The sequence below is a fragment of the Gemmata palustris genome (genome assembly GCF_017939745.1).
Lineage (GTDB): Bacteria > Planctomycetota > Planctomycetia > Gemmatales > Gemmataceae > Gemmata > Gemmata palustris.
This window is the reverse complement of sequence record NZ_JAGKQQ010000001.1, coordinates 2,297,554-2,412,896: the sequence shown is the minus strand read 5'-3', so window position 1 is coordinate 2,412,896 and position 115,343 is coordinate 2,297,554. Positions and strand designations below refer to the sequence as shown.

Genomic DNA, 115,343 nt, shown 5'->3' with positions numbered 1-115,343 from the left:
TTGTAACCGTGGATCGCAACACGGAGGCGCCCGGCTGGGTTCATCACGTGGATATTGGCCGCGTGGAGCCGCGCTTGAAGCGCCGCCGCGTTCGGGTGCTTGAACGCGAGGATTCCGGCGACAGACTCCGGTTCGTTCGGGGTGAGCAGTTCCACGGGAAGTTTCTTCAGTTCTGCAAGGCAGTGCTCGATGAGCGGCCGGGCGTGTGCATCGATCTGCGCAACGCCGACCCCGCGAATGTACTCCAGCGCGGCTCGAATCGCGTACAGGGCCGGGTAGTTCGGCATCCCGACCATGAAGCTCGCCGCGCCGGGCTTGCTCTTAACCGTCTCGAAACTCCCAGGGCCGAACGCATCTTCCAGATTGAACCAGCCGCCCGCGGGGGCGGTCCACTCCGCGGCCCGCTCTTTCGGCACGCCGACCAACCCGCCGCCGTGTGAGGCGAGTATCCACTTGTGCGTGCTACTGACGATCAGGTCCGCGCCCGCAAGTTCGAGTGGCACGCGCCCGAGCGCTTGGGTCACGTCCACCGCGAGCAGGGCCGGTGAGTGCTTGCGTACCGCTTCCACGATCGGCGGGAGTGCGACCTGGAAGCCGCTGTAAAAACTCACGAGCGAGACGGTGACCAACCGCGTTTTCGTGTTGAGTAGCGGAACGAGGTCTTCGATACGAAGGGCACCATTTCGGTGACGCCACACGCGGGTGGTCGCCGGACACGACGGCTGGAGCCACGGTGTCGAACTGGCGGGGAAGTCGAGGTCGGTCACAACCACTTCGTCGCCCGGCTTCAACTGAAGAGCAAGTGCGGCGAGGTTGTACGCTTCCGACGAACACGAGCAGATCCCGATTTCCGCAGGGCTGAGCCCGAAAAACTTCGCTGTGAGCGCTTTCGCCGCTTCCCACTGTGCTGCGTGTGGGATTCGGCCGTCCATGCCGAGTTGCTTGTCGCGGAAATACTGTTGAAGGGCCTCTCCCACCGCGAGCGGCGGAATTCCCTCCGCGGCTGTATTCAGGTACGTCTTGCCTTCGAGCGTGGGGAAATCGCGTCGGCGTGATTCCGCGGTGAGCATGGCCGTGGGCTCCAGAGAGTTCGATTCGTCTGTTGTAGTGGGTCGCGAAACTCGTTGACGCCCCGCGCGATTCGAGTGACACTGGCTGTGTTCATATTTCATTCGGAGGTCATTTCATGCGTTCCGTGTACGTGTTGTTTGCACTCGCGCTTGGTGCCGCGCCGGTTACCGCTGACGATTGGGGGCAGTGGCTCGGCCCGAAGCGCGACGCCGTGTGGAACGAGAAGGGGCTCGTCACCAAGTTCCCGAAGGACGGCCCGACCGTCGTGTGGCGGAAGCCGATCGCGGCCGGGTACGCGGGGCCGGCAGTTGTTGGCGACAAGCTCTACATCATGGACCGTGAGAAGGCGGAAGCCGATCCGAAGAAGCCGCTGCCCAAGGGCACGCTGCCGGGCAACGAGCGCGTGCTGTGCATGAACGTGGCCGACGGTAAGACCATCTGGACGCACACTTACGACTGCCCCTACACGAACGTGTCGTACCCCAGTGGTCCGCGCACGACGCCCGTTGTGGACGGCGACCGGCTGTACACGCTCGGCACAATGGGCGACCTCCTCTGCCTGAACGCGGCGGACGGGAAGCCGATCTGGTCGAAGAATTTCGCGAAGGATTACAAGGCGCCCGTGCCCGCGTGGGGCTGGTCCGCGCACCTGTTGCTCGACGGCGACACGCTCGTCGCGCTCGTCGGCGGTGACGGGCAGGCGGTGGTCGCGTTTGACAAGAAGACTGGTAAGGAGAAGTGGAAGGCACTTTCCACGAAGGAGATTTGCTATTCACCGCCGATCGTGACAGAAGCCGGCGGGAAGCGCCAGCTCATCGTGTGGCTGTCCGAAGCACTGTACTCCCTGGACCTGACTACAGGCGCGGAATACTGGAAGCACAAGCACCCGGACGCGGGCGAGGTAGCGCGCCCGGCCGTGTCGATCATCACCCCGAAGCGGGCGGGGGACAAGCTGCTCGTCTCGTCGTTCTACCACGGCACGCTCTGCCTCACGCTCGACAAGGACAAGCCGGCGGCAACGGTCGCGTGGCGCTCGAAGTCCTCGTACCCCAAGCCGATTGACGGGCTCAACGCGGTGATGACGAGCCTGCTCGTGAAGGACGGGCACGTGTACGGCGTAGCGGGGATGGGCGAACTCATTTGCCAGAAGCTAGACACCGGCGCGGTGGTGCGCACGGGCGATGAAATTTTCGGCGACAAGGCCGCGTTCTGCGGGTCGGTGTTCTGGGTGGACGCGGGCGGAGTCGTCTACGGGCTGACCGATCAGGGCGATTTGGTCATTCTGAAACTGTCCCCCGAAAAATGTGACGTACTCGCTTCGGCGCACGTCCTCGAACCGACGCACGCCGCGAAGGGCCGCAAAGCAGTTTGGGCACACCCCGCGTTCGCGGACCGGCGCGTGTACTTCAAGAACGATAAGGAAATCGTCTGTGTTTCGCTCGCGGTGGGGTGAGTGCGTCGTTCGGCGCTGGCGGATCAACTCGTGGTGAACCGCCAGCGCCCGAACGGGTTGAAGAAGAAATCGTCCTCGTCATACCCGGTATACAGCCGCGCCACGGCGTCAGGTGGTGTGGCGCGACGAAGCCGATATCGAGATACCTTTCCGTTACTTCAGAATGTCCTTCACCACGTTGCCGTGGACGTCGGTGAGGCGGAAGTCGCGGCCCGCGTGCCGGTACGTCAACTTCTCGTGGTCGAGCCCGAGCAGGTGCAGCAGGGTGGCGTGGAAGTCGTGGACGTGGACCTTCTTCTCGGCCACGGCCGCGGCGATATCGTCGGTGGCGCCGTAAGCGATGCCGGGCTTGATCCCGCCTCCCGCGATCCACGACGAGAAGCACGCCGGGTGATGCCCGCGGCCCTTCGTTCCGTCCTGGCCGGGCGTGCGCCCGAACTCCGTCGTCCACACCACGAGCGTGTCATCGAGCATCCCGAGGCGCTTGAGGTCGGCGAGCAAGCCGGCGATAGGTTTGTCGATCTTCTTGGCGAGTGGCTCGTGTTCGCCCATGTCGCTGTGCGAGTCCCAGTTCTTCGCCGAGCTTCCGTCGATGAGTTCGATGAAGCGCACCCCGCGCTCCGCGAGCCGGCGGGCGATGAGGCACTGCCAGCCGAAGCTCTCGGTGTCGGCGCGTTTCACCCCGTACAGGTCGAGTGTGGCGTCCGTTTCTTTTGACAGATCGAACGCTTCGGGCGCCTCGAACTGCATCTTGAACGCGGTCTCGAACGATCGGATGCGCGCGGCCATGTCGCCGTCGTGCCCGTGGGTCTTCAGGTGGGTTTTGTTGAGCTCGTCCGCGAACCCGAGTTCGAGTTCCTGAAGGGCATCGGTACCGGGTTGCCGCTTCACGTTCGGTACCGGCTCCTTCCCGGGTAGCACGCGCGTGCCCTGGTGGTAGGCCGGGAGGAAGTCGTTCGCGAACACCTGCGTGCCGGCGTAGGGCAGTTGCGGCGCGATGACGACGAACGACGGGAGGTTCTGGTTCACGGTACCCAGACCGTAGCTGACCCAACTCCCGATGCTCGGCCGCGCCGCGAAGAACGACCCGGTGTGGATCGCGAGCGTGGCCTGGAAGTGCTCGTTGTTGTCGGTGCTCATCGAGCGGATGAGGCAAACGTCGTCCATGCGCTCGCGGATGTGGGGGAACAGGTCGCTCACCTGTGTGCCGCACGTGCCGCCCGGCTTGAACGCCCACCGGGGCTTGAGGAGCGGGCGCTTTTCGAGCGACAGCCCGCCGCCCACGCCGAGCGTCTTGCCGTCGGCCGCGAACAGCTTGGGCTTGGGGTCGAACGTGTCCATTTGCGACACGCCGCCGGTGGAGAACAGGAAGATGACGCGCTTGGCCTTCGGCGCGAAGTGCGGCCTCTTTGGCGCGAGCGGGTCGGCGTCCGGCGCGCGGCGCTCTTCGGCCGCGAGCAGTTGCGACACGATCCCGGGGAACAGCAACGACCCACCGACCATCGACCGGATCGCGGCGCGCCGGGTGGGGTGAGATGTGGTGAGGTCCATCAAGTGCTCCAAATCGCAAGCGCCGATTGTGGGAGAAGGGCCAAGATCAGAAGGGTTTTTGACAGGATTAACAGGATAAAGCAAAAGCCACGTCTTCAATCCTGTTTATCCTGTCAAAAACCCTTCTTAACTCAATCCAGGTACACGAACTCGTTGCTCAGGAACAGTGCGCGGGCGAGGCTCTCCCACGCCTTGGCCGGGAGTTGCTCCATCGGCGTGCCGCCCGCTCTGAGCTTGTCGCTCACCTTCGCAAGGTAGTCCGTTGCGGTAGTAACTTCGTCGGCTGTGGGGGTGCGGCCGAACAGCAGCACGTAGGCGCGATTGATGCGCGCCGCGTCGTCTTTGCCTTCGCCGCACACGCGCTCGGCGAACTTCTTGGCCTGGGCGTGAACGAACGGGTCGTTCATCAGGTAGAGCGCTTGTAGCGGGGTGGTGCTCGTGAGCCGGCGATCGGTGCTCGCGTTGGTGTCCGCGCCGTCGAACAGCGCGAAGAACGGGTGCCGCTGGAACCGCTGCGCCATCACGTACACGCTCCGCTTGTTCGTCTCGTATACCGCCTTGAACGGGTGGTGCTGTGTGAAGTTCCAGGTGCTCATCGCGGGGAACGGGTGCGCGCCGCCCGGGGACCGGTCGAGGTTCCCTGCTGCTGCGAGCAGTGAGTCACGGATGGATTCCGCATCGAGTCGGTGCTTGTCGAACCGCCACAGGTACTCGTTCGCGACATCGATTTTGGTACCCGCTTCGTCGTCGCGACTCGACTGCTGGTAAGTGCGCGAGAGCATAATGAGCCGGTGCATCGACTTCATCGACCACTTGTCTTCGACGAAACGCGCTGCGAGGTAGTCGAGCAATTCCGGGTGCGTGGGCGGTTGACCCAGAATGCCGAAGTTGCTCGCGGTGCGAACGATCCCCTTTCCGAAGTGGTACTGCCAGACGCGATTCACCATCACACGGGCCGTGAGCGGGTTCTTCGCGTCCACGATCCAGTTCGCGAGTTCGAGCCGACCACTGCCCATTGTCGCGGCAGGAAGTGTTTGTCCGCCGAGGATTGAGGGGAAGCGCCGCGGGACTTCTGGCCCGAGCCGTTCTGGGTCGCCCTTGATCTGCACGCAAGCGTTGCCGACCTTCTTCTTGCCCTCGGTTTTGCCTTCGGCGACGGCGTAAGCGGTCTCGAAGGGGAGCGGCTGCTTGGCGAATTCATCGCGCTCTTTTTTCACGACCTTGAGCTTCGCGACGGCCTGTTCAAGTTCTTTGGTGGCCTCCGCGATCATCTCCTTTTCGCCAAGACGTTTCGCCGTTTCGAGTTGCTTTTCGGCTATCGATTTCAGACGCTCTTGGATCTCGACGTCCTTCTGGAGTCTCGTGGTGTTGGCCTGACGTGTCAGTTCAATGATTTCGACATCTTCCGGCTCCACAAGCGGAACAAAGTCACGTTGGACCTTGTCGAGTTCGATCCCGGGACGCGGGTAGCGCGTGCTGGAGAAGAACCCGTAGAGCGCGTAGTAGTCGTGCTGGCTGATCGGGTCGAACTTGTGGTCGTGGCACCGCGCACAGTTGATCGTGAGCCCGAGGAACGTGCGCCCCAAGTTGTCGATCTGGTCCTCGTAGGTGAGGTACCACGGGTAGCGCTCGTCCTCGTAGGAACCGAACCGCTTGGTGTTCGCGAGGTAGCCCGTTGCGATCAACTTCGCCTGGCGGTCGGCTTCGTTTTGGGAGGGGAGCAGGTCGCCCGCGAGTTGCTGGCGCACGAACTCGTCGTAGGGCAGGTCGCGGTTGAACGCCTCGATCACCCAGTTCCGGTAGCGGAAGATTTGCGGGATGGGGTAGTCGGAGTTATCGCCCGCGGTGTCCGCGTAGCGCACGAGGTCGAGCCAGTGGCGCCCCCAGCGCTCGCCGTAAGCCGGTGATGCAAGTAGCCGGTCTACCACCTTCGCGAACGCTTCGGGTGAGTTGTCCTTCAGGAACGCTTCGATCTCTTCTGGCGTTGGAGGAAGGCCCGTCAGGTCGAACGTCGCCCGGCGAATGAGTGCGCGTTTGTCCGCGGGCGGGGCGGGTTTCAGTCCCTTCGCATCCAGTTTCGCCCGGATGAAGTTATCGATGGGGTTGGCGGCACCAGCCTTTAGTACTTCGGGCCGTGCAACCGGGCGGAACGACCAGAACTCTTTCGCCTTCGCGAAGTCGATCTTTTTCGCCCCGCTCGCGCCGTCGCGCGGGTCCGGGGCACCCATTTTTACCCAGGCTTCGAGGTCCGCGATCTCCTCTGATTTCAGCTTCACATCCGGCGGCATTTTCAGAGACGGGTCCGCGTGCCGCACGGCCTGGATTAGCAAGCTTTTTGCGGGATCGCCGGGGACGAGCAATGGCCCCGACGAACCGCCCTTCAGCACCGCCTCGCGCGTGTCGAGGCGCAGTTCGCCCTTAACTTTTTTCGCTTCCGCGCTGTGGCACGAGTAACAGTGCTTGACCAGTACCGGGCGGATCTTCTTCTCGAAGAACTCGACGTGTTCGGGCGACGGTTTCGCCGGTGGCGGCTTGTCTTCTCCCTGTATGGGAGAAGCGAACGCCAGAAATGAAAACGCGAACCAGTGAAATTGGGTGCGCATAGAGGCGGGAGAGTAGTGGACCGAGCGCGTGGCGACGCTCAATACTATCGTACCCGTCGCGGGATCAGCAAGCACCGAACGCGAATCCTGGTCCTTGACCGGTACCTCTCGGTCGGTTCTGATGTGGATCGGAGGTTCGACATGAAGTGCGTGCTGTGCGTGGTGTTGGGGCTGTTCGCCGTTACGAGCGGGTTCGCGGAGGAACCGAAATCGGTTCGCGTGCTGATTCAGACCGATAAGGGCGATATCGAGGTCGAACTGGATGCTGCGAAAGCCCCCAACACGGTCGCGAACTTCCTGAAGTACGTGGACGGCAAGTTCTACGACGGCGGGCGGTTCCACCGGACCGTGACGCCGGACAACCAGCCCGACAACAAGGTGAAGATCGAAGTGGTGCAGGCCGGGATCAACCCGGAGAAGACGAAGGACGAGTTCAAGCCGATCAAACTGGAGCGCACGAAGGACACGAAACTCGCGCACAAGGACGGAACGATCTCGATGGCGCGCGACGGTCCCGACACCGCGACTTCCGATTTCTTCATCTGCATTGGCGACCAACCGGAACTCGACCACGGGGGCAAGCGCAACCCCGACGGCGAGGGGTTCGCGGCGTTCGGCCGCGTGACGAAGGGCATGGATGTCGTAAAGAAGATTCAGTCCGCGCCCGCCAAAGTTCAGGCACTCGAACCTCCGATTACGATCAAGAAGATCACCCGCCTGCCTTGATTGCTCCCGCCGAAGTTGCTGTTCTGTCCGGTACGAAGAACACTCCCGCCTCAACTGCCGCTCTCAGGGCATTCGCAATGATTCGTGCTGCGCTTCTATCATTGGTCGCGATGTGTTGGTGCGCGGGCGCGCGCGCTGCGGACCCGGCGGCACCGCTGGAGTTTTTCGAGAAACAAGTGCGGCCGGTGCTGGTCGAGAAGTGCCTGTCGTGTCACGGCGCGGAGAAGCCGAAGGGCGGGCTCCGGCTCGATTCGCGCGAGGGCTTCATTAAGGGTGGGCACAGCGGCGCGGCCATCGTTCCCGGCAAACCCAAAGACGGGCTGTTTCTCACCGCGATCCTGCACACCGACAACGACCTGAAGATGCCGCCCGGAGGAAAGCTCCCAGCGAACGAGATCGCGGCGCTCACGAAGTGGGTGGAACTCGGCGCCCCGTGGCCGGAGAAGGTCACGCTGGCCGCCCCGGATGCGATCGCAAAGGCTGCGGCGAAGCACTGGGCCTTTCGACCCGTTCAGCGGCCCACAGTGCCGGAGATCCGCAACCCCAAAGCCGAGATCCGCAACGAGATCGACAAGTTCGTGCTCGCGAAACTCGCTGAGAAGGGGCTGGCACTCTCCCCGCGCGCCGACAAGCGCACGCTGATCCGGCGCGCGACGTTTGATCTTCACGGGCTTCCGCCTTCGCCGGAAGAGGTCGAAGCCTTCCTGAAGGACGATTCACCGAACGCCTACGAAAAGCTGATCGATCGATTGTTGGCCAGTCCGCGGTACGGTGAGCGCTGGGGGCGGCACTGGCTCGACGTGGCCCGGTACGCGGACAACAAGGGCTACGTCTTCTTCGAGGGGAAGGAGTACCCGTGGGCGTGGACGTACCGCGATTACGTCATCCGCGCTTTGAACGAGGACAAGCCGTTCGACCAGTTCGTGACGGAACAGCTCGCGGCCGATCTCCTCGTGCCGCAAGACGCCTCTGCCCAGGCCGCACTCGGGTTCCTGACGGTCGGCGGGCACTTCATGAACAACACGCACGACATCATTGATGACCGCATGGACGTCATCACGCGCGGGTTGATGGCAATCACCGTGACGTGTGCGCGGTGCCACGACCATAAGTTCGATCCCGTCCCCGCGGCTGATTATTACTCACTTTACGGCGTGTTGCGAAGTTCCATCGAACCCACCGTTCCGCCGCTCGTGGGACCGGCGCCGAAGGAGCCGGATAAGGCGTACAACACCGAACTTGCCGCACGCGAGAAACGCCTCGTCGATTTCGTGACAGCGAAGCACGCCACGCTCGTTTCAGGTGCCCGAAGTCGCGCGGGCGAATACCTCTTGGCGGCACACGAAGCCCGGAATCAGCCACCGGCCGATGATTTCATGCTGATCGCCGATCCCGGCGACCTGAACCCCAGCATGATTACGCGCTGGAAACAGTTCCTCACGGACACCAAGAAGCGCAAACACCCCGCGTTCCTGCACTGGCACGCGGTCAGTGAGTTGCAGGACGCCGAGTTCGCGGAGAAAGCCCCGGGCTTGCTCAAGGCCGTTTCAGGGGGCAATAAACTCGTGGCCGCGGTGTTTAGCGAGCCGCCGAAATCGATGAAGGACGTGGCCACGCGGTACGGCAAACTGTTGACGGATGTGGACAAGCAGTGGAAGGACACGGCGAAGGGCACGATCCGGTTCGATGACCCCGACCGAGAGGAACTGCGTCGCGTGTTGTACGGCGCGGATTCACCAGCAGACGCACCGCTCGCGCTCGATTGGGGGTTCCTCTCGCTGTTCCCCGATCGCGCGACGCAGGGCGAATATCAGAAGCACCTCAACGCGCTCGAAGAGTGGCTCGGGAAGGGGCCGCCGCGTGCGATGGTGCTGAACGATACCCCGCGCCCCTACGACCCGCGAATCTTCGAGCGCGGCAATCCCGGGCGCCCGAGTGACCCGGTTCCCAGGCAGTTCATTAGGGTCGCGAACCCGGCGCGCAAACCGTTCGCTTCGGCCGGGAGCGGGCGGCTCGATTTGGCGCGCGAGATCGTGTCGAAGGACAACCCGCTGACGGCGCGCGTGTTTGTGAACCGCGTGTGGATGCAGCATTTCGGGAAGGCGATCGTTGGCACGCCGGGCGACTTCGGACTCCGTGGCGACGCCCCCACGCACCCGGAACTCCTCGACTGGCTCGCGAGCGAGTGGGTGAACCCTTCCGCAAATTCTTCAGAGGCTCGCGCAGAGCAGAACGCCCCTCGTACCTCCTGGAGCATCAAGCGCCTCCACAAACTCATCATGACATCCGCGACCTACACGCAGGACAGCCTCGACCGCGCGGACGCGGTTACCGCTGATCCCGACAACCGGCTGATGTGGAAGCAGAACCGGCGCCGATTGGAGTTCGAGCCGCTACACGATGCGGTCCTGGCCGCGTCCGGGCAACTCGACCTGAAATTGGGTGGCCCGAGCGCGCGGCTCTTTGGCGGTAACAAACGGCGCGCGGTGTACGGCTACATCGATCGGCTGGAGTTCCCTTCGCTGCTCACCACGTTCGATGTACCGAACCCGGCGGGCTTCGCTCCCGAGCGCACGAACACGACCGTATCTCCGCAGGCACTCTTCCTGATGAATGGCCCGTTCGCACGCGACGCGGCGAAGAAACTCGTAGCCCTTCCCGCGTTCCAGAAACTTGCGGATTCGGGCGAACGACTCGATTGGATCTACCTGACGCTCTATGATCGCCGACCGGACGCAGACGAGCGCAAACTGGCCCTCGCGTTCGTCGCAAAGGGCGCGGACCGCTGGATCGATCTCGCCCACGGGCTGCTGATGACCAACGAGTTCGCGTTCGTGGATTAAAGGAGGTTGCGTCGTGACTGAGGATCTATGGCGCGCCTGTTTCGTCCCGGAACAGATGCTCGATTATCTTGACTCAATCGACGCGCTCACGGATCGGAAACAGCGCCTGCTCGATTGTGCATGTGTCCGGCGTCTCTGGCACCTCCTTACCGACGAAGATGGTCGTAGGGCGATAGAGACCGCAGAAGACTATGCTGACGACTTGGCCGATATAGTGGAGTTGCGCGAGATCCAGGGAATTGTGCTGGCGGCAGCGGACGTACAGGTGAGCCACTACGTTCTGGCTCTCAATATGGGTGATCCACGGCCATTTCCTCCGGGTACGCCAAATTCCGCTTGTGTGTTGCGCGCGGCGGCTGGGGCGGCGTGGGAGTATCGCAGTGGCGCGAACCCTTTGAGAGATGCGGCCACGGCACTCTCTGCAGAGGGAGTGACAGAAGACGGGCCGACCGGGCGCGAACGCATGAAAGCGCGGTTGGTTGAGGAGCAAAAACATCAAGCGATGCTTGTTCGTGAGGTCTTTGGTAACCCGCTTCACTCAGTTGTATTTTCACCGGATTTATGCACGAACACCGTGTTGACACTCGCGCAGCAGATGTACGAGGGCCGCGAGTTCAGCGCGATGCCGATTCTGGCCGATGCGCTTCAAGATGCCGGATGTGACGACACGGACGTCCTCGATCACTGCCGCGGTTCGGGACCGCACGTGCGCGGGTGTTGGGTCGTGGATCTGATTCTGGGGAAGGAATGACCATGCTTCCGCTTTCCCGCCGTGAGATGCTCGCCCGGTGTGGCACCGGTATCGGCACCATTGCCCTCGCTGGTGTCCTTCGGGACGCACAGGCGGCCGATGCCCCGCGCGCAACCGATCCGCTCGCGCCGAAGGCTCCGCACTTCGCGGCGAAGGCCAAACACGTCGTTCACCTGTTCATGAACGGGGGAGCGTCGCAGGTCGACACGTTCGACCCCAAACCGGCGCTCGACAAGTACCACGGCAAACCCATCCCGACGGGCAACCTCCGCACCGAGCGCAAGACCGGCGCCGCGATGAAGTCGCCGTACAGCTTCAAGAAGTACGGTCAGTCCGGGATCGAGGTGAGTGAACTGTTCGCCAAGACCGCAGCGCACATTGATGACATGTGCGTGATCCGCTCGATGTACGCGGACGTGCCGAACCACGAGCCGTCGCTCTTGCTCATGAATTGTGGCGACGGTCGGCAACCGCGCCCGAGCCTCGGGAGCTGGGTGACGTATGGCCTCGGCAGCGAGAACCGTAACCTGCCCGGGTTCGTGGTCATGTGCCCCGGCGGGTACCCGATTGTCACCACGCAGAACTGGCGCTCCGCGTTCCTGCCGGGTGTGTACCAGGGCACGTACATCGACAGCCAGCACACACAGGTCGATAAACTCATTGCCCACATCCGCAACACGGAACTTCCACTCGATAAGCAGCGCGAGCAACTCGACCTCGTCGCCGCGCTGAACGCCAAGCACCTCGCCGACCGCGCGAACGATGCGCAGCTCGAAACCCGCATCCGCACGTTCGAGCTGGCCTTCCGGATGCAGTCCGAGGCGGCCGACGTGTTCGACCTGAGTCGAGAAACGAAGAAGATCCGCGACCTTTACGGCGACACGACCATCGGCCGGCAGTTGCTCCTCACGCGCCGGCTGATCGAGCGCGGGGTGCGGGTCGTGCAGCTCTGGAGCGGCGCCGGCCAGCCGTGGGACAATCACGACAACCTCGCCACCACACACAAGGCCCTCGCGGGCCAGTGGGACCAGCCCATCGCCGCGTTCCTCAGCGACCTGAAGCAGCGCGGGCTGTTCGATAGCACGCTGGTGCAGTGGGGCGGCGAATTCGGTCGCACCCCGGTCGCAGAACTGCCTGCTCTCAACGGCCGCGACCACAACCATTACGGCTTCACGAGCTGGCTCGCGGGCGGTGGCGTGAAAGGCGGACAGGTCATCGGGGCGACGGACGATTTCGGCTTCGCGGCGATCGAAAACAAGGTGCACGTCCACGATCTTCATGCCACAATGCTGCACTTGCTCGGCTTCGATCACGAGAAACTGACCTACCGCTACGCCGGGCGCGACTTCCGCCTCACAGACGTTCACGGCACCGTGGTCAAAGAAGTGATTCGTTGAAAATCAGCCACGGATAAACACGGATCAAGACACGATTAAGAATCGCATTGAATCGGCTTCTGTTCTGATCCGTGTTATCTGTGTTCATCCGTGGCGCTTTTTGCTTCTCCTCAAGGAGTTCGCGTGTCCGTTTCTCCCATTCGCTCCACGGTCGATTTCGACAAGCCGGGCAAGCAGTACGGTCACTTGTACGTGCCGTACTCGTACAACCTGGGCGGATGGGCGAACCTGATGCTTCCCGTGACGGTCATCGGCCGCGGGACCGGACCGACCGCACTCGTGCTCGCGGGGAACCACGGCGACGAGTACCCGGGGCAGATCGCGGTCATGCGGCTGCTGCGCGAACTTTCGCCGGAACACGTTACTGGCCGGTTGATCCTGGTTCCCACGCTCACCATGCCCGGCGCTAAGGCCGCGACCCGGCTCTCCCCGCTCGACGGCAAGAACTTCAACCGCTGTTTCCCCGGGAACCCGACCGGCACCCCGAGCGAAGTTGTTGCGCACTACCTCACTACGGAATTGTTCCCGCGTGCGGACATCGTGATCGACATCCACACCGGCGGCCGGAGCCTGGATTTCGAGCCGTGTGCCCACATGCACCTTGTGCCCAAAGGCCCGCAGCGCGACCAGATGCTCGCCGCGACCGAGGCGTGGAACACGGACTTCTGCTTCCTGTACGCGGACGTGGCGGGTACCGGGTTGCTCCCGGTGGAAGCGGAGAACCAGGGGAAGGTCGTCGTCACCACCGAAATGGGCGGCAGCGAGAACGTCACGGCCCTTGTTCACGCAGAAACGCAGATGGGGTTGCGGAACGTGCTCATGCACTTCGGCCTGCTGCCGGGGAAGGCCGTCACGCGCGAGTCGCTTGGCCTCGCCCCCACGCGCTGGGTGCAGGCGCTGAACTGGGACGATTACCGCTTCGCGCCGGAGTCGGGTGTGTACGAGAACCTCGTTCCGTTGGGCGAGGACGTGAGCGCGGGGCAGCCGGTCGGCGCGATCCACTTCCTCGAACGCCCCGACCGCGACCCGGTCTACGTGCTCGCGAATACCGACGGCGTGCTACTCGCCACGCGCGCCCCGTCGATCGTCGCTCAGGGCGACTGCGTCGCGTGCATCGCTCACGACGTGGACCCGCGCAAGCTATAGGCGAACGGCCGGTGTCAGCCGGCCGGTGAGATTTCGTACCACACGCGAGCTCGTTCTTACCGGCCGGCTGACACCGGCCGTTCGCCAAGAGAATGTCATGAAGATCACGCAAGTTGTTTGTCAGATCCTCCGCATCCCGAACATCACCGCGAAGACCGCGAGCAGCCAGGACTCGGTGCTGGTGCGCGTGCGCACCGACGACGGACTGGAAGGCGTCGGCGAAGCGGACTCGTCGCCGGAAGTGGTGAAGGCGATCATTGATGCGCCGTTCAGTCACAACGTCGCGTGCGGGTTGCGGAAGATCCTGGTCGGAGAGAACCCGCTCGATCACGAGCGCTTGTGGCAGAAGATGTACCGCAAAACGATGTACTTCGGGCGCACCGCGGTCGGCATCACCGCGATGGCCGCGGTCGATATGGCGCTGTGGGATTTGAAGGGGAAGGCGTTCGGCCAACCGATTCACCGGTTGCTCGGCGGCAAGCAGCACGACAAGGTTCGCGGGTACGCTTCCATCCTGTTCGGGCGCGACGGAAAGGAAACCGCCGACATCGCCCGGAGGTGGGTCGAAGCGGGGTATTCTGCGGTGAAGTTCGGCTGGGAACCGATGGGCACTTCCGAAGCGGTGGACATCGACCTCGTCCGAGGGGCGCGGGAGGGGCTGGGAAAGGCCACGCTGCTGATCGATGCGGGGTGCGTGTACGACGCGCGGACCGCGCTGCGCCGGGCGCACGCCTTCGCCGAATACAGCCCCGAGTGGTTCGAGGAACCGCTGCGCGAGGACGATGTCGAGGGGTACGTCTGGCTCCGCGACCGGTCGCCGATCCCGATCGCCGCGGGGGAGGGGGAGTGCGGGCGCGAGTCGTTCCGGCAACTCATCGACCGCCGCGCGCTCGACGTGTACCAGGTGGACATCTCCCGCTGCGGGTTCACGGACGCCGCGTACATTCGGGCGCGCGTCGAAGAGATCGGCGCTCGCCTCTGTAATCACTGTTACACCAGCCCGCTCACCGTGGCCGCGAGCATTCACTGGCTCTCGACGTGTCGCGATGCGTTCGTGTTTGAGGACTGCGTCGAGGACTCACCGCTGCGCCACGAGCTGACGCACGAGAAGGTCCAGTCTGTGAACGGGTGGATGGAAGTGCCCGATCGCCCCGGCCTCGGTGTGACGCTTGACGAGAAGTTTGTGCAGAAATACCTGGTTGCTGAGTCGAGCTGAAAGTGCGGAGAATAAAGAACCGCAGATAACGCAGATGAAAACAGGATTAAGACGGAATTGAAATGAAATCGTGTCTTGATCTGCGCTTATCCGCGTTATCTGCGGCGCGTTCTGTTTTTATTCTGGAGCCCACAATGAGTCGCGCGCAGACAGAATACCGCTACGAGAAACTCACGTGGCCCGAGATCAACGACGCGGTTGATTTGGGCAAGGTGTGTATTGTGCCGTGCGGAGCGGTGGAGCAGCACGGCCCGCACTTGCCACTCGATGTGGACCTTGTGTGCCCGTGCGGGATCGCGAGCGGGACCGGACGCGAGATCCCGGACAAGTTGCTCGTGCTGCCGGTCGTGGCCTACGGCTACACCGGGCACGTGATGGACTTCCCCGGCACGATCAACACGGACTTCGAGCACTTCGTGCACCAGGTGCTCGATATCACCAAATCGCTCGCGTACCACGGGTTCAAGAAGATCATCCTCTTGAATGGTCACGGCTCGAACATGCCGAACCTCGACCTCGTCGCGCGCCGCACCAACGTGGAGACGGATGCGGAGTGCTGCGTGGTCGCGTGGTGGAACCTGCTCACTGTGGACAAGACGTTTCTCCCGAACTGGCGTGAGAGCAAATTCCCGGGTGGGTGCTCACACGCCTGCGAACTCGAAACGAGCCTGTACCTCTACCTCGACGGCGACAACGTCCGCAAAGACCTCATCAAGAGCGGCACGATCAGCTTCAACAACGACGACAGCCCGTTCAACTGGGTCGATCTGTTCGGCGCGGGTCCGGCGACAACTGTTTCGTGGACGAGCAGTTATTCGGACACCGGCGTTCTGGGCGACGCGGAACTGGCGACCCCGGAGAAGGGCCGACAGGCCTACGAAGAGGCCGTGAAGCAACTCGGCCGGTACGTAACGTGGTGGAAGGACCGGCCGAAGGACGTCCGCAAGGACCGCCACCGCAAGCCGCCGACCATGCCGATTCCGTGGGGCCAGCGCCCGTTGGAGTGACAGAAGAGTATTCACCGCAGAGGGCGCGAGAGGGCGCAGAGAAGAGTAAAGCAATATTCACCGCAGAGGGCACGAGAGGGCGCAGAGAAGAACGAAGAATGAGGTCACTCGATTCTCTGTTCTTCTCTGTTCTTCTCTGTTCTTCTCTGTTCTTCTCTGCGCCCTCTCGTGCCCTCTGCGGTGAATACTCTTCTGTTTTTTTGCCGTTTCTGACGCTTGGAGCATTTTGAGATGAAGATCGCGGACGTTCGGCTCACCGGTCTCACCGGCGGCACGGTCGAAGGCGGGTGGGCCGAGGAACTCGCGCCCGAAGACAACGTTCACACCATCGTGGAGGTTCTGACGGACGAGGGGCTGGTCGGCGTCGGGAGCACGTTCACGAGTAGTCACCTCGTAAGCGCCGCGGTGAAGTTGCTCCGTCCGTTCCTCATCGGCGAACGGGCCGATGAGCCGGCGCGCGTGAGCGAGAAGCTGCGCCAGAACACGTTCTGGCAGGGGCGCGGCGGGAGCGTCGAACACGCGATCAGCGGCATCGATATCGCACTGTGGGATCTCTTCGGCAAGATCACGAAGCAACCCGTCTCGCGGTTGCTCGGCGGCAACTACCGCAACAAGATTAAGCCGTATGGGTCACTGCTGTTCGCCGAAGTGGAGCCACTGCGTGAGAAGCTCAAGGCCGCCGTCGCGCGTGGGTTCAAGGCGATCAAACTCGGCTGGAAACCGTTCGGTCGGCGCGACGCGAAGACGGACGAACTACTCGTTCGCACCGCGCGGGAAACAGTCGGACCGGGTGTGGAACTGATGGTCGACGCGGGCGGAAGCGATGCGTTCTGGCCGCACGGTTACAAGTGGGCACTGCGCACGGCACAAATGCTCGCGAACTACGACATCGTGTGGTTTGAAGAAGCGCTTCCGCCGGACGACGTCGCGGGCTTCGCCGAATTACGGCGCCACTCGCCGGTACCCATCGCAACGGGCGAAGTGTTCACGCGCCGGCAGAGTTTTCGCCCGCTGTTCGAGCAACAGGGCGCGGACATCGTCCAGCCGGACTGCACCAAGTGCGGCGGACTCACCGAGGCGTGGCGCATCGCGTGGGCGGCCTACGAGCACAACGTGCAGTGGGTGCCGCACGGGTGGAACACCGCGATCGGTCTCGCGGCCGATTTGCAACTCTCCGCGGCGATGCCGGTCGCGAAGTACGTCGAGTTCCTGTCGCCGTCGCCGTACATGGACGAGTTGATTACCGTGCCGTTCAAACCCGATGTGGACGGACTGCTGACGATACCGGATGCTCCGGGGTTGGGTATCGAACTGAACCGGGATGCGTTGAAGCGATATGGGGTGGAGTCATGAACGACGAAACACTGAAACGGCTTGCTGAATTAATCTACAGTGCCGCTCAATCTCGCTTGACGGGTTCGGAGTGGCACGAGGTCATTTTCGAGGTGAGGTATAATAAACAAGGAGAATCGTGGATCACCAAGCTCAGGGTAAATCTGTCGAGCGGCGAAATCACATCGCTCAACACGCCCAGCGAGATTACCTTGTTGTTGATTGACATCAATGAGTCACGAACCGTACTGGGGCATCAGTGGTATGGGGCTGCCGTCAAGGTTGGGGCAGCGGGGCAGTGCGAAATCCAGTTGAACTACGATCCAGATTGTGCAGAAGACGCATCGTTTTTTCGGGACTGATCTCGGAATGGTCGTTCACCCACGCTGCACCAAGTGCGGCGGACTCACCGAGGCGCGTCGCGTTGATAACCTACGAAATTTCCTCAAATGACATCAAAATGAGACTTCGCAGCGCCGCACTGATGAACGCCTAAGAAGGAAATGGACTGAGCCGTTTGTGGAGGAGTTCCCATGTCGGACGCCATTGCTGAGAAGCTGCACCAGTGGCTCGAATGGACCGTGCAGGCGGGCGCCTCCGACTTACACGTGGTCGCCGGGCACGCACCCGTCATGCGGTTACACGGCGATCTTACCGAACTGCCGGAAGCGCCGATTGCTTCGGACGAGATCGAAACACTTCTGCTTTCGGCGTGCCCGGAAGACGCTCTCAAGCGATTGCAGGTGAACAAGAACGCGGACTTCTCCTTCGAGTGCCCGGTCGCGGGGCAGATGACGCGGTTTCGTGCGACACTCTTTCTTGCAGGGGGCGACACGTGCGGGTGCTTTCGGGTCATTCCCGACACGATTCCTGATCTCGCGTGGGCGGGGTTCCCTTCCGATCTCGCGGCCAAACTCGTTGCTCTTCGCGACGGGCTGGTGATCGTCACCGGGGCGACCGGCTCCGGCAAATCGACCACGCTCGCGATGGTCGTGAACCGGCTGAACAAAACCGGCGGGTACCGCATCATCACGGTGGAAGAACCGGTCGAGTACCAGTTCCCGCGCGAACCGAACTCGGTGGTCACGCAGCGCGAAGTGGGGGCCGACGTGCTCTCGTTCGCGGACGGGCTGAAGTACGGTCTTCGACAAGACCCGGACGTGATTCTGGTCGGCGAGATCCGCGACCGCGAAACCGCGCAAATGGCCCTGAGCGCTGCTGAGACGGGGCACCTCGTGTTCAGCACGCTCCACACGCGCGACGCGAAGGGCGCGATCACGCGGTTCCCGGACCTGTTCCCGTCGGACGCACAGCCGGCGGTGCGGTCGCAGCTCGCGATGAGTCTGCGCGCGATCGTGAGTCAGCGGTTGCTTCCGAGCATCAACAAGACGGAGAAGCGGCACCTGGCGCTCGAAGTGATGTGGAACACGCACCCGATTGCGAGCGCGATCCGCACGGGCAAGATCGAGAGCATCGACAACTACATCCTCACCGGGCGCGAGGAGGGGATGTACACGTGCGACGAGTCGGTGCGGTTGCTGTTGCGTGCCGGGAAGATCACGCGGACCGTCGCGGAGCAGAACGTCCGCGACGTGAAGTTCTTGAATCATTAGGCGAACCCCGCTGTTGCGGGGCTTCAAATCGTTCCTTTGTCTGATCCGCGTAATCTACGTGATCCGCGGCTCTTCCTTGTCTCACCGGGCAGTCTCCGACCCCGCTCCCTCGCGGTCGCGGCTCGTCAGCCCGTGGCGGTGGGCGGGATTTGCTTAATCCACTACGCTTTCAACCGTTCGCACGCTTCCTTGTGTGCGGGGGCTGCGTAGCCGTAGGCGCTGGCGGTCACGCGGGCCAGTGCGATCAGTTGGCGCCACTTGAACGCGGCCCTGGCCCGCGCGAACTCGTCGCTCGCGGTCGCGTAGTATTTTTCCGCGTGCAGCGCGCCGTCCTCGCTGATCGCGTAGGTGCGGAACAGGTTGAACACGTCCTTTGCGCTGTTGGACGTCTCGCTGAGACGCGCGGTGAGGGCCGCGGCGCGGGCCTGATCCTTGTCGCGGATCGCGCCGTCGAGTTCCTTCAGGAGCGAGTCCGCCGGCAATCCCTTAACCTTGTCGGAGTGTTCCGTCCGTGGGTACGCATCCCACTTCAGGAACTCGGCCCGGTTCGCGCGGTCGCGACCGATCTGGTACCCGGCGAGAATCAGGCTCGTGACCTGCGTGCGGCGGTCGCCGATGCTCGCCAGGTTCCGCCAGGCGTGAATCGTGTCGCAGGCGTGGACGCCGATCGAGTCGCCGTGGATGCTCCCCTCCGGCTTGCCCGGGGACACCCACGCCTTCGGGCGCCCCTCGTCGCGGAGCACGAGCTGGTTCGCAGCCAGGGAGAGCGCTTCACCGATCGCGTCCGCACTGAAGCCTTCGGACAGAGCGGATGCGACCGCGTCGGCGGCCTGGGCCGCGTCGGACTTAAAGACCGTGTCCGCGAACTGAACCACCCAGGCGTCGTCGGCCGCCTTCGTGCCCGGCTTCGATCCGACGAGTTTGTACTGGTCCAGGAGCTTCGGGAGCTGCTCGCGGATCGGGCCGTTGTACTTGATCTGGCTCGCGTTTTTTTCAATGTTCACGCAGTAGTGAACCGATTGCCGGAGCATCGTGCTCGCGCGCTCGGTGCCGACGAACCGCGTCAAGTCCCACGCCCGCGACACCAGCACCACGCGGTGAACTTCGGTCGCGTCGTCCACTTCGACCATAAGTTCGTTGAGCGCGTCTTCCGGCTTCCCATTCGCGCAGATGGCTGCAAAGGTAGCCTCGGCTGCGGCCAAGTCGCCCTTGCGGGTCACCTCGCGGAGCTGCTCACCGCCGCGGGTCGTTGCCAGTTTCCCGGGTGCTACGGTCTTCAGCGTTTCCTTCGTCGGGCCGAAATCCTTCAGGCGCGAGGCGTTTCGGTGCAACACCTTCAGTACCGCGAGCGGCTTGAGTTCGGCCTTCGTCTCTTCCTGCGACATTTGGAACGCCGGGGCGAGGGCCATCAGCGTGTGGAACCCGATGTAGTCCTCGCCGCCGAACGCGCGGGCGTTCGTGAGGGCCGCTGCCGCGACGAGTTGCTTGAGTTCGGTGCCGCCTTTCAGCTTGGTGATGACGGCCGACACGAGCTTGTCGGGCGGCGTTTCCTGGAGGAAGTTCACGAGCGGGTCGAGGTCACCGAACGTGAGGCGGGCGGGTTGTTCGTCGGCGGCGAAGGCGGTAGCGAATCCCAGATCGTGGGCGAACGCGGTGCCGACACTGGCGGCGATCATGCCCCGACCGATGTCCGCGAACAGTTCGCGGCGCGTGCGATTCAGCATGTGAGGCTCCCGGGGAGGGTGGGCGCGGCTGCGAGGGCCGCGTCCGGGAGAACAAAGAATGGGAACAGTGTTTGAGGATACCGCGCGGGTGCGCGTGCTGAAAGGAGAAAACTACCTTAACGCGGACCCGGGCGCGGCTCGGGGGTGGGCGGTTCCGAACCCGTAATCTTCTGTTGATCCTGGAGCACTTCGTTGCGCGTGGAGGGTACGAGGCACCCCTGGAACCACAGGATCGTGGCCCAACCGATCAGCCAGATGGCAATGAGCCGGAGCGCGACCGATTGCCAGAATTGAGTCGCGGACCGGTCCTCCCGCATCGGTTCACTTCCCCGTTCGACCCTTGCCGCTGATGGTGCGCGATTCGGTCAGCACCTGGTCCATGAAGACGTCGTGCGCGGCGACCGGGATCTCCTCAAAGATCTGGCAGTCGAAACTGAGCGCGACGAGCGGCGCGTCCGGCCGGGCGTGCGACAGCAGACGGTCGTAGTACCCCTTGCCCTGGCCCATGCGCCCGCCGCGCAAGTCAAATGCGGTGCCCGGCACCATCACGAGGTCGAGTTCTTCGGGTTGAACTTTCTTCGCGGGGAGGTCGCGCAGTTCCGCCTTCGGCTCCAGGATCTTGTACGCGCCCTCGACCAGCTCGCTCATGTCTTCGAGCCAGAACAGTTCGAGCTCGTTCGTCTCGACGATGCACCACGGGACGATGACGCGCTTGCCGTGGGTGAGCGCCTCCGGGAGTGTGTGCCGCGTGCGCACCTCGCTGCCGGCGTCGACGTACCACATCACCGTTTTCGCGGCGGCGTAGGCCGGCAGCGCCGTGAACTTGTGGCAAATCTCCAGGCTGATCGCGTCCTTGTTCTTCTGGGCCACGCGGTTCTTGCGCGCCAGTTCGCGGATGAACGATTTCATCGTCTGCGCGTCGGTCGGTTGGGTGTCGTCGATCATGCACGGCGCTCCGTTCGGGGTACTTGCAATCTACCACCGTACCGGGCTACCGACATCGGGAGTGGACACCCGTGCGGGTATAATTCAACACACCCAACACACCACCGAATGAGGTGAACTGTGGTCAAAGAAAATAAACCGCGCGGGTCGTTCGCCATCGTTACCGTCGTGCTGCCCGGCCCCGATAAGAAGCGCACGCCCGCCCCGTACATGTTCCGCGTGACGTACCGCAACCCGGACCCGCACGAGGCCGGGTGCGTGATGACCTGGAACGTGACCGGCGGGCGCGAAGAGTACCAAATTGCCGCCGAGCGCGCGGGCGACGGTCATCTAAACTGGCACTGCACCTGCCCGGACGCGGTTTACAACGGCGAGAACCGCCGCGCGTACTGCTGCAAGCACATTCACGGCTTGCAAGCGCTGATGGAAACGATCGGGAGCCCGGTGCGGCGCGAGCGGGCCGCTGCGTAACGCGGCCCGCTCGCGCTGAGGGTCACTTCTTCGGGAACCGGTCCTGGAGTGCCGTAACGGTCAGTCGTTGTTGCTTGAGCGCCCGGCACGCTTCGACGGCGGCTTGTGCGGCGGAAATTGTGGTGATCGCGGTCACGCGACTGGCCACCGCTTCGGCCCGGATCTTCGACTCGTCGGTGGAACTGCCCCGCCCGGTCGGTGTGTTGATGACCAACTGCACCTTCCCGTTCTTCATGTGGTCGAGCAGGTTCGGCCGGCCCTCCGCGATCTTCGGAACGTCCTCCACCGGAACGCCGCGTTCGCGCAAGAACTGCGCTGTCCCGCGCGTCGCGATCACCTTGAAGCCCATCTCGGCGAACCCGCGTGCGATCGGGAGTACCGCGTCCTTGTCGCGGTTCGCGACGGAGATGAACACCGTTCCGCCTTCGGGCAACCGCGAACTGGCCGCGAGCTGCGCCTTCGCGAACGCCATCGGCATCGAGTCATCGATCCCCATGACTTCGCCGGTGGACTTCATCTCCGGCCCGAGGATGATGTCCACGCCCGGGAACTTGTTGAACGGGAACACGCTCTCCTTGATCGAGTAGTGCGTCGGGATGACCTCGTCCTTCACGCCCAGTTCGTCGAGCGTCTTGCCCACCATTACAAGGGCCGCGAGTCGAGCGAGCGGCACCCCGGTCGCCTTCGACACAAAGGGAATGGTGCGGCTGGCGCGGGGGTTCGCTTCGAGAATATAAACCTTAGGCGTGTCCGTGACCGTGCCGCCCGCGCGAATCCCGGCGACCGCGAACTGGATGTTCATCAGCCCCTTCACGTTGAGCGCTGCGGCCAGCTTCCGCGATTGGACCTTGATCTCCGTGATGACGTCCGCGGGCAAACTGTACGGCGGGATCACGCACGCGGAGTCGCCGGAGTGGATGCCGGCCTCCTCGATGTGCTGCATCACGCCGCCGATCACCGTGCGGGTGCCGTCGCTCAGACAGTCCACATCGACTTCGGTCGCGTTCTCCAGGAACTGGTCGATCAGCACTGGGCGGTCGCGCGACAAATCGGGCTCGACGCGGCGAATGTACGCGGTGAGTTCGTCCTCGTTGTACACGATCTTCATGTCGCGCCCGCCGAGCACGAAGCTCGGGCGCACGAGAATCGGGAACCCGATCCGGCGCGCGACGCGGAGGGCCTGGGATTCGTCCACCGCGGTGCCGTTCGCGGGCTGGAGCAGCCCGATTTCGGTGACGAGCTTGGCGAACCGCTCGCGGTTCTCGGCCACATCAATGCTGTCCACGCTCGTGCCGATGATGGGCACGCCCGCGTCTTGAAGGGACGTGGCGAGGTTCAGCGGCGTTTGCCCGCCGAACTGCACGATCACGCCCTCGGGCTTCATCTTGTCGTTGATGTTGAGCACGTCCTCGGGCGTGAGCGGCTCGAAGAACAGGTGGTCGGACGTGTCGTAGTCGGTGCTCACGGTCTCGGGGTTCGAGTTCACCATGATGACTTCGTAGCCGTTGTCGCGCAGCGCGAACGCGGCCTGCACGCAGCAGTAGTCGAACTCGATGCCCTGGCCGATGCGGTTCGGCCCGCCGCCGAGGATCATGATCCGCGACTTCCCGCTGGACGGGCGGACCTCGTCTTCGCCGGGGGAAAAGTACACGGGCTGGCCCGGCCGCTGGACCCGCGCACCAGGCTCGTAGGTCGAGTAGTAGTACGGCGTGTACGCCTCGAACTCGGCGGCGCAGGTGTCCACGCTCTTGAACACCGCTTCAATTCCGAAGCTCTTGCGGAGCTTCCGAACTTCGGCTTCCGCGACGTTCCAGACGTGCGCCAGTTGCCGGTCGATGAACCCGCTCTGCTTGGCCTTCAGCATCAGCTCGGGCGTCACGTTATCAAGAGACCCGGCCGCGCGCAACTCGTTCTCGATGGCGACCAGTTCTTCGACCCCGCGCAGGAACCACGGGTCGATCTTCGTCCGCTGGTGGATCTCGTCGAGCGACATCCCGGCGAGGAAGGCGTACCGCAGGTACCAGATCCGGTCCGCGTTCGGGCTGGAGAGCTTGAAGGTGATCTCCTCGCGCGCGGGCGGGTTCGCGGTGCCCCAACGGTCGCGCTTGTCGCACCCGATGCCGAACCGGTTCACTTCCAGCCCGCGGAGCGCCTTTTGGAGCGACTCCTTGAACGTGCGCCCGATTGCCATCGTCTCGCCGACGCTCTTCATCTGCGTGGTGAGCGTGGGGTTCGCTTCCGGGAACTTCTCGAACGCGAACCGGGGAACCTTCGTTACCACGTAGTCGATGGTCGGCTCGAAGCAGGCCGGCGTTTCGCGCGTGATGTCGTTGCGGAGCTCGTCGAGCGTGTACCCGACCGCGAGTTTGGCCGCGATCTTCGCGATCGGGAACCCGGTGGCTTTGGACGCGAGGGCGCTGCTGCGGGACACGCGCGGGTTCATTTCGATCGCGATCATGCGCCCGTCGGCCGGGTTGATCGCGAACTGGATGTTGCTCCCGCCGGTCTCGACGCCGATCTCGCGGATGATGTCCTTCGCCTTGTCGCGCATCCGCTGGTACTCCTTGTCGGAGAGCGTTTGCGAGGGCGCGACCGTGATGCTGTCGCCGGTATGGACCCCCATCGGGTCCAAATTCTCGATCGAGCAGATGATGACGACGTTGTCGGCCCGGTCGCGCATCACCTCCAGCTCGTACTCTTTCCAGCCGATCACGGACTCTTCAACGAGAACTTCCGTGGTGGGCGACAGTTGCAGCCCGTGGGTGATGAGGTCGCGGTACTCGTCGCGGTTGTACGCGATCCCGCCGCCGCTCCCGCCCATCGTGAAGCTCGGGCGCAGGACGCACGGCAGCCCCACTTCCTCAACCGCGCGCATCGCCTCTTCGAGCGAGTGAACGACGACCGATTTCGGCACCGCGACGCCGATCTTCAGCATCGCGTCCTTGAACCGCTGCCGGTCCTCGGCCTTGTCGATCACGTCCGCGTTCGCGCCGATCATCTCGACGCCGTACTTCTCCAGCACGCCCTTCTTGAACAGGTCCATCGCGGTGTTGAGCGCGGTCTGCCCGCCGAGCGTGGGGAGGAGCGCGTCGGGGCGCTCCGCGGCGATAATCTTCTCAACAACTTCCCAGGTGATCGGCTCGATGTACGTGCGGTCGGCCGTCTCCGGGTCGGTCATGATGGTCGCCGGGTTGGAATTCACCAGGACGACCGAATAGCCCTCTTCGCGAAGTGCTTTGCAGGCCTGCGTTCCCGAGTAATCGAACTCGCACGCCTGGCCAATGATGATGGGGCCGGAGCCGATGAGCAGGATCTTCTTGATGTCGGTACGTTTCGGCATGGTTCTCGATCAACAGGTGAGCCCGCGGCATGGAGCGGATGCAGGGTGCAAGGGATTCTTCGGCGCAAACTCCGCTTAGCTTATGGAGATGAGTCCCGCGGCCAAGAGCACAACGCGCGTCGCGAATGCTTCCGCCCGGGGGCGGGTGATTCAATCGCGCCATCCGGCCCCAAACTGTTTGTATTCGCGTGTCCACTAATGTATAATATGGGGAAGTGTCCGTTTAGGAGTCCCGGCATCGCCTGGTCGTGGCGAGTTCGCCTTGCGGCGCGGGTGTTTCCGGGTGATTGGACGGATGACGATGCTCGACGCGGTTCAGCCGTTTAAATTGTTAGCCAACTCGAACCGTTTTTTAGTCGTGAGGTTAGTCGCAAATTGTCCGGGGCTTTGCAATTTGCAGTGATTGTTAGCCGATGTTAGCCTTCGCAACGGGCTGCTTCAGCAGCGAAATAATCGGAACATATTGAAAGTGCAGTAGTTGTGGCGATCGTGGAGCACTCCAAAAACAACCCGGGGCCAAAAGGTTAGCAATTGTTAGCCCGGGCGGGGCATGAGACCAGGGGCAGGGCCGTTGAGTGTGCGGAAGTGGACGGGGGTGGGAACACCACCCGCTCGTTGACACTCGCGGTTCGCCTGAGTCTCTTGGCGAACCGCGAGTGTCAACGAGCGGGTGGAGTTGCACAACCACGAGAACTCAACGGCCCTGGCACCACCGTCCCACTCATGTGCTCCCCGACGACATCGAGGTGACTTCTTGTTCCGCGAAAGTGGCTCAGAAAGACCGCGGATTCGCGCCCGGGGTTACCTTCGTGCGCGAGACAACATGTTGCGAGGGCGAGTGTTCGAGCGTCACCCGTGGGCTACACGAAACCTTCACGAATCGCGGGCTGTCCGCGGGTGCCGACAGCGATAAGTTGTGCGCACTCGTTGGCCCGATCCGTCCCCACGGAGACTACCTGATGCCCCGGTTCCTTGCCTTCGCCGCGTTGGTGTTCGCACTGCCTTTTTTCGCCGGGTGCGGGGGGTGCGGTGGTGGTCGGTCGGCGCAGCGGATCAGTGGCGGCGGCGCGACGTTCGTTAACCCGCTCATGCAGAAGTGGTCGGGCGAGTACAAAACGGCCAAGAACGTCGAGATCGACTACGTCTCGAAGGGGTCCGGCTACGGCGTCGAGCAGATGACCGCGAAGACCAAGGACTTCGGGTGCTCGGACGCGCCGATGACGAAAGAGCAACTCGCCGCCGCAAAGGAGAAGGGCGGCGACGTGGTCCACATCCCGCTGACGATGGGCGCGGTCGCGGTGGTCTACAACGTGCCGGAAATCAGCGGTAAGGAACTGAAACTGACCGGCGACGTGTTGGCCGACATTTACCTCCGCGACCCGAGCGTGCGGAAGTGGAACGCCAAGCGGATCGCCGACCTGAACCCCGGCGTGGCGCTCCCGGACAAGGACATCGTGGTGGTCGCTCGTGCTGAAAAGAGCGGTACCTCGAACATCTTCTCCGAGTACCTGTCGAAGGTGAGCGGCGGCAAACTGAAGGCGAGCACCAAACCGGACTGGGTTCAGGGCGTCGTGGGTCAAGAGGGCAACGACGGTGTGGCCGGGTTCGTGAAGGGTAACGCGGGCACCATCGGGTACGTCGAGTTGCTGTTCGCCCGCAAGAACGAACTGGCGGCCGCGAAGCTGAAAAACAAGGCGGGCGAGTGGGTTTCCGCGGACGCCGACGGGGTGACCGCGGCCGCGGCGGAGGCGATCAAGGCGAAACCGGAGAAGGAGCCGTACTCGCTGCACGACCTCACGTATTCGTTGACCGACGCAGCGGGCGCGAAGTCCTACCCGATCTCGGGGATCAGCTACGCGATCCTGTTCGCCAAACTGCCAAAGGAAACCGGCCCGACGATCGTCGAGTTCCTGAAGTGGGCGACGACGGACGGGCAGAAGTTCTCGAAGGAAATGGATTACGCCCCGCTCCCCGAAGAGTTGGGCAAGAAGATCCAGGAGAAGCTCGGGCAAGTGACGTTCGAGTGACGGAATAGCCCCGTAGGGGCGTCAGAGTGTAGCCAGGGGTTGCGCTGCGCTACACTCTGACGCCCCTACGGGGCTAACCAAAACATGCCGGTTCCGCACGCCAGGGGTTGCGCTGCGCTTCACCCCTGGCTACCATCGGACGCCCCTTACGGGGCTACAACAATACACACATGACCGCACACCAATCGCACCCACCGTCCCGCGGCGACTTCGTGTTCCGCTGGTTGTGCCAGTCGGCCGGCATGTTCGTGCTCTCGATTGCTGCGGCGCTGATCGCCGTGCTTGTGTATAAGGCGTGGCCGGTGCTGTCCGAGCCGGGCAAGTACCGGTTGCTCACGAGTACCAAGTGGTTCCCCGACGGCAACGAGTACGGCGCGCTGGTGTTCGTGTACGGCACCGTCGCCACGTCGCTGATTGCGATGCTGATCGCGGTGCCGCTCGGGGTCGGCGCTGCGGCTTACTTGTCGGAACTCGCCCCGCCGCGATTACGGAAGGTGTGCGCGTTCCTGCTCGAACTCCTCGCGGCAATTCCGAGCGTCGTGTATGGCTTCTGGGGGCGCGAGTTCTTGGCGAAGCAGGGCCTCGCGCCGTTCTTTGATACGCTAGGATTGCCGAATATCGCGTCCGGCCAGGGCATTCTCGCAGCGGGGCTGGTGCTGTCGGTGATGATCCTGCCGTACATCACGGCCGTCAGTTTCGACGTGATGCAGGCGGTCCCGCGGTCGCAGCGCGAAGGCGCTCTCGCCCTGGGGTCCACCCGCTGGCAGACGATCTGGCGCGTCGTGCTCCCCTACTCCCGTCCCGGAGTCATCGCCGCGTGCTTCCTCGCGCTCGGGCGCGCGATCGGCGAAACGATGGCCGTCACGATGGTGATCGCCAACTCGCACTACCTCGATTTCCGGCTGAACGGCACCGGCGACACCATTCCCAGCGTGATCGCCAAAGAGCTGTTCGAGGCGCCGCCCGGGGTGAAGCAGGGGGCGCTCGTCGCGCTCGGGCTGCTCCTACTCGGCATCACGCTGGTGATGAATTTCACGGCCCGAATCGTGGTGCGGTGGATGTCGAAGCCCGCCGCGCGCCGCGCCCGGCCGATCGAACTGGCCGAGGGTCAAACCGGACAACCGGCGCGGACCGCGGAGGAGATCACGGCCAGTCGATCGAAGGCCCAGCGCTCGGACCGCGTGATGTGCTGGGCGCTGGCGCTGTGTCAGTTCCTCACCGTGGTGCCGCTGTTCCTCATCCTCGGGTACATCACCGTTCGCGGGGCCGGTGGGGTGAATTTGGACTTCTTCACCAAGCTTCCCAACGACAGTGGCGGGCGCGGGCTCGCACACGCGCTGTACGGGAGCTGCATTCTGGTGGGGCTGGCGACCGCGTTCGCGGTACCGGTCGGTGTGTTGACCGCGGTGTTTCTCGCCGAGTACCGGAACAATCGGATGGTCGCGCCGCTCCGGTTCGTGGCGGAGACGCTCGGCGCGGTGCCGTCGATCGTCATCGGAATTTTCGGGTACGCGCTGCTCGTGTACCCGGTGTGGATGACCACGTCACGCGGGCAGTTCTCCGGTTGGGCCGGTGCGTTCGCGCTGGGGGTGATGATGCTCCCGGTCGTGATCCGAGCCACAGAAGAATCGCTGCGACTGGTGCCGAACAGTTTGCGCGAAGCGAGCTACGCGCTCGGGGCGAGCCGGTGGCAGACGGTGGTGAAGGTACTCCTGCCCGCAGCGCTTCCGGCGATTATTACGGGGGTGTTTCTGGCGGTCGGGCGGATCGCGGGTGAGACGGCACCGCTCATTTTGACGGCCGGTGGATCACAGTACATGCCCCGAACCCCGTCGGACGAGACGCCGTTCCTTCCGTTCTACATCTACGATTTCGCGAAGTACGCGCCGGGGTCACCGGAGATCCAACTCGCGTGGACCGCGGCGTTCGTGCTGGTGACGGTAGTGATGTTCCTCAACGTGGGCGTTCGGCTCCTCTCGGGCAAGCGGGTCGTTGCCGCGGCCCGCGCCGATTGAGTCACTTGCCGACGGGATAAAAGGCGAGGCGGGCGGAGTTCGCCAGAACCGCGAGCGCCCCGAAACTCATCGCCGCGGTGCCCCAAACGGAATTGATGAGCCCCCCGCCGAACGGTACCAGCGCGCCGGCAGCGATCGGAATCGCAACGACGTTGAAGGCGAACGCGAGGATCAGGTTCCGGCGAATCGTCCGCACGGTCGCCCGGCTCAGTTCCCGCGCGACCCCGAGCGCCTGAAGGTCCGAGTGAACCAGGGTGATCCCCGCGGTACTGATCGCGGTCCGGGTTCCGCTCGCGAGCGCGACTCCCACGTCGGCCGCGACGAGGGCCGGTGCGTCGTTAATGCCATCACCACACATGGCGACGATGCGCCCCTCGCCCTTGAGCTTCTGCACGATGGCGAACTTTTCGACCGGGAGGGCGTCCGCGACCACGTCGGTGATGCCGACGGCCTGGGCGACCCCGTGTGCGGTCTCAGCGTGATCCCCGGTGGCCAGGAGCAGTTTCAGCCCCGCGGCCCGGAGGCCCTCGACCGCGCCCCGCGCGCCGAGGCGCAGCGGGTCGTTGAACACGATCAACCCCGTGCAGCGCGGACCCGCGCCCACGAACACAACGACGTGCCCGCGCTGCCGGTGTGCCCGGGCCTCGCTCGGCATGAGTTCGCTGTGCGCGCCGGACTCCTGAATGAACCCGAGGCGCCCGACCGACACCCGGTTGCCATCAACGAGCCCGCGCACCCCTTTACCGAGTACGCCTTCCACGCTTTCGGCCGGGGTGATCTCGAGCTTCCGGTTGACGGCCTCCCACACGATCGCGAGACCCAGCGGGTGCTCGGTCCCGCGCTCGACGGCCGCGGCCAGGGCGAGGACGTGATTCCCGGACGTCCCGATGTTCGGGATGATTTCGATCAGGCGCGGGCGCCCCTCGGTGAGCGTGCCCGTCTTGTCAAACACGACGGTATCGACGGCCGCGAGGCGCTCAAGGGCCGCGGCGTCCCGGAACAAGATCCCGGCCCCGGCCGCGCGGCGCATCCCGAGCACCACCGCAACGGACCCGGCGAGGCCCGCCGCACAGGGGCACGCCACCACGAGAACGCCGACCGCGCAGACGACCGCGTAGGTCAGGGCCGAGCCCGCGGGACCGAACGCGGCCCAACCGACGAACGCGGCGAGTGCGGCCACCAGTACCGCGGGAACGTACCACGCCACGAGGCGGTCCGTGGTTCGCTGGAACTCGGCGCGCCGCTGCTGTGCTTGGCTGACCAGCCCCACAACTTGGTCGAGGATCGTATCGGACCCGGTGCGCGTGGCTTCGACCGTAATCGCGCGCAGCCCGTTCTCGCTTCCCGCGAGGACGGAGCCGCCCGGCCCCCGCTCCGCGCGCGTCGATTCGCCCGTGAGCATTGATTCGTCGATCGTGGTGGTGCCCTCGCGGATGATACCGTCTACGGGAACGCGCTCGCACGGGCGCACCCGGACGAGTTCGCCGGGGCGCACGAGTTGGACGTCGCGGTCTTCTTCGGTTCCGTCGACGAGCAGGACGCGGGCCGTTCTCGGGGCGAGTGGAGCGAGTTGTTGGAGCGCGGTCGCGGCGCGGTCGCGCGCTCGCAGTTCAATCGCGCGGGCGGCGAGAGCGAGGAGCACGATCATCCCCGTGCTCTCGAAGAAGGGGTCGATCGTGCCGCGCTGAGTGGGGGCGACCGCCCGGACCCCGCCCTCCAGTTCGGGACGGAGCTCCGTGGCAGGTGCCCGGGGCTGGAGTGGTTGCGCCCCGGACCATGCGTACACAACGGCCACCGAACTGTAGACGAACGCGGCGCCGATACTCAGACCGAGGAGCGTATCGAGGGTGAACCGGCGGGTGCGGATCGAGCGCCAGGCGCGCCGGAAGATCGGGCCGGCGCAGACGAGCACGAGCGGGGTACAGAGCCCCGCCTGGACGAGCAAAAAGACTTTTTCTCCGAGCGCTTCGGTCACCGGCCTACTGGGACTGATCGCGTCGAAAACCCCGAGCCCGATAAGGGGGATTCCGAGCGCGAACCCCAACCACAGCAGGCGCGTGACGGTTCGCCGTTCCGGGGTGGAGAAGGTTGTGTCGGCGGACAGGGCACCGCGCTCGAGCGCGGCGCCGCAACTCGGGCAGTTCCCCGGTTGCTCGCCCGTAACGTTGTGGCACGAGCGGCAGACCCAGGGCGCTGGGGTGTGAACCCCGGTGGGCGGTGCTTCATTGTTCATCGGCGATCACGCGGGCGTCGGGAGGTGCGAGCGGCCGACGAGCCCCGGCAGTGTGGGGCGACCGCTCATGTCCCGATCGTACCCGGGCGAACGAGTTGTAAACAAGAAATCACAGCGAAAAAGATGCCCGGTCGTTCGACGGAAGGCCTACGATCGGATCACCGGCCCGAGCGGTTACTTCAGATCAATGTCCGCGTCGTTCTTCCCGGCACTGGGGATATCGAGCGTCATATCGGAAGATTGGGCGGACTTGTACTTGGCTGGGACGGACGAAGAACCGGTGACCGAGATCTTATATTTCCCGGGAAAAACGGAAGTCGTGTACTCCCCAGAGGGTTGAATTTGCCCGGTCTGCTCGTCGGCTTTGTTCCCCTCTGCCGGGGTGTAAACCACCGTGCCCCGTGTGACAGGCTGGCCAGAGACCATCACCTTCCCTTTGACAATCGCGCGCTCACCGAGCGGGCTTTTCACCTCTCCACCACACCCGGTGGAAAGGAACGCGACCGCCACGGCAAGAACGAGATAGCGCATTGTTGGAACTCCACGTGGGTCGGGAAAAACAGTCGGCCACCGACCGAGGGCCGGTGGCCGGGGTGCAAACGCTCGATACTGCTTAGTCCAGGTTAACTTGGTCGCCGAAGTCGGCCGTCATAACGGCCCGCAGGGTCTGGGCCGAGATCGAGTCGCGGAGGAACTGGACGTGCCCGTCGCCGAACACGGCCTGGACGCCGCCACTGTGGAAGCTGAACGGTTCGTCGTTCGGGCCGCAGTTGTTCACCGACCACGGGCACGAGGTCGGGCCACCCTTCGGGGTCGCGTTGTTGTTCAGTCGAGCCACTTTGTTCGTGCCGTCGTTGTGCGGGCCGGAGACGCCGTTCGCGCTGTCCGGTTCGCCCCACCGGTAGTTGTTCCGCAGGTTTGTGGGGGACTTGTTCACGCAGTCCGAGCAGTTGTCCGCGTAGTTGGCCTTCATGAACGGCGAGAGCGACTCGTGGTTTTTGCCAACGTCTTCGATGATCGCGACCGTGTTGCTCGTCCCGTCCGTCACCGCCGTGATCCGGCGCGGGCTCATCTTCGTGTACGACGAGATGTGGTTCCCCGCGGTTGGAGCGCTCGCGGGATCGGCCCCGTAATGGAGCGTCAACAGCCCGGGACTGCGGTACGTTCCGCAGGAACTGTTGAGGGTGCAACGGGTGCCGGTGGTCGGGTCGATGTCGACGTAAGCGACGGGCATGTAGTCCGTTTGCCCATAACCATCAGGGTCATCCTGTGAAGCGCCGTTCGACGGGCACAGGAACGTCTTGATTTTGACCTTGAATGCGGCGTTGTGCCCGCTCCAGTTGTACCGATTGTTCAGGTTGATTGCTTTGTAAACGTTGTCCTGCTCGATGTACGGGAGCACCTGCGTGAGCGTCGAATGGACGTCCATCCAGGTTCCGGGCGGACTGGCCGTGCTGTTCCCCTCACCGCTGGTCGGGAAGTACCCGTTGGCCGATTCGTAGGTGTGCAGCCCGAGGCCGATTTGCTTCAGGTTGTTGCTGCACGACATGCGTGCGGCGGCCTCGCGCACCTTCTGCACGGCGGGCAGGAGCAAGCCAATGAGGATGGCGATGATGGCGATCACAACCAGCAGTTCAATCAGCGTAAATGCCGACCGGCGACTCGCGGGGGGAGTCATGTACGGACCTCTGTGTTCGGTAGTGGGACACGGGCCACAAGCGACCCGGAGCAGCTCAAATAGTTCGTTGTGCAGCCCAGTTTAGCCTAATAGTGGGGACGAGAAAGTGTATGTCTGAATGTGTGAAGTTACGGCGTAGATCGGGTGTCTTGAATGTGTATAATCGGAGTAGAGTTTGTCTATGTGGCGCAGCGTTCGGCACGCGCAACGACAAAAGTCGACCGCGGCGAAGATGTTTTTTCAGCCCTGGTTCACCTGAGCACCGCTGTGAAGGGAGGACTGGATCGCCGCGAACATTGTTTGGAGCGAGCGGATCTCGACCGGCTTCACGAAGTGGTACGAGCACCCGGCTTCCCGGGACAACGCGCGGTCCTCGTCCCGACCGTACCCGCTAATGGTAATCAGTGTGGCGCGGGCGCGCGGGTCGCGGCGGAGCCGACGGGCCACCTCGAACCCGTCCATTCCCGGGAGCCCGATGTCGAGCAGGACGACGTCCGGCTCGAAGGCGCGGACCGCGTCGATTCCCGTGGGGCCGTCGTGCGCGGTTCGGGCCTGGTGCCCGAGCAAACCGATCAGGTCGGCCAGGCTCTCCGCCCCGTCGATGTTGTCATCGATGATAACGACCCGGAGGGGCGCGGGTTCGCTCTGCGGTTCGGTCGACCGAGTGGGCGCGGCCGGTGCCGGCGCGAGTTGGACTTCCGCGACCGGGAGGACGACGGCGAATTCGCTCCCGTGGCCGACGCCCGCGCTGTGCGCTTCGACGAACCCGCCGTGCATCTCGACCAGCCTGCGGACGAGGGTCAACCCGATACCCAGTCCGCCCTGCGACCGGTCGAGGGAGCGGCTCGCCTGGGTGAACAAGTCGAACACGGTCGGAAGGAGTTCGGGGGCGATCCCGACCCCCGTGTCCCGAACGCGGACCTCCACGAGGGCGGGGGCGTGTGCGCCGGTGCCGTCTCCCGACGGGGCCGCTTTGACCGCGGCGGTGAGGCCGATTCGCCCGCCCGGCTCGGTGTATTTGGCGGCGTTGTTCAACAGGTTGGCGAACACCTGGATCAACCGCGTCGGGTCGCCCTGGACGTGAACCGGGTGGGCGGGTAACGCGACCTCGAGCCGGTGGCCGAACTTGTCGATCAGCGGCCCGACGGCTTCGACGGCCTGCGTGATCGCACTCTCCAAATCGACCAGATCGACCGCGAGCCGGATCTTCCCCAGCGTGATCCGGGACACGTCGAGCAGGTCGTCCACGAGTCGAACGAGGTGGGTCAACTGGCGGTCGATCACCCCGTGCGCCCACCGGACGCGGTCCGCGCTGATGCCGTCGTGGTTGAGCACTTCGGCTGCGTTCCGAATCGGCGCGAGCGGGTTACGCAGCTCGTGGGCCAGCATCGAGAGGAACTCGTTCTTCTGGCGGTCGGCCTGTTGCAGCTCGTGGTAGAGCCGGGCGTTTTCGAGCGCCATCGCGACCCGGGACGCGAGCGTTTCGGCAACGGCGACGTCGGCCGCGGGGAACGCGCGCCCCGTTTGTTGGCGCGAGAGCCCCAGAACGGCGGTGACCTGTCCGCGGGCGCGGAGCGGTACCGCGAGGACGTTGTCGGAGAGGGGGACGGTCGCGTTCTCTGCGGCGGCTCGATCGACCGCACGAGCAAGGTCGCGCTCCAGTGCGTCGTGGCCCAGGTCCGCTTCCAACGCGGACCCGGCCGGTCCCCCGCGCCCCCGGAGGACGCGGACCTCACGCCCGTCGCTCGGGAGGGTAACGAGAACGGCGGTGTCGGCCAGGTACGAGAGGGCGAGGCGGATCGCGTCCTGGGCGATCACGGTTTGGTCGAGGGAACCTGCTAGAACTGCGCCCGCGTGGGTGAGGAACGCCAGGCGCTGGTTCGCTTCTTCGGCGGCCGCGCGCCTCGTGCGCTCTTCGGCCAGTGCGATCCGCTCCTCGGCCTGTCGGCGCACCTGCTGCGCCATCCGGTACAGGTCGGCGAACACCCGCACCTTCGCGCGCAGGATCGCCGGCACCACCGGCGTGCTGATGTAATCCACCGCTCCTTGTGCGTACCCCTCGGTGGCCCGCACCTCGTCGGAGAACGCCGTCAGAAAGATGATCGGGGTGTGGGCCGAGCGCTTCCGCCGGCGGATCAGCGCCGCGGTTTCCAGCCCGCTCATGCCGGGCATCTGGACGTCGAGCAGGATCACCGCGAAGTCGTGGGCGAGCACCGCGCGCAGGGCCTCCTCGCCGGACGCGGCGGTAATCAGGTTCTGGTTCAGTTCGCCCAGAATGGTCCGGTAAACCAGAATCTTTTCCGGCAAATCGTCGACAACCAGGATGTTCGTCGGCTCGCCGGGCACGGTCATTGGTCGCGGGTCCATAGTCATCGGTCCAGAGTGAGTCGTCACCGGTTTTGGGTCCATCGGTGTTCGGGATCCGCGCCCGACAAGGGCTCCGAGCCGAACGCACGTGACCCGGGACGGGTGACCCGACTCAGCGGTGCAACCACGCCCTCAACACGGCGAGCAACTGTTCCGGGTCCACGGGCTTGGAGAGGTAATCCCACGCCCCGGCCTCGATGCACTTCTCCCGGTCGCCCTTCATCGCCTTGGCCGTAACCGCCACGATCGGCAGGTTCTTCAGGTGCGGGATCTTGCGGACCTCGCGCATTGTCTCCATTCCGTCCATTTCGGGCATCATGATGTCCATGAGCACGATTTCTACGCCGGGGTCAGTTTGAAGCATCCGGATCGCGTCGCGCCCGTTGTCGGCAGACACGATCACCATGTCGTGCTCTTCGAGGATGGTCGAGAGCGCGAAGATGTTCCGCATGTCGTCGTCCACGATCAGCACTTTTCGGCCCGCGAGGATCTTGTCCGTCTGGTCCAGTTCGCTGAGCTGCTGGCGCTGGACCTCCGGCAACTTCGCGAGCGGCCGGTGGAGGAAGAACGTGGCGAGATCGAGCAGGACGGCCGACGAGTGGGCCTTGCGGACGGTGCAGACCTCGGCCGCGCGCCGGAGGATGGCGTCGGACGGCCCCCCGTCGGCGCCGTCCCCGTAGACGATGACCGGCATCCGCGAAGAAACGCGGTCGGTGCGGGCGAACGGTCCGCGTGCGCTGAGGAGCTCTTCCGTCGCGTCCCCGGTGCCGGGTCCGAGGACCACGCAATCGGTCGGTCGGTCGTCCAGGGCGCGCAGCGCCGCGCCGGTGTCGGGGGTCGCGGTGATGAGCACCTCGGGATCGGCGAGCCGCGCCTGGATCTGGTCCCGGCGCGCCGGGTCCGGCTCCACGACGAGCAGGTGCCGGACCGGGCGCCCGGTGTACTCGGTCACGTGGTCGAGGAGCTCGTCGAGAACCTCGCGGCTCTGGATCGGCTTGTCCAGGAACGCCAGGCACCCGGCGGCGAGCGCGCGGTCGCGGGAGTCGTCGGTACTGATAACGCACACGGGGACGTGGCGCGTGGCCGGGTCCTTTTTCAGCCGCTCGAGCACGCGCCACCCGTCAATGTCCGGGAGGTGAATGTCGAGCGAGATCGCGTCCGGGTCGTACTCGCGCGTGAGGGCCAGGGCCGACGCGCCGAGGGACGTCACCAGACCCTTGAACCCCTTCTCGCGGGCCGTGTCGAGCAGGAACCGGGCGAACCCGGTGTCGTTTTCGACGATCAACAGTACGCGGTCCCCGGCGCGAATGTCGTCCCGGTCGTCCCCGTACTCGTTCACGAGTTGTTCCGGGGTTTCCGGTTCCGGTTCTACCGGGCCGAACGCCAGTGCGGAGCGCGAAGCGTGCCCGTTCGATCCCACCAGCGTTCCTTCGGCCCGGAGCTGCGGGCTCGTGGATGTGGCTCCCGATTCGCTCACCGCCGTGCCCTTGCGCGTGGGGCGCGACGGACTGTAAGTGACCGGCAGGTAGAAGTGGAACGTGCTCCCGCGCCCCGGGATCGACGACAGTCGAATTTCGCCGCCCAGTAGCCGCGACAGTTCGCGACTGATGGCCAACCCCAGGCCCGTTCCGCCGTACTTGCGGCTGGTGCTGCCGTCCGCCTGTTGAAACGCCTCGAAGATGATGAGCTGCTTGTCGGACGGGATGCCGATCCCGGTGTCTTCTACCGCGAAGCAGAGCACCCCCGTGGCGCGGTTCAGGTCCTCGTTCTCGCGGTTCCACCCGCCCTCGGCCGGCGCGACCGTGAGTACCACCTCGCCGTGGTGCGTGAACTTGAACGCGTTCGAGAGCAGGTTCTTGATGATCTGCTGGAGCCGCTTGGCGTCCGTGTAAACGCTGCGCGGGAGCCGCGGGTCGAAGTGCGTCCGGAACTCCAGGTTCTTGTTCTCCGCGACGTGCCGGAACGTGCGATCGACGTACCCCTGGAGGTCGTCCAGGCGCAGGTCGCTGGCGTCCACCACCACGGTACCGGACTCGATCTTGGACAGGTCCAGAATGTCGTTGATGAGCATGAGCAGGTCGTTACCGGACGAGTGGATCGTCTTGGCGAACTCCTGCTGTTTGCCGGTCAGGTTCCCGTCGGGGTTCTTGGACAACTGGTCGGAGAGGATGAGCAGGCTGTTGAGCGGGGTCCGCAGTTCGTGCGACATGTTCGCGAGGAACTCGCTCTTGTACTTCGACGTCAGCGCGAGCTGCTTGGCCTTGTCCTCGAGCGCTTGCCGGGCCTGTTCGACTTCCGTGTTCTTCCGCTCGACTTCCTGGTTCTGTTGGGCCAGCGAGTGCGACTTCTCTTGCAGCTCCTCGTTGGTCTTCTGGAGCTCTTCCTGGCGCGTTTGGAGCTGCTGCGCGAGGGACTGCGACTGTTCCAGCAACCCCTCCGTGCGCATGTTCGCCTCGATCGTGTTGAGCACGATCCCGATGGACTCGGTGAGCTGCTCGAGGAACGCCTGGTGCGTCGGGTTGAACCCGCCGAGCGAGGCGAGTTCGAGCACCCCGCGGACCTGGCCCTCGAAGATCAGCGGCAGAACGAGCACACTTCGGGGCGAAGCCGACCCCAACCCGGACGAGATGCGAATGTACTCCGGCGGGAGGTTGTCGAGCAGGATCTTCTGCTTGTCCATCGCGCACTGGCCGACCAGCCCCTGGCCCAGCCCGATGCGCTTCCCGCTTCCTTCTTTGCCCTCGGAGGCGTAGCTCGCGAGCAGGTTGAGTTGCGGGGTCTCTTTGACGCCATCGAAGACGTAGAACTCGGCGTGTTGGGCCGCGACCACGGGGCACAGTTCCGAGAGCACCATGCGGCCGACGTTCGTCAGGTCGCGCTGACCCTGGAGCATCCGGCTGAACTTGGCGAGGTTCGTCTTCAGCCAGTCCTGTTCCGTGTTCTTTTGGGTGGTGTCGCGGAGGTTGCGGATCATCTCGTTGATGGTGTTCGAGAGCGCCGCGACTTCACCCTGCGCCTCGACGGTGATCGACCGCGTCAGGTCGCCCTTCGTCACGGCGGTGGCGACTTCCGCGATCGCCCGCACCTGGGTCGTGAGGTTCGCGGCGAGCTGGTTCACGTTCTCCGTGAGGGCCTTCCAGATACCGGCTGCCCCGGGCACTTTCGCTTGCCCGCCCAACTGTCCCTCGACGCCGACCTCGCGGGCCACGGTCGTTACCTGATCGGCGAACGTGGCGAGCGTCCCGATCATTTCGTTGATCGTCTCAGCGAGTTCCGCGATTTCGCCCTTCGCGGCGACCGTGAGTTTGCGCTGGAGGTCGCCGTTGGCGACGGCGGTCACGACCTTCGCGATCCCGCGCACCTGAGCCGTCAGGTTCCCGGCCATGCCGTTGACGGAGTCGGTCAAGTCCTTCCACGTACCCGCCACCCCTTCGACCTGAGCTTGTCCGCCGAGCTTGCCCTCGGTGCCCACTTCGCGTGCCACGCGGGTCACTTCTCCGGCGAACGACCGCAACTGGTCGACCATCGTGTTGACGGTGTTCTTCAGTTCCAGAATTTCACCCTTCACGTCCACCGTGATCTTGCGCGACAGGTCGCCCAGGGCCACGGCCTTGGTCACTTCCGCGATGTTGCGCACTTGTGATGTCAGGTTCCCGGCCATGAAGTTCACGGAGTCCGTCAAGTCCTTCCACGTACCGGCCACCCCGCGGACGTCGGCCTGCCCGCCGAGTTTGCCTTCGGTGCCCACCTCACGGGCAACGCGCGTTACTTCCGATGCGAACGACCGCAATTGGTCGACCATCGTGTTGACGGTGTTCTTCAGTTCCAGAATTTCTCCGCGGACGTCCACGGTGATCTTCTGCGAGAGGTCACCGGCCGCGACCGCTTTAGTCACGTCGGCGATGTTGCGCACCTGTGATGTCAGGTTGCGGGCCATACCGTTGACGGAGTCGGTCAAGTCCTTCCACGTCCCAGCGACGCCCTTCACGTCGGCCTGCCCGCCGAGCTTGCCCTCGGTGCCGACCTCGCGGGCCACGCGGGTCACTTCCGCGGCGAACGAGCTGAGCTGGTCCACCATCGTGTTGACGGTGTTCTTGAGCTCGAGGATCTCGCCCTTCACGTCCACCGTGATCTTGCGGCTCAAGTCTCCGAGGGCCACGGCCTTGGTCACGTCGGCGATGTTGCGCACCTGTGATGTCAGGTTCCCGGCCATGAAGTTCACGGAGTCCGTGAGGTCCTTCCACACCCCGGCGACGCCCTTCACATCGGCCTGTCCGCCGAGTTTGCCTTCGGTACCGACTTCGCGGGCCACGCGGGTCACTTCCGAGGCGAAGGAGCTGAGCTGGTCCACCATGATATTCACAGTGTTCTTGAGCTCGAGGATCTCGCCCTTCACGTCGACCGTGATCTTGCGCGACAGGTCACCGGTTGCGACCGCGGTCGTCACTTCTGCGATGTTGCGCACCTGGGCCGTCAGGTTCCCGGCCATGAAGTTCACGGAGTCCGTCAGGTTCTTCCACACCCCGGCGACGCCCTTCACGTCGGCCTGTCCGCCGAGCTTCCCTTCGGTGCCGACCTCGCGGGCCACGCGGGTCACTTCGGCGGCGAACGAGCTGAGCTGGTCGACCATCGTGTTGACGGTGTTCTTGAGCTCGAGGATCTCGCCCTTCACGTCGACCGTGATCTTGCGCGACAGGTCGCCCAGGGCCACGGCCTTGGTCACGTCGGCGATGTTGCGCACCTGTGATGTCAGGTTCCCGGCCATGAAGTTCACGGAGTCGGTGAGGTTCTTCCACACCCCGGCGACGCCCTTCACGTCGGCCTGTCCGCCGAGCTGCCCCTCCGTACCGACTTCCTGCGCGACGCGGGTCACTTCGGACGCGAACGAGCTGAGCTGGTCGACCATCGTGTTGACGGTGTTCTTCAGTTCCAGAATCTCACCCTTCACGTCGACCGTAATCTTGCGCGACAGGTCACCGTTCGCCACGGCCGTCGTCACGGTGGCGATATTGCGCACCTGCGTCGTCAGGTTCCCGGCCATACCGTTCACGGAGTCCGTGAGGTCCTTCCACGTACCGGACACGCCTTCGACGCGCGCCTGTCCGCCGAGCTTGCCTTCGGTACCGACCTCACGCGCCACGCGGGTCACTTCGGACGCGAACGATCGCAACTGGTCCACCATCGTGTTGATGGTGTTCTTCAGTTCGAGGAACTCGCCCTTCACGTCCACCGTGATCTTGCGCGACAGGTCGCCCTTCGCCACGGCCGTCGTCACTTCGGCCACGTTGCGCACTTGAGCCGTGAGGTTGGCCGCCATCCCGTTGACGGAGTCCGTGAGGTCCTTCCACGTACCGGCGACGCCCTTCACTTTGGCCTGTCCGCCGAGCTTCCCTTCGGTGCCCACCTCGCGGGCCACGCGGGTCACTTCGGACGCGAACGAACCGAGCTGATCGACCATCGTGTTGATGGTTTTGGCGGTGCGGTGGAACTCGCCCTGGAGCGGGCGGTCATCAATGTCGAGGGCCATTGTCTTGGACAGGTCGCCCTGGGCCACGGCCCCGATCACGCGGGCCGTTTCGATCGTCGGGTGAACGAGGTCGTCGATGAGGTCGTTCACGGAGCCGACCGACTCGCGCCAGAACCCGCCCACGTCGCCGAGCGAGAGGCGCTGGCTGAGTTTTCCTTCTTTGCCGACGACGCGGCTCAGTCGGGCGAGCTCTTCGGCCATCCGCTCGTTCTGCTCGACGACGTCGTTAAAGGCGTCGGCCACTTTGCCCGCGACGCCGGTCCAATCCGGGGGCAATCGAACGCCGGAGCGCCCGTGGCGCAGCGCGTTGAGGGCACCCAGCAGGGCGTTCATCTCGGTGCCGTTGGTGACCGGTTCGAGGACCGTGGACATCGGCGTCTCCGGGAAGCGGCGGGACGATTGTGCCGGTGGCGAGTCGGAATTCGTATTCGGGGCGCAGGGCGCTCCCGAATTGTGGGCGAAATGGGCGGTCGGTTGAGCGAGGATCGCGCGGCAGAGAACCGTTTCGGCCGCAAACTGATGGTGCGCTACGGGGGATCTGTTACGCGCGCTCCCTTCTTATACGCCATTCGCCGGGCTTTGTCGATCCGCAGAGTCGCGAGGTTTCGCACGCGCACGCAGCACGTTCACGCACAATCCCGAAATGCGCTGCGGATCGGGGTGGGGAAGGTAAGTGTCCAAACACTGCCAGCCACTTCACCGAGGTGATGACTTCGCCCCTCGGAACACTGGAACTGATTCCGTTCGCTCACCAGCGACAGGCTCCGCCGCCCGCGCCGGGCTAACAATCGCTAACATTTTCGGCCCTCGGGGTGATCCAGCTCTCCAGGGGATGAACGAATCGTTGAGAATTCAAGTCCTTTGACACCGCTTGCCCCCGCGCCGCAACGTGCCGGCTGCTAACAACGACTAACAATCGCGAAGCTTCGCCCGATTCCCGGCTAACATCTCGCTAACATGCCGACCGGATCACGCACCGTTCGCGGGGTGGCACAGGTGTATTTCAAACAATCTTTCATTCGAGCGATAAATTTCGCCGCAGCCGCCGAGCAAATAGCGCCTAATATCGCGGCAGACGAGAACCCTGAATTATACGATAGTGGACAAGCGAGCAAAAGCAGTTCTGAACCCGCGCTGCGAAAGGAGGTTTTCAACAGTAATTCCAGGTGAGCCGACCCGCAGGTCGGCTCTCGCGCTACACGCATTCTGTTTGGGGCTCGGATTCCGGGCAGAGATCCTTTCCGCCCATCTGCTCGATGTACCTGCTACCCCATTCGCACATCGGAGCGAGTAAATCCTTGAGGCTGATCCCCATCGGGGTGAGCGAATATTCCACACGCGGCGGGATCTCGGGGTACGCCCGCCGGTGGACGAGGCCGTCCGCTACCATCTCCCGAAGTTGTTGGATGAGCATCTTTTCGGTGATCCCGACCACCAATCGCTTGAGCTCACCGAACCGGCGCGCTTCCGGGTGGAGGCGCCAGAGGATAACAAACTTCCACTTCCCGCCGATCACATCGAACGTGGCTTCGAGGCCGCACGAGTAGGCTTCGCGCATGGCTGATAACTCCCAAAACTTACCTTTTGGTGGGTACCCCACTTAATTGTAGGTACTTGATCGGTGTAAAGCGGAAAACTAATAATCTGCGGACAGATCCGTTACCGGTATCGGTCTTGGCTACGCGAGCACATCGATTGGGCGATGTGCCGCCCGGGTGCGTGCGCGCATTTGAGAACGTGCGCGCTGGAACCCACGAGGTTCAAAACCATGAAGAAGCTGATTGCAGTGCTGACCCTGGGGCTGTTCGCGTGCGCGAGTTCGGGCGCCGACCCTGCACTCGTGTGGCCCCAGTTCCGCGGGCCGAACGGGTCGGGTATTGCCGAGGGCCAGAAACCGCCCGTCGAGTTCGGCCCGAACAAGAACGTGAAGTGGAAGGTCGCGGTCCCGAGCGGGTTCTCGTCGCCGATCGTCGCGGGGGACAACCTCGTGCTGACCGCGTTCGAGGACGGGAAGTTGTACACGATCGCGTACAACCGCGCGACTGGTAAGGAGGTGTGGCGGGCCGAGGCTCCGGCCAAGCAGATCGAACCGTACCACAAGACCGAGGGCAGCCCGGCCGCGTCCACGCCCGTCACCGACGGCACGCGGATCGTCTCGTACTTCGGATCGTGCGGCTTGTTCTGCTACAACTTGGCCGGGAAGGAGTTGTGGCGCCACGAGATGCCGACGGTCGCCACCCCGTTCGACTTCGGCACCGGCGTCTCGCCGGTTCTCGCGGACGGCACCGTGGTTCTCGTGCGCGACGAAAACAAGAACCCGAAGATCCTCGCGATCGATGCGGCCACGGGGACGCTCATGTGGGTGAAGAAGCGGGAATCAAAGTCCGGCTTCTGCACCCCGGTGGTGTGCGACACGCCCGCGGGCAAACAGGTCATCGTGGCCGGGTACGGGCGCATGATCGGCTACGACTTCAAAACGGGCGACGAGAAGTGGACCGTGATCGGGATGCCGGCGGCGGCGTGCGCGACACCGGTCGTGGTGGACGGCACGCTGTTCTTCGCGGGCTGGTCGCCGGGCGAGGACGTCAAGCTCCCGTCGTTCGATTTTCTGCTGAAGGAGGCTGGCGAGGAGAAGCTCGGCTACATCACGCGCGAGGGGTTGGAGAAGACGCCGTTGAAAGGATTCTTCGACAACCAGGACTTCGACCACGACGGCAAATTGAGCCGCGCGGAATGGGACGAAGCGCTCAAGATCGTTTCCGCGTCGAAGAACAGTGCGTTCGCGCTGAAACTTGGCGGGAGCGGCGACGTGACGAAGTCGCACGTGATCTGGAAGCAGACGAAGGGGCTGCCCTACGTTCCGTCCGGGATCGTGTACCAGGGGCAGTACGTGTTGGTGAAGGACGGCGGACTGGTCACCGCTTACGAGACCAAGACGGGCAAGCCGGTGTACGAGCAGGAGCGGGCGGTCGCGGGCGGCCGGTACTATTCGTCGCCGGTCGCGGCCAACGGGCACATCTACTTCACCTGTCTGGACAACGGAGCGATCACGGTTCTGAAGGCCGGCACGGATGAACCAGAAGTGGTGGCGCGGAACCCGAAGCTCAACGAGCGCATCGCCGCAACGCCCGTGATCGCGGACAACGCGCTATACGTCCGAACCGCCGGGTTCTTGTACGCTTTCGCCGAGAAGAAGTAAGGTCGTTCACCGAATCGCGCGCCTCCGGATGGCGCGTTGGCGCGGGCGGATTCGGGAGCGCGAGCGCCGGATGATAGTGCGGTGGTCATTCCGCTCGTTGGATTGAGGGGCGCTCGCCGTAAGATTATCTCTGACGGCGATAAAATTGTGACCGAACTCGGAACGCCGGGGCGCGACGGATGTAAACTTCGCGCCCCGGCGTTCCGAGTTCGTTTCGACGGTTTGGCAGGGCGGGTGCTGTGAAGTATGCTCCCGTATGCCTGTTCTGGAGCCGCCAATGCCCGACTCTACCGCCGAGAGCTTCTCAGCGGTGCCGCAGGATTCGCCCCCGTCCGAACGTGGCAACTGCGACACAACCGTGGTGGGAACGGGCGCGACGTTTCGCCCGGCCGGGTTCCGGTTCGCGCCGCCGGCCGCACCCGGCGAAGTGGGCGTGTTGGGGGCGTACCGGCTCCTCAAGCAACTCGGCAAGGGCGGCATGGGGGCGGTGTATCTCGCGCTGGACGCGCGACTGGGCCGCAAGCTCGCGCTGAAGGTGATGCTCCCGGAGGCCGCCGACGCCGACGCGAGGGAGCGGTTCCTCCGCGAGGCCCGGGCCGCGGCCCAGATCAACCACGATAACGTCGTTACCATTTACGAGGCCGACGAGCGCAACGGGGTTCCGTACATCGCGATGCAGTTCCTCCAGGGGTGCCCGCTCGACGAGTACCTCCGGACGAAGGGCGCGCCGCCCCTCCCGCACGCGGTCCGCATCGCCCGCGAGACAGCCCTGGGCCTCGCGGCGGCGCACGCGCTCGGGCTCGTTCACCGGGACATCAAGCCGGCCAACCTGTGGCTCGAAGCGCCCAACGGGCGCGTGAAGGTGCTCGACTTCGGGCTCGCCAAGCCGATCGGCCGCGACACCGAGTTGACGCGCAGCGGAATGGTAGTCGGAACCCCCGCGTACATGAGTCCCGAGCAGGGCCGCGGGCAGAACGTGGACGCGCGGAGCGACCTGTTCAGCCTGGGGGTGGTTCTGTACCGCCTGTGTACCGGGAAGACGCCCTTCGCCGGCGCCACTGCAATGGACGTCATGATTGCGCTGGGCACCAAAGACCCGGTTCCGGTCCGCGAACTCGCCCCCGGGGTGCCGGACGCGCTCGCCGCGCTCGTTCACCAACTGCTCGCGAAGGAGCCCGGCGCCCGGCCGCAGAGCGCCGCCGAAGTCGTGCAGCGGCTCCGCTCGATCGGCACTGAACTGACCCGGCCGCGCCCCCCCGCGGCCGACGGCTCGGTGTCTCAACCGATTGTCGTTTATCCGGTGGGTTCGGCGCTGCACATTACTCTCCAACCGCAGACGTTCCCGAGCGCGTTCGCGGACCTGGGCGCGCAAGACGAGCCCCGCTCCGGGGAACCGATCGAGCAGAGGGCACCGCGGAAGCGGGCCGGGCGCCGGGGGCCGATGATCTTGGTCGGCGCCTCATTGTTCGTCGCGGCGCTCGCGGCGGGTGGCATCACCGCCAAAATCACGAACAAAGACGCCGCGCCCGTACCTGGGGCGCCGGAGCGCGCCAAAACCGAGGTGGGCGGCAAGACCGTTACCCCGGAACCGAAGCGGTCGGCGCCGGCCGCCGATGCCGACCGCAAGGCCGCCGAGTACATCCTGTCCCTCGGCGGCGCGGTTCGCGTCGAGGGCGAGGACCGCGAAATTACTACCGCGGCCGAGTTGCCACCGGGCGCGGTCCGACTGACCTCCGTTTTCTACCACGGGGGCGGACAACTGACGGATGCGGGAGTGGGCCTTTTAGGGGACTGCAAATACCTGACGAATCTAGTGCTGCACAACTGTAATCGTGTCACAGTTGCCGGTCTGGATAATTTCAAAGGCAAGAGGAACTTGCTGTACCTGAGTCTGGCGCTCACGCCGGTCTCGGACGAAGGGCTGGTCCCGTTTAAGGATTGTAAGGGGCTGCTGAAAATCAACTTGCAAGGGGCCGGCGTGACGGACGCGGGCCTGGCGCTCTTCAAAGACTGCAAGGACCTGCGTTCGCTCGGCCTGCGCGACTGCCGGCTGTTCACCGACGCGGGCCTGGTTCACTTCCAGGATTGCACCGACCTCGAACAGCTCGACTTGGTTGCTACTCCGACCACCGACGCGGGGTTGGCTCATTTCAAAGGGTGCAAGAATCTCCAGGGGCTCGGTCTGAACGGCACGGGCGTTACGAGCGCGGGCCTGGCTCTTATAGCCAACTATAAACACTTAACTTACCTCGAACTGGCGGACACGCAGATCAGCGACGCGGGGCTCACTCACCTCGCGGGACTCGACAAGCTCAAGGATCTGAAACTGGCCGATACCAATGTTACCGCGCAGGGGGTCGAGGCCATTTCTCGGGCGCTGCCGCGGTGCAAGATCAACTGGGCCGGTGGCACGGTCGACCCGAAGCCGGTGGGTGGTCCGAGCCCCCCGGCCAAATGAGCGATCCCGATTGTCCCAGGGCTCAAGGCTCCGGGGCGCACTACGCGGCTGCCAGCTCGGTGACCGTCTTCATCTCGTCCGGGTACTTTTCTGGCCGGTCGTCTGCGTTTGGGGCGCAGCAGGTGAGCCGATTGTGCGAGGAGAAGGGCAGGGCGCACCGTTGGTAACAGCGTAACCGAACCGCAGATCTTCCCGCCCGTCGAGTCAGCTTTCCGCTCCGGTCAGTTCCGGGGACGCGCTGACTTCTTCCGAGGTGCCGTCGAGGACCGCTCGCACTTTTGCGGCAAGCACCGCGGGCGGGTAGGGCTTCTGCAAGAACGCGACTTCGGCTTCCAGAACCCCGTGGCGTAACACCACGTCGTCTGTGTACCCCGAAACGAACAAGACGCGCAGGCCCGGGCGCTCCTGTTGCAGTTGTTCTGCCAGTTGCCGGCCCCCGAGGTTGGGCATCACCACGTCGGAAACGAGGAGATCGATTCGCCCCGCGTGGGAGCGGGCGACGCGCAAACCGTCCAGTCCGTCCTCGGCTTCCAGGACGTGGTACCCGCACGCGAGAAGGACGTGCCGGGCGACCGCACGGACGGTGGGTTCGTCTTCCACGAGGAGCAGCGTTTCCGCGCCGCGTGCGACCGACCCGAGCCCGAGTGGTTGTGCTGTTCGGACCGGCTCGCCGTCCGCGCGCGGGAAGTAAATCTTGAACACGGTCCCGACCTCGGACTCGCTCTCGACCGTGACGTGCCCGCCCGATTGACGCACGATGCCGTAGACGGTCGCCAACCCGAGCCCCGTTCCCTTACCCGGTCCCTTGGTGGTGAAGAACGGCTCGAACACCCGCGCCTTCACGTCCGGGGTCATCCCGCACCCGGTGTCGCTGACTTCCAGCAGGACGTACTCGCCGGGCGCGATGTCGGGGTGCGTTCGGGTGTAGTCCGCGTCGAGCGCCACGTTCCGGGTCGCAATGGTGAACCGGCCCCCGCGCGGCATCGCGTCCCGGGCGTTCACGGACAGGTTGACCAGCACCTGTTGAAACTGCACGGGGTCGGCTTTGACGCGGAACAAATCGGGTGCGAGGCTCACCGTGACGGTGATGTCTTCTCCGATCATCCGCGCGAGCATTCGTTCCGTGTCGATCACGACCGCGTTCGGGTCGAGAACCTTCGGTTCGAGAACTTGTCGCCTACTGAACGCCAGAAGCTGGTGCGTCAGGCCCTCCGCGCGCCGGCCCGCGGCGAGGATGTCGAGGATCATGCTTTTTTCTTGGGCGTCCCAACCGGACCCGTCCAAAAGGAGGTCCGCGCACCCGTTGATGACGGTCAACAGGTTGTTGAAGTCGTGCGCCACCCCGCCCGCCAACTGCCCGATCGCTTCCAGTTTTTGCGACTGGCGCAACTGCTCGCCCGTGCGGGCGTGCTCCGTGACTTCCTCTTGAAGTTGACGGGTACGGTCCTCGACGCAGCGGGCCAGGTACTCTTCCCGGGCACGGAGCTGGCGGGTTCGGAACAGGTGCCCCCCGACGCCGGTCAATCCGACCGCGAGGGCGCACAGCCCGTAGAACAAGCCGGTTTGATAGAAGTGCGGTTTCAGCACGAGTTCGATCTCGAGCGGGGTCTCCCGCCAGATCCCGTCCCCGTTGCACGCGGTGACTCGGAACCGGTACCGGCCCGGAGGGAGGTTGGTGTAGTACGCCGCCCGCCGGTTCCCCGCGTCCACCCAGTCCTTGTCGAACCCCTCCAACTGGTAGCGGAACCGGACCCGCTCCGGGGTGTCGAGCTCGATCGCCGTGAAATGGAACTCGAGCTGCCCCCGCCCGGGGGCGACGGTTAGCGCGCCGGGCGCGTCGAGGAAGGCGCCATCGGCGACGACCCGCTCGACGTAGACCGGCGGCGGGGTGGTGTTCGTCTGAACGCCGCCCGGCTCGATGGCCACGAGCCCCCGGCCGGTGGGGAACCAGAGCACCCCCTCGCGGGACCGGCACCCGGCCGGTTGCGACCCGCCGCTGCAATCCAGGATCTGCATCCCGTCGTTCTTCCCGAGGAGCAGCGGGTGAATGGGGCGCGTGCCGTCCGTGAGTTCGTCCTTCCGAACGCGGAAGATCCCCTTCACGCTACTCATCCAGAGGTACGGCCCGTCGTCGAGGATCTGGTAAATGATGTCGTCGGGGAGCCCGAGCGAACTGTTGAAGTACGTCCACTGACCGTTGTGAAGTCGGTTCAGCCCGCCCCCGTGGGTGCCGATCCAGATGGCCCCGTCCGGGCTCTCGTAAATCGACAGCACGAGGTCGCTGGAGAGCCCCTCTTTGGTCGTGTACCGAACGATCTCGTCGCCGCGCAGGACGCACACCCCGGACCCGTTGGTGCCGATCCACAGGGCGCCCCGGGCGTCCTCGTGGAACACGCGGGCGATGACGTCGCTGCGCCCGGCCCGGATCGGAACCGGGGTGAATTTGCCGTCCCGGTAGCGGGTCACCCCGCCCCCCTTGCTGCCCACCCACAAGTTCCCCCGGCGGTCCGGGAACACCGCGGCAATGGTGTTATCGACCAGGCCGTTGGCAGTGGTAAACGTCTTGAATTTTCCGTCGAGCAGGCGCGTCAACCCGGCCGCGGTGCCGAACCACATTGTGCCGTCCGCTTCCTCCGCGATCGAGAGTACGGTGTCGGACGGGAGCCCGTCTTTCATCGTGAGAACGGTCCATTTCCCGTTCCGACGAACACTCAGTCCGCCCGTCGTACCGGCCCACAGGTTCCCGCGGCGGTCCTCGTGTACGGCCCAAACGAGGTCGCCGGAGAGCCCCTCGGTCGTGGTGGTGGTGACGCAGCGCCCGTTACCGACGCGGAGGAGCCCGTCGGTCGTTCCCATCCACAGGTTCCCGGCCGGGTCTTCGTGGAGGCCGAAGATGCTCCGCCCCGCGACCGAACCCCGGGGGAACTGGCCGGTCAACGTCCCGTCCCGCCACCGGCTCACGCCCTCGTCCGTCCCGACCCAGAGGTTCCCGTCGCGGTCCTCGTGCATCGCCCGGATGAACCCGTTGGAGAGCCCTTGGGCCGTGCCGAAATTAGTGAACCGGCCGTCCTTCCACCGACTCAACCCCCTACCGTTGGTACCGACCCACAGTGCCCCGTCCGAACCCGCGCGGAGCGTTTGGATGTTATTGTCGGGGAGCCCGTCGCGCATCGTGAAGGTCTCGATCCGGTCCGGGCGGAAGCAACACAGTCCCTTGCCCGTGCCGACCCACAAGTGGCCCGCGGGGTCCGTGCAGATCGCGCGGCAGTAGTTGCTGGGTAACCCGTCCTCGGCCGTGTAATTGGTGAAGTGCCCGTCGACGAAGTGACTGAGTCCGGAGGTGGTGCCGATCCAGAGCGCGCCCGCCTTGTCCTCGGCGAGACTCTGCACCGTGTCCCCCACCAACCCGTCGTTCACGGAAAACCGCGTGAACGCCCCGTCTTCGAGGCGCAGCAACCCGCCGCCCCCGGTCCCGATCCAGAGCCGCCCCTTGCGGTCGGTCAGCAGGACGTGAACCGTGTCGTTCCGAATGGCCGGGGTGTTCAGCCGGTCGAAGAGCGCGAAGCTGCTCCCGTCGAAGCGCGTGAGCCCGTTTTCGGTCCCGCACCAGAGGTACCCGTCGGGGGTTTGAGCGAGCGCGGTGATGGAGTTGTGAGGGAGGCCCTGTTCCGTCTGCCACACCCGCATCGCGTACTGTGTGGTGGCCCGCTCGGGATCAAGGGCACGAGCGCCGGGGGCACAAACGAAAAGGAAAATGACCACCGGGCCGAAGGCGCGCACGCCGAACCGCAAGGACCGGGATAACGACATAGCGACGATGCGCGTGAAACACCGGGGGCGACAGAAGTCGGTGTTGGACACGGCCTCCGGGAAAGCACCGCGTGGTGCGTGTTCCTGTCGAACGTTCCGAGCGGTGATTCGCGCTGCGGCGCAGCTTCGCGCCCGTGCAGTGACGCCGGGGGCGAAAGAACCCGCGTTCGGAACAAATTCGTTAGTGGCAAATATAGCACGCATAAACCCAGTTGTTACCGTGAGAATAAAATCGGTTGTGCCCGTTGTGTGGATTGTCGAGTTTTTCTCGTCCCAGTAGGAATTGTCGGCCGATAACTGAGTGTGCCGCGCGAGGTCGATCCGCACGGGAACGCGCGTATTCGCCCAATTGATAGGGCCGACATCCATGATCGGACGGAAATCACTCGCGGTGGGACTTGTTGCGAGTGCCCTGGGGGGCGGGTGCGGGACCGTGGACAACCTCCGGCAACCCACCGTTGCACCTGTCCGCAACCCTGACGCGACCGTGTGCCGCGTTTACGGGGGCGTGCGCGGGGATTGGGCCGCGATGTCCGCGTACCCGTGGGACCGGGTGACGTGTACCGCCGATTACTTGCTCGTCCCGATGATGGGCATCGACCTCTTCTTCACGTTCGTCGGGGACACCTTCACGCTGCCGTACACGATCGGGACCGAGGCCTGGCGCCTCGTGGGGAACCCCACGCCGCACGACGACAGTGTGCGCTCCGCGCCGGTGGTGACCGGTACCGCTCCGCTGAACACCACCCCGGTACCGGTGGCCGGCACCCCCGCGCCGGTCGCCGGGGATCGCGTCATTCCTGGTTCCGCTGCTGTAAAACCCGCGCTGCCTCGACAATAGCGGAGCCGACCAGCGCCAACCCGCCCGCGATCGCGAACCCGCACGCGGTGATCGACAACGGTACTTTGTCCGAACCGAGGAAGATGCCGACCACGGCCGCGGCGCCGAGGAGCCCCACACCGATCAATCCGAATAGCGACGCCATCGCCTCGCCTCCGCGCTGATTGTTAAAGCCTATCGAGTTACATCACCTTCCTATTTCGTGCTTACAATCCTTTGCCTAACGGCCGCCCGGTGACAGGGGCGTCAGGCTCCTTACCTTTGCAGCCGCTGTCATGGGGTCAGGCGTGAGTACCCTGCGGCCGTTGGTGCGTGATCGTTCGCCGCGACCGCGTCAGCCGGAGCGCCCCGATTATCAGAGGGGCGGCTCCGGCCACTGCCCGACGGCCGGGCACGAGGGGCGGGTTCTCCGCCCCGGCCGATTTTTCTAACCGCCTTTCCGCGCGCCAACGACTTACGCCGGGTTCCGGGCGAGTTTGGCGAGCAGCCCTTCGAGTTGTTCGGTTTCCACCGGCTTGGTGAGGTGGAAGTCGAACCCGGCTTCCGCCGAGCGCTTCCGATCCTCCTCCGTCCCCCACCCGGTCAGCGCCACGAGCACGGTCGCGCGGCTCCCGGGGGCCGCGCGCAGGGTCCGGGCGACCTCGTACCCGTCCATCCCCGGTAACCCGATGTCGAGGAACACCAGTTCCGGGCGGAACCGGGCGGCCGCCCGCAGCGCCTCGGGGCCGCTTTGTGCGGTTTCGGTCTTGTGGCCGGACAGCGCGAGAAGTTCCGACAGGCTGTCGGCGGCATCGGCGTTGTCGTCCACGACCAGCACGCGGCGCGATTGCCCGCGCGCCGCTCGCACCGAACTGTTCGACGCGGGCACGACGGGCGCATCGGGCGCGAGTGGCAGGCGCACCGCGAACGTGCTCCCGCGGTCGGCCCCGGGGCTCTCGACCGTCACCTCGCCGCCGTGCATTTCGACCAGGCGCTTGACGAGTGAGAGGCCGATCCCGAGCCCCCCCTGTGCGCGGTCCAGGTGCTTCCCGACCTGAGTAAACAGGTCGAACACCCGCGGGAGCATCTCGGCCGGGATGCCGAGCCCGGTGTCCTTGACGCGCACGGCGACGAACCCGCCCTCGCGCTCGACCGAGACATCGATCTTGCCCCCGTCGTGCGTGTACTTGGCCGCGTTGGTGAGCAGATTGCCGATCACCTGGGCGATCCGCGTGGGGTCCGCCCGGAGCCACAAGCGCTCGTCGGGCACGCGCACCGTGAGCGAGTGCTTACCGGCCTCGATCGCGGGCCGGCTCGCTTCGAGCGCCATTTCGACGGCCGTGCGCACCTCGATCAGCTCGGGGCGCAACTGCACCTTCCCGCTCGTCACGCGCGAGATGTCGAGCAGGTCGTCCACCAGCCGAACCATGTGGCCGAGCTGCCGCTCCATCATGGCCCGCGCCCGCGCCGAGGTGTCCGCGGACTGGGCCAGGCTCAAAATCTGCAACCCGTTTCGGATCGGCGCGAGCGGGTTCCGCAACTCGTGCGCGAGGGTCGCGAGGAACTCGTCCTTCCGCCGGTCGGCCTCGCGCAGCGCGTCCGCGGTCCGGCGCGTCTCTTCTAGGAGCCGGGCGTTCTCCGCGGTCGCGATCTTCAGTTCGTCGCGCTGGCGGGCCACTTCCTGGCGCTCGCGCCACAACTCGAAGAACACGTCCGCCTTGCTCCGCAGCGTGTGCGGCTCGATCGGCTTGTTCAGGAAATCGACCGCGCCGGCCTCGTACCCGCGGAACCGGCGCGACTGGTCCGGGTTCCCGGCCGTGAGGAAGATGATCGGCACGCGCCGCGTGCGCTCGGTCCCGCGCATCAGTTCGGCCAGCTCGAACCCGTCCATCTCCGGCATCTGGACGTCCAGGAGCGCGAGCGCGACCTCGTGCGCGAGTAGCAGCTCCAGTGCTTCCGGGCCGGAGCGCGCCTTGAGCAGCACGAGCCCGTCGCGCCGGAGCAGCGCTTCGAGCGCGATCAGGTTTTCTTCCAGGTCGTCCACGAGCAGGAAGTGGACCGGGGTCGGTGCGGGTCGGGTCACGGCCGCCTCCCCAGGTCGCGGAGGCGGGCCGCGATCTGTTCCAGGTACATCACGGACGCCTTCGGGCACGCGGCGAGCGCGGCCCGCGGCATGGTGGCGACCGCGGCCTCGTCGGGGTGCTGGACCAGCGCCCCACCGCCCGCGGCGCAGACCGCACGGAGCCCTCCCGCGCCGTCGGAACTGGCGCCGGTCAGCACGACCCCGACCAGTCCGGCACCGAATGCGTCCGCGGCCGACTCGAACAGCACGTCGATGGCCGGGCGCGAGTAGTGAACCGGCTCCTCGCTCGACAGCGACAGGCGCCGGTCCGGTTCCACTAACAGGTGGTAATCGGGCGGGGCGAAGTAGACCGTGCCCGGGACGAGCGGTTCCTTGTCCTCGGCCTCGCGCACGGTCATGCGGCACTTGTTCCTGAACAGTTCGGCCATGACACTCTTCTTATCGGGCGGCACGTGGACCACAACCATCACCGGCAGCGGATAGTCCGCGGGCAGAGTGGGCAGGAGCGCGGACAGTGCGTCCACCGCGCCGGCCGACGCGCCGATCACCACCGCTTCCGCGCGCGGCGCGCCGGGAGGGGGCGGGGTTGTCGGGGTCACGTCGCACCCCGTTTCTGGTAAATGCGCTCGTCGCGGGCGAACTCGGTAAAGGCCTCGGCGTGAGCGGAGAACCGCAAACTCTCCTTAGCGCCCAAGCCGAGAAACCCCTTGCGAACGAGCGAATCCTTGAACAGCCCGATCGCTCGATCCTGCAACGCGCGATCGAAGTAAATGAGCACGTTCCGGCAGGACACGAGGTGGACCTCGGCGAACACCGCGTCGGTCACCAGGCTGTGGTCGGAGAACACGGCCCGGCGGCGCAAGCTCTTGTCGAACACGGCCGCGCCGTAGGCCGCGGTGTAATAGTCCGAGAGCGACGATTTCCCGCCCGCGAGCCGGTGGTTCTCGGTGAACAGCGGCACGCGCTCGATCTCGTACACGCCGGCCTCGGCTTTCCGGATTGCCTCCGGGTTGATGTCCGTGCCGTAGAACATGGTGCGGTCTTCGAGCCCCTCTTCGCGGAAGAGGATCGCGAGCGAGTACACCTCCTCGCCGGCGCTGCACCCCGCGACCCACACCTTCAGAGACGGGTACGTGCGGAGGTGCGGGACCACCTGTTCCCGGATGGCGCGAAAGTACGCTGGGTCGCGGAACAGCTCGCTCACCTGCACCGTGAGGTACGCCAGCAGTTCCGGGAACACCGCGGACTCGTGGAGCACGCGGTCCTGGAGCTGCGAAAAACTCCGGCACCCGAACCGCTCGCGCGCCTGGCGCAAGCGCCGCGTGATCGACGCCACCGAGTACCCACGAAAGTCGTAGTGGTACTGCCGGTAAATGGCGTCGAGCAGCAGGCGCAACTCGATGTCCTCGGTCTTGTCGGACACTTTCCCCCCGTCGTAAAGTCGTAAGGTCGCAAGTCGTAAGGTCCGGAGGTCGTATGTCTTCGACTTTACGACTTGCGACCTTACGACTTTCGACCCTTACCGGGGCATCCACACGCGGACCAGGGACAGTAACTTCTCGACGTCCAGCGGTTTCGCCATGTAGTCGTTCGCGCCGGCCGCGAGGCACTGGTCCTGGTCGTCCCGCATCGCTTTAGCCGTGAGGGTGATGATCGGGAGCTTCTTCCACACGTCGCGCTTGCGGATCTCGCGCGTGGCCGTGAGCCCGTCCATCTCCGGCATCATCACGTCCATCAGCACCAGATCGACGGCCCGGTCCGGCACGCCGAGGGAGCGCTCCAGTGCTTCGAGGGCCTCGCGCCCGTTGCGCGCGATCGTGACCACCGCCCCGCGCGGCTCCAGGATGCTCGTGAGCGCGAACACGTTCCGCACGTCGTCCTCGACCACCAGAATTCGGCGCCCCTCCAGTGCAGCGTCGCGGCTCCGGGCCTTTTCCAGCATCCGCTGTTGCTCGGCCGGGAGTTCCGACACCACTTGGTGGAGGAACAGCGTCACCTCGTCGAGCAGGCGCTCGGGCGACTTCGCGCCCTTGATGATGATCGACTTCGAGTACCGGCGCAGGCGCTGTTCGTCGTCCGCCCCGAGCTCGCGCCCGGTGTAAACGATGACGGGCGGGAACGAGTACGCATCTTCGCGGCTCAGCGTTTCGAGCAGCGAGTACCCGGACGCATCCGGGAGCGTGAGGTCGAGCACCATGCAGTCGAAGGTTTCGCTCTTCAGTTGCTCCAGGCACTCGGCCGCGGTCCGGGCGCCGACCGTCTCCACGTCGTGCGTGCCCAGGAGTTTCCGCAAGCTGTCGAGCTGAACCGCGTCGTCCTCGACGATCAGCACGCGGCGCAGGCGCTGTTCCAGGCGCGTCTCGAGCCGCTCGAACGCTTCGGCCAGTTGCTCGCGCTTCACCGGCTTCATCATGTACCCGACCGCGCCCAGGGCGAGCGCGGTTTGGGCGTAGTCGTGTGCGGAAACGACGTGAACCGGGATGTGCCGCGTGCGCGCGTCGTGCTTGAGCCGGTCGAGCACAGAGAGCCCGGAGTGGTCGGGCAGCCCCACGTCGAGAACGACCGCACTCGGCCGGTGTTGAACCGCCGCCGCCAGTCCTTCCTCGGCCGTATTCGCAATGAGGCACTGGAATTTGAGTTCGTGCGCGAGGTCGTACAGGATGCGGGCGAACGGCTCGTCGTCCTCCACTACGAGAATGACCCGGCGGTCCGCGGTCAGGCGCTCGCGGTCGTCCTCGACTCGGCGCGCCGGCGTCACGCGCGGTGTTGCCGTGGGCGGCGGGACGATGGTGATCGTCCCGGGCGCAGCGGGCACCGGTGCTGTCATCGGCCCGCGCGGGCGCGGGGGGACGAGTGCCGGGTCGTAGGCGAGCGGGAGTGTGATCGTAAACGTGCTCCCGTGTCCCGGTTCGCTCGTGACTCCGAGTTCGCCGCCCAGCAACCGCGCGAGTTCGCGCGCGATCGACAGCCCCAATCCCGTACCGCCGTATTTGCGGCTAGTAGTTCCGTCCGCTTGCCGGAACGCCTCGAAGATCACTTCTTGCTGTTGTTCGGGGATACCGATGCCGGTGTCACGTACTGCGAACGCGATTTTGTCGCCCTGAACGCTCTCGATTTCCAGGCTCACCTCGCCGTTCGCGGTAAACTTCAGGGCGTTGGAGAGCAGGTTCTTGAGCACCTGTTCGAGGCGCTGGCGGTCGGTGTTGACCGATTCGGGGCACCCCGGTGCGATCCGCGCGCGGAAGGCGAGTTTCTTCTGTTCCGCGACCGGCTGAAACACCCGCGTCAGATCCTCGGTGAGCTGCGTCAGGCGCACGGGTTCGGGGCGCACGTCCATCTTCCCGGCCTCGATCTTCGAGAGGTCGAGGATGTCGTTGATGAGCGCGAGCAGGTCGTTGCCCGCGGACTGGATCGTTTCCGCGAACCGCACCTGCTCGGCACTCAGGTTCCCCTCGCGATTGTCGGCGAGGAGTTTTGCGAGAATCAGCGACGAGTTCAGCGGCGTGCGCAGTTCGTGCGACATGTTCGCCAGGAAGTCGGTCTTGTACCGGCTGGCTTGTTCCAATTCGCGGGCCTTCACCTGGAGCGCCCCGCGCGCCCGCGTGGCCTCGTCGCGCTGGCCCGCGAGGAGTTGTGTTTGCTCCTCCAGCCGCGCGTTCGTCTGCTCCATTTCGGCTTGCTGTTCTTCGAGCCGGGCCTGAGATTCCTTGATCGCCCGGCTCTGCTCCTCGAGTTCCTCGTTCGAGACACGCAGTTCTTCGCTTTGGGCCTGCAGCTCTTCCGATTGCCGTTGCGTCTCTTCGAGCAGGTTCTGGAGGTGAGCGCGGTACCGGGCCGAGCGGACGGCCAGACCAATGGCCTCTGCCGCGCGGTCGAGCAGCTCCGACGCGAATGCATCGGGCGCGTGAACGAACCCGAGTTCAAATACCGCGTTGGTGCCGCTGTCGGTCTTGGTCGGTACGATCGCGAGGTGCCGCGGATTCGCCTGACCGAGCGCCGAGCCGACTTTCAGATACCCGTCCGGCACGTCGTGAACGAAGAACGATCGCCGGTCCTTGACCGCGCGCCCGACGAGCCCATCGGTCACGTCCAGGCGCTCCGGGGCGCCACCTGCTGCGGGAGTCCCGTAAGCCGCAACGCGGCGGAAGCCGTGATCGTCCTGGGAGAAGAACGCCCCGGCGTGCGCGCCCAGGTATTCGGCCAGGAATTTGAGCACGCTCTCGCCGAGTTGCTCGACGCGCTGGTCGCCGGCCATCGCCGCGCCGAGCTTGATTTGACCGTTCTGGAGCCACTCTTCCCGGCGACGGAGAGCGACCGCGCGTCGGACGAGGTACGCGACTGTTGCGGCGAGCAGCGTTCCGAGTAGTCCGGTAATGACGCCGCTGCCCACCGCGACCGCGTAGGCGCTTTCCATCTCGCCGAAGCGCCGGGAGCGGAGCTCGCGCTCCTCCCGTTCCATTAATTCTGCTTGGTCGCGAATGCCGTCCATTGTCGCCTTCCCGCGATCGGTTGCGACGATCTTCTGAGCGGCATCGAACCCCTGCGTCCGGCGGAGCGTGATGGTTTCGTCGAGTTCGGCCAGTTTCGCGGTGATAAGGTCGCGCAGGAGCGGGATGCGGGCCTGTTGATCGTGGTTATCGACGGTGAGCCGCTCGACCTCGTTTAACTTGTCCTTCATTCGGACAACCGCCAGCGTGTGCGGCTCCAGGTACCGCGAATCGCCGGTGAGGATGTAGCCCCGCTGCCCGGTCTCGGCATCCTTCATCAGCGACTGGATGTCGTCGAGCGTTGTCAGCACTTCGTGCGTGTGCGCAATTTGTTGCGCGTTTCGGCTCAGGGTGCGGGTGTTCCAGTACGCGACAATCCCGCTAACGATGAAAAAGCCGACAACTGCGGCGAGGCCTGTGAAGAGCGGGAGATCGGCTCTATTCTGACGGGTTTCAACAGGCGGACTCGAAAAGGGCATTGGCTTCATCCAGGATAATCAATCGCGCGGGGTGACTATGCAGCAAAATTTGTGCCCGCGGCTCGAAATCGTACTCTCCAGATACGAAGAAATCGCGCGACAGGGAGCCCGCCCGGGCTGTTGTGCGGCAATCAATTTGAGCGGTAGTTGCGATTATCGTGATATGAGGGCTGGTGCTGCGTAGCCACGCCGCCGATCGGTGCGGGCGGACGTGACCGATTGGTGTTGCGTGAGGCCGCTCACTTTTGACCGGCCGGCGCCATCATCTCGTGGAGTGCGCAGGCGAGTGCGTGGGTGTCCAGAGGTTTGGTGAAGAGTGGGGTGCCGCTCATGCGCCGGAACGCGGAGGCGGTGTACGCATTCACGCCCCCCGACATCGCACAGCGGATCAGTGCGGGGGCGAGTTGCCCCAATTCGGCCAGGAGGCGCCCGCCTTGAAGTCCCGGGAACTGAAGGTCGACGAGGGCCGCGTCGATCTGGTCCCGGTGCCGGTGGTAAGTTTCGACCGCGATGGCTCCATCGGGCGCGCACCAGACGTGCCACCCTTCGCCCTCCATCGCGCGTGCGAGCGCGTCGCGCACGCGGGGGTCGGGGTCAACGAGCAACAGACCGGGCGGTCGGGACCGGTCGGAGTCGTTTGGGGTGGGCACGGGTTCCCTTTCTACTCAAATGTGTGAACGCAATTCAATGAATCGCAGAGGGAGCGAGTATCAGCCGCCCGCCAGTCGGAGTGCGGTGATGTAGTTTTCGCGAGCGATCTCGCGTTCGATCATATCGAGCGGATCGGGTTCGACTTTGGTGGGCGCTTCGCAGCTATCCGGGATCAACTTGCCAATGGCGCTCAGGAGCACGCCGGCCCAGCGGTAGATGTTGTGGTCGTCCACCTGGGCGCGCATCCGGCGCATCCGGCGCTCTTGTTCTGGAGCCGGCATCGTGAGTGATGCGAATAACCCGTCGGCCATCTCTTCCACATCGAACGGGTTCACCAGGACCGCGTCCGGCAATTCGCGCGCGGCCCCGGTGAACTGCGAGAGCACGAGCACCCCGCGCTCGTCCCCGCGCGCGGTCACGAACTCCTTCGCGACGAGGTTCATCCCGTCGTGCAGCGAGCTGACGATGCACCCGGCGGCCGTGCGGTATAGCACGAAGATGTCGTCCGGGCCGTGGTGCTCGTTGAGGAACACCACCGGCTGCCACTCATCGGTCCCGTGTTCCCAGTTGATGCGCTCGGCCAGCGAATACACTTCTTCGGTCAAGTCGCGGTACGCGGGGATGTGGGTGCGGCTTGGTGCCCCGACCTGCACGAAGTGGAACTGCCCCTTCAACTCCGGGTGCTTGTGCAACAACCGATCGACCGCACGCAGGCGCTCGGGGATGCCCTTCGTGTAGTCCACGCGGTCCACGCCCACGATCAGGGCGCGGTCGCCGAGGCGGTGCTTCTTACGCAGCGCCGTAGCGCGACTTTCCCAGTCGTCGCCCAAGTATTCATCCGCAAGCGCGGGATCGACGCTGATGGGGAAGGGGCGCACGGTCGTGATTTGCCCGTTGCGCTGAACCGCGAACCGTTCGCGGTCGATGCGGCATTCGAGTGCCCGGTCCACGCACTCCAGGAAGTTGTTGCAGTCGTTCTGCGTGTGGAACCCGAACAGGTCGTTACCGAGCATCCCGTCGAGCAGTTCCCTGGCCCACGGGCACACGAGGAATTTTTCCGGTCCGGGCCACGGGATGTGCCAGAACTGCGCGATCACCAGGTCCGGTCGTGCGGCCTTCAGTAACCGCGGTAACAGCGCGAAGTGATAATCCTGCACGAAGACGAGCGCCGGGCCACCTTGCGCTTCCTCAAGTACGGCCGCGGCGAACGTCTCGTTGACTTTCCGGTACGCCTCCCAGTGAGCCGGGTCGAACACGGGGCGCGCGAACACCTGATGGCACAGGGGCCACAACATGCTGTTGGCCGCGCCGTAGTAGTAGCCCTCCTCCTCGTCCTTGGTGAGCCACACGCGGCGCAGCACGTAGTTCGGATCGTCCGGGGGAACGCCCACGCGCCCGTTCGCGTCGGTCACCGCGCGATCGGCGTCGCCCGACCCGTGCGCGACCCACACGCCCCCGCACGCCTGCATCACCGGATCGAGGGCCGTGGTCAGGCCCCCTGCGGGCCGAATCCATTCGACCTCGCCGTCCTTGTACCGGTGGATGTACGGTTCGCGGTTCGCGACCACGATCAATTTGGCGCCACCCAGCCGCGTGCGCGCCACTTCTTGCAAACGTTCCCTGCTCCACGCCACGGGGTCACCTCAAGAACGGAAGAAATGGCTGCGTCCGATGCAGCTACGCCCGGAAACCGACTTCCCGGGCACCGCGGTTGCAACACCGTCTAGGCAACGAGAATGCCAGAGCCGAGAGGCGCGCGTTCCGGGCGCGCGTAATCTTCGAGCGGGATCGTCGGTATCCTGTTTTGTTTCCAGACTTTACGATGTGCGGGCCGTTGGACGCTGGGCGCCCGGTGTGTCGCGTGTTTTGTTATCTTCAGCAGTGGCAATGGGTCGATTTGAACAGATCCCGGACGAGTGGTCAAAAACTGGTCGCTCCTTTAATGGATCGTTCGACAGCTTCTGGTAAGAGAATCGATCGACGTCCACAATGCGAGGGAGAGTGACCGTGCCGTCAGTTGAGGAGCAGTCATGCAGACCCGGATAGTGGCGCGCCTGACGGCTCCGGTCGTTGCGGTCAGCGTGCTGCTGGTCGCGGTGGCGGTGAGCGCCGCGTGGTACGCGCGCGACTCGCAGCGAAACGTCTCGGTGATGCTCGACAATCACGTAGCGAGTGTCCACGCGGCACAGGAACTGGAGATCAGCCTGCGCGAGATCCACGTCCAATTCGACCGGTACCTGATTACCGGCGAGCGGAAACACCTGGATTCGGTCCCGCGCCTCCAAATGCGCGCCGCGGAAGCGCTGGAGGGGGCGGAGAAACTCGCCACGATGGACCAGGAGCAGGTGCTCATGCGGCGCGTGCGCAAGGGCTACGAGCACTTTTTCGCCGAATACGACCGGCTCGAACAAGCCCCTCCCCCTCAAGGCGTGTACGCGAAGGTACTGGAACTGATCGACACGGTTCTCGCCCGTGAGATCCTCGAACCGGCCCGCGAGTACCTGAAGATCAACGAAGGGATGCTGAACCGCGCGAGCGAGGCGAACCGGGAACTGTCCCAGCGGCTGACCGTCGGGTTGATCGGGCTCGGCGTGTGCGGATCAGTGGCCGGGCTCCTCGCGGGGTGGGTAATCGCCGTCTCGCTCCGGCGGTCGCTGCTGAACACCGATCGCGTCCTGCGCGACACCGCGGCACTACTCGGCGAAGCAGCGCACGTCCCCTCCGAGGTGCCGACGACCGGTCCTCCCGGAACGACCCTTCAGCGCGTGACGCACGCGGCCGCGGCGGTACTCAACCGGCTGAAGCAGACCGAGCGTGACGCGCTACGGGCCGAGCAACTGGCGTGGGTCGGTCAGATGGCCGCCGGGATTGCTCACGAGGTCCGCAACCCGCTCACGGTCATCAAACTACTGGTCCAGGCCGCGACCGATCCGCGGCGCGCCACGGGGTTTCGGCCGCAAGACTTGCGCGTGCTGGAAGGTGAAATCCTGCGGCTCGAACAGATCATCCGCACGTTTCTCGATTTCGCCCGGCCGCCGCGCCCGGAGAAAAAGCCCGTTGAACCGGGGGAACTCATCCGCTCGTGTCTGGCCGGAATTGGGGCGCGGGCCGAACTTCAGGGCGTCGACGTTCGCGCCGTTCTTTCGCCGGCTCTTCCCATGCTCGATGCGGACCCGGGGCAACTGGGGCAGGTGTTCTACAACCTCCTGTTCAACGCACTCGATGTCCTCCCCACGGGGGGGACACTTCGGGTGACCGCCCGCGAAAACGAGGACGTGCTGGTGGTCCAAATCTCCGACACTGGGCCGGGGCTGCCGAGCGGATTGGAGGAACAGATTTTCGACCCGTTCATCAGCACCAAGGAAACGGGGCTGGGGTTGGGGTTGTCCATTTGCCGCCGGATCGTCGAGGCCCACGGTGGATCGATCGGGGCCGCGAACGGGCCGGCGGGTGGGGCGGTATTCGTCGTTCGTCTACCTTGCGCAGCGCGCCAGGTGCTTCCCGAAGCACTCGTTTCAGCCGGAGCCAAGTGATGCCAAAACTTCTCATCATCGACGACGAACCGGGCATCCTGTACTCGCTGAAGTCCGCGCTGGAGAGTGAGGAAACTCTGGTGGTGACGGCGCCGAGCGCGAAACTCGGGCTGGCCGCGGTCGAGCGCGACAAACCGGACGCGGTGATTCTGGACGTGCGCCTGCCCGATATGTCCGGGCTGGATGCGTTCGTGCGCATTCGCGAGATCGATCCGCACCTGCCCGTGGTCATCATCACGGCCCACGGGAGCACGGACACGGCGATCGAGGCGATGAAGCGCGGGGCGTTCGAGTACCTGCTCAAACCCGTGGACCTGCACCAACTCGACGATGTGATCGGGAAGGCGTTTGAACTCCGGCGCATCCGGGCGACGCCGACCGTGTTGGGTGACGAACCGCCCCCGGAAGCCGAAACCGATCAGATCGTGGGCCGGTGTCCGGCCATGCTGGAGGTGTACAAGGTCATCGGGCGGATCGCGCCGCAGGACGTCACCGTGCTGGTACTGGGCGAGAGCGGTACCGGGAAAGAGCTGGTCGCCCGCGCCCTCTACCAGCACTCCGCGCGCGCGGCCGGGCCGTTCGTCGCGATCAACTGTGCGGCCATCCCCGACGCGCTCCTGGAGAGCGAGTTGTTCGGGCACGAGAAGGGCGCATTTACGGGGGCGGACCGCAAGCGCATCGGCAAGTTCGAGCAGGCGCACGGCGGCACGATCTTCATGGACGAGATCGGGGACATGAGCCCCGCGACCCAGGCGAAGGTGCTGCGCCTGCTTCAAGACCAGCGGTTCGAGCGCGTGGGCGGGAACGAGACGATCGAGACGAACGTGCGCGTGGTGGCCGCCACGAATCAGAACTTGGCGGCGCTAGTTGCGGCGGGGAAGTTCCGGGAGGATCTGTTCTACCGGCTCAATTCCTTCACGATCACGCTCCCGCCGCTCCGCGAGCGCGCGGGAGACGTTGGGCTGCTGGTGAATTACTTCATCGCTGCCACGAATCGGAAGTTGAATAAGAGCGTCCGCGGGATCGACCCCGAGGCCCTCTCCCTACTGGAAGCGTACCACTGGCCCGGGAACGTGCGCGAACTGGAAAACACCGTTCGGTTCGCGGTGGTTCAGACCGTCGGCGAAGTCGTTACGCTGAGCGCTTTGCCCGCATCGGTTCGCGGAGGGGCCGCCAATCCGCCCACTGCCGGTCTGGATTTGCGCGGGCTCATCGGTGAACTACTGCGCGTCGGCACCCCCGATATTTACCGACAAGTCACGCAGGCGGTGGACCGCGTGCTGTTGACCGCGGTCCTCGATCACGTTCACGGGAATCAGAAGCAGGCCAGTGACCTGCTCGGTATCTCGCGCACCACGCTCCGGGCCAAACTTCAATCGCTCAACTTGGGCATCGAGAAGCAACTCCGCTCTTCCGAGACCGGAGCCGCGTCGGGCGAAATGCCTCTTCAGGAGTAGGGTGTGTGATAAATGAATCTATATATAATATTAATGTGAGTTCGTTCAGGATGATTGACGATAGCTCTTGGGTCTTGTTGCTCGTGGTGCAGGCCTCTGCCTGTGCCACGAAATCAAAACGAGCGAATGGATCGCGACAAGTGCTCAATTTCCCGATTGTGATCGCACAAACTTCCAACTGAGCTCGCTGCGGTGCGAGCATCGGCAGCGCCACACACCCGATCCGCGCTTCGAGATCAGCGAGCCGGAGTTCGAGATAACGGATGTGCGCCTGCACCGCCGGCGGCAAAGAGTCGAAAACCTCGGCTGGTACGATGGAGGTGTCATACCGCCGAAGGCGATAGGAGGGTAGCCAGAGCCTGACCACTCCATGAACGGTTACGGAACGACTGCTCAACTTGGTGGCTTGACATACAGGGAGTCACGGAAAGAACAGTTCCGCTAGACCGAGGACGCATCTTGACGGCGTGGACCGTAAAAATGAGCTACACGAAGGTCGCGTAACTGTGGTTCAAGTATAGGATCGTAATCACCCACTCGGCTCTCGATGAGTGACCACCATGGAAGCAAACGAGTTTCAGCGTCCAGACGCGCAACGAACTCATCAACTTTGCCGATAGGCCGCGCTGGAACACCTCCTACGATGTCGCCGGCGGCTACGTCCTTGGTGACGACTGCACCCGCCGCGACGATAGCGTTAGGTCCGATCGTCACTCCAGGTAATACTACCGCGGCGTAGCCAATGAAGACGTTGTCTCGAATGTCGATCTTGCCAACAGCGTCTAGCCTCAACCCGTAAGCCCGGTTGAGGACGCCGATCGAACCGTCGTGACCGATCAAGGCACATGACGAAAGGGTGACATTGTTGCCCACCCGGACGTAAGCGGGATCGGTGACAACGACGTCAAGATTGAACCTGCACTCCACTCCGATCGCGTTGAAACCGCCGTGGCGACCTAGAAACTCAGCGTATTGATAGTTTTGAGGTTTACAAAGTCGCTTCCATAAGCCTACTGCGCGTCCCGTTTTCATCGTGTATCGATTAATGAGTGAGCGACACAATCGCAGCAGCATGGGGGCTCCGTTCTGCCAAGCGGGTCTACTGGTCTTTGTTTAGGGCCGTCATGTCAACACGGGAGTTGTAGTATCCGGATACCGAATGAAAACCGTTCACGGGGACAAACTGCTGTTTTTCCAAGCGTTTTGCGCATCGAAGATAACTGTTTGGGCGTCAAAAGCGCTTTCCAACGTCGCCAAACACCAGGATTTAAAGCGCCCCGTGAACGGTCACTGATGGCCGGGGAAAGTATCAGATCAGCCCGCCGTTGACGCGGAGATTTTGTCCCGTGACCCACCCGGCGTCCGGCCCGACCAGCATCGAAACCGCGTCGGCAATGTCCTCCGGCACGCCGAGCCGCCCGAGCGCTGCCATTCGTGCGTACATCTGCTTCTGTTCCTCGGTCTTACCCTGACTGAACAACTCGGTGTCGGTCGGCCCCGGGGACACCACGTTCACCGTGATCCCACGGGCACCGACTTCCTTCGCCAACACGTGGGACAGTTGCTCGACGGCCCCCTTCGTCGCGACGTAGGCCGCGTAACCGGGCAGCATTAGCACGGTGGTGGACGACGAGAAGTTCACGATGCGCCCGCCGGTGCCCATGCGCTTCACGGCTTCCTGACAGCAGAAGAACGTGCCCTTCACGTTGACCGCGAACAGCCGGTCGTACTCCTCTTCACCGACCTCGACCACGGGCTTGGTGAGCAGCAACCCGGCGTTGTTGACCAGAACGTCGAGTCGGCCGAAGTTCGTGAACGTGGCGTCGAACAAGTGCCGCACGTCGGCGACCTTGCTCACATCGGCTTGCACGGCAACGGCCTTTCCCCCGATCCTCATCACCTCGGCCACGACCTCTTCGGCTTGCTGAGCACTGCCCGAGTAGTTGACGACCACCGCTGCGCCGTCCTTCGCCAAGCGGAGGGCGATGGCGCGCCCGATGCCCCGCGAAGCTCCCGTCACCAGCGCCACTTTGCCGGCCAAGTTTTGTGTCATCGCCAACACTCCTCAAATCACTCGTTGCCTTTGGTTTCTCGAACGGACTTACCGCACGCCGAGGGCTAATCTTACTCCCGATGTGTACCGTTGCGACGCGGGCGACTTCTCCCGAATCACGAGGACCGTATGGGCAAAACGTTCACCGAGATCGACGACGACCTGCGTGCTTTCATCGCCCGGCAGCACATGTTCTTCGTGGCCACCGCACCACTTTCGGCCGACGGGCACGTGAACGTGTCGCCCAAGGGTTTAGACACCTTTCGCGTCCTCGGGCCGACCACGGTCGCGTATCTGGACCTGACCGGTAGCGGCGTGGAGACGATTGCCCACCTGCGCGAGAACGGGCGCCTCACCATCATGTTCTGCGCGTTTGAGGGCCGGCCGCGCATCCTGCGCCTGTACGGGTGCGGCCGGAGTGTTGAACCGGGCGATTCGGACTGGGCGAGCGTTTCCGCCGTGTTCCCGGATCTGGCCGGTGTTCGATCGGTGATCGTGGCGGATGTCAGTCGAATTGCCGATTCGTGCGGTTACGCGGTCCCGCTCTACGAGTTCGCCGGCGAGCGCGAGCAACTGACCGCGTGGGCCGACAAGAAGGGGGCCGAGGGACTGGTGCGCTACCGCGAGCAGAAGAACCGCACGAGTATCGATGGGCTGCCCGGTTTGCCTTCGGTGGACGATGGGTAGTTTCGATGCGTTTGGGCTTTGGTTTCGTGGCACAGGCCTCTGGCCTGTGGGTGCGCCTCCACAGGCCAGAGGCCTGTGCCACAAGCATTGCCGTGTAGGAACCACTGTTCCCGCTCCCTTGCAGTCGCGGCTCGTTACCAGCGTCGTTCGTGAAAAAACTTTCTCGCGGTGTCACAGAACCGCCCTCGTTCCCGTCCTTGCTCGTGAAAGGGTGAAGCACGATATGAACGAGCTATCTCCATCAAGCGTCGAGACCCTGCGGCCGAAGTTGCTGGCGGTGGCGTATCGGATGCTCGGTACGGTGGCCGATTCCGAGGACGCGGTGCAGGACGCTTACCTGCGCTACCAGCAACACGCGGCCGAGGTGGAAGCGCCCGAAGCCTGGCTCGTGAAGACCACCACCCGGCTCTGCATCGACCGGTTACGGAAGTCGAAGCGCGAAGAGTACGTCGGTCAGTGGCTCCCGGAACCGGTCGCGGATTCGTGGGAGGGGGCAATGGACCGTGCGGAACTGGCCGATTCGCTCTCGATGGCGTTTCTGGTCTTGCTCGAAACGCTCTCGCCCACCGAACGCGCCACCTACCTGTTGCGCGAGGTGTTCGGGTACGAGTTCGACGAGATCGCGGAGCTACTCGACAAGTCCTCCGTCAACGTTCGACAAATCGCGGCCCGTGCGAAGAAGCGCCTCGACACACGCGAGCGGCGGTTCGATGCCCCACCCGAGCGCGCCGACGAACTGGCGACGAGGTTCTTCGCGGCGTGCCGGTCCGGGGACGTGAGCGCGATCGAGTCGATGCTCGCGTTCGATGCGACGCTGTTCGCAGACGGCGGCGGGAAAACGCACGCCTCCCCGCGCCCGATCGTCGGAACTCACCGGATCGCCAACTTGCTCGCCGTCGTGTTTCGCAAGTTGCAGCGCGCGGGCGAACTCATCCCGACCACCGTTAACGGCGCGCCGGGCATGGTGTTCACCGTCGCGGGTAAGCCTGTGGAAGTCCTCACTTTCGCTGCACGCGGAGACAGCATTGGTACCCTCTTCGTGGTGCTGAACCCCGACAAACTGAGCCGCTGGCCCGCCGCGCCCGCGGCCGAAGATGAACCCAATCGCCCCCAACACTGAGACGAGAAAGAGCAATGGAACCCCGAGTCAATTACCTGAAACTGGCCGCGGAACCGATTAAAGCGATGTACGCGCTGGAGACGCACGTCCGCGGGTGCGGGTTGGAACACGCGCTGCTCGAACTGGTGAAGACCCGTGCCTCGCAACTCAACGGGTGCGCGTACTGCCTGGACATGCACACGCAAGACGCGCGCGCCGCGGGCGAAACTGAGCAACGGCTTTACGCCCTCAGTGCGTGGCGTGAGACGCCGTTCTTCACCGACCGGGAACGGGCCGCGCTCGCCTGGACAGAAGTCGTCACGCAACTTGAAGATGGCGTATCCGGAGAAGCGTTCGCAGAGGCCCGCGAGCAATTCACCGAGAAGGAGTTGGTCGACCTGACGTGGGCGGTGATCGCGATCAACGGGTGGAACCGGCTGGCGATCAGCTTCCGCGCGGTACCGGGAACATATAAACCGCAGGCGCGTGCGCAGATGGTGGCGACACTAACCGGATCAGCGAATTGACCAACGGGTGAACCTCCCGTTTCAATCGTGCGTGATAATGTGACAACATCATCCGTAACTGTAATTTTAGGTTCAACTTCGGTCGAATCATCAATCACTTAATGCAAGAACGCCCCTGGGTTACCAGGGGCGTTCTGTTTATTCGCGAGAAGCACGGTTCCCACACATTGGGAAACCCACTGCTCGCCCCAACTAGTCGGCTTTCTTTGCTTCGACACTGATAACGACGAGCTTGTCTTCCTTCTTCTCCGTCGTCACCTTGACCGTCGAGCCGGGTTTCAGGTCTTCGACTTTGCACTCTTTGCCGTCACAGGTCACCTTCGCGGTGGCCGGGATGACGTGCGTGTGCTCCTTCTTCCCCTCTTTGTCGGTCATCGTCAGTTTGCCGGCTTCGGCCTTGACGACTTTACCTTCATGAGTGCCCGGCTTGGTATCTTCGGCGAATGCCGGGGTGAAAGCGAGTGCCAGGACCGCGACCGACGCCAGAGCGAACACGTGACGAAGCATTTGTAGCCCTCTGTTGGAATCCTGTCGGGCGACGGGCTACGGTCGTTGCAACCGACGTGCCGCCCGATTGTCAAGATTTCATGCAGAGAGCGAAGCTTTCGCAGCGCGGAGCGCGAGGCGGTAATCGCGGCGACGGACGCGGGACGCGGGCTTCGGAGCCGCCGGGCGAGCGATCGGGGCGGGCACCACTGACCGCACCGCGGGTTGGACTTTTCGCTCGTTAGCACTTCGCTTGTGGGCGGTTCGGGCGGCGAGCCGCACAACGGTCGCAACTTGGAACAGGACGCTCGCCGCGAGGCCGACGTAAAGCACGGTCGAAATGGTTTGAGCAAGCATGGCTAAGCGTCCGCTGCCGTGAAGTTGGGTTGCATGCGTGTAACGCGACCCACGGATGGACTTGCGCTGGGCACCAATCGAGTCGAGAAAAAGGCCGCCCGCGTCACTGGATCTCTAGGACTCTGCCATCCGGACAATTGAGTCGCGTGATCTGGCGATCCGTGACGGTGTTTTGGTTTCAGGCCGAGGTCGTCGGGGGCCGGAAATGTTAGCAATTGTTAGCCGCGCTGGTGAAACACGATCAAATGCTCTGGGATTTGAAGGTTTTACAACGAGCGTGATACATCCGCGCGGGTGGTTTTCGGAGCCAGAACGTTAGCAATTGTTAGTGCCGGCGCCACAGATGGGGCGGATTACGGGCTTCGCGAAATGAAAACGAACTGGGACGTGGCCGGTGTAACAGGCGAAGCCGAGAGCCGAAAGAAATGTGTGAAGGAAAGTCGCTCTCGGCGCCGCCTGTTGACCTTGTCTTTTACTTCGTCAATTGTGAGATCGGAGATCCTTGCTTCTGTGTGACTCCCGTTTGCACCGCGTAGCTCGCGCTCGTGATGGCGTTCTCGACGGGTGCGTGCTGGGCCTCGTGTGCTTGAGCCTTCGGGAACAGGTCCGGCGTGAGCAGGTGCGGAATGATGCCGTGAACCAGCCCGAAGATCACTCCACACCCGATCAGAACCCAGCACGCGGTCAGCAACAGCAGTTTCATGGTGCCCCTCCTGGTGCGGTCTTTTGTGCCCGCGGATTCATTATCCCACGCGAGCGACGGGAGCCAATGAGCAATCCGTGCGCCTTCACAAAAGTGAGAGCGGCCCGTGCGAACCGGTGCCGGTTTCGGAACCCGCAGAAGGTGCGCGGTTCGGGCGCCTCACCAACTCGATTCGTCCGCGTTCGGCTCGCGCACCGGTACCAGGTCCGGCTTGGGCCTGATGAGCAGGACGAGCACCACCGAGACGATTGCGACGCTTGCGAACGCGCCGAAGACAGTGCTGAGTGGCATATTGCGGTCGCGTGTGGCGCCAAAGCCCCAATCCACAAGACCACCGCAACCGATGCTTACAAAATTCATGATGCCGTACCCGGTGGCACGCAACTCGGGCCGGACGATCTGGCATAGAATCGGCATGTTGTTGCAATCGAAGCACCCCCACCCCAACCCGAACAGAACCAGGAACGCGATTGCCACGCCGAGTGTGCCCGCGTTCCCAATACCGAGCATCGCAGGGACGATGAGGAACATGCCCAGGGCGCTCGCGAAGATGCGCCCGCGGTTGTGCGTCTGCATCCAGCGGTCCGCGAGCCACCCGCCGCCGAACGCACCCACGAGTGCTGCGGACTGCCAGTACAGCGTCGCGGCGACGCCCGCTTTCCCCTGACCGATGTTGAATTGTTGTTTCAGGATCGCGGGCATCCAGTCGCGAACCACCCACCCGGCAAGCGCGGGGAGCGTGAAGTACAAGACCAAAAGGATAAACGAAGCGTTGCTCAGGAGTTCGGTCGCGGCCCGCGCGGGGGAAATCGACGGGGCGCTCGCGACCGTACTCGATTTCGGTGCGTCGCGGAGGAACAGGACGAGCGGGAGCGCGTAGAGCATTCCGACTATGCCGCACGCCGTGAACGCTCCGCGCCAGCCCAGTTCGGGGTCGTCGGCCGCGTACCCGCCGAAGCCGCCGGCGATGACACCGCAGTAGATCGCCGTCTGGTGCAGACCGATCGCGCGCGACCGCGTGTGGCCGGTGTGGTAGTCTGCGATGAGTGCGAGAGCGGCGGGAATATAAAACGCCTCGCTGATGCCCATGAGCGACCGCGCCACGAGCAGTTCGTCGTAAGTCGTGACGTGCCCGGTCGCCCACGTTACCGCGGACCACACGAACAGGCTCCCGCAGATGGTGAACCTTCGGCTGAACCGGTCCGCAACGAATCCCCCGATGGGGCTGAGAAAGGCGTACACCCACTTGAACTGACCGAGCATGAATCCCCAGTTCGCGTCACCTTCAATAGTGGGGATGTCGGCCATCACGGAGAACTTCATCGACGCGAGCATCTGCCGGTCGAGGTAGTTCAGCAGCGCGACCGGCCACAGCAGTGCGACCGTGAGCCACGCGAGCCGAGCGAGCGACGGGGCGAGGGAGGGGGAGGGCACTCGGGCTACTCCTGCTTCTTTCGGCGGAGAAACGGCTTGCGCGGTTCCACACTACGGAATGTGTCGAACCGTGCTCGCGCCCACGAACCGCGGGCGCGGCACCAGCGTAATCGGTTTGTGGGGAACCTCCACACCCATTCTTTGGTTCTCGGTCACCTTTGCTGTTCGCGGCGCATCAGAAGCATGAAGTTGACTCCGGAACCGGTCGATGAGAGAATAGCGGCGTTGTGAAAGCTCCCGACGGGAACATATGACGCGACCGTTCGTGCATATCGGGTTGGCGCTCGCCATCGTGCTTGCTCCAACTCTCTGTTGTTGCAAAGCCGGCTGGTTTCCTCAACCAACACAGGCCGCGCAAGTTCCCGCGCCGACCACAAGTGCGCCAGCGCCGGTCGAGCCGTGTCGCCTCAAGACGAAGCCGAACTGCTGTCACGAATCAACGACCGACCACACTTCCAAATCCTCCAATACACCTGCGCCGGCGCACGCACCCGAGTGTGCGTGCTGCGTCGAGCGATCCGATGCCGCGCTGACGGAGAGTGCGCTCACCGAAACGGCCCCTCGGCCGACCGGCGAACTGCTCGCACTCGCGCTAGCCGGGTTGCTCGCGGTCCCCGAACACCTCGGCTCCGCCCGAGGGTTGCACCCGCGCGGCCGGCCCGACGGCCTGCGCGACGCCCGGTACGTTGCACTCTTTGAACGGCACGTTCTGCGCTGTTGAGACTCGATTTGTGATCGCTTTCACCCCGCGTCCGGGGTATGGTAACGCTCACCGCGTCGGGACACGGTCCCGCGCACGTTTAACTCAATTTTTCACCACTATTCGGAGACCGGCTATGAAACTGTTCGCAATCCTCACCGCGGGCCTGATGACGGTTGGTGGCGGTTACTACTTCTCTCAGTCCGGCTCGAACTGCTCGCGCTCGGGGTGCGGTATGCCCCTCCCGACAGCAACCAGCGGGTGCTGCTCCGGCGAACCGGCCGACTGCTGTGCGACGCAAGACGAGTGCTGCGCCCTTCAAGCAGCGTCCAGCGCGGTGGCGACGCACGTGGTCGCGAGCGTGGAAACGAAATGCTGTGCGAAGACAGATAAGGACCGCCTCGTGACCGCGGCCTGCTGCACCGTTGAGAAGGTGATCGCAGTCGCGAAGCCGATCCAAATCGAGAGCTGCTGTGAGGCGTGTGTCAGCCCGGCCAGCGCCGTCACGAGCGCGGCGAAGAGCATCGCCAGCGTGAAGTAACGTCGTAATCCGATATTCGGGGAACACGGGCGGCTCATCCGCCCGTGTTTTCGTTTCTAGAAGGGACGAACGGGGAAGGGGATCACACCACCGGGTCCGCGACCACTGTCACCGGTTCGGGCGTGCGCTCGTAAACCGCGCGCCAGACCGATCCGCCGGTTTCCAGGGCTTTGCGCTCGAAGTTCGTGGCGAAGCCGGCTTCTGTGCGCGGGGCCGCGAGTTGTTCTTCCTCGGGGCGCACTTTGAACGCCGGCATCGCGCCGACGATCGCGGTCATCACGCCGAAGTATTCCTCCACGTCGCTCGCAATGTAGAGCCGCCCGCCCAATGCGATGGCACGGGCCGCGTCCGCGGCGAACTCCGGTGTGAACACGCGCCGCTTCTTGTGCCGTGCCTTCCACCACGGGTCCGGGAAGTACACGTGGACCGCGGCGACGCTCCCGGCCGGCACGAAGTCGCGGAGGATCACTTTCGCGTCGGAGCAGGTCGTCTTCACGTTCGGCAAGTTGCGGATCGCGTACCGCGTCGCGGCGTAGAGCTGGTACTTGCGAACGATCTCGATGCCGAAGAAGTTCGTGCCCGGCCGCGCGAGCGCCGCGTTCAGCAGGAACAGCCCCTTTCCCGTACCGACTTCGATTTCGGTCGGGTTCGCGTTACCGAACAGAGCAGCCCAGTCGATCGGGGTGACGGGCGGGCGCGCCGCCACTTTCCCCAAGCCCTCTTCTGTGGGGAGCGAGGCCGAATCCGGCTCCCCGCTTTTCGCCAGGGCCGGCTTTTTGGGGGACAGGTTCTGTGCTTCCCACACCCACGGCGCGAGCTGCTCGTTGGAGAGACGGCGTGGCTTACGCACCGCGGAGTTCCTCGAGTTTGCCCAGCGGAACGCCCGTGATGAGCGCCTCAAAAGCCCGGTCCGCACCCACGTAACCGGTGACGCGGAACCGCGTGAGCCGGCGGTGGACCTTCACGCCGGTGGCGACCAGCACGAGCCGCTCGCCCGGGCGCACCTGGCGCACGAACTTAACTTCGTCGATGCCGCCCAAACCGAGGAGCACGCCGGAGTCGCCGATCTTCTGCGTGACGTAGTAGTACCCGCACAACTGGGCGCCGGCCTCGCACATGAGCACCCCGGGCAGCAGCGGGAACCCCGGCATGTGCCCGCGCGCCCAGAAGTCGGTCGGGGCCGTGTCCTTGAAGCCCACGATGGTGTGCGCGGCGCGGTCCACGTGAACGATGCCGGTGAGCATCTCGAACTCGTACCGGTGGGGGTTGACCGCGCGAATCTCTTCGATCCCGGCAATGGGCTTGGAGAAGTCGAACGCGGTCGGGTCGATCACCGGCGCTTCGGCGGACATGAATGCTCGCTCCTTCAAGACAGTCGACGGGCTCTCAGGTTCTGTTGTAAGGCACTCGGTTCGCGCGAAAAGCCGCCCCTACTCGATCAGTTCCAATACTTGCGGTAACTCGGTGATGAGTGCGTCCGGTCGCAGCGCCGGGTCTTTGAGCTGCTCGCCGGTCGCTGCGAGGCTGTTCTTGTCGCCCGCGAACAGGGCCGTGCGGAACCCGTGCTTCTTGGCCGGACCGATGTCGCGTGTCAAGTTCGACCCGACGTGCAGCACTTCCGACGGAACGAGTCCGCGCCCCTCTGCGAGTGCCGCCGCCGCTTTGAACAGCGTGTCCGACGGCTTCCGGGCTTTCTTCTCGGCCGAGATCAGACGCAGTGCGGGCGGGATAATCGCGTTCAAGTCGAAGTCTGGGTCTTCGAGTTTCAGGCACCGCTGCAATTGGCCGGCGGTGAAACACTGCCCGTCCGCCAGCAATCCCTGGAACACGCTCCGGCCGGCGAGAAGCTTCAGCGCGTCCGCCGCGCCGGGGTACGGCCCGACGCCCTGAATACTCGCGTGGTAGAAGTACGCGATCTTTTTGACGTACTCGTTCACCGGGCCGTAGGTGATCGCGTCGAACGTGTACTCTTTTTGCTGGAGCTTTTTAACGATGTCGTCCCAGATGCGCTCGGACTGCACCTCGGGAAACTTCTCCCCGCCACCGCCCCCCGTGAGTCGGAGTGTGGTGAGCGCCTTGTTAAATAGCTCGCGCATGTACTCCGACGGCGCGCCCGGTTTGCGGCTCATCGAGTTCCACATTTTGAACTCTTTGATGACCTTCTCAAGGGCCGCGGCGGTCAGGAAGTCTTGCGAGTGCTCGAACGTGAGTTCGCCCTGCGGGATCGCCACGAGCGTGCCGTACACGGTCCAGAACACCGCCTTTACGGGCATCGGGTGGAGCGACGGCTTGGCCTTGGGCGCATCGATTTTGGGCGCAACGGGCCACGGCAAGTCCGGGCGCGCGTGGATTTTCTCGACGAACTGCTCGAGCGTGAGCGGCATAGCCGGTTCCGGCGGCAAGTGGCGGTGGGTCGACTGGTTGCGCCTCAATCTCGTAGGCTAGCAGTCTACTGCATCGGAATCAAGCAGAGGAAGGGCGGGTGTTCCTTTCTACGAGAGGACGATTATGTTCTTGGGAACACCTCTTCAAGAGTGAGCCGAATCCTCGACCGGCGCTCCATTTAAGGTATCCGTCGGGTCGGGCTACCCGACGGGTCCGCACGAACGCAATCACCTTGTCAGCACGGCACTTACTCTGCCTGTTCTCGCAATTCGTATCATGTCCACGCTGTACGAACGAGCGGGTTCGCGTGAACCACTCGCTCGTAACGGCTCTCAATTTAACGCGGGGTCCAGACCAAGGGCTTCGCATACCTGGCCGGGCCGCGAGACACTCTCCGACATGGCCCGACCGAGTGGAGGTTTTTTCGATGCCGACCAAGCTCGACATGGCGAAGTTCGCGAAGTTCTGCAAGGACATGGGGTTCATCTTCCAGTCCTCGGAAATCTACGGCGGGATCAACGGGTTCTGGGACTACGGGCCGCTCGGGGTAGAACTGAAGCGGAACATCAAGGAGGCGTGGTGGCAGGACATGGTCCGCAACCCGCCGCCCGGCCCGGACGGTCAGGAAATCCGCATGGTCGGGCTGGACTGCGCCATCATCATGAACCCGAACGTGTGGATGGCGAGCGGGCATGTAGGTGGGTTCTCCGATCCGATGGTAGACTGCCTCAAGTGCAAGAAACGGTTTCGCGCGGACAAGGTCCACTTCGCCTGCGCGGTCGTTGACAGCACCTCGCACGCGATCTCGGTGGAGGCCGACAACGCCACGGATGCCGAACCGCTGCTCAAAGAGAAGATCGCCAAACTCGACAAGAAGAAGACCCCGGTCGGGCGCGCGCTCAAGGCCGCGCCGCAACTGGAGTACCACGCGGCCACGGCACTCCCTGCCTCGTGGCCGCGCCCGTGCCCATCGGATGACTGCGACGGCACGCTCACCGAACCGCGTGCGTTCAACCTGATGTTCGAGAGCCACGCGGGGCCGATCGCGTCGGATGACAACAGGGTTTATCTGCGCCCGGAAACGGCCCAGGGGATCTTCGTCAACTACAAGAACGTGCTGGATTCGTCGCGCCTGAAGCTGCCGTTCGGGATTGCGCAAGTGGGTAAGGCGTTCCGCAACGAGATCAACCCGCGGAACTTCACGTTCCGGTCGCGCGAGTTCGAGCAGATGGAGATCGAGTTTTTCTGCCACCCGAACGAGTCGCGGAAGTGGTACGAATACTGGCGCGACCTGCGCCGGCAGTGGTACTCCCGCTTGGGGCTGAAGAGCGAGAACCTCGTGCCGCGCGAACAGGGCCAGGAGGAACTGGCGCACTACTCGGTCGGCACCACCGACATCGAGTACATGTTCCCATTCTCGGACGAACCGCAGGAACTCGAGGGCGTTGCGCACCGCGGGAATTTCGACCTCTCCGCGCACTCGCACCGCAGCGGAAAGGATCTGAAATACTTCGACGAAGAGGGCTGGAACGCGCTCCTCCAAGTGCGGCTCGAAGCGTTCAAGGACGACAAGGCCAAGCGCGAGGAAGAGAAGAAGAAGCTGGAGAAAGAAGAAAAGGCGCAGTTCCAGTTCGTGCCGCACGTGATCGAGCCGAGTGCGGGGGCGGACCGGTTCACGCTCGCGGTGCTGTGCGAGGCGTACACCGAGGACACCGCGCCCGACGCGAAGGGGAACCCGGAAACGCGGATCGTGATGAAGTTCCACCCGCGGCTCGCGCCGATCAAGGCCGCGATCTTCCCGCTCGTGAACAAGGACGGCATGGACGAGGAGGCGAAGAAGCTCTACCGCGAACTCAAGCCGTTCTTCAACGTGGTGTACGACCAGAGCGGCGCGATCGGGCGCCGGTACCGGCGCCAGGACGAGGCCGGCACGCCGTTCTGCATTACGGTGGACGGTGACACGATGAAGGACGGTACGGTCACCATCCGCGATCGCGATACGCTTAAACAGGAACGCATCCCGAAGAGCGAAGTGCGGAAGGTTCTTGAGAAAGCGCTTTCCCCGGTGTAAGCTCGTCCGCTCCGCCGCGCGGAACCGGTTCCGCGCGGTGGGGTCATTACCCGGAGTCGCCCGTGAAGATTGTTGGCATCGACGGTATGACGGTCGGTGAACTGGCCGAAGAGGTGAACAACGGCGGCAAGTTCGTCATCTTTCAGTACGCGATTTCGCTCCTCGTCGTCAGCTTCAAAAACCCCACCGACATCCACTTCATTCGGGCCGGTCAGGGGACGTTCGGCAAGTCGATCGGCCCGACGCTCATCAGTCTGGTGCTCGGTTGGTGGGGCATCCCGTTCGGGATCTTCTTTACCATCGAGTCGCTCTTCATTAACCTGCGCGGCGGTCGCGACGTGACCAACGACGTGATGAATTCCATCTTGAACAGCGTGGGCGCGGAGTCGGCCCCGCGCCGGCCCTGGGAGCGCTAAAAAACGTTAAGTGGCGCGGGTTGAACGAGCCGTGGCAAAGAGGTCGCGATCGCGTCGACGCCGACCCCTTGATCGGCGTACCTTCACTGCACCACCTCATGGGTACCGGACATGCGCTGTATTCTGTCACTCGCCTCATGTTGGTTACTTCTGAGTGCTTCCACCGCGAATGCGGACAAGATCGTTCTCGTTGCGGGGGGCGGTGAGGGAGCGGATGGCGCGGAAGCGGCGAAAGCGAAACTGATTCAGCCGTTCGGGGTGGATTTCGCGCCTTCGGGGGCAATCTTCATTGCGGAAATGGCGAAGGGCGAGCGCCTGCGCACGGTCGCAGAGGGGAAGTTGCTCACACTCGCCGGGATCGGTGGGGAGAAGGGCGGAGCCGGTGACGGCGGTCCCGGCGCGAATGCGACCTTCAACGGGATGCACTCGCTCGCGGTCGGCGCAGACGGCAACGTGTACCTCGCCGATACCTGGAATAACCGCGTCCGCCGGTACGACATCACGAACGACAAGGTCACCGCGTTTGCGGGCACCGGCGAGAAAGGCTTTTCCGGCGATGACGGTCCGGCAATCAAGGCGAAGTTCGGCGGCGTGTTCTGCGTCGCGTTCGATCCGGACAAGAAGAAGCTCTACATCACCGATCTCGATAACCGCCGAATTCGCAAGATCGACATGAAGACGGGGCTGGTGACAACCGCCGCGGGCAACGGCGAAAAGGGCGTTCCGAAGGACGGTGCGGATGCGCTGAAACAACCACTCGTCGATCCGCGGGCGCACGCGGTCGATAAGGCCGGCAATCTCTGGATTTTGGAACGCAGCGGGCACGCACTACGTGTCGTGGACGCGATGGGGGCGATTCGCACTGTCGCCGGGACGGGGAAAGCGGGACGGGGAACGGGTAATGCACTTGAAGCCGCGATGAACGGGCCGAAACACCTGTGCATCGACCGCGACGGCTCGGTGCTCATTGCGGACACCGAGAATCACCGCATCGTGCGTTATGGTCCCAAAGACGGTACACTTGCACTGGTGGCCGGGACCGGGAAAAAGGGGACCGGCCTCGGAGACGGTGACCCGCTGAAGGCCGAGTTCAACCAGCCGCACGGCGTCATCGTTCACCCGAAGACCGGCGACATCTACATTTCCGACGCGAGCAACGGTCGCGTACTCAAAATCGTTCGCGAGTAGCCACCCATGAAACGTGTCCCCTTACTTCTCGCGCTCGCACTCGCCGCACTCCCTGCGAGTGCGGACCCGGCGAAACCGCCCGCGAACCGCAACATCCGGTACGGGACGCCCGGCGAGGCGAAGGACGACCCGGCCCATAAGGAAGCGTTCCTCATCGACCGCCCGCAGTATGTCATGTCGTACAACGACAAGCACAAGACCGCGAACTGGGTGTGCTGGCAGTTGGTGTCAAAGGACATCGGGCGCACGGCCCGCGGCGCGTTCGAGCCGGATAAGGGGTTGCCGAAGGGCTTCACGCACATCACCACCGCGAACTACACCGGGAGCGGGTTCGACCGCGGGCACCTCGTTCCCTCGAAGGACCGCTCCGACACGGAGGAGAACAACGACGCGGTGTTCCTCATGACGAACATCGTGCCGCAATCGTCCGCGTGCAACCAGAAGGGCTGGGAGCGGTTCGAGAGTTACTGCCGAACACTGGCGGAGGACGGCAAAGAGCTGTACATCGCGGCCGGGCCGCACGGCATCGGGGGCGTCGCCAACGACGGCACCAAGAAGCTCACCATCGGCAAGAACGCGCCGTTCGTCACCGTTCCCGCACACGTGTGGAAGGTGGCGCTCGTGCTCGATAAGGGCACCAACCCGACCAAACACACGCGCGTCATCGCGGTGTGGATGCCCAACGACGACACGGTCACGGACGACTGGACGAGCTACCGCGTGCCCGTGGCCGAGATCGAGAAGAAGACCAAACTGAAATTCTTCCCGCTGGTGCCCAAAGAGGTCTCGGAAGTGCTGAAGGAGAAGGCCGACGCGGTCAAGGTCACTGTTCACAAGAAGTAGCGCACAGGACGACGCACATGGCGAAAACGACACCGGTTCTGAAGGAACTCAAGGCGGCCGCGAAGGGACTGTTGTTCCCCAGCGAGTCGGACGCACCGATGGAGGCGTTCGCGTGGCCTGGGGGCGACGGCCCGCCGGACGAGGCCGCGGTGCGCGCGAACGCGAAGGCCGACAAGGACGCGCCCGTCGAACAGCTCACGGTCCCGGAACTCACGCGGACGATCCCGAGTGAGAGCCGCGGGGATTTTCTCCACCTGTTCGCGACGCTCGCGCACCACCTCAGCGGCGTGACCGTGTTCAAGGTGGGTGAGGTGAACATTGATGTGTACATCGTCGGCCGCACCACGGACGGGCAGTACGCCGGTGTGAAGACCCAGGTCGTAGAAACGTGATCTTGCTGGGTTCAAAACGGCGATCTGGTGCTCGATACAGGCTCCGATAGTGGCTTCGCGGCCCTAACTCCGCACCCATTTTTCCTGTGGAGGGCCGGGACGTTTATTCGTCCGGCTTGATGCGCCATTTCAGCAGCGAGTAGCGCTTCTTGGTGTCGGCGGTGTTCACCGCGATCCACAGTGCCTTACGGCTCCCAACAAGCGCGACTAGCTTCCGCCCGCGCGTGATGCCCGTGTAGAGCAGGTTCCGTTGGAGCATCACGAAGTGCTGCGTGTGGACCGGGATCACCACCGCGGGGTATTCGCTCCCCTGGCTCTTGTGAATGGTACACGCGAACGCGAGCTGGAGTTCGTCCAGGTCGCTGAACTCGTACTCGACCGGGCGCCCGTCGTAATCCACCACCATCATCTGATCGTCGTTATCGATTTCCGCGATGCGGCCGATGTCGCCGTTGAACACCTCGCGGTCGTAATTGTTCTGGATCTGCATCACCTTGTCGCCGACCCGGAACGCCGAGTCGTACCGCTTCACCTCCGCGACCCCGGGCCGCGCGGGGTTCAGCGCAGCTTGCAGTTCCCGGTTCAGGTTCGCGACCCCGAGTGGTGTTTTCACTTGCGGCGAGAGCACCTGGATGTCGCGGAACGGGTCGAGTTTGAACTTCGCCGGGATGCGGTCGCGCACCATCTGAATGACGCGCTCGGTGATCGCCTCCGGGTCGTTGGCCTCAATGAAGTAAAAATCCCCATCGCCCCCGGGCGGTGCGGATTGAGGCTCCATGCCGTGGTTGATCGCGTGCGCGGCGCGCACGATCCAACTGCTCTCCGCCTGTCGGTGGACTTCGGTGAGTCGGGCGACGGGTATCGTCTTCGATTCGATGAGGTCGGTGAGCACCGAACCGGCGCCGACCGACGGGAGCTGGTCCACGTCCCCCACGAGCACGACGCACGCATACGGCGGAACCGCCTGGAGCAGCTTGTTCATCAGCACGACATCGACCATCGACGTTTCATCGACTACGAGCAAATCGACGTCGAGTGGGTCTTCGGCGTTGCGAGTGAACTGGCGCTGTTGCGGGTTGAACTCCAACAACCGGTGAATGGTTTTGGCCTCGCGCCCGGTGGACTCGTTGAGGCGCTTCGCCGCGCGCCCGGTGGGGGCCGTCAGCAGCACGCGGAGCGACTTCGCGAGGAACATCTCGATGATGGCCCGGACGATGGTCGTTTTCCCGGTACCGGGGCCGCCCGTCACCACCATGAGTTTGTGCGTGACGGCCGCTTTGATCGCCGCGCGCTGGCTCACAGCGAACGCGATCCCCATTTTTTTCTCGACCCACGCGACCGCGGCATCCACGTTCACCGCGGGTAGCGGGTGCGGCCCGTTCGCGAGTGCTTTGACCGACCGCGCGACCCCCAGTTCCGCGAGGAACAGCGGCTTCAGGAAGATGAGGTTGTCTTCGAGTGAGGAACCTACGCCCCCGGCCGCGCCCGAAGAACCTACCCCCCCGTCCCCCCTCCCTTCAGAGAGAGGGGCGGAAGAAGTGTCTTCGGTATTAAGCCCCTCTCCGTTTAGGGGAGGGGTTGGGGAGGGGTTAGAGGAAGAACCTACCCCCCCGGCCCCCTTCCCTAAGAAGGAAGGGGGAGAAAAGCTAGGGCGGGGGTTAGGTAACCGCCCCCCGGTCGCTCGGCCGATGCTGTCGCGGACGATCTCGTCCGTGATGCGCAGTTGTTCGATCGCGTCGATGATGCCGTTCGGCTCGATTCCGGTCATCTGGCCGGCGCGCTCGCGGAGCAACTCTTCGGGGTAGCCGACGTGCCCGTTTCCGGTTTCTTCCTGAAGCACGTGGCGCACAACCGCCTGCGCGCGGAACGGCGAGTCGCGCGGGATGCCCAAACTCACCGCCAGTTTGTCGGCGGTGTCGAACCCGACCCCCCAAATGTCCGCGCTCAAGCGGTACGGGTTCGATTTGATGAGTTCGATCGCCTGGTCGCCGTAGGTTTTGTAGATGCGAACGGCGCGCGCGGTTCCGATCCCGTGCGACTGGAGGAAGACCATGATTTTTCGCGACTCGCGCTGTTCTTCCCAGCTCCGCCGGATCTTCTCGATCAACTTCGGGCCGATGCCCTTCACTTGCGAGAGGTACTCGGGCGACTTGTCGATGACGTCGAGCGTTTTGTCGCCGAACACTTCGACGATGCGCTTCGCGTAGCCCGGGCCGATGCCCTTCACCAGACCGGAACCGAGGTACTTGGCGATCCCCTCGACCGTGTGCGGCGGGTTCGTTTTGATCTCGGCCGCTTTGAACTGGAGCCCGTAATTGCGGTCCGTGACCCACGTGCCGGTCGCGGTGATGTACTCCCCCGCGACGATCTGCTGCGCGCTCCCGACGACCGTGAGCACGTCGCGGTGCCCGCGCGCGACGACCCGCAGCACACAATACCCGTTATCCGGGTTGTGGTGCGTGATGCGCTCGATCACACCGGTGACTTGCTCGGACATCTCTCACACTACGGGGTAACGTCGAACGGTGTATCAACAATAGTCAGTAGCGGGAGTTCGGGGCGTTTTTTCGTCACGAGTAGGTTGTTTGTCATTCCAAAACCATTCACCGAACATACCCGGTCCCGGCGGAATGTCCAACTGAGTGGCCGCGCCGTACCTCTGTTTTCATGCGCACCACAGCGATTCTGCTGGCCCACGCCTGTGCCCTGGCGTTCGGCACGTACCACACGTTCCGCCCGACGTTCGACTCTCGCTTCGAGCGCATTCAGACCGAGCGCGGCGACGGGATGTTGAACCACCTGATTCTCGAAAACTCGTGGCTCGCCCTCACCGAGCCGAACTACTGCGGCACGCTCGCGACCCCGCCGTTCTATTACCCGGAACCGGGGACACTCGCCTACTCCGAGAACCTGTTCGGTTCGGCCCCGATCTACTGGGCGCTGCGGACCGTCACGAACCACGAGTTCGCGTACATCTGGTGGCAGATCATCTGTACTGCGCTGAACTTCGTCGCGTTCGCGGTGGTCGCCCGGTGGCTGCGCATGTGGCCCGCTGTGGCCGTCGCCGGGGCGTTCCTGTGGGCGTTCGCGACCGTCCACGCGGACCAAATGAAGCACTCGCAGATGATCCCGCGGTTCTTCATGCCGTTCGCGGCGTATTACGCCATCGCCCTCGTTCTCGAACCGTCGGCCCGGGCACTCAACCGGATGCTCGGCGCGGTGTTTTTCCAGTGCCTCGCGTGTGTGTACACGGGCTGGTTCCTCGCGGTGGGGCTGGCCGTGTTCCTCCCGGTACTCGTGGCCCTGAGCCCCGGGGCCGCGCGGAACCTGTGGCAGTATACCGTCGCCCACAAGTGGCGGGTGCTGGGCACCGTTCTGTTTTGGGCGCTCGCGATGGCGGCGCTGTTCGTACCGTACATCGTGGTGAACCGGGGCGTGTCCCGGACCTACGAGGAGTGTCACGGGTTCTTCCCCACACCAGAGGCGTGGGTCACCGGTCCACAAGGTTCGCGGTGGCACGAGACCCTCGCGCAGGTCCGTGAACCGGCGCCATTTGAATGCTTGTTGTTTTCCGGGTTCGTCGTCTACGGGCTGATGCTCGCCGCGATCGTTCACTTGCCGTTCTTCCGGCGCGGATCGAAGCCGGCGCTGTGGGCCGTGGCGCTGGCCGGACTGATTACGGCACTCGCGTGGGCGCTGCTCACCCTGGCCACATCGCAAACGGGTGAATCGCTGTGGCGCGTGGTCCGCCACGTTCCGGGCGGAGGGGCGATTCGGGTGGTGTCGCGGATCTACGTGACGGTGTACCTGTTCGGTACCATCGGCGCGCTCCTGTGGCTCTCGATGCTGCTGGACCGTATCAGGGGGGCGTGGACGCGCGCCGCGATCCTGGTTCCGCTTCTCGCGGTTCTCGTGTGGGAACAAACCGGGTTCGTGCCGGACAACTTCGACCGGCGCGACTTCTATCCCATCGTCGAGCAGAACGCCGACATGCTCCGCGGAGCGGACGCGGGCTACATCGTCCCGCGGTTCGTGGACACCCGAGGTAAGGGGAGCTTCGGACCTTACGGGGAAGTGTTCGGGATGTGGGTCGGAATGCGCGCCAACGTGCCGGTGTTAAACGGCTACAGCGGGCGCGGGCCGAATGATTTTCCGCTGACCGGGGCGCTCACCGACGACGACATTAAGGGCTGGTTGAAGGGCAAGTTCCGCGGGACCGTGCGCGTCATCGACTCGGAAGCGCCGGGCCAGTATCGAACCGTCGTCATCGAGTGACGGGGTGCCACATTTGCAAGGCGCTCGCGCTCTCCGAGTACCCAAGAATTCCTCGGGCGCGGCGAGCACCCTGTCTGCCGCGCCCCGTTAACTCATTCGGTTGGCCACCGGTCGCGCGGTTCCCACCCCAAAAGTTCGCGCGACGAGGTCAAATCGTACTGCCGGATCTGAGTGTGGAGGCTGGTCGCGTACACGACCGCGAACGGCGGGAGCTTCGCGACTTCGACCGTTGCCGCGAAGAACCGGCCCGCGTCGCCGGGGCTGAGGTACACGTCCGGCCCCAACTCGCTCTGGCGGAACTCTTCTTCCTGCCCCGGACGCGGGCACCAGCCGAGCCGCACCGCGAGCACCTCGATTCCGTGCTCCTTCGCGTACACCTGCCCCAGCGCTTCGAGGAACACCTTGGTGCAGGCGTAGAGGTACCGCGGGCGCGGAGGGGACTCGGGCGTAACCGGTACGTTCCGGGCAACGAGGTGGCCATCAATCACCTGCCCCGTGCTGGCGAGTACGACCCGCGGAATCTTCAGCGCGCGGGCCGCTTCCATCACCTGGTACGGTCCGATGACGTTGTTCGGCACCAACTCTGAAACAAAATTATCGCCGTCGTCCGGCGCTGCGCCGCGCGGGTACTTGGCGTCATCCGGCGTTGCCGCGAGGTGAATGATCGCGTCCGCACCGGTTGCCGCTCGGTACAAGGTTCCCAAGTCCAACAGCCCGGCGACGATCGACCGCTCGGGCGGGAGCCCCGGTGTCGGGAGCACGTCGAACCCGATGACGTGGTGCCCGCGGGCAACGAGTTCGGCCACGGCCGCGCGACCGAGCCGCCCGGCGGAACCGGTAACGAGGATTCGCTTGGGTGTGTTCATGGAGGTGTTGTACTCGCGCCCCGGCATGTTACCATCGGGGCACCTTCTCCCTACTCAAGAGTGAATCATGAACCGTCGCTCCTTCCTCGCCGCGTCCGCGGCGACCGTCACAACCGGTTCGTTCGCCAAAGTACCCGCGGAAGACAAAACCATGCTCCCCGTCGTCGATACGCACCAGCACCTGTGGAACCTCGATCAGTTCAAGCTCGCGTGGTTCGACCCGAAGACGCCGGAGGGGAAGATCCTCGGCCACAGCTTCACCCCGACCGAGTACGCGAAGGCGACCGAGGGGCTGAACGTGGTGAAGGCCGTCTATATGGAAGTGGACGTGGTGCCCGAACAGCAGCAGAAGGAAGCCGATTACCTCATTGAACTGTGTAAGAGCGGGAAAACGGTGACGTGTGCCGCGGTGCTGTCGGGACGCCCGAATTCCGATGGCTTCGCCCAGTACGCGAAGCAGTTCAAGTACAGCAAATACGTGAAGGGCATCCGCCAGGTTCTGCACGTGAAGGACACGCCGGCGGGCTACTGCCTCGACGAGAAGTTCGTGAAGGGCATTCAACTGCTCGGCGACCTCGGGCTGAGCTTCGATTTGTGCGTGCGCCCGGCGGAACTCCCGGACTTCGTCAAACTCGTGGACAAGTGCCCGGGCACGCGGTTCATTCTCGACCACTGCGGCAACGGCAACTTGAAGCACACGGCGGCCGAGCGCGACCAGTGGAAGAAGGACATGACCGCCATCGCCGCGAAGAAGAACGTGGTGGGCAAGGTGAGCGGGTTCATCGCCACGGCCCCCGAGCGCGGGAAGGCGAAACTCGAAGACCTCGCCCCGGTCATCAACCACACGATGGACGCATTCGGCCCGGACCGCGTGATGTTCGGCGGCGACTGGCCGGTCTGTCTGCTCGGCGTCGAGAAGTACGGCGACTGGTTGAACGCGCTAAAGACCGTGGTGAAGGACCGCCCCCAGGACCAGCAGAAGAAGCTGTTCCACGACAACGCGGTCAAGTTCTACGGTCTCGGCGCCTGACGGTCGGGCCTGCAGCAATACTGGTATTTTTGCGCCCCAACTGCCACGAAGTGCGTCATTGTACCGGCGGCCCGAAATGACATTCCGGGCCGGCTGGTTCTTTGACAACTCGTGCCGTTAGGAAATGAACTCGGAGTGCCTGAATGGTGCCCTGTCCGTCTTCGGGACATCTCGAAACGGAGGGCACGCGGGTGAAAACCACCCGTACTTCAATGACGAGTTGGCACCCGAAAGGGCCGAAAACGCCCGGCAGTGGCGTCGGGTCGCTTCGGAAGCGATCGGAGAATGTCTTGAGTACAGCGATGATTCGTATGGCTGGTTTTGAAGCACGCCCGTAAGGACGGACGAGATTACAATGCCGCGCTGCTCGGCCTCGGTCGGCACATCCTGGTGTACATGGACGGTGTGAACACGATGTTCTCCCCGGGTTGCGTAGAGGGCTGCACACTCGACCGTCACCCTACTCCAGAACCGGCCCACCCACCACAATCAATTTCTGCCCCCCGAACCAGCGCGGTGGCAACAGGTTCCCCGCGCCCGCTCACGGCTTTGCCTCACTTACGCGACCGACGCGGAGCACGAATTTCCAGCACACGGTGCGAACGGTCGCGGGGGCGCCCCACGCGGCGGTGAGCGCGTCGTCGAGCCGCTCGACTGGGTTAAAGCCGTTCGCCGTTTGGAACCGTTTCGTCGCGGACCACGTGTTCATGTATCCGATGAGCGTGGGCAAGTCCCAGTCCGCGGACATCTCAAAGGGCGGCACCGCGATCTCGTCGAACGGGAACGGAATGGTGCGGTAGCCCGCGTCCACGAGCGCGCGTTCCGGCGGCCAGTACGGGCCAACAAACTCGCTCTGCAAACGATCGAGCACGGGATCGACTTCCGCGTTCACGGAGTGAAGGTCGTAGCTCCACACTGCGAGCGCGCCGCCCGGCTTGCACACGCGATTCACTTCGGCAAAGAAGCGCTCGAGGTCGAACCAGTGCAGCGCTTGTGCAACCGTAACGAGGTCCGCGCTCGCGTCCGGGAGCGGGCACTTTTCGGCGGGCGCGACGACGTATTCGACTTTCGGGTGCGGTTCCGCGTTCTTCACTTGCTCCGCGCTGGCGTCCGTGGCGAAGACGCGGGTGAAGTGTTCGGCTAGCACGACGGCCGCCTGCCCGCTGCCGGTACCGCAGTCCCAGACGAGGCCTTGCGCCGGGACAACCGACGCGAGGAACGTGAACAGCTCCGGCGGGTACGTCGGGCGGAACGTGCGGTAATCCCCCGCGTGCCCGGAGAAGTGGTCCTTGAACGGGGTGCTCATGTCGGCGCTGTTGGTTCGGGAAAAGTGGCGTGATACACTCCGTACCTCGTTTCCGAACGACACAACCGCGTGGTTCACTCGTCGCGTTCCGGGATCAGGTACAGGTGGCACAGCTTCGGGAACCGCTGGCGCATCTCGGCTTCGTCTTCAAAGTCCCAATCCGCGCCCTCGGGCGGTGGGGGAGGGGCGTCCGCTTCGGCGCGGTCGAGCCGCGTGTAGAAGTCGCTCATGCCGGTCTTCTCTTCGTACACGCGAAGCGCCGCGGCATCGAGCCCGAAACCGTCCACGGGGTCGCCGTCGAGGATTTCCGCGAGCGAATCCGGGTTGCGAAGTGCATGCTCGTAGGGGTGCCGCCCGCGCCCGACGAGCCAGACGCGGAAGTCGCGGAACCCGTCGTCCGAGCACCCGCCGTTGATGAGGTACGCGGCGCCCCACAAGTCGATGAGGTTCGCGGACGCGATGGCTTCGTCGAAGCGCGCCTGGAATTCGATGACCTCGAACCACTTCAGATCGCCGAGCCGCTCCTTGAGCGCTTCAAAGTGGTCGATCGGGTCCGGTCGGTAGGCGTCCTCAATGACCTTCCAGAACGGTTTCCAGTCCATCGAGCACCTCACGGAGAGCGTCGGGTTTGGCGTATTATTCGCCCGCGTCCCCGTCCATGTAAAGCGCCGAGAGGCGCGGGAGCCGCTTTCGCACTTCCGTGTCGTCGTCGAAGTCCCAGCGCTCGCCCAGCTCGGGGTACCGCGGGCTGTTCGGGTATCGGGCTTTTTCCGCCGCATGGAGTGCAGCGTACCCGGCGTCGTTCTCTTGGGTTTTGGTGGCAGCGAACCACGCCCGCATCGCCGGGTAGCACTCACATTCAGCGTCACCGTCGTCCGGGTGGACCACGTCGGCGAGCGTGTCCGGGTTCGTGACCGCGGCCTGGAACACCTCGCGCCCGCGCAGAACGAGCCACCGGCAGAAATACTCGAACCCGTCGTCCGAGCACCCGCCGTTAATGATGTACGCTGCGCCCCACAAGTTCCAGTTGTGGACGATTCTGCGGGCTATTAGCGTCGGCACGAAATCTCAGTGGAGCAGCGCTCTTGGTTGATTCTGCGGCCGACACCCGGTTCGAGGAACGCTAGCGAGCCCCAATGCCGGCCCGGCTCTTATCGAGAAGCTCAGCCAGCCACCGCACGGCCTCGCAATTCGCGATCAGCGTGCAGCGGCCGTATCGGAATGTCTCGATCTCACCGCGAGCGATGATTCGCTCGACCTCGGGCTTCGAGATCGTGGTGAACGCGGCCACGTCGTCGATCGACATCGCCCCTTCGGAGCAGATCTCTTCCGAGGTAGGTTGCTCGATCATCGGGGTAGCGGGCCGTGCCACGAGCGGATCTCCGGGGAGGGTGAGGGCGACTCATCTGGAGATACGGTTGGCGGACGTGAAGTCGGCTGGGTTGCCCTTGTGCCCGGCCGACGGACAGAGGTCTATTTCTTCTCCACCGTCCCCAGCGAGCGGGGCTTAGTCGATTGATCCACGTGGAACACCTCCCCGGTCTGGGTGTCGATGATGAAAGCCCCGTGATTGGGTCCGCCACGGATGTCTGCACCCCACGCCGAGATCTGATAGCGCCCAACCGGTCCCGCGGGGGCGGGCGCGGCGTTCGCGACCCACGGGGGCACTGCGGCCGGAGGGGATGCGGGCACGGGCTGGGCGTGGACCCGGTTGGTCCGATCGTCCGTCATGAGCAGCGTTCCGAGGGCGCCGATTACGATGCCCGTTAGAGCTATCAGCCACCGAGATTGTGTAGCCATGACTGTCTCCGCGAGGTGCGTTGTTCCGAACCGCTCACAGCGTACCACGGCCGCGCCGCGACTGTTACTCCTTTCCCAGCACCAGGTCGACGACCCAGCACCCGCGCACGTGTGGCCCCGGACCGCGGCAGTGGTCGAGCACGTCGGCGCTGTCGCACCCGGCGTCTTGGAGCGCGTCGGCCAAGATCGGCATCGCGGAGAAATCCCGCGACTCGTATATCTGCGCCGCGAGCGCGAAAACGGTGGACGTGCGCCACTCGGGGGAGAAGATGACCGGGCGGAACGGGTTGCTGAAGATGTCACGAAGCAACCCGACCTGCTCGCGCCGCTCGTCCGCGAATACGCGCTGAGGCAAGGATCGCTTGCCGTTTTGCCGCGCGTTCCGCATCGCGTCTCGGACCGCGAGGTCCACCGCATCGGTCAGCGAGATGATCCAGAAGAGCGGCTGGATGGTCCCTCGCGAGACGACCCGCGACTTGCTGCCCGTGGAGCCGAACGACGCCCGCAGTTCGGCCACTTCCTCATCCCCGATCCCCCCGTCCGCCATTCGCTCGCCGGCGGCCACCAACGGCCGGTCCGGTGGGTCGATGCAGTCCCAGACCCGCCGGGCGCACGCGCAGATGAGGAGCCGCCGCTTGCGGTCGTGGGCGCCCTCCAAGTATTGGACCATCGACCACGGATCGTCGCACGCCAGCCATTCCGTTTCGGTCATCGGTCGCCCCCTGGAACCGCTCCCAGCATGACCGATCCGGCGCCCGGTGCAAGCGCGAACGCCCTCCCGGAACGAACACGGGCCGCCCACTGAGGCGGCCCGTCGTGCTCCACAGTCAACCACGTCACTCACGCGACCTCGGCCGCGGCCCGGAGCTTCGCCACAGCGCCCCGCACGACTTGGCTCACCCGCTTGTCCGTGCAGCCCTGCTCCCGTGCGAGCACCCGGGCCGGCTCGCCGCGCCCGAGCACCCGAAGCGCCGCCTCCCGGTACCGCGGTGACAACTCCGCCAGCTCGAACAGGGAATGTACTTCGTCCCGTGCATCGAGGTCGTGGCCCACGTCCGGGGACCGGTCGGCCACGAGGGCGAGGGGATCGAGGTACTCGCCCGTGTCGGGGTCGAGTTCCGGAAACGGGTTCACGACGAGGGCTCTTTTGCACCGCCGGTGGTGCTTGAGCACGGCGGTGATCGCCCACTTCACGGCAAGCCTCACTAGCCCCGCGACCCGCCGCGGGCGCCCCGGGTCCGCTTCGAGTTCCCCGCGCGCGATCTTCTGGGCCAGGCGCCACAGGGCGAGCGTGGCGGCGCTCTCCAGATCGTCCGCGTGCCGCGGGTGCCGGTGCGCCCACTTGCGCGCGAGCCCGCGGGCGAGGGGGAGCCACTGTTCCAGGAGCGCGGTGGCGTCGGTGTGGGTCACGTGCCGATCTCCAGGAGCGAGAAGTCGGCGGGCTCCAAAACCTTCTCGATGTACGCGTACCCGGGAACCGTGACGATGGCGCCGGTGACCGGGTCCGGGATCTCTTCTTCTTTGACCCACAGGTACTCCCAACCCTTCTTCGTGAAGACGCCCGGCCCCGGGATCGCGGGGAGCCCGTCCGTCGCACCGGGCGCGCTGGGGCCGCAGACGATCACGTTGTTGTCGTTCTTCTGCACCCCGAACTCGAACGTGATGCTCCACCCGTCGTTCTGCGTGTACGTCCCGTAGGCGCTCATGAGCAGCACCTCCCCTTCCTCCCACCCATAGAACGGGGCGTTGTTGGGCTTGCCCGCGATCGCGCTCAGGGTGTTCAAGTACCCCTGGGTCACCGTGGCCCGGGCGATCGTGCGGCTGAACGTGAACGCCGCGGCCGGGGGCACGTCGCACCCTTGCGTCTTGCCGTCCCGGTCGACCCCGATGCGGCGCTTGAAGTCCGGGGCCGCGCCGCCCCCGCGCTTCGCCTTGTCCACCGTCCCGAGCGACGTCGTGAGGTGCAGGGTGGGCGCCTGGATGCGGAACGTCCACCCGCTCGTGAGCGGGGTTGTCGGGCTCCCCGGGCCGCTCGGCGTCATGGGCGGGCCGCCGTCGTTGCCGACGCCGCCGAGGGGCTGATCCCCGCCACCCACGCCCGTGGTGCCGTAGTTGACCTCCACCGCGTACACGTTCGCGGCCCCGTTCTTCGACTCGATTTTGAGGTCGTTGCGAACGAACCCGTTGAGGTACGGGAGCGTGCCCGCGAGCGCGGCCAGGAACACCGCGGCCTTGGTCTCGCCCGCGGTGGTGACGACGGTGTACTTGAGCACCTGGCCCCCGCCCTGGGCGCCGTAGTGCAGGTCCCCGGAGTCCGGAGATTCGACAACGCGGATGGCCACGGAATCACCTCGGTTGAACGTCGCGACGGTACCACATGCGGTGCGCGCCCCGGAGGGGGCGCGCTCACCCGATCTCGAGCCGGCTGTAGTCCGCGTAGTCGAACACGCGCTCGATGTACACGGCCTCGGGCTGCTTCACCATCTGCCCGCTCACGTCCGTTTTGCCGTACAGGACCCACATGTAGTCCCAGCCGCGCTTCGTGAGCACGCCGGGTCCCGGAATGGCCGGGAGCCCGTCCGCCGCGCCAGGGGCGCTGGGGCCACAGATGATGACGTTGTCGTTGTTCTTCTCGATGCCGAACTGGAACGTAATGCTCCAGCCCTCGCCCTGGGTGTACGTGCCGTCGGCACTCTGGAGCAGGACCTCGCCGGCCTTCCAGAAGTAGAAGTCCGCGTCGTTGGGTTTGCCCGCGATCTGGCTGAGCGTGTCGAGGTACTCTTGCGTGACGTTCGCCCGGGGCACGGTCCGCTTGAAGGTGAACGACGCCGGCGGGGGCACGTCGCACCCCTCGACCTCCATGTCCGGGCCGTTCATTGAAACGCCGATCGCGCCCCGGAAGTTCCGGGGCACACCGCCGCCGCGCTTCGCCCGGTCCACGGTCTCTTTGGACTGCGTGATGTGCAGGGTCGGGGCCTGGATGGAGAAGCTCCACCCGCTCGTCAGGGGCGTGTTCGGTGCGGCCGGTGCCGTCGCGTTCGTGGGCGGGCTGCCGTCGCTGCCGACGCCACCGAGGGGCTGGTCGCTTCCGCCCACACCGGTGGTCCCGTACTCGACCGTCACGGTGAACACGTTGGGTGCTCCGTCCTTGGAGTCCACCTTCAAATCGTTCCTGATGAACCCGTTGAGGAACGGGACCGTTCCGGCCAGGGCGTACAGGAAGATGTCCGCCTTGTTCTCCCCGGCGGTGGTGTGCGCGGTGTACCGGAGCGTCTGGCCCCCGCCGCTGGCCCCGTAATGAACGTCGCCGCTGTCCGGCGCCTCGACGATGCGAATAGCCACTTACTTGTCCCCCTGAATGCGGTACTCGTGTGCGTTAGTGCTGGTCGGGTCCGGGGTAGGTCACTCGTCGCGGTGCTGAGCCGTCCTGTTACGTGCCGACGGCTTTGACCCGCCCGTCGGCCAATTCGCGCGCATGCCCCGCCACGAGGAGCCGATCGAGAGCGGGCTCGGCCCACGCCGGGACCAGGCCGTCGAACACTTCGGCGAGCGTGACCGGGGCGGCGAAGGTGCCGAGACGGGCGAGGAGCTCGGCTTCGAGAGCACGGTGCGCGGGATCGGGGACGAATGCGCGCGGGGTCTTGGTCGCGGTCATCGGAAGGGCTCCTCGGGCACAACCCAGGCGGGCGCGTGGAACGCGGGCCGCTCGACTAAACTGATCTCGGTCAGAAGCGCCCGGGTGACGACCTTGACCGTCTCACCGGTGGAGAGCGTTTGGTGGCGGAACTCCGTGGGGCCGGCCGTCATCGAGCACCACGCGACCGGGATCGGCGAGTGGACTCGCGCCTGCCACGTCAACCCGTCCTCGCTGAGCCAGAGCTGTAAGGTGCCGTCCGCGGTGCTGGCCAGGTCGCGAGCGGGATCGTGGTTGACCCGCAGCTTGATTCCGGGGCCTTCGCCCCGGAGGGCCTGAGCGACCGTGTCATCGAACGCGCCGGGTAGGTACACCGTGCGGTACCCCGGTTGCCCGTCCAGGTTCGACCCCGGTAACCGGGACAGATCGCCGATCGGTAGCCGGCCGGCGATGAGCGGCGCGCGAGCCACCGGCGCGGCCCCGAGAGGGGCGGCGGACCAACCGTGCGGCAGAACGAGCCAATCATTCATAGCGGACCCCGTCTCGGGTGTGGAACGGGATCAACCGACGACGAGCATTTCCGCTTCGGTGCGCGCGATCTGACTCGCCAGGGCGTGAAGGGCCTGCTCCGCGTCGGCCAGCTGGACGCGGGCGAAGACCGCGTCACTCTCCGCCCGTTCACGGACCCCCAGTGCGGACGCCCGGGCTCGGGTGTCGTCCTCGAACGACCGCACGCGCGGATCGGACGGGGCCGTGGGGAGCGGGCGCTCGATGAACACCGTCAGCCGTGCCAACTCGGTCCGATGCCGCTCGGCCGTCGTCGCAACCGACGAGTGCCGGGCCTGCAGGTCCGCGAGCCGCTGGCGGATCTCGCCAGGGGCCGTAGCGCGAAGGGTATCCACGGCGTCACGGGCGGCGAAGATCTCGGCCCACGCCGCATCCTTCGCGGCCTGAACGGGCTCAACTGCGGCCGCGTGCGCGGTGTTCAGTTTCGCGATCGTGCTCTCGTGCTTCGCCTTCTCCGCCAGAAGCCGAGCCTCGTAAGTGGCCTGCAGATCCTCCAGCTTGGCGCTTGCGGTCGCCAAGGCCTTCTCGGCGGCCGGTTGAGCGGCGATCGCCCGGGCGGCCGCGCGACGAGCCTGGATCAATCCCACGTCGGTCCGGAGATCAGCGAGCGTCCGGCCGGACGCTTCCACCACGGTCACGATGGCGCGGGTCTCGACGTCGCTTTCGTTGGCGACCGACTGGACGAGTGCGCGGTAGTCTCTCTCGGCGGTGTGGCGAACATCCGCGAGGTCGCGGTCAAGGCGGTCGAGAACGGTGGACATCGATGTGCCTCGGCGAGTGTGTTACTCGGTTCGAGGTTATCTCGCACTCGCCCGGCAAGTAAGGGCGGGAGAACTGTCGCGGAAGTGATTCAGCGGAATGCGTACAGCTGCTGTAACGCAGGTCACCCGTTCCCGGCCTCGAAGGTCTCGCGGGTGCGCATCCGGTGCCCGCAGTTGAGGCACGACTTGCGGCGGACGGTCGAGCCGGCCCGGTGCCGTGTCCAGTCCACGCGGAGCCGGCAGTCCCCGCACTTCGGGCAGCACAGCCCGATCCTCGTGACCGTCTCGCACCCGCCGCACGTCATGTTTCTCGTGACGACCCCGCTCGGGGACCGCGTGCAGCACACGGCGTGCAGGCGGTGCCCCCGGCACTCGGCGCAGTACGCCCCTTTCCCCTGGACCCGCGGCTTCTTGGGCGTGCTCAAGACGGGGGGCCTTTCGCGAACGGCGCACGGGGCCGCTGCACGTCGCGTGCGCGGCTGGAGTGGGCACGGGTTCAGGTGAAGCAACGAGGGTAGTTTAGCTCACGAGTCGTGCGAGAAACAGGTTGGCGGGCCGAGGGCTGCTTGGTCAGCGAGGCGATTGAAACTCGAACTTGATGCAGGGCCACTCGGTTTCCAGGAGGCGCTCGACCGCGACAGATTCCCGGCTCCACCCGCCGCTCCTGGTCGCGCGCCGGCACGTGCGGGCCACTATTGGCCTTTGCCCGGTTTGCAGCACGATTCCTTCGCCCGCCTCCGCATACCAATCGAGGCCACTCGTCAGATTCACCGCGCGCACCGGATGCGTCGCACGTATGACCTCCTCGCGGAGGAGCCAAGACGCGGCGGAGCAGGTAATGGTCTCAACGAAGCCGCGGGAGAAGAAACACGTAACCGATGTGGCCGAGGTGCTGAAGAGGGTGACGAATCGTTCCCGCAAGTTGTAAGCCCAAGAGTGCCCAGCTTCACCGACTGAGGTCCATTCCCAGCAGCAGTTTTTCGCGCGAAAGGAGTCGAACTCCTTGGCGCGTAAGTCGGCTACAGGGGCGCAATGCGAGCACCACCTCTGAAGGTGTTTCGGTTTGTCGCTGTTGGCGTTCGCGCAATCGCGCTCCTCACCACACTGCGGGTGCCCTTCCAGTTGGCACTGTGCCCGCACGAACTCGGCACGCGCACTATCGCCCAATTGCTCACACACCGAGGCATACACGAGCCGGAGATCGTCCCGCTCGGGCTCGGCCAGCACGCGCTCAAGGGCGCCGTCGAGGGGCCGATCGTGCTCGTCGAGCCAGTCCGCGTACACCAACCGGGCAGTGGGATCTTGTGGCTGAGCCTCGATCGCGTCGAGGAAAGCAGTTTCGTCGTTCATGGCGGGTGATCACTCGCATCACATTGAGTCACCCACGTTACTCGACGGGCACAGCCGCGACTACTTCTTCTTCGACCCCGCCCGCGATCGAGGTGTTGACGCCAACAAATAATCCCGGTCAGAGTGTCTCCACCATTTTCCAGGCGTCGCGCGTAACACTCAGACGCCCACTCTTTCGTGATACCACGAAGGAGCAATGGTCAGAGCGACAGCGTGAACCCGGGACTTCCCGTTGGGGAGGGGGTACCGAAGCGCGGCACTCCGACCAATTTAGTCGCGAGCCTAAATTGATCGCGGTCACGTCTTCTTCGCTCTCGACCCCAAAGCCGCCATCCCTTCCGGCGTGAGCTTTAAATGCGAGAGCCGGCCACCTTCGCCGTGGGTGCCGACCAGGAGCCCGGCTGCGCACAGGCGATGCACCGCTCGAAGGAATCTTACCCGCCTGCGATTTGAGAGCGGGATACCGCCGTTAAACCACCTCGAAGGCGCATACCGTGGCCCGAACTCACGTTCCTCGCGCAGGTCTTCCCGGCCCCAAAAATCCTCTTTGGGCGGGTCCGGAATCTTCTCGATGTCCCGCTCCAGGGCACGACACGCGATGAGGATGTCGCGCTCGGTTTCGCTGAGTTTCGTAGGCTTCGGTGGCATCAGGGTGTTTCTATGTATCTGTGTCTCAAAGTATCAATGTTCGTATGTTTTATATTATGACAACAAACTGTATCTTTATTCAAGCCTGTTCCCTGTGGGGTGCTTTTCGGCCCTGCTCGGGGAAGGACCCGTGACATTCATGCCGTTTTCAGAATGTCGAGGGGTCAGGATTTTGTTAGGTGAGCCTAATTTGTTTAGGATCAGCTGATAGCATCGCGAGTGATGCTGTTTGTTCAGAGTTAGTTACGTCCCGTTCTCCGTGCCGCCGTGAGTCAGAATGCAGTACGTCTCCGGCGAGCCCGCAAAGTGTGACCTAGAGTTCTTGTGAAAAAAGGTCCGCATTACTGGGTCGGGAGTTCCGCAATGCTGTTCGCTGCCGTAACGCTGTTCGCTGCCGGAATCGATGTTAACAGCCGAGACTATAAGAATGCCCAGATGTTCGGCGCGTTGACCGCCGGTGCCGTCTGTGGCCTCTGGCCGCTGCTCAGCGGGTTCAGCAAGGGCCGCCCGATCCTGGGCATCATTGGCTTCTTTACTTGCATCCCCAGTGCAGTCTTTCTCGGATGCCTCCTATCCCTGCCGGTCGCGTTCGTCTTCAAGCTCCTGATCGGGGCGATGGGGTCACCGAAGCCGCCGAGAAAAGATGACTTCCCGGACGAGCCTTTCAATCCCTACGCGAACGGCAAGCGGTCTGCATTCTGATCCCGAGATCGTGCTCCCGGCCGGGAGAGTGCGTCATCTGGCCCGGCGGTGCTCGGTGACGACCCGAGATCGCACACCCGGAGCGACCGGGGTGACGGTCACGATACCGACGGCTCCCGGGCTCATCCCGAACTGCTGCCCGAACTGCGGCGTTTCAAAATCCGCATTACACAACGGTCGCCGGAACTGGCCGTACCGTGCGCACTGCTCCTTGTCGAACGCCATCAGTGCGCTGAGTGTTTCGATACCTGGCGGTAGTTGCACGAGCGGTGTGGCGATCAATGACGGGTTGGGGCCAGTGACCTGCCGGGCCAGGCGGTCGATCGTCTCGGCCATTGTCGGTTTCCGAGTCCGTACCATCGGTCAAGTCCTCTTGGGTTGGTTGAGAGGTCATGTGGAGCTGCCTACCGGATGATTCGCCAGCTCCGTTCACCTGCGGCGTCGCAGATCTCTTCCGCACCGCATTCGGGCCGGACGGCCTCGAGTAACTCGCGATCGAACCCGGCACGGGCGGCTTCGGCTGCGATCGGTTCCACGCGGACCGGACCAGTCACGAGCCGCTGCATGAGCCACTCGGAGCACGCCGCGACCCGAGACTGTGGCTCTGCGTTCCCCTCCTGCCAGTCCTGCCAGTCCTGTCTAGTCCTGCCAGTCTTGGGACTCTTACCTTCTTCTTCCTTCTCTTGAGAGGGGGGTGAAGACTGGCAGGAGTGGGAGGACTCGCAAGACTGGGAGGAGTCGCAGGACTGGGACGCGGGACGCATGGGGAGCGGTGCGCCTTGCGGCCCGATCCACATCCACCACGGGCCGCTCTTCTCGAACGGCTTACTGGATAAGCGGTTAGGGTCCGTCTTGTCGGGTACGCGGAGTCTCGCCTTGGCCGTCTTGTACACCTCGAACGAGTGCCCCGCCTTCCGGACCGCCTTCTCGACTTCCTCGTCCGGCCACGAGAACGCGCCGAGGAGCCTGACGATGTGGTTCATGCACCCTTCGACGTCTTCCTTTTTGGTCTTGGCCCGACCGCCGAGAGAGTTCGGGTCGACCGTGACGACGCCTTCCCACTTCTGACGGAACATTTGCTTCGAGAGCTCGGCCACCTCCTCGGCGTCCATGTCCGGCCAGGCCGTGAGCAGCAAGGCACGGGCCTCGCCCTCGGTCAAGGGCTCCATGCGGTACGCCAGACCGCCCCCGCCCGACGGGAGCACGTTCGCCTTGATGGGGAGCATGAGCTTCTTCTGCTCGTCGTCGGTGTCGGGTGCGATCATGTACGCGAACCGGACCGCGTTCACGTACCCCGTTGACCCGCTCACGCGCTGGACCGCCGACACGTTCGCGGTCTTGTTCAGGTGCTTCACCAGGAGTGTCGTCGCGCCGGTCCGGTTGCACACCTCGGACAGCGGGCCGAGGACCGCGCGCAGGTCGGCGTCCTTGTTCTCGTTCACCCCGGACCGCGCGATGTACGCCCCGGCCGGGTCGATCGTGATGAACCGGATCTCGGGCGCGGACGTGATCAGCTTCTCGAGCTCCCGGAAGTGCCCCATGTGGAAGTCGAGCGTCTCGCCGTCGGGTTTCATGCGGACGCCCTTCACCCGCAAAACGCGGCCCATGTCGGCCCCGAGCGTGAGGAGCCGCGGGGCGATGGTGCGCTCCCAATCGTCCTCGCACGAGATGAGAAGCGCGCTACCCTTGACCGGGTCCGGGTACACCAGCCCGAACGCGCACCGGCCCGTTGTGACGGCTGCGGCGAGTTCCAACGTGGTCATGCTCTTGCCGTGCCCGCCTTCGCCGGCCAGGAGCCCCATCATCCCGGCCGGGATCCGGTCCCGGACCAACCACCGCATCGGCTTCGGCCGCAGACCGGCGAGCGACTCGACCACCATTTCGCCCGCGGGCACCGCCTCTTGGCGATCGCTCTTCGCGCTCGGGTCCGGTCGGGACCGGTCCTCGACCATTTGCAGGAGCCGCAGTGCGGTCCCGCCGCTCGCCAACCAGTCGGAAACGTCGCCCTTCTCGGGCAGGCCGGGCAGCTCAAGAACGACGACTTGCCGCGCGCTGCCCCGGAGCGACTTCCGCACGTCCTCGGCGTGCGCGCGTCCGGGAGCGTCGTTGTCCGGGATCACGACCACCCGTCGGCTGCGGAGTTGCTCGGCGTGCTCCGGTTTCCATTTCCCGGCGCCCATCGGGTTCGTCGTGGCGACCAGGCCCAGCGCGGTGAGCGCGTCGGCATCCTTCTCGCCCTCCACGACGAACACCCATGCGCCCTTGTCCGCGGCGACCAGGCCGGGCAGCCGGTAGAGGACGCGGCGCACCCCGTCGAGGTCCCAGGCCCACTTGTTACCGCCGGTCGGGCGCCGCTGGCGGAAGTCCTTGTTCTTCGGTGCAGGCGCCCACAACCGCACTGCCTGGAACAGCACCTTGCCGGCTTCGTCCTTATAGTCGTAAGCGGCGAGCACGCGGTCATCGAACGAGGCCTTCGCGGGTGACGAATCGTCGAACAGGTCCGCCAGCGTGATCCCGAGGGCGGCACAAACCTGCGCCGCCGAGCACCCGGCCGAGCGGCACCGGAGCAGCACACGGCCACCGTCGCCGATGTCGACGTCGAGGGACGGGTCGCCGTCGGCGTGGGCCGGGCACAGGCACTTCCACCCGGAGCCCCGCTGCTTGATCGGTCCGCGCGCGGAGAGGAGCTTCACGACCCGATCGGCGGCCCGCTCCCGGCACTCACTGGCACCCGATTTCTGGGCGCTCCGGCTCATTAGGGCGCCTCTTCAGTTCGTGGTGTGTTCTTCGGTTTCTCGTTGCTGACGACCCCGGCACGGGCGGTGTCGCCGGCGAGCAGCTTCTTCAGCCACTCACGCACACGCGGGTCACAACCCGGCCGATCGGCCGCGGAACGGAGTGCGGCGGCCAGGCCCGCGGCCGGCGGTTTGGTGACGAGCTTCTTCTTGGTGCGGCGGGTCGGCCGCGCTGTTGCGCGCTCAGCGGGCATGCGGCACCGCCTTCTGCTTCGGCGGTTGTTGCGGCTGCTCGTGGACGCGGACGGAAACGGTCAGCAGCACCCGCAAGCGCCGAACGAGCTCGCGGGTCTCTTCGAGTTTCTCTCGCACCGCTTCCGGCGAGGGGATGTGAACGAACGGGTCGAAGGGTCGGCGCGCCATGTGGAACTCCCGTGGGGTACGGGAGTGATCAAATCACATCGCGATGGTGCATTTCTGGGGCGGATCTGGTGCATTTCTCAGAAAAATGTGCACCAGTTTCGCACCATCAACCGATCGGACCCGCGGTGATGTGGTTGTTGAGGCGGTACATCTTCCAGCCGAGCCTCTTGATCTTCTTGTGGATCCGTTTGTACATGCTCTCGACGTGTACATCACCGAGCTTGAGCTTCACATCTGCGAAACGCACTTCGCCCCCTTTGGCCACGAGCATCGCAAGATCTAATTCGTGCCCCTTCAAACCGACCTTGTTGATCACTTCGATCAATCTGGGGAGTCGAACTGAGGCCGATGTCTCTGGCGCTGCGTCGACCTTTGCCTCAAGTGGGACGAGTTCTTGACCACCAGTGCGAAGTTCAAGTGCAACCGTCTCTAATGCCTGTGAGACGCGATCGGGCCTAGCGAGGACGAGCTCGCAAACGTGCTGATCGTACCGTTCAACTCGATCCATGAGTCGGCCCCATAAGGACGATCGGTCGTCCGCGCGTAGCAATTCGGCCCGGGCGGCATCCAGACGGTTTTTCAGTTCGTCCGTCAGGTAGCGTGAGTGGGGGTACACGATGTCGCGCCCCCGATAGACCCGAGAGAATCGGTCGATCACCCTCGAAAAGTTGGCGAGTTCCGCACTGGCGCGATTGAGAGGAGCGAACTCGCATTCGGTGGAGGCGACAGCAACCAACGTGTGAGCGGTCGAGTGCGGGCTGTGATAAGTGATGGCCGCGCCACCTCTCGCTGCGCCCTCATCCCCGTCGCCAACGCGTTGCAGGCAAGACGCCCAAGTCACGGCCGTGTAGTCCGCCAAAGGGAGCAATTCATCCGCCTCGGATGTGAGACAAAGGGTACGGATAACTTCCTGTCGCTCGCCAGGTGACAGTTCCCCCGGGTTGAGCAGCGCGACCTCAGCGCGAGCGAAAGCGGTGTTCGCTCGCTCGATCCGCCGGTACACGTCTTCGAGTGGGAGACCGCAACAAGGGGCGAACTGTCGAGCGGCATCAACGGCAGTTGCCCAATCAACACACAAGCCCACCTGTTTCTTGCGGGAAACGGGCCGGCCGGGTTCGGGATCCAACTCCTGGAGCATAGAGTCGAGAAACTTACTGAGCAGCGCGAACGGGTTAACGACGTCGTGCCCGCGGTCCCGAACCCATGCGTCTGCGCTGGGTGTGTTTGGCATTTTGACCTCGCACGAGGAGGGGTCACCGGGCAGCCGGGCGATCGGCGAGCGGGTGCGAGTCCGCTGCTTTCACGCCCGGCCTTCGACGGGTAGCTACTCCCGTCGCCCGGTGTTCGGAACGATGCTATCTCGGGTTCCCGTCGCGGTACAGGTTGGGAGTCGGCGCACTGGTCGCGCCCGTAGACTCGCACACGACCCACCCATTCGACTCGCGGCGGATGTGACCCGCGATTTTCAGTCGCTGAATCGCGTGATTGACGGTGTCTCGGCTCGCGAAGTCGTTGGTCCGGCGATCGAGTTCCCGCACGATGCCCTGGGGTAGTGAGCCCGGTAGATCGCGAATGACGCGGTACACGGTCCGCTCGGACGGGCGGAGACACCTGACCGCCCAAGGTAGATCCGCGTTCACCGCCACAGAACCGGTTGCGGAAAAGCTCCTGGGCGTCGGAGCGAACAGCGTGCAAAGGTCGCACACGATCTCGATCGTGCCGTCCTTGTTCACGTCGAGAAACAGTCGCCCGGCCCCACAGTTCGGACACACCTCCGCTAAATCGCAAGGCTGCGACGCGACCGGTACGCGAAGGAAGGAACCGATCGGGGCAAGGAACGTGACTGGTTCGTGTGCCCTGTGATTGACGCGGCGCACGGAAAGATTAGACTTCATGTGCGAAGTCTCCTCAGAAGGGGATTTTGTTTACCGGAACCGGTGGGGAGATGTTTGGCGACTGACTCCCACCGGTTTCCGGTTTTAGCGGAAGAGTGACCTACCCAACCGCCGAAGAAGAGTGTAACTGATCAGTTACACAATGCAAGTCTCCTTGCGCACTTTTTCCGGGTGGTGACGATGAGCGTGCTGACCGTGGCGAAGAGCAGATTAACCGGCAGCTCTTTTGGCGCTCGACTCCGTTGCGCGAGAGAATTGGCAGGCCTCTCTCAGCACGAGCTTGCGGAGGCTGCGGGAATTCACCGTGTAAATCTCAACCGATACGAGACGGACAAGGTGAAGCCCGCAGTAGATGTCGCGTGGAAATTGGCTGATGCGGTCGGTGTTAGTCTTGATGAGCTTCGCGGGGCAAAGCCCGAAACCGAATAGCCCTGTGTTGAGTGGTTGCGAGATGGCCAACTTCTCCACCCCGCAATGGGTGTCAGACCTTGGCCCACTTCCGGTGCAGGGCCTCGCGCTTCCGCTCCGTCTCCCGCTTCCTCGCCGCAGGGGTCTGTTCCAGCTGGAACTGCGACTGACCCGTCAGGGCCTCGAAGAACCGGGCGAGGGCCTCGCGACTCGTGACGCGCTTCCCGCCGATCTTCGCGCACTCGAGTTTCACCCGCGACTTGCCGACCCGAACGCCCTTGTCGGCCCAGACGTACACCGTCGGTAGCGCCGGTTGCTTCCCGGCCACGGCCGGCACGGCGGCGACGGCCTCGGCGAACGTCAGAAGTGTCTCTGATAGTAAGGCGGGGGCATTGCCGAGATTCATTTCGTAGCCCTCTGGGTAGGGCGCCGATCTTCGGACAGAACTCGCTGTGCGTCCAGATCAACTATCCCATCACCCGCCGAGCTGGGTCACGTCCAGCGCCTCGAGCATCTTCTCAATAGCCCGCACGTCTTCGGATTTGCGAAGGTCGATCTCGCCCGCCTCGGTCGGCCATGCTCCGGAGACCGCGGACCAACTCATGGCTCTCACGCGGGTGGCCGGCCGGTAGTTGATGAGCACGTCCCGGTGGATGCCGCTCCGGAAGTGGATCTGCGCAACACAGTACACCCGCTTGGCGGTTCGGACCACGAGCACCCACACCTCCGAAACGGCGGCCTGGAGGAGCGAGCGGAGCCGGAGCCGCCCCGGCTCGTCCTGTGCCGCGTCGAGGAGCGTGCGCGCTTCGGACCACACGCCGGAGAGCGGGTTCTCGTCCGCGCGCCGGGCTGCGGTGAGCCGCTTGAGTGCGTCCTGGCGCTTCGAGTCGATCGCCCGGAGTACGCGGACGAGTGCGGGCACGTCGGTCCCGTCGCCGGCGAGCTCCGCTTCGATGGCCTTCATGCGCGCGTCGAGGCCCGCCAGTTCTTCCGCGAGCGCAGCGGACTCGCTCTGCGGCTCCTCGCCCGTCACGTCCTTCGGGTCGATCTCCTTCAGCCGGGTGAGGACGGCTTCCTCGAAGATATCGTTGCGGAACCCGTGGCTCCCGGGCACGCCGCGTTCGAGCACCTTGGCCGGGATCAGCACGCGGAACCGGTGCCGCTTCTGGCCGCGCCCCCAGTCGCGCCAGGAGATGAGCATCTTGCCCCGCGAGTGGGCATCCCACAGCAGCCCCGTGAACAGGTTCGCCACCTTCTTGCCAACCCGCCCTGGCGATTTCTTACGGGCCGCGAGTGCGCCCTGGACTCGCGAGAACAGGGGCTCGTCGATCACTTTGGGGAAGTATCCCGCGATCGGTTCGCCGTCCGGCTCGTCGCCTTTGTAAAACTGGCACTCGCCCAGGACGGTGCGTGCGTTCAAGATCTTGGAGATGTACGAGCGGCGCCACATGACCGCGCCGCCCCACGGGGTGACCTGGTCCTCCTCCAGGGCGCGCACGATGAGCGAGAGGCCGCGCCCTTTGCTGGCCAGGTCGAAGATCTTGCGGACCACTTGCACACGGTCCGGGATGCCAACGACCTTGCCATCCCGCTCCTCAAGCCAACCGGGCAGCCGGCGTGTCAAGATCCCGTTGCCCTTCCGGGCCTGTAGCTTGCGCTGGTCCCACGCTTCCGTCACACGCTCGCTCTTCGTCTTGCTCTCGTCGTGCCCGCGGGCCTGGCTCATCTGTCCGCGGAACAGGGAGAATAGGTCGGACTTCTCGTTCAGCTCCTGTTCTTCGGGCACGAGCGTGACCACGGAGATGCCCGCGAGCAAGATGCCGGACAACAGGTGGACGGCTCGCACCGGGGGCTCGCGCGAGAGGCGGTCCATGTTCTCGATCAGAAGGACCGACCCGCGGGGGATGCGCTCGGCCTCGACATCGCGAAGGAATGCGGCGAGCACGCCCGACTCGCGGTTCTCGCCCTTGAATGCGCTCACCCCGGTATCACAGTAAGTGGCGCCGTCGAGCACGGTACCGGTCCGCTCACACCACTCGCGGGCTTTGGTCGTCTGCCGGCGCACGGAATCGCCGTCACCCTGTGTGGGAGAGGAGTAACGGAGGTACGAGTACGCGACCCGCTTTGGGGATGTGTCGCTCACGGCATGCGCTCCGTGGTGTGGAACGGAGCGCATGCTACCGATGTCGAGTGGATATGTCTACGTTAGGTTCCAGTTGTAGGCCTCGCCCATCATCAGTTCCCACCAGTGATTGAAGTCGAGGATCTCGTCCGGTGGTAACTTTGTGAGCCGCTGTTCCAATCGCTCCGCGTGGGCGTCCGGGTCTTTGCGCTTGCTCTTCTGGATGTGGTCCCAGAATTCGTCGAGCGTCATGGGCGGCTCCCGTGCATCAGATTCCGAGCAGTTTGCGTCCCGCCTTCACGGACCGCTTCTTCGGCGCGCGCGGGTCGTCGTTCACGTCCAGTTCCCAGCAGCAGTGGATCGCGTAAGCGTCCTCGGGGCTCATGGCCGCGTTCGTTTCGCCGAACAGCGCGAAGGTGATGGAGCCGACCATACCCAGACCGACCTCGTCGGTGCCATCTTCGTTGCGGCCCGCGTAGGTGTACTTGAACAGCCACACGCGGCGCCGGTCGTTGGTCGGCGGCCAGTCGAGTTCGCGCGTGTCGTACAGTGTGACGTCGGTGGGCGGTTCGCCGAACTCGTTCGGGTGCCGGAGCCACTGGCACATCTGCGCGAGCGCGTTGAAGTCCGGCTCCCGGGCCGCGGCCGGGATGCGGTCGGCCTGATCGAGTTCTTCCAGGTACTGCTGCGCCATGATGCTGTGCTGCGGGTCTTCGCACATGCGCGCCAGAACCGTGAGGCCCGCGGTGCCCCCGCGGTACGCGGACGCCCAGGCCGCTTCCATCTGCACGCCGGTGTCCGCGTGGTCCATTGCCAGCGACGCGAGCGAGTTCCGCGCCTTCGATTCGATGAACGGAAGCGCGGCGGCCGCGCTGTGCGCGTAACTAAAGTGTTCGGAGTTCGAGTCCGCGAGCCACGCTTCCAGGCGCTTGTGGCCCTCTTCGGTGTCGAACGGGTGCGCATCGAGCCGCTTCTCGCGCGCCGCGGCGTTCACCAGATCGAGGTACGCGACCGCGGCGAAGTCGGTCGGGAGCGGGTCGCGCAGCCGGTCGATGAGTTCCGCTCCGAGCGGGTGCCCCTCGTCTGCGAACACGCCGAACACGATCTCCCACATGTACTCGTCGGGGAACCGGCGCACGGCCGCGACGATGCGCTCCAGTCCGGGCTTCGAGACGTACACCGCGAACATCTTGCAGATCGTCAGGAGCGGGTCGGACGGGCACTCCGGCACGACGATCGCCGCATCGAAGAGGCGAATCAGTTCCGTTATCCCGCGGTCGCGGAGCAGGCGGGTGGCGTCGTCGGACGACTCGTTCTGGAACAGCACCGCGAGCGTCTGGAGCGGTGTGCCGGTTTCACCGTGGATCTTCGCATCGATGAGCGGCTTCACATCAGTAATTTCCGCGAGCGCGGTGACCAACCCCTCGGCGTCCGCGAGGGTCAGTTCCTCGTCGTCCCAGGGCTCGAGTGCCTCGGACAAGCTGGAGGCTTCCGGCTTCGCGAGCGCGGTGCGGATCGTATCGGCGAGGTCCAGTTTGCGACGAGCCATGTCGTGTTCTCGTAAGAAAGTGGTCCGCCACTCCGTGGCGTCTCCGCGGGGCTAAACAAGATCCCCGCGAAGTGGCTACCGACTAGTACCCTGCCTTTGCGGTCGCGGGGGTCGCGACGCCATTGGCGCTGGGTTCGGGCGGCCACTCTTTCCAGTTGTTCGCCTGCCGCCAGAAACTCAGCGGGTTGTCGTACACCACTTTCTTGATCTCCGATTCCTTGTGCCCGCGGCGCTTCATTTCTTGAATGAGTTCCGGCACCGCGAGCGGGTCCGATTTGCCCCAATCGCCGGCCGAGTTCGCCATGATGCGGTCGGTGCCGACCATTTCGATGATATCGCACGCCCGCGCCGGGGTGCATTTGGTGACCGGGTACAGTGTCATCCCGCACCAGAAGCCGTTATCGAGTGCGAGTTTTACGGTGTGCTCTTCGACGTGGTCGATGCACACGCGGTGCGGCTTGACGCGCGGGTCGTTCTTGAGCATGTCCACGATCATCCGCGTGCCCTTGTACTTGTCCTCAAGGTGCGGCGTGTGGATCAGAATCAGTTCGTCGGTCTTCGCGGCGAGATCGAGGTGCTCCTGGAAGATGGTGGCCTCGTTCGCGGTGTTCTTGTTGAGGCCGATTTCACCGATCCCGAGCACCCCGGGCCGGCCCAGGAATTCGGGAATCATGGAAATCACTTCGCGTGACAGCGACACGTTCTCGGCTTCCTTGGCGTTGATGCACAACCAGGAGTAGTGCTTGATGCCGAATTGCGCCGCGCGCTTCGGCTCGAACTCGGTGAGGTGCCGGAAGTAGTCGTGGAACCCCTGCGCGGTCCCGCGGTCGAACCCGGCCCAGAACGCGGGCTCCGAAATGGCCGCGCACTGCGAGTACGCCATCCGCTGGTAGTCGTCCGTGGTCCGCGAAATCATATGGATGTGCGGGTCGATGTAGTTCATATTATCTTTAACTCCTTACCCGGCATCATTTTGCGTCCGGTGTTGTCACGAGTTACGTCACGAGTTCGTGCTTTTCCGGTATAATGGCGTACAGCAAGACGGCCATCTTGCCCGCATCCGTCACCCTCGTCTTCAACCCGCCAGGATACCACAGCCATGCCCGGCCCGAAACCGTCCGTGCGCTACTGGGCGTCGAAGAAGGCCTACGGCTGCTGGATCGGCCCCACCCAGCACTTCCTCGCCCGCGGCCCGGAAGACGCGCCGAGCGGCCCGACCTACCTCGAAGCGCTCGACAAGTTCCGCAAGCTGGTGGCGAAGGACGCCGGGAAAGGCACAGATGATTATCTGGTTTCCGCCCTGCTAAACCAGTACCGGGCCCACCTCCGCTCCACCAGAAAGAGCGGGGTGCCCGGCGTGTTCGAGGTAATGGCCCGCGGGTTCGCCACCGAGTTCGGCGCGAAACGGGTGAACGAACTGAAGCCCTACGATTTCGACCAGTGGGTGGAACGGCAGACGCAGTGGAACCCGACGAGCAAGGCGCACGCGGTGACGCTCGTCCTCGCCGCGGTGTCGTGGGCGGTGAAGAAGGGCTTCATCCTGACGAACCCGCTGGCCGGGCGGGTGGAGCGACCGCAACCCATCCTGCGGGGCCGCGACGCCCGGATGAGCGAGGAGCTGATGGACCTGCTCATCGGAGAGTGCTTCGAGAAGGGCACCTACCACCGGAAGGCACGCACCGACACGCCCGCCATCCACCTGAAGAAGACCGGCTTCTGCGAGCCGTTCGGGAAGTACCTGTGGCTGCTCAGGCTGACCGGGGCGCGGCCGGGCGAGCTTCGTCACGCCGAGGCGTTCAACTACGTCGGGGGGCGGCTGGTGTACCGCTGGAACGCCCAGCGGGGCTACATCTGGAAGAATGCGAAGAAGAGCCAGCGTGACCGCATCATCTTCCTGACACCGGAAGCGCAGGCCTACGTCGAAGAGTGCATCGCCAAGCACCCGGAGGGGCCGATCTTCCGCACGCTGCGGGGCGAACCGTGGTCGCCGCAGAACGTCACGCAGAAGTGGCGGCACTTTCTCCTGAAGCGGCCGAAAGTGGTGGCGATGCTCGACCAGCACGGCATCGACCCGAAGCAGATGAAGACGTACAACTTCAGGCACTCGGCCATCAGCAAGTGGCTCGACGCGGGCGGTGACATCTACGTCGCGTCGCAGCTCTTCGGCACCTCGGTGAAGATGCTCGAGAAGCGGTACGGCCATCCGGACATCGACCGCCTGCACGAGCGGTACATGGCGTTCGCGTCGAGCAACCCGCTGGCGATGCCGTGGGCGGCACCGGCGAGTGGGTAAACGCCCGAACCGCGCGTACTTCCGCAGTGTCACCTCAAATGTCAAGATGTTACTTTCTAAACAGCGTTGCCTGTGGGGCAGATCATGTCCAGTCAAGGCGAGGATATCCGGCTAGAAGATGTGCGGTACGACTGGTCCGACGAGACGATCAATGACTCGATAATGGACGAAGACCTCCTGCACGTCTACCAACCGTTCCTCGACGCCGGGGCCCACCTCGCGGTCTTGCCCGTGGCCCGGCTGCACGTCGAGTCTCCGGTCGCCTTTCCCGGAGGAGTCGCCTTCTATGCGCCCGGCGAGGTGGATTTGGACCAACTGAACGTCATCCCGAACCGGTCTGATACCGCGTCCCTCGCGGAGCATTCGTCGGCCGCGTCCGGCATCACCCAGGACACCCTCGATCGGCACCCTGTCGTGGTGTTACCTTGCCGGTTCGATTGGGGGGCTTTCCGGTCCGCCGGGCACAGGACGCACCTGGCCTTCATCCGAAGGCTGTCGGAAGAGGTCGATCTGCTCAGCCTGAACTGTGTGCGGTTCCGGTCCTGTCGCCTAGAGCCGATTGACGACCTCCCAGCCCACGCTGGTCAGGTCGCGAGCAACCACATGATGGCAGGCGCGTTGCTTTACAACGGCCAAATGAAGGATTCGAGGATCGTAGGAGGTGCTGCCTTCACCCATTACCTGACCCGCGGATTGGGGTTGCCGCTGGATCATCTGGAGTGGGGGGCTTTCCCTCGGAACGGGGAGACTGGCCGGGTCGCGAGCCACGCCCTCTCCCTGTACGCATCCCTACTCGAGTCGGACAACCAGACCGCCCGGTTCATGCAGGCACTCAGCCTCCTCGAGTTCTTGGCCTCGCCCGACGAGTACCAGCGCTTCGAGAAGGTGAGCAAGGTCATTGCCCGCTACGTTGCACGCGATGCCGCGGAGTATCAGCGGATGCTCACGCGGTTCCACGAATTGACCGGGATGAAGGAGCCAGGGAGCGGGCAAATCGTCGGCTACCGCACCAGGGTCGTGCACATGGGAAGTCGGATCGAGCAGCTTCTTCCGTCCCAAGAGGCACGTAAGCAGCTCTTCCTGGAATTGGACGGGTACATCCGCCCGGTCATCGAGCACTTGGTTGCTCATTCCGAAATGAGCTTCGTGAGCTACCTTGAAGTCCGCGAAAAGCTTCGGCCCTTTGAGCAGGGATGACCCAGGAAACGCTGCGGGCTGGTGCGGTTCGCCCAAGTCATGCGGCCCTCGCTTTCAGCAACTCGTCCACGTTCTGCTGGTGGACCTTGAACTCCAGCACCCAGACCCACGGGCTGGCTTCCCATGCGTCGTAGCCATGCAGTTCGCACCAATACGCTTGAAAATGGCCCGCTGAGCTGGCGTAGGTGCCGGGCGATGAGATGGTGAAACCGCCGCCGATAGGAGTCTCCGGCAGTGCATCGCCCATCCAACCGGGCGAAAAGCCTTCGGCCTTCGCATCCGCCTCGCTGATGTCCTCCAGTCGCTCAACGCGCACGGTGGTGATCTCCAGCGTCATGCGAGACATTCTTCGAAGCATGAAGCGGGCGTGTCGTGCTCTCCCCCACTCACCGCCGTCTTCGTAGGGCTTGTAGTCAATTGGGCTTTGGTCAGTGATCTCACGCGGGGGATGGTCATCCCACCAGTGCTTTGCCCGCCAGGCTTCTTTCACCCAAAGCAGGTCCCCGGGTTTGCCGTAGGGGCAGAGCGGATGGTACATGAGCGGCGTATGGTAGCCGGGGGGTGTTTCAAACTCCGCCTGTGCTTTGCCATTCCAGTCGAACATCATGCGCACGTAATCCAAGCTTTGATCAGGCTGCGGCTTCACCACTCGCCGCGTCTGGCTTTTCCTGCCGTCGAGCAGGGCGCGAACCATCGGGGCGGAGAAAGGGATGGGCCGGGCTTTCATGTCCTCGGCTCCACCGCCGCGAGGATGCAGGACAGGGCGCAGCTATGCTGGCGTAGCGCGTCGAGGACGAAAGCGTCACGCCAGGTCAGGTTCGCCAGCGGGCCGAAATGAGCGGAGAAATCGCGAGTGGGGGCGGGTGCAGGCTCGGCGATCGTTGCAGGTTTCACGACGCGGTAGGCGATGATGTCGGCCGCATAGCCCGGGTGATTCCAGTAAAGTGAGCCTGCGTCTATTTCCCAAACGTGCCCTTTGCGACCGCGGCACTCCACCACCGTCTCCGGCGGTACCGGACACTTGCCACCCGACCACTGGATCCAGCCATCGGGGTCGGGGACATCCCATTCGGCGACGATTCCCCACCGGGCGAATCCACTGTAACTCGGCTGCCCGTCCTCGCGGCAAAAGGCCCCTTCGTCCATGCCGTCCTCGAACATGGCGAACTGGCCATCCAGCTTCCACCGTGCTGTGACCTTCCGCCCATCCCGAGTGCGGTACGCCTTGCCGACTTCCAGCTTCAACGCTTGGGCTGTGACGGGTGTGGTCATCGTTTTACCCAGTAACCGAAGGAAAACGCGGCTCCGGCGACAAACAGTTCCCTCGCCATCCCGCCCGTTAGCAAATCTGGACCGTCATGAATCACGTCGGCAACCGTCCAAACTGCCACCCAGACAGCTATTTCGAAAGCGGGTTTCAAGAAACGCTTCACTTCACCTCACTACCAGCCCCTTGACCCAGCAGACGCGCGAAAGCGCCAGCGTTCTGCGTCTGCTGGGTGAAAGGGCCGAATTGAGGGGGTTCATGAACGCTGGCATGTCCCGAGCCGTAGCACGCCCCCAACCTTCGCGCAAGCAGAATCGAGCCGATTGCCCCACCGAATCCGCCCACTTAGAATCAACCCCGGCTTGGTGAACTACCCCGACGAGGAGCCCCCATGATGGACATCCGCGCGTCTGACCCGGTGCGACGGTACTACCCCGACGCCCTGAAGTCGTCGTGGTTCATCACTGCATTCCTCTCCTACATGAAGCACGCTCTCAAAATCAGCGAGAAGCAGATTGCGTTCCTCACCAGCATCTGCAGCGACGACCTGAACAGCGTGGAGTGGCCGAGGACCGGCATGGTGGGGCCGTTCGTGCAGGGCGGCCTCGACGGTTACCCGTTCGCCGGGAAGACGGGGCTGGGCGCGTTTTCGCACCACATACCGGACGGTGGCGGGGCGATGCTGCTCTACGGCCCGCACGTCGGCATCACGCAAAGCGGCCTGGTGGGGCAGGTCGTTCGCCCCGGCCAGAGCAAGCCCACCACGTGCTGTGGGGCAGCCGCGGCAGCGCTGGGTAAGCTGGAGAATGACCAGATCCTGCCGAAGCCCCCGAGCCAGTTCGCCGAGAACGACTACCAGCAGGAGAAGCTGGAACAACTGGTGCTGGCTCACAAGGACGCAATCCTGTCGGCTGGGCCACAGGGTGGGCCGCAGCGGTTCATCCAGATGTCGGAGGCGATCCGTCGCGAGCAGCAGCAGGCGATGGCCAGCCTTCTGACCCACGTCGATTTCGAGCGCCCGGCGTTCCTGTTCGGGTGCATCCTCATCAACGAGGACGCCGGACACGAGTCGAGCATCGCCTTGCGAGCCGCGGGGCGCATCGACCACGGAAAGTACGAGGACTTGACCGAGCCGTTCAAGCAGTACGCGGAGCCGCGGTTCAAAGAGCTTCAGGCGGGCAAAGCGGATGCGTTCAAGTGAGCCTGCGGCCACTCACGGCTCAATAGAAAAGCCCCGGCATCCCTGCCGAGGCTTCTACCACAGTTCGAGCTTTTCCTTCTTCGGCCTGCCCCTCGGCCTGCGCGGCGGTGGAGGCTCCTCGGGCGGTGGCGGCGGCCCGCGTGGCTCCAGAAGATCCACGAGGCTGTCTTCTTCGATGAGCAACTTGCCCAGGCGGCGGTTGCAGCGGAGCTTCCCTTGAGCGACGAGGCGGTAAATCAGCTTCACCGACACCGCGCCGTTCAGCCGTTGCACCACCTGCCGGACGGATAAATACGACTTCATCACGCACCCACCTCCCCCAGCCCAGTCAGCGCGCCGTGGACGCTCGCGGCCAGCAGCGCCAGCCGTTCGCCGTTGGCGTCCGCCAGCGCCCGCAGCCGGTCGTATTCCGGGCTGCCGAGATTCGCGCTCTCCAGCTTCGTGATGCAGCGGGCGAGGAGCGAGCCGTAGGGCGGAGTGCTGCCGTTCTCCATGCAGCCCCTGGCCAGTTCGACCAGCCCCTCGGGGCTCACATGGCCGAACGCCATCCGGTGCATGTCGGCGAACGCCCGCACCAGCAGCGCCGTGTCCTTCGCCCACTGCTCCGCGGAATCCTCCGGCGAGGCATACAGCACCACCGTGGGCTGCGGCTCGTGGTGCTTCTTGCACAGCAGGCAGATGTCGTCATCGTTCATGGTGTACCCTCTCGATACCTTCGTTTTCGTGATCCCGCACGGCGGAACGCTCCGCACGCGCCTCGGCGGCCAGGTCGCTCACCCGGTCGGCCAGCGGCACCTTGCCGTACCCACCGTCGTCCGGCATCGCCATCTCGACCGCCGCCAGTTCCCTCTGGCTGCTGTGTGCTACCCGCAGGGCAGCGTCGAGTAGGGCGTCGGGGGCTATCATCCGCGTCACCGCGGCGACGAACGCTTCGAACGTCACTCCCCAGTGGGCTGAATCCTGGGCAATGTTGGCGAGCTGGCCCTGCGGCGTCATCTGGTCGAAAACCCGCCGCTCTCCGTCGGCGTCGGGTTGCTCGTAGCCGCACTCGACTCGGGCGGCGATGGAGTCTGCCACCTTTTCGGCCCACCGCTCGGGCGTCATCTGCCACCCTTTCTCCGGTTTCCTCAACTCGAGGTCGGCATCCTGCCCTCGGATCGCCGCCACCGCCTCCGGCTTCACTCCGTATGCGGCGGCATCCCGCATCACGTCCTTGAACGTCCCGCCCGCCCGGAGGCCGTCGGCGACACCCGCCAGCGCCTCCTCCCGCTGCTCGGCGAGCGCTTTCTTAAAGTCCTTCATCGCGTCCCCCTTAGTTATTCGACGGCTTCGCCAGCCGCTGTCGCTCCCGGGCCATCAGTTCATCACGCTTGATGAGGCAGGCTTCCACCGCCGCAACCGTCATGGAGAAGAACTCCTTCTGCTCCTCCTCACGGAGCAGGTGCCCCACCATGTCCAGCACGGCCTTGGCGGTCGCCCAGGCACAGTCGTGGTCAAGTCTCGTCATCGCGGTGCCTCCGAACGAGGGGCAGGGTGGGCGTCCCCGCCCGGGTGGTTACCGCTTCCAGAGCTTGATGCCGAACAGCACCGCCCTGGCCGCGCCCCGCGCGACCCCCTTGTTCCGCTCGTGCCGGGCCTTGTTCCACTCCATGTGCTTGTCCATGAGCTTGCCGAACTGCTCCGGCCGGCAGGTCAGCATGTAGAAGTACCAGACCAGCATCGCGCCACAGGCCAGCAGCGCGAGCTGCATGATTGGGTCGTTCACGGTGAATCTCCTTGGTTGGTGGTTGAGGGAAAGGCCGTCCGTGGCCGTGGGTGTCTACCGCCGGCGGAGCAGCCGGAACACGCCGATGCCGAACTTGGTGGCGGTTTCGGCTGCCTTGCCCGCCTTGTTCATGTTCTTCCAGCCCTCCTCGTTGATGGCCTTCCACTTGTCGGTCTGGAAAATCATCATGTAGACGGTCAGCCCGGCGAGGCCGAGCACGAACAGCTTGTCGATATCCATCGGAATCTCCTTAACGGTGGTTATGAATCGTGGCTCTGGTCGCGTGCGATTCCTGCGAACCGCATCTGTTTTGGCCGGGGGTGCCGCCGACTGGTTACGGCGGCTATATCCCCGGCACTTTTTCACCGCTCCATCTCCATCTCGACTTCCTGCTGCTTCTCGACCTGCGCCACGGGGGGAAGGCCGTGCTGCGGGGTTTCCTGCTCAACGCCCTTCTGGCCCTCGCCGTAGGGGACGTAGGCGTTGCCGTTGAACAGCGCCTGCGCGACCTCGGCCTGCCCCTGAACGCCGAGGCGACCCAGTTCCGAACCGATCTCCGACATCACGTTGCCGAGAAAGCCCTTGGCCTCCTCGACGCGGTTGCCCAGCTCCTGCCCGACCTCCGCTTTGCTCGGCATCGCCTCCGCGATTACCTGGTACGTCTCTTTCATCTTCATGGTCATCTCCAGTGGGGGCTTGTCACCACCGCCCACCACGCCCCCAGCGCGATGGACAGCATCATCACCGCCGTCGTCCACACCTCCGCCGTCTCCTGCATCCGCTTCCACCGGCCCGGCTGGCGGTCGCCAGGCTCGTAGTACCGCGTCAGCGCCGTGCAGATCGGGCGTACCGACGGCGCGAAGGTGATGGCAAGGCGGGGGCTCAGGGTCATCACCTCCTCCGGCTTCAGCAGCTTGCGCCCCTGCTGCTGCCAGTTGTCGTTTCCCCCCCAGGACTCCCCCCGGCTGCTCGATGCGTCCGGGCTGTTCGACTGCTTGGAGCCGCCCCAGTTCTCGCCACCGCTGCGGACGACTATGGTCTCCTCCCCGAGCTGGTTGCTCACCTGCTCCGCCGTCTCGTAGTCCCGCACAGCGAAGTAGACCTGGGTGCAGTTGGCTAGCAGCGTCTGGTCGCGACCCTCCCGCCAGCAGGTCTTTAGTTGGCCGGTCGCTTGATAGTAAAACTGACAACGAACGCCGTACCCGCGACCCAGCGATACAGCATCCTCCAGCGAGTCCATCTGCCCGAGGCTGGCGGCCTCGTCGAGCACGAAATGGACAAGGTTCTTCTCCTGCGCCCCGTTCTTGACGCACGCCCGCATTAGGGTGCCGACCCACAGCCGGAGCAAGGCCGCGTGGCTCTTCAGGTACTCCGGCGGCAACACCAGATAGACCGTCACCTTGCCCTTCATCAGATCCGCCGGGTCGAAACTGCTCGTTCCGGTGCTCTGCGCGACCGCCAACGTGTCGAGGAACGCCGTATGCCGGTTGGCGGTGGACAGCACCCCTGCCAGTTCCTTGTCCTTGAGGTTGGCGAGCTGGGCACCGAGCCGGGCGATCATCCCACCCCACACGGGGCTGGCGCACATTTCCTTGATTGCCGCGTTCCGAGACTCCGCGATGGAAAGCAGCGTCCGCACGTCTTGAAGCGACTT

General features: G+C 64.4%; 102 protein-coding genes (2 of these 102 only partly in view). 36 read left to right on the top strand and 66 right to left on the bottom strand.

Annotated features, from left to right (window positions below):
* Nucleotides 1–1,070: the 5' portion of an aminotransferase class V-fold PLP-dependent enzyme gene (locus J8F10_RS09775; RefSeq protein WP_210653641.1), read on the bottom strand. Its footprint begins 64 nt before the window's first position; 1,070 of the gene's 1,134 nt are visible here — the first part of the coding sequence; its start codon is at nt 1,068–1,070; its stop codon lies off the left edge, out of view.
* 116 nt (nt 1,071–1,186) lie between these two features.
* Here J8F10_RS09775 and J8F10_RS09770 point away from each other — a divergent pair, with 116 nt between their 5' ends.
* Nucleotides 1,187–2,524, top strand: coding sequence for a PQQ-binding-like beta-propeller repeat protein (locus J8F10_RS09770; protein ID WP_210653640.1), 1,338 nt, complete (start codon nt 1,187–1,189; stop codon nt 2,522–2,524).
* Nucleotides 2,525–2,677: 153 nt separating this feature from the next.
* On the opposite strand, the gene J8F10_RS09765 is transcribed toward J8F10_RS09770, so the two are convergent.
* Nucleotides 2,678–4,075, bottom strand: coding sequence for a DUF1501 domain-containing protein (locus J8F10_RS09765; RefSeq protein WP_210653639.1), 1,398 nt, complete (start codon nt 4,073–4,075; stop codon nt 2,678–2,680).
* 131 nt (nt 4,076–4,206) lie between these two features.
* Nucleotides 4,207–6,678 (bottom strand): PSD1 and planctomycete cytochrome C domain-containing protein, encoded by a 2,472-nt coding sequence (locus J8F10_RS09760; protein WP_210653638.1) that lies wholly within the window; start codon nt 6,676–6,678, stop codon nt 4,207–4,209.
* 141 nt (nt 6,679–6,819) lie between these two features.
* On the opposite strand from J8F10_RS09760, the gene J8F10_RS09755 reads away from it, so the two are divergent.
* From J8F10_RS09755 to J8F10_RS09710, 10 genes are all read left to right on the top strand, one after another.
* Nucleotides 6,820–7,404, top strand: a complete 585-nt coding sequence (locus J8F10_RS09755; RefSeq protein ID WP_210653637.1) for a peptidylprolyl isomerase — start codon at nt 6,820–6,822, stop codon at nt 7,402–7,404.
* Between the two features lie 77 nt (nt 7,405–7,481).
* A complete protein-coding gene (locus J8F10_RS09750) occupies nt 7,482–10,247 on the top strand; it encodes a PSD1 and planctomycete cytochrome C domain-containing protein (protein ID WP_210653636.1) in 2,766 nt (921 codons plus the stop codon).
* 13 nt (nt 10,248–10,260) lie between these two features.
* On the top strand, nt 10,261–10,998 hold the full coding sequence (locus J8F10_RS38635) for a hypothetical protein (RefSeq protein WP_246523135.1): 738 nt from the start codon (nt 10,261–10,263) through the stop codon (nt 10,996–10,998).
* 2 nt (nt 10,999–11,000) lie between these two features.
* Entirely contained in the window at nt 11,001–12,395 is a 1,395-nt protein-coding gene (locus J8F10_RS09740) for a DUF1501 domain-containing protein (protein WP_246523133.1), read from the top strand.
* 123 nt (nt 12,396–12,518) lie between these two features.
* Nucleotides 12,519–13,541 (top strand): succinylglutamate desuccinylase/aspartoacylase family protein, encoded by a 1,023-nt coding sequence (locus tag J8F10_RS09735; protein ID WP_315854097.1) that lies wholly within the window; start codon nt 12,519–12,521, stop codon nt 13,539–13,541.
* Nucleotides 13,542–13,638: 97 nt separating this feature from the next.
* Nucleotides 13,639–14,757: a mandelate racemase/muconate lactonizing enzyme family protein gene (locus J8F10_RS09730; RefSeq protein ID WP_210653635.1), complete on the top strand. Its 1,119-nt coding sequence runs from the start codon at nt 13,639–13,641 to the stop codon at nt 14,755–14,757.
* 134 nt (nt 14,758–14,891) lie between these two features.
* Entirely contained in the window at nt 14,892–15,764 is an 873-nt protein-coding gene (locus tag J8F10_RS09725) for a creatininase family protein (protein WP_210653634.1), read from the top strand.
* 231 nt (nt 15,765–15,995) lie between these two features.
* Nucleotides 15,996–17,117, top strand: a complete 1,122-nt coding sequence (locus tag J8F10_RS09720; RefSeq protein WP_210653633.1) for a mandelate racemase/muconate lactonizing enzyme family protein — start codon at nt 15,996–15,998, stop codon at nt 17,115–17,117.
* A complete protein-coding gene (locus J8F10_RS09715) occupies nt 17,114–17,458 on the top strand; it encodes a hypothetical protein (protein ID WP_210653632.1) in 345 nt (114 codons plus the stop codon). The genes J8F10_RS09720 and J8F10_RS09715 overlap by 4 nt, the downstream gene beginning before the upstream one ends.
* 171 nt (nt 17,459–17,629) lie before the next feature.
* A complete protein-coding gene (locus J8F10_RS09710; RefSeq protein ID WP_210653631.1) occupies nt 17,630–18,709 on the top strand; it encodes a type IV pilus twitching motility protein PilT in 1,080 nt (359 codons plus the stop codon).
* 161 nt (nt 18,710–18,870) lie between these two features.
* On the opposite strand, the gene J8F10_RS09705 is transcribed toward J8F10_RS09710, so the two are convergent.
* The 3 genes from J8F10_RS09705 to J8F10_RS09695 all read right to left on the bottom strand — a co-directional run bounded on the left by J8F10_RS09705 (nt 18,871) and on the right by J8F10_RS09695 (nt 21,378).
* Entirely contained in the window at nt 18,871–20,433 is a 1,563-nt protein-coding gene (locus tag J8F10_RS09705) for a hypothetical protein (RefSeq protein WP_210653630.1), read from the bottom strand.
* 116 nt (nt 20,434–20,549) lie between these two features.
* Complete coding sequence (locus J8F10_RS09700; RefSeq protein ID WP_210653629.1) at nt 20,550–20,750, bottom strand: hypothetical protein; 201 nt, start codon at nt 20,748–20,750, stop codon at nt 20,550–20,552.
* 4 nt (nt 20,751–20,754) lie between these two features.
* Complete coding sequence (locus tag J8F10_RS09695; RefSeq protein WP_210653628.1) at nt 20,755–21,378, bottom strand: 5-formyltetrahydrofolate cyclo-ligase; 624 nt, start codon at nt 21,376–21,378, stop codon at nt 20,755–20,757.
* A gap of 120 nt (nt 21,379–21,498) precedes the next feature.
* Here J8F10_RS09695 and J8F10_RS09690 point away from each other — a divergent pair, with 120 nt between their 5' ends.
* Nucleotides 21,499–21,849, top strand: coding sequence for a hypothetical protein (locus J8F10_RS09690; RefSeq protein WP_210653627.1), 351 nt, complete (start codon nt 21,499–21,501; stop codon nt 21,847–21,849).
* 22 nt (nt 21,850–21,871) lie between these two features.
* Here J8F10_RS09690 and carB read toward each other — a convergent pair whose 3' ends face one another.
* A complete protein-coding gene (gene carB, locus J8F10_RS09685) occupies nt 21,872–25,189 on the bottom strand; it encodes a carbamoyl-phosphate synthase large subunit (RefSeq protein ID WP_210653626.1) in 3,318 nt (1,105 codons plus the stop codon).
* 959 nt (nt 25,190–26,148) lie between these two features.
* Here carB and pstS point away from each other — a divergent pair.
* Nucleotides 26,149–27,216 carry a phosphate ABC transporter substrate-binding protein PstS gene (gene pstS / locus J8F10_RS09680; RefSeq protein WP_210653625.1) on the top strand — a complete coding sequence of 356 codons (1,068 nt, stop codon included), beginning with the start codon at nt 26,149–26,151 and terminating at the stop codon, nt 27,214–27,216.
* A 170-nt stretch (nt 27,217–27,386) separates the two neighbouring features.
* Nucleotides 27,387–29,231 (top strand): phosphate ABC transporter permease subunit PstC, encoded by a 1,845-nt coding sequence (pstC, locus tag J8F10_RS09675; protein ID WP_210653624.1) that lies wholly within the window; start codon nt 27,387–27,389, stop codon nt 29,229–29,231.
* A gap of 1 nt (nt 29,232) precedes the next feature.
* On the opposite strand, the gene J8F10_RS09670 is transcribed toward pstC, so the two are convergent.
* The 6 genes from J8F10_RS09670 to J8F10_RS09645 form a co-directional block, all read right to left on the bottom strand.
* Nucleotides 29,233–31,464 (bottom strand): heavy metal translocating P-type ATPase, encoded by a 2,232-nt coding sequence (locus J8F10_RS09670; protein WP_210653623.1) that lies wholly within the window; start codon nt 31,462–31,464, stop codon nt 29,233–29,235.
* A 174-nt stretch (nt 31,465–31,638) separates the two neighbouring features.
* Entirely contained in the window at nt 31,639–31,995 is a 357-nt protein-coding gene (locus J8F10_RS09665) for a hypothetical protein (protein ID WP_210653622.1), read from the bottom strand.
* 82 nt (nt 31,996–32,077) lie between these two features.
* Entirely contained in the window at nt 32,078–33,142 is a 1,065-nt protein-coding gene (locus J8F10_RS09660; RefSeq protein WP_210653621.1) for a DUF1559 domain-containing protein, read from the bottom strand.
* A gap of 240 nt (nt 33,143–33,382) precedes the next feature.
* Nucleotides 33,383–35,509, bottom strand: a complete 2,127-nt coding sequence (locus J8F10_RS09655; protein ID WP_210653620.1) for a hybrid sensor histidine kinase/response regulator — start codon at nt 35,507–35,509, stop codon at nt 33,383–33,385.
* Nucleotides 35,510–35,621: 112 nt separating this feature from the next.
* Complete coding sequence (locus tag J8F10_RS09650; RefSeq protein WP_246523131.1) at nt 35,622–41,408, bottom strand: HAMP domain-containing protein; 5,787 nt, start codon at nt 41,406–41,408, stop codon at nt 35,622–35,624.
* A gap of 823 nt (nt 41,409–42,231) precedes the next feature.
* On the bottom strand, nt 42,232–42,594 hold the full coding sequence (locus J8F10_RS09645) for a winged helix-turn-helix transcriptional regulator (RefSeq protein ID WP_210653619.1): 363 nt from the start codon (nt 42,592–42,594) through the stop codon (nt 42,232–42,234).
* Between the two features lie 210 nt (nt 42,595–42,804).
* Here J8F10_RS09645 and J8F10_RS09640 point away from each other — a divergent pair, with 210 nt between their 5' ends.
* Both J8F10_RS09640 and J8F10_RS09635 read left to right on the top strand, forming a co-directional pair.
* On the top strand, nt 42,805–44,235 hold the full coding sequence (locus J8F10_RS09640; RefSeq protein WP_210653618.1) for an outer membrane protein assembly factor BamB family protein: 1,431 nt from the start codon (nt 42,805–42,807) through the stop codon (nt 44,233–44,235).
* Between the two features lie 277 nt (nt 44,236–44,512).
* Nucleotides 44,513–46,693 (top strand): protein kinase domain-containing protein, encoded by a 2,181-nt coding sequence (locus J8F10_RS09635; RefSeq protein WP_210653617.1) that lies wholly within the window; start codon nt 44,513–44,515, stop codon nt 46,691–46,693.
* Between the two features lie 204 nt (nt 46,694–46,897).
* Here J8F10_RS09635 and J8F10_RS09630 read toward each other — a convergent pair whose 3' ends face one another.
* Nucleotides 46,898–50,503, bottom strand: coding sequence for a hybrid sensor histidine kinase/response regulator (locus J8F10_RS09630; protein WP_210653616.1), 3,606 nt, complete (start codon nt 50,501–50,503; stop codon nt 46,898–46,900).
* 367 nt (nt 50,504–50,870) lie between these two features.
* Here J8F10_RS09630 and J8F10_RS09625 point away from each other — a divergent pair, with 367 nt between their 5' ends.
* Nucleotides 50,871–51,344, top strand: coding sequence for a YceK/YidQ family lipoprotein (locus J8F10_RS09625; protein WP_210653615.1), 474 nt, complete (start codon nt 50,871–50,873; stop codon nt 51,342–51,344).
* On the opposite strand, the gene J8F10_RS09620 is transcribed toward J8F10_RS09625, so the two are convergent.
* The 7 genes from J8F10_RS09620 to J8F10_RS09590 all read right to left on the bottom strand — a co-directional run bounded on the left by J8F10_RS09620 (nt 51,298) and on the right by J8F10_RS09590 (nt 60,627).
* Complete coding sequence (locus tag J8F10_RS09620) at nt 51,298–51,489, bottom strand: hypothetical protein (RefSeq protein ID WP_210653614.1); 192 nt, start codon at nt 51,487–51,489, stop codon at nt 51,298–51,300. The two genes, J8F10_RS09625 and J8F10_RS09620, sit on opposite strands and share 47 nt — an antisense overlap.
* Nucleotides 51,490–51,798: 309 nt before the next feature.
* On the bottom strand, nt 51,799–53,406 hold the full coding sequence (locus J8F10_RS09615; RefSeq protein ID WP_210653613.1) for a response regulator: 1,608 nt from the start codon (nt 53,404–53,406) through the stop codon (nt 51,799–51,801).
* On the bottom strand, nt 53,403–54,005 hold the full coding sequence (locus tag J8F10_RS09610) for a chemotaxis protein CheB (RefSeq protein WP_210653612.1): 603 nt from the start codon (nt 54,003–54,005) through the stop codon (nt 53,403–53,405). Before J8F10_RS09610 ends, J8F10_RS09615 begins: the two co-directional genes overlap by 4 nt.
* Nucleotides 54,002–54,829 carry a CheR family methyltransferase gene (locus tag J8F10_RS09605; protein WP_210653611.1) on the bottom strand — a complete coding sequence of 276 codons (828 nt, stop codon included), beginning with the start codon at nt 54,827–54,829 and terminating at the stop codon, nt 54,002–54,004. The genes J8F10_RS09610 and J8F10_RS09605 overlap by 4 nt, the downstream gene beginning before the upstream one ends.
* 96 nt (nt 54,830–54,925) lie before the next feature.
* Nucleotides 54,926–58,372, bottom strand: a complete 3,447-nt coding sequence (locus tag J8F10_RS09600; RefSeq protein WP_210653610.1) for a response regulator — start codon at nt 58,370–58,372, stop codon at nt 54,926–54,928.
* Nucleotides 58,373–58,611: 239 nt separating this feature from the next.
* The gene (locus J8F10_RS09595) at nt 58,612–59,022 is read right to left on the bottom strand and encodes a response regulator (protein ID WP_210653609.1); all 411 of its coding nucleotides are present in this window, start codon (nt 59,020–59,022) and stop codon (nt 58,612–58,614) included.
* A gap of 60 nt (nt 59,023–59,082) precedes the next feature.
* Nucleotides 59,083–60,627: an alpha,alpha-trehalose-phosphate synthase (UDP-forming) gene (locus J8F10_RS09590; protein WP_315854230.1), complete on the bottom strand. Its 1,545-nt coding sequence runs from the start codon at nt 60,625–60,627 to the stop codon at nt 59,083–59,085.
* 426 nt (nt 60,628–61,053) lie between these two features.
* Between J8F10_RS09590 and J8F10_RS09585 the strand changes: the two genes are divergently transcribed.
* Nucleotides 61,054–62,556, top strand: a complete 1,503-nt coding sequence (locus J8F10_RS09585) for a sensor histidine kinase (RefSeq protein WP_210653607.1) — start codon at nt 61,054–61,056, stop codon at nt 62,554–62,556.
* Nucleotides 62,556–64,013 (top strand): sigma-54-dependent transcriptional regulator, encoded by a 1,458-nt coding sequence (locus J8F10_RS09580; RefSeq protein ID WP_210653606.1) that lies wholly within the window; start codon nt 62,556–62,558, stop codon nt 64,011–64,013. The genes J8F10_RS09585 and J8F10_RS09580 overlap by 1 nt, the downstream gene beginning before the upstream one ends.
* Nucleotides 64,014–64,454: 441 nt before the next feature.
* On the opposite strand, the gene J8F10_RS09575 is transcribed toward J8F10_RS09580, so the two are convergent.
* Entirely contained in the window at nt 64,455–65,087 is a 633-nt protein-coding gene (locus J8F10_RS09575; protein ID WP_210653605.1) for an acyltransferase, read from the bottom strand.
* Nucleotides 65,088–65,322: 235 nt separating this feature from the next.
* Complete coding sequence (locus J8F10_RS09570) at nt 65,323–66,066, bottom strand: SDR family oxidoreductase (RefSeq protein ID WP_210653604.1); 744 nt, start codon at nt 66,064–66,066, stop codon at nt 65,323–65,325.
* 129 nt (nt 66,067–66,195) lie between these two features.
* On the opposite strand from J8F10_RS09570, the gene J8F10_RS09565 reads away from it, so the two are divergent.
* The 3 genes from J8F10_RS09565 to J8F10_RS09555 all read left to right on the top strand — a co-directional run bounded on the left by J8F10_RS09565 (nt 66,196) and on the right by J8F10_RS09555 (nt 68,379).
* A complete protein-coding gene (locus J8F10_RS09565; protein WP_210653603.1) occupies nt 66,196–66,753 on the top strand; it encodes a pyridoxamine 5'-phosphate oxidase family protein in 558 nt (185 codons plus the stop codon).
* Nucleotides 66,754–66,976: 223 nt separating this feature from the next.
* On the top strand, nt 66,977–67,873 hold the full coding sequence (locus tag J8F10_RS09560) for an RNA polymerase sigma-70 factor (RefSeq protein ID WP_210653602.1): 897 nt from the start codon (nt 66,977–66,979) through the stop codon (nt 67,871–67,873).
* A gap of 14 nt (nt 67,874–67,887) precedes the next feature.
* Nucleotides 67,888–68,379 (top strand): carboxymuconolactone decarboxylase family protein, encoded by a 492-nt coding sequence (locus tag J8F10_RS09555; protein WP_210653601.1) that lies wholly within the window; start codon nt 67,888–67,890, stop codon nt 68,377–68,379.
* A 192-nt stretch (nt 68,380–68,571) separates the two neighbouring features.
* Here the strand turns inward: J8F10_RS09555 and J8F10_RS09550 are convergent, their stop codons facing one another.
* From J8F10_RS09550 to J8F10_RS09540, 3 genes are all read right to left on the bottom strand, one after another.
* The gene (locus tag J8F10_RS09550; RefSeq protein ID WP_210653600.1) at nt 68,572–68,886 is read right to left on the bottom strand and encodes a hypothetical protein; all 315 of its coding nucleotides are present in this window, start codon (nt 68,884–68,886) and stop codon (nt 68,572–68,574) included.
* Nucleotides 68,887–69,694: 808 nt separating this feature from the next.
* On the bottom strand, nt 69,695–69,925 hold the full coding sequence (locus J8F10_RS09545) for a hypothetical protein (RefSeq protein WP_210653599.1): 231 nt from the start codon (nt 69,923–69,925) through the stop codon (nt 69,695–69,697).
* A 159-nt stretch (nt 69,926–70,084) separates the two neighbouring features.
* Nucleotides 70,085–71,359, bottom strand: a complete 1,275-nt coding sequence (locus J8F10_RS09540) for an MFS transporter (RefSeq protein WP_210653598.1) — start codon at nt 71,357–71,359, stop codon at nt 70,085–70,087.
* Between the two features lie 250 nt (nt 71,360–71,609).
* Here J8F10_RS09540 and J8F10_RS09535 point away from each other — a divergent pair, with 250 nt between their 5' ends.
* Nucleotides 71,610–72,080 (top strand): hypothetical protein, encoded by a 471-nt coding sequence (locus J8F10_RS09535; protein ID WP_210653597.1) that lies wholly within the window; start codon nt 71,610–71,612, stop codon nt 72,078–72,080.
* A 115-nt stretch (nt 72,081–72,195) separates the two neighbouring features.
* Nucleotides 72,196–72,600, top strand: a complete 405-nt coding sequence (locus J8F10_RS09530; RefSeq protein WP_210653596.1) for a hypothetical protein — start codon at nt 72,196–72,198, stop codon at nt 72,598–72,600.
* 82 nt (nt 72,601–72,682) lie between these two features.
* Here the strand turns inward: J8F10_RS09530 and trmB are convergent, their stop codons facing one another.
* From trmB to J8F10_RS09515, 3 genes are all read right to left on the bottom strand, one after another.
* Nucleotides 72,683–73,450, bottom strand: coding sequence for a tRNA (guanosine(46)-N7)-methyltransferase TrmB (trmB, locus tag J8F10_RS09525; protein ID WP_210653595.1), 768 nt, complete (start codon nt 73,448–73,450; stop codon nt 72,683–72,685).
* Nucleotides 73,443–73,952 (bottom strand): 3-hydroxyacyl-ACP dehydratase FabZ family protein, encoded by a 510-nt coding sequence (locus J8F10_RS09520; protein ID WP_210653594.1) that lies wholly within the window; start codon nt 73,950–73,952, stop codon nt 73,443–73,445. The genes trmB and J8F10_RS09520 overlap by 8 nt, the downstream gene beginning before the upstream one ends.
* Nucleotides 73,953–74,030: 78 nt before the next feature.
* The gene (locus J8F10_RS09515) at nt 74,031–74,984 is read right to left on the bottom strand and encodes an HAD family hydrolase (RefSeq protein WP_210653593.1); all 954 of its coding nucleotides are present in this window, start codon (nt 74,982–74,984) and stop codon (nt 74,031–74,033) included.
* Between the two features lie 428 nt (nt 74,985–75,412).
* Between J8F10_RS09515 and J8F10_RS09510 the strand changes: the two genes are divergently transcribed.
* The 5 genes from J8F10_RS09510 (at nt 75,413) to J8F10_RS09490 (ending at nt 79,895) form a co-directional block, all read left to right on the top strand.
* Nucleotides 75,413–77,056 carry a glycine--tRNA ligase gene (locus tag J8F10_RS09510; RefSeq protein WP_210653592.1) on the top strand — a complete coding sequence of 548 codons (1,644 nt, stop codon included), beginning with the start codon at nt 75,413–75,415 and terminating at the stop codon, nt 77,054–77,056.
* A 62-nt stretch (nt 77,057–77,118) separates the two neighbouring features.
* Nucleotides 77,119–77,472, top strand: coding sequence for a hypothetical protein (locus J8F10_RS09505; protein WP_210653591.1), 354 nt, complete (start codon nt 77,119–77,121; stop codon nt 77,470–77,472).
* A gap of 111 nt (nt 77,473–77,583) precedes the next feature.
* Nucleotides 77,584–78,660 (top strand): hypothetical protein, encoded by a 1,077-nt coding sequence (locus tag J8F10_RS09500; protein ID WP_210653590.1) that lies wholly within the window; start codon nt 77,584–77,586, stop codon nt 78,658–78,660.
* A 6-nt stretch (nt 78,661–78,666) separates the two neighbouring features.
* Nucleotides 78,667–79,503, top strand: a complete 837-nt coding sequence (locus J8F10_RS09495) for a DNA/RNA non-specific endonuclease (RefSeq protein ID WP_210653589.1) — start codon at nt 78,667–78,669, stop codon at nt 79,501–79,503.
* Nucleotides 79,504–79,520: 17 nt separating this feature from the next.
* Entirely contained in the window at nt 79,521–79,895 is a 375-nt protein-coding gene (locus tag J8F10_RS09490) for a nuclease A inhibitor family protein (protein WP_210653588.1), read from the top strand.
* Nucleotides 79,896–79,998: 103 nt separating this feature from the next.
* On the opposite strand, the gene recD2 is transcribed toward J8F10_RS09490, so the two are convergent.
* Nucleotides 79,999–82,392: an SF1B family DNA helicase RecD2 gene (gene recD2 / locus J8F10_RS38630; protein WP_246523121.1), complete on the bottom strand. Its 2,394-nt coding sequence runs from the start codon at nt 82,390–82,392 to the stop codon at nt 79,999–80,001.
* 170 nt (nt 82,393–82,562) lie between these two features.
* Here recD2 and J8F10_RS09475 point away from each other — a divergent pair, with 170 nt between their 5' ends.
* Nucleotides 82,563–84,170, top strand: coding sequence for a hypothetical protein (locus J8F10_RS09475; protein WP_210653587.1), 1,608 nt, complete (start codon nt 82,563–82,565; stop codon nt 84,168–84,170).
* A gap of 92 nt (nt 84,171–84,262) precedes the next feature.
* On the opposite strand, the gene J8F10_RS09470 is transcribed toward J8F10_RS09475, so the two are convergent.
* Nucleotides 84,263–85,036 (bottom strand): NAD-dependent epimerase/dehydratase family protein, encoded by a 774-nt coding sequence (locus tag J8F10_RS09470; RefSeq protein ID WP_210653586.1) that lies wholly within the window; start codon nt 85,034–85,036, stop codon nt 84,263–84,265.
* A 67-nt stretch (nt 85,037–85,103) separates the two neighbouring features.
* Between J8F10_RS09470 and J8F10_RS09465 the strand changes: the two genes are divergently transcribed.
* On the top strand, nt 85,104–86,066 hold the full coding sequence (locus J8F10_RS09465; protein WP_210653585.1) for an amidohydrolase family protein: 963 nt from the start codon (nt 85,104–85,106) through the stop codon (nt 86,064–86,066).
* Between the two features lie 541 nt (nt 86,067–86,607).
* Here J8F10_RS09465 and J8F10_RS09460 read toward each other — a convergent pair.
* The 14 genes from J8F10_RS09460 to J8F10_RS09395 form a co-directional block, all read right to left on the bottom strand.
* On the bottom strand, nt 86,608–87,372 hold the full coding sequence (locus tag J8F10_RS09460; RefSeq protein ID WP_210653584.1) for a class I SAM-dependent methyltransferase: 765 nt from the start codon (nt 87,370–87,372) through the stop codon (nt 86,608–86,610).
* Nucleotides 87,373–87,446: 74 nt separating this feature from the next.
* The gene (locus J8F10_RS09455) at nt 87,447–87,974 is read right to left on the bottom strand and encodes a DUF4240 domain-containing protein (protein WP_210653583.1); all 528 of its coding nucleotides are present in this window, start codon (nt 87,972–87,974) and stop codon (nt 87,447–87,449) included.
* 34 nt (nt 87,975–88,008) lie between these two features.
* Nucleotides 88,009–88,434 (bottom strand): DUF4240 domain-containing protein, encoded by a 426-nt coding sequence (locus tag J8F10_RS09450; RefSeq protein ID WP_210653582.1) that lies wholly within the window; start codon nt 88,432–88,434, stop codon nt 88,009–88,011.
* Nucleotides 88,435–88,495: 61 nt separating this feature from the next.
* Nucleotides 88,496–88,744, bottom strand: a complete 249-nt coding sequence (locus J8F10_RS09445) for a hypothetical protein (protein WP_210653581.1) — start codon at nt 88,742–88,744, stop codon at nt 88,496–88,498.
* Between the two features lie 101 nt (nt 88,745–88,845).
* Nucleotides 88,846–89,172 (bottom strand): hypothetical protein, encoded by a 327-nt coding sequence (locus J8F10_RS09440; protein WP_210653580.1) that lies wholly within the window; start codon nt 89,170–89,172, stop codon nt 88,846–88,848.
* A 64-nt stretch (nt 89,173–89,236) separates the two neighbouring features.
* Nucleotides 89,237–89,884: a hypothetical protein gene (locus tag J8F10_RS38625; protein ID WP_246523107.1), complete on the bottom strand. Its 648-nt coding sequence runs from the start codon at nt 89,882–89,884 to the stop codon at nt 89,237–89,239.
* 128 nt (nt 89,885–90,012) lie between these two features.
* Entirely contained in the window at nt 90,013–90,582 is a 570-nt protein-coding gene (locus tag J8F10_RS09430) for a sigma-70 family RNA polymerase sigma factor (RefSeq protein WP_210653579.1), read from the bottom strand.
* Nucleotides 90,579–91,514, bottom strand: coding sequence for a hypothetical protein (locus J8F10_RS09425; RefSeq protein ID WP_210653578.1), 936 nt, complete (start codon nt 91,512–91,514; stop codon nt 90,579–90,581). The genes J8F10_RS09430 and J8F10_RS09425 overlap by 4 nt, the downstream gene beginning before the upstream one ends.
* A 64-nt stretch (nt 91,515–91,578) precedes the next feature.
* Nucleotides 91,579–92,514 (bottom strand): hypothetical protein, encoded by a 936-nt coding sequence (locus tag J8F10_RS09420; protein WP_210653577.1) that lies wholly within the window; start codon nt 92,512–92,514, stop codon nt 91,579–91,581.
* Between the two features lie 88 nt (nt 92,515–92,602).
* Entirely contained in the window at nt 92,603–92,827 is a 225-nt protein-coding gene (locus J8F10_RS09415) for a hypothetical protein (RefSeq protein ID WP_210653576.1), read from the bottom strand.
* Nucleotides 92,824–93,336: an HK97 family phage prohead protease gene (locus tag J8F10_RS09410; RefSeq protein WP_210653575.1), complete on the bottom strand. Its 513-nt coding sequence runs from the start codon at nt 93,334–93,336 to the stop codon at nt 92,824–92,826. Before J8F10_RS09410 ends, J8F10_RS09415 begins: the two co-directional genes overlap by 4 nt.
* Nucleotides 93,337–93,366: 30 nt before the next feature.
* The gene (locus J8F10_RS09405) at nt 93,367–94,134 is read right to left on the bottom strand and encodes a hypothetical protein (RefSeq protein ID WP_210653574.1); all 768 of its coding nucleotides are present in this window, start codon (nt 94,132–94,134) and stop codon (nt 93,367–93,369) included.
* 122 nt (nt 94,135–94,256) lie between these two features.
* Nucleotides 94,257–94,559 carry a hypothetical protein gene (locus J8F10_RS09400; RefSeq protein ID WP_210653573.1) on the bottom strand — a complete coding sequence of 101 codons (303 nt, stop codon included), beginning with the start codon at nt 94,557–94,559 and terminating at the stop codon, nt 94,257–94,259.
* Between the two features lie 145 nt (nt 94,560–94,704).
* A complete protein-coding gene (locus J8F10_RS09395) occupies nt 94,705–95,484 on the bottom strand; it encodes a TIGR02996 domain-containing protein (RefSeq protein WP_210653572.1) in 780 nt (259 codons plus the stop codon).
* 1,011 nt (nt 95,485–96,495) lie between these two features.
* Between J8F10_RS09395 and J8F10_RS09390 the strand changes: the two genes are divergently transcribed.
* Entirely contained in the window at nt 96,496–96,834 is a 339-nt protein-coding gene (locus J8F10_RS09390; RefSeq protein ID WP_210653571.1) for a hypothetical protein, read from the top strand.
* 33 nt (nt 96,835–96,867) lie between these two features.
* Here J8F10_RS09390 and J8F10_RS09385 read toward each other — a convergent pair whose 3' ends face one another.
* From J8F10_RS09385 to J8F10_RS09360, 6 genes are all read right to left on the bottom strand, one after another.
* Nucleotides 96,868–97,170, bottom strand: coding sequence for a hypothetical protein (locus J8F10_RS09385; protein ID WP_210653570.1), 303 nt, complete (start codon nt 97,168–97,170; stop codon nt 96,868–96,870).
* Nucleotides 97,171–97,238: 68 nt separating this feature from the next.
* Nucleotides 97,239–99,590: an AAA family ATPase gene (locus J8F10_RS09380; RefSeq protein WP_210653569.1), complete on the bottom strand. Its 2,352-nt coding sequence runs from the start codon at nt 99,588–99,590 to the stop codon at nt 97,239–97,241.
* Nucleotides 99,590–99,823 carry a hypothetical protein gene (locus J8F10_RS09375; RefSeq protein ID WP_210653568.1) on the bottom strand — a complete coding sequence of 78 codons (234 nt, stop codon included), beginning with the start codon at nt 99,821–99,823 and terminating at the stop codon, nt 99,590–99,592. Before J8F10_RS09375 ends, J8F10_RS09380 begins: the two co-directional genes overlap by 1 nt.
* Nucleotides 99,813–99,992, bottom strand: coding sequence for a hypothetical protein (locus tag J8F10_RS09370; RefSeq protein ID WP_210653567.1), 180 nt, complete (start codon nt 99,990–99,992; stop codon nt 99,813–99,815). Before J8F10_RS09370 ends, J8F10_RS09375 begins: the two co-directional genes overlap by 11 nt.
* A gap of 106 nt (nt 99,993–100,098) precedes the next feature.
* Nucleotides 100,099–101,223, bottom strand: a complete 1,125-nt coding sequence (locus J8F10_RS09365) for a hypothetical protein (RefSeq protein WP_210653566.1) — start codon at nt 101,221–101,223, stop codon at nt 100,099–100,101.
* Between the two features lie 124 nt (nt 101,224–101,347).
* The gene (locus tag J8F10_RS09360; RefSeq protein ID WP_210653565.1) at nt 101,348–101,887 is read right to left on the bottom strand and encodes a hypothetical protein; all 540 of its coding nucleotides are present in this window, start codon (nt 101,885–101,887) and stop codon (nt 101,348–101,350) included.
* A 180-nt stretch (nt 101,888–102,067) separates the two neighbouring features.
* On the opposite strand from J8F10_RS09360, the gene J8F10_RS09355 reads away from it, so the two are divergent.
* Nucleotides 102,068–102,316 carry a helix-turn-helix domain-containing protein gene (locus tag J8F10_RS09355; protein WP_210653564.1) on the top strand — a complete coding sequence of 83 codons (249 nt, stop codon included), beginning with the start codon at nt 102,068–102,070 and terminating at the stop codon, nt 102,314–102,316.
* Between the two features lie 52 nt (nt 102,317–102,368).
* Here the strand turns inward: J8F10_RS09355 and J8F10_RS09350 are convergent, their stop codons facing one another.
* The 5 genes from J8F10_RS09350 to J8F10_RS09330 form a co-directional block, all read right to left on the bottom strand.
* Entirely contained in the window at nt 102,369–102,701 is a 333-nt protein-coding gene (locus J8F10_RS09350) for a DUF1580 domain-containing protein (RefSeq protein WP_210653563.1), read from the bottom strand.
* A gap of 69 nt (nt 102,702–102,770) precedes the next feature.
* A complete protein-coding gene (locus J8F10_RS09345) occupies nt 102,771–104,438 on the bottom strand; it encodes a recombinase family protein (protein ID WP_210653562.1) in 1,668 nt (555 codons plus the stop codon).
* A gap of 57 nt (nt 104,439–104,495) precedes the next feature.
* Entirely contained in the window at nt 104,496–104,669 is a 174-nt protein-coding gene (locus tag J8F10_RS09340; RefSeq protein ID WP_210653561.1) for a DUF4240 domain-containing protein, read from the bottom strand.
* A 16-nt stretch (nt 104,670–104,685) separates the two neighbouring features.
* Entirely contained in the window at nt 104,686–105,966 is a 1,281-nt protein-coding gene (locus J8F10_RS09335) for a hypothetical protein (RefSeq protein ID WP_210653560.1), read from the bottom strand.
* An 82-nt stretch (nt 105,967–106,048) separates the two neighbouring features.
* Nucleotides 106,049–106,909: a TatD family hydrolase gene (locus J8F10_RS09330; RefSeq protein WP_210653559.1), complete on the bottom strand. Its 861-nt coding sequence runs from the start codon at nt 106,907–106,909 to the stop codon at nt 106,049–106,051.
* A 156-nt stretch (nt 106,910–107,065) separates the two neighbouring features.
* Between J8F10_RS09330 and J8F10_RS09325 the strand changes: the two genes are divergently transcribed.
* Together J8F10_RS09325 and J8F10_RS09320 are read left to right on the top strand one after the other, a co-directional pair.
* A complete protein-coding gene (locus J8F10_RS09325; RefSeq protein WP_210653558.1) occupies nt 107,066–108,259 on the top strand; it encodes a tyrosine-type recombinase/integrase in 1,194 nt (397 codons plus the stop codon).
* A gap of 84 nt (nt 108,260–108,343) precedes the next feature.
* Nucleotides 108,344–109,456: a hypothetical protein gene (locus tag J8F10_RS09320; RefSeq protein WP_210653557.1), complete on the top strand. Its 1,113-nt coding sequence runs from the start codon at nt 108,344–108,346 to the stop codon at nt 109,454–109,456.
* A 37-nt stretch (nt 109,457–109,493) separates the two neighbouring features.
* On the opposite strand, the gene J8F10_RS09315 is transcribed toward J8F10_RS09320, so the two are convergent.
* Nucleotides 109,494–110,183: a hypothetical protein gene (locus J8F10_RS09315; protein ID WP_210653556.1), complete on the bottom strand. Its 690-nt coding sequence runs from the start codon at nt 110,181–110,183 to the stop codon at nt 109,494–109,496.
* Nucleotides 110,180–110,728, bottom strand: coding sequence for a hypothetical protein (locus J8F10_RS09310; protein WP_210653555.1), 549 nt, complete (start codon nt 110,726–110,728; stop codon nt 110,180–110,182). Before J8F10_RS09310 ends, J8F10_RS09315 begins: the two co-directional genes overlap by 4 nt.
* A gap of 386 nt (nt 110,729–111,114) precedes the next feature.
* Here J8F10_RS09310 and J8F10_RS09305 point away from each other — a divergent pair, with 386 nt between their 5' ends.
* On the top strand, nt 111,115–111,924 hold the full coding sequence (locus J8F10_RS09305) for a hypothetical protein (protein ID WP_210653554.1): 810 nt from the start codon (nt 111,115–111,117) through the stop codon (nt 111,922–111,924).
* Between the two features lie 54 nt (nt 111,925–111,978).
* Here the strand turns inward: J8F10_RS09305 and J8F10_RS09300 are convergent, their stop codons facing one another.
* The 8 genes from J8F10_RS09300 to J8F10_RS09265 form a co-directional block, all read right to left on the bottom strand.
* Nucleotides 111,979–112,230, bottom strand: coding sequence for a hypothetical protein (locus J8F10_RS09300; protein WP_210653553.1), 252 nt, complete (start codon nt 112,228–112,230; stop codon nt 111,979–111,981).
* Complete coding sequence (locus tag J8F10_RS09295; protein ID WP_210653552.1) at nt 112,227–112,619, bottom strand: hypothetical protein; 393 nt, start codon at nt 112,617–112,619, stop codon at nt 112,227–112,229. The genes J8F10_RS09300 and J8F10_RS09295 overlap by 4 nt, the downstream gene beginning before the upstream one ends.
* Entirely contained in the window at nt 112,609–113,226 is a 618-nt protein-coding gene (locus J8F10_RS09290; RefSeq protein ID WP_210653551.1) for a hypothetical protein, read from the bottom strand. Before J8F10_RS09290 ends, J8F10_RS09295 begins: the two co-directional genes overlap by 11 nt.
* A 10-nt stretch (nt 113,227–113,236) precedes the next feature.
* Nucleotides 113,237–113,431, bottom strand: a complete 195-nt coding sequence (locus tag J8F10_RS09285; RefSeq protein WP_210653550.1) for a hypothetical protein — start codon at nt 113,429–113,431, stop codon at nt 113,237–113,239.
* Between the two features lie 48 nt (nt 113,432–113,479).
* Nucleotides 113,480–113,689, bottom strand: coding sequence for a hypothetical protein (locus J8F10_RS09280; protein WP_210653549.1), 210 nt, complete (start codon nt 113,687–113,689; stop codon nt 113,480–113,482).
* Nucleotides 113,690–113,743: 54 nt separating this feature from the next.
* On the bottom strand, nt 113,744–113,929 hold the full coding sequence (locus J8F10_RS09275) for a hypothetical protein (protein WP_210653548.1): 186 nt from the start codon (nt 113,927–113,929) through the stop codon (nt 113,744–113,746).
* 122 nt (nt 113,930–114,051) lie between these two features.
* Nucleotides 114,052–114,372 (bottom strand): hypothetical protein, encoded by a 321-nt coding sequence (locus J8F10_RS09270; protein WP_210653547.1) that lies wholly within the window; start codon nt 114,370–114,372, stop codon nt 114,052–114,054.
* Nucleotides 114,369–115,343, bottom strand: the 3' portion of a protein-coding gene (locus J8F10_RS09265; protein ID WP_210653546.1) for a type IV secretory system conjugative DNA transfer family protein. 759 nt of this gene lie beyond the right edge of the window; 975 of the gene's 1,734 nt are visible here — the last part of the coding sequence; its start codon lies off the right edge, out of view; its stop codon occupies nt 114,369–114,371. The genes J8F10_RS09270 and J8F10_RS09265 overlap by 4 nt, the downstream gene beginning before the upstream one ends.

Excerpts from the sequence above, each read along its gene's own strand:
- J8F10_RS09770 (WP_210653640.1), top strand. The coding sequence starts at position 1,187 with ATGCGTTCCGTGTACGTGTTGTTTGCACTCGCGCTTGGTGCCGCGCCG.
- J8F10_RS09765 (WP_210653639.1), bottom strand. The coding sequence starts at position 4,075 with ATGGACCTCACCACATCTCACCCCACCCGGCGCGCCGCGATCCGGTCG.
- J8F10_RS09760 (WP_210653638.1), bottom strand. The coding sequence starts at position 6,678 with ATGCGCACCCAATTTCACTGGTTCGCGTTTTCATTTCTGGCGTTCGCT.
- J8F10_RS09755 (WP_210653637.1), top strand. The coding sequence starts at position 6,820 with ATGAAGTGCGTGCTGTGCGTGGTGTTGGGGCTGTTCGCCGTTACGAGC.
- J8F10_RS09750 (WP_210653636.1), top strand. The coding sequence starts at position 7,482 with ATGATTCGTGCTGCGCTTCTATCATTGGTCGCGATGTGTTGGTGCGCG.
- J8F10_RS09740 (WP_246523133.1), top strand. The coding sequence starts at position 11,001 with ATGCTTCCGCTTTCCCGCCGTGAGATGCTCGCCCGGTGTGGCACCGGT.
- J8F10_RS09730 (WP_210653635.1), top strand. The coding sequence starts at position 13,639 with ATGAAGATCACGCAAGTTGTTTGTCAGATCCTCCGCATCCCGAACATC.
- J8F10_RS09725 (WP_210653634.1), top strand. The coding sequence starts at position 14,892 with ATGAGTCGCGCGCAGACAGAATACCGCTACGAGAAACTCACGTGGCCC.
- J8F10_RS09720 (WP_210653633.1), top strand. The coding sequence starts at position 15,996 with ATGAAGATCGCGGACGTTCGGCTCACCGGTCTCACCGGCGGCACGGTC.
- J8F10_RS09715 (WP_210653632.1), top strand. The coding sequence starts at position 17,114 with ATGAACGACGAAACACTGAAACGGCTTGCTGAATTAATCTACAGTGCC.
- J8F10_RS09710 (WP_210653631.1), top strand. The coding sequence starts at position 17,630 with ATGTCGGACGCCATTGCTGAGAAGCTGCACCAGTGGCTCGAATGGACC.
- J8F10_RS09705 (WP_210653630.1), bottom strand. The coding sequence starts at position 20,433 with ATGCTGAATCGCACGCGCCGCGAACTGTTCGCGGACATCGGTCGGGGC.
- J8F10_RS09700 (WP_210653629.1), bottom strand. The coding sequence starts at position 20,750 with ATGCGGGAGGACCGGTCCGCGACTCAATTCTGGCAATCGGTCGCGCTC.
- J8F10_RS09695 (WP_210653628.1), bottom strand. The coding sequence starts at position 21,378 with ATGATCGACGACACCCAACCGACCGACGCGCAGACGATGAAATCGTTC.
- carB (WP_210653626.1), bottom strand. The coding sequence starts at position 25,189 with ATGCCGAAACGTACCGACATCAAGAAGATCCTGCTCATCGGCTCCGGC.
- pstS (WP_210653625.1), top strand. The coding sequence starts at position 26,149 with ATGCCCCGGTTCCTTGCCTTCGCCGCGTTGGTGTTCGCACTGCCTTTT.
- pstC (WP_210653624.1), top strand. The coding sequence starts at position 27,387 with ATGACCGCACACCAATCGCACCCACCGTCCCGCGGCGACTTCGTGTTC.
- J8F10_RS09670 (WP_210653623.1), bottom strand. The coding sequence starts at position 31,464 with ATGAACAATGAAGCACCGCCCACCGGGGTTCACACCCCAGCGCCCTGG.
- J8F10_RS09665 (WP_210653622.1), bottom strand. The coding sequence starts at position 31,995 with ATGCGCTATCTCGTTCTTGCCGTGGCGGTCGCGTTCCTTTCCACCGGG.
- J8F10_RS09660 (WP_210653621.1), bottom strand. The coding sequence starts at position 33,142 with ATGACTCCCCCCGCGAGTCGCCGGTCGGCATTTACGCTGATTGAACTG.
- J8F10_RS09655 (WP_210653620.1), bottom strand. The coding sequence starts at position 35,509 with ATGGACCCGCGACCAATGACCGTGCCCGGCGAGCCGACGAACATCCTG.
- J8F10_RS09650 (WP_246523131.1), bottom strand. The coding sequence starts at position 41,408 with ATGTCCACGGTCCTCGAACCGGTCACCAACGGCACCGAGATGAACGCC.
- J8F10_RS09645 (WP_210653619.1), bottom strand. The coding sequence starts at position 42,594 with ATGCGCGAAGCCTACTCGTGCGGCCTCGAAGCCACGTTCGATGTGATC.
- J8F10_RS09640 (WP_210653618.1), top strand. The coding sequence starts at position 42,805 with ATGAAGAAGCTGATTGCAGTGCTGACCCTGGGGCTGTTCGCGTGCGCG.
- J8F10_RS09635 (WP_210653617.1), top strand. The coding sequence starts at position 44,513 with ATGCCCGACTCTACCGCCGAGAGCTTCTCAGCGGTGCCGCAGGATTCG.
- J8F10_RS09630 (WP_210653616.1), bottom strand. The coding sequence starts at position 50,503 with ATGTCGTTATCCCGGTCCTTGCGGTTCGGCGTGCGCGCCTTCGGCCCG.
- J8F10_RS09625 (WP_210653615.1), top strand. The coding sequence starts at position 50,871 with ATGATCGGACGGAAATCACTCGCGGTGGGACTTGTTGCGAGTGCCCTG.
- J8F10_RS09620 (WP_210653614.1), bottom strand. The coding sequence starts at position 51,489 with ATGGCGTCGCTATTCGGATTGATCGGTGTGGGGCTCCTCGGCGCCGCG.
- J8F10_RS09600 (WP_210653610.1), bottom strand. The coding sequence starts at position 58,372 with ATGCCCTTTTCGAGTCCGCCTGTTGAAACCCGTCAGAATAGAGCCGAT.
- J8F10_RS09585 (WP_210653607.1), top strand. The coding sequence starts at position 61,054 with ATGCAGACCCGGATAGTGGCGCGCCTGACGGCTCCGGTCGTTGCGGTC.
- J8F10_RS09580 (WP_210653606.1), top strand. The coding sequence starts at position 62,556 with ATGCCAAAACTTCTCATCATCGACGACGAACCGGGCATCCTGTACTCG.
- J8F10_RS09575 (WP_210653605.1), bottom strand. The coding sequence starts at position 65,087 with ATGCTGCTGCGATTGTGTCGCTCACTCATTAATCGATACACGATGAAA.
- J8F10_RS09570 (WP_210653604.1), bottom strand. The coding sequence starts at position 66,066 with ATGACACAAAACTTGGCCGGCAAAGTGGCGCTGGTGACGGGAGCTTCG.
- J8F10_RS09565 (WP_210653603.1), top strand. The coding sequence starts at position 66,196 with ATGGGCAAAACGTTCACCGAGATCGACGACGACCTGCGTGCTTTCATC.
- J8F10_RS09560 (WP_210653602.1), top strand. The coding sequence starts at position 66,977 with ATGAACGAGCTATCTCCATCAAGCGTCGAGACCCTGCGGCCGAAGTTG.
- J8F10_RS09555 (WP_210653601.1), top strand. The coding sequence starts at position 67,888 with ATGGAACCCCGAGTCAATTACCTGAAACTGGCCGCGGAACCGATTAAA.
- J8F10_RS09550 (WP_210653600.1), bottom strand. The coding sequence starts at position 68,886 with ATGCTTCGTCACGTGTTCGCTCTGGCGTCGGTCGCGGTCCTGGCACTC.
- J8F10_RS09545 (WP_210653599.1), bottom strand. The coding sequence starts at position 69,925 with ATGAAACTGCTGTTGCTGACCGCGTGCTGGGTTCTGATCGGGTGTGGA.
- J8F10_RS09535 (WP_210653597.1), top strand. The coding sequence starts at position 71,610 with ATGACGCGACCGTTCGTGCATATCGGGTTGGCGCTCGCCATCGTGCTT.
- J8F10_RS09530 (WP_210653596.1), top strand. The coding sequence starts at position 72,196 with ATGAAACTGTTCGCAATCCTCACCGCGGGCCTGATGACGGTTGGTGGC.
- J8F10_RS09520 (WP_210653594.1), bottom strand. The coding sequence starts at position 73,952 with ATGTCCGCCGAAGCGCCGGTGATCGACCCGACCGCGTTCGACTTCTCC.
- J8F10_RS09515 (WP_210653593.1), bottom strand. The coding sequence starts at position 74,984 with ATGCCGCTCACGCTCGAGCAGTTCGTCGAGAAAATCCACGCGCGCCCG.
- J8F10_RS09510 (WP_210653592.1), top strand. The coding sequence starts at position 75,413 with ATGCCGACCAAGCTCGACATGGCGAAGTTCGCGAAGTTCTGCAAGGAC.
- J8F10_RS09500 (WP_210653590.1), top strand. The coding sequence starts at position 77,584 with ATGCGCTGTATTCTGTCACTCGCCTCATGTTGGTTACTTCTGAGTGCT.
- J8F10_RS09495 (WP_210653589.1), top strand. The coding sequence starts at position 78,667 with ATGAAACGTGTCCCCTTACTTCTCGCGCTCGCACTCGCCGCACTCCCT.
- J8F10_RS09490 (WP_210653588.1), top strand. The coding sequence starts at position 79,521 with ATGGCGAAAACGACACCGGTTCTGAAGGAACTCAAGGCGGCCGCGAAG.
- recD2 (WP_246523121.1), bottom strand. The coding sequence starts at position 82,392 with ATGTCCGAGCAAGTCACCGGTGTGATCGAGCGCATCACGCACCACAAC.
- J8F10_RS09475 (WP_210653587.1), top strand. The coding sequence starts at position 82,563 with ATGCGCACCACAGCGATTCTGCTGGCCCACGCCTGTGCCCTGGCGTTC.
- J8F10_RS09470 (WP_210653586.1), bottom strand. The coding sequence starts at position 85,036 with ATGAACACACCCAAGCGAATCCTCGTTACCGGTTCCGCCGGGCGGCTC.
- J8F10_RS09465 (WP_210653585.1), top strand. The coding sequence starts at position 85,104 with ATGAACCGTCGCTCCTTCCTCGCCGCGTCCGCGGCGACCGTCACAACC.
- J8F10_RS09460 (WP_210653584.1), bottom strand. The coding sequence starts at position 87,372 with ATGAGCACCCCGTTCAAGGACCACTTCTCCGGGCACGCGGGGGATTAC.
- J8F10_RS09455 (WP_210653583.1), bottom strand. The coding sequence starts at position 87,974 with ATGGACTGGAAACCGTTCTGGAAGGTCATTGAGGACGCCTACCGACCG.
- J8F10_RS09440 (WP_210653580.1), bottom strand. The coding sequence starts at position 89,172 with ATGGCTACACAATCTCGGTGGCTGATAGCTCTAACGGGCATCGTAATC.
- J8F10_RS38625 (WP_246523107.1), bottom strand. The coding sequence starts at position 89,884 with ATGACCGAAACGGAATGGCTGGCGTGCGACGATCCGTGGTCGATGGTC.
- J8F10_RS09415 (WP_210653576.1), bottom strand. The coding sequence starts at position 92,827 with ATGACCGCGACCAAGACCCCGCGCGCATTCGTCCCCGATCCCGCGCAC.
- J8F10_RS09410 (WP_210653575.1), bottom strand. The coding sequence starts at position 93,336 with ATGAATGATTGGCTCGTTCTGCCGCACGGTTGGTCCGCCGCCCCTCTC.
- J8F10_RS09405 (WP_210653574.1), bottom strand. The coding sequence starts at position 94,134 with ATGTCCACCGTTCTCGACCGCCTTGACCGCGACCTCGCGGATGTTCGC.
- J8F10_RS09395 (WP_210653572.1), bottom strand. The coding sequence starts at position 95,484 with ATGAACGACGAAACTGCTTTCCTCGACGCGATCGAGGCTCAGCCACAA.
- J8F10_RS09390 (WP_210653571.1), top strand. The coding sequence starts at position 96,496 with ATGCTGTTCGCTGCCGTAACGCTGTTCGCTGCCGGAATCGATGTTAAC.
- J8F10_RS09385 (WP_210653570.1), bottom strand. The coding sequence starts at position 97,170 with ATGGCCGAGACGATCGACCGCCTGGCCCGGCAGGTCACTGGCCCCAAC.
- J8F10_RS09380 (WP_210653569.1), bottom strand. The coding sequence starts at position 99,590 with ATGAGCCGGAGCGCCCAGAAATCGGGTGCCAGTGAGTGCCGGGAGCGG.
- J8F10_RS09375 (WP_210653568.1), bottom strand. The coding sequence starts at position 99,823 with ATGCCCGCTGAGCGCGCAACAGCGCGGCCGACCCGCCGCACCAAGAAG.
- J8F10_RS09370 (WP_210653567.1), bottom strand. The coding sequence starts at position 99,992 with ATGGCGCGCCGACCCTTCGACCCGTTCGTTCACATCCCCTCGCCGGAA.
- J8F10_RS09365 (WP_210653566.1), bottom strand. The coding sequence starts at position 101,223 with ATGCCAAACACACCCAGCGCAGACGCATGGGTTCGGGACCGCGGGCAC.
- J8F10_RS09360 (WP_210653565.1), bottom strand. The coding sequence starts at position 101,887 with ATGAAGTCTAATCTTTCCGTGCGCCGCGTCAATCACAGGGCACACGAA.
- J8F10_RS09355 (WP_210653564.1), top strand. The coding sequence starts at position 102,068 with ATGAGCGTGCTGACCGTGGCGAAGAGCAGATTAACCGGCAGCTCTTTT.
- J8F10_RS09350 (WP_210653563.1), bottom strand. The coding sequence starts at position 102,701 with ATGAATCTCGGCAATGCCCCCGCCTTACTATCAGAGACACTTCTGACG.
- J8F10_RS09340 (WP_210653561.1), bottom strand. The coding sequence starts at position 104,669 with ATGACGCTCGACGAATTCTGGGACCACATCCAGAAGAGCAAGCGCAAA.
- J8F10_RS09335 (WP_210653560.1), bottom strand. The coding sequence starts at position 105,966 with ATGGCTCGTCGCAAACTGGACCTCGCCGATACGATCCGCACCGCGCTC.
- J8F10_RS09330 (WP_210653559.1), bottom strand. The coding sequence starts at position 106,909 with ATGAACTACATCGACCCGCACATCCATATGATTTCGCGGACCACGGAC.
- J8F10_RS09325 (WP_210653558.1), top strand. The coding sequence starts at position 107,066 with ATGCCCGGCCCGAAACCGTCCGTGCGCTACTGGGCGTCGAAGAAGGCC.
- J8F10_RS09320 (WP_210653557.1), top strand. The coding sequence starts at position 108,344 with ATGTCCAGTCAAGGCGAGGATATCCGGCTAGAAGATGTGCGGTACGAC.
- J8F10_RS09315 (WP_210653556.1), bottom strand. The coding sequence starts at position 110,183 with ATGAAAGCCCGGCCCATCCCTTTCTCCGCCCCGATGGTTCGCGCCCTG.
- J8F10_RS09310 (WP_210653555.1), bottom strand. The coding sequence starts at position 110,728 with ATGACCACACCCGTCACAGCCCAAGCGTTGAAGCTGGAAGTCGGCAAG.
- J8F10_RS09305 (WP_210653554.1), top strand. The coding sequence starts at position 111,115 with ATGATGGACATCCGCGCGTCTGACCCGGTGCGACGGTACTACCCCGAC.
- J8F10_RS09295 (WP_210653552.1), bottom strand. The coding sequence starts at position 112,619 with ATGAACGATGACGACATCTGCCTGCTGTGCAAGAAGCACCACGAGCCG.
- J8F10_RS09290 (WP_210653551.1), bottom strand. The coding sequence starts at position 113,226 with ATGAAGGACTTTAAGAAAGCGCTCGCCGAGCAGCGGGAGGAGGCGCTG.
- J8F10_RS09285 (WP_210653550.1), bottom strand. The coding sequence starts at position 113,431 with ATGACGAGACTTGACCACGACTGTGCCTGGGCGACCGCCAAGGCCGTG.
- J8F10_RS09275 (WP_210653548.1), bottom strand. The coding sequence starts at position 113,929 with ATGGATATCGACAAGCTGTTCGTGCTCGGCCTCGCCGGGCTGACCGTC.
- J8F10_RS09270 (WP_210653547.1), bottom strand. The coding sequence starts at position 114,372 with ATGACCATGAAGATGAAAGAGACGTACCAGGTAATCGCGGAGGCGATG.